At 61.1% G+C, this 115343-nt stretch carries 101 protein-coding genes, 1 rRNA gene and 5 pseudogenes (1 of these 107 running past the window's edge); 51 read left to right on the forward strand and 56 right to left on the reverse strand.

The window, feature by feature from the left end:
* A 5S ribosomal RNA gene (gene rrf, locus AACW30_RS31510) occupies positions 1-79 on the forward strand; the annotation flags it as partial.
* Positions 80-208: 129 nt separating this feature from the next.
* On the opposite strand, the gene AACW30_RS09495 is transcribed toward rrf, so the two are convergent.
* Positions 209-1099, reverse strand: a complete 891-nt coding sequence (locus tag AACW30_RS09495; protein WP_119739321.1) for a LysR family transcriptional regulator — start codon at positions 1097-1099, stop codon at positions 209-211.
* 103 nt (positions 1100-1202) lie between these two features.
* Between AACW30_RS09495 and AACW30_RS09500 the strand changes: the two genes are divergently transcribed.
* On the forward strand, positions 1203-2618 hold the full coding sequence (locus AACW30_RS09500) for an aldehyde dehydrogenase family protein (RefSeq protein WP_200624860.1): 1416 nt from the start codon (positions 1203-1205) through the stop codon (positions 2616-2618).
* Between the two features lie 134 nt (positions 2619-2752).
* On the forward strand, positions 2753-4645 hold the full coding sequence (gene mrdA / locus AACW30_RS09505; protein WP_106580023.1) for a penicillin-binding protein 2: 1893 nt from the start codon (positions 2753-2755) through the stop codon (positions 4643-4645).
* A 1-nt stretch (position 4646) separates the two neighbouring features.
* Here mrdA and AACW30_RS09510 read toward each other — a convergent pair whose 3' ends face one another.
* Entirely contained in the window at positions 4647-5048 is a 402-nt protein-coding gene (locus AACW30_RS09510; protein ID WP_200624861.1) for a GFA family protein, read from the reverse strand.
* 100 nt (positions 5049-5148) lie between these two features.
* On the opposite strand from AACW30_RS09510, the gene AACW30_RS09515 reads away from it, so the two are divergent.
* The gene (locus AACW30_RS09515) at positions 5149-5616 is read left to right on the forward strand and encodes an SRPBCC family protein (protein ID WP_119739328.1); all 468 of its coding nucleotides are present in this window, start codon (positions 5149-5151) and stop codon (positions 5614-5616) included.
* 39 nt (positions 5617-5655) lie between these two features.
* Here AACW30_RS09515 and AACW30_RS09520 read toward each other — a convergent pair whose 3' ends face one another.
* On the reverse strand, positions 5656-6243 hold the full coding sequence (locus AACW30_RS09520) for a hypothetical protein (protein WP_200624862.1): 588 nt from the start codon (positions 6241-6243) through the stop codon (positions 5656-5658).
* Between the two features lie 85 nt (positions 6244-6328).
* Positions 6329-8566: a TonB-dependent receptor gene (locus AACW30_RS09525; protein WP_200624863.1), complete on the reverse strand. Its 2238-nt coding sequence runs from the start codon at positions 8564-8566 to the stop codon at positions 6329-6331.
* 217 nt (positions 8567-8783) lie between these two features.
* Between AACW30_RS09525 and AACW30_RS09530 the strand changes: the two genes are divergently transcribed.
* The 4 genes from AACW30_RS09530 (at position 8784) to AACW30_RS09545 (ending at position 13182) form a co-directional block, all read left to right on the forward strand.
* Positions 8784-11141, forward strand: a complete 2358-nt coding sequence (locus AACW30_RS09530; protein WP_200624864.1) for a DNA polymerase II — start codon at positions 8784-8786, stop codon at positions 11139-11141.
* Between the two features lie 73 nt (positions 11142-11214).
* Positions 11215-11793 carry a GNAT family N-acetyltransferase gene (locus AACW30_RS09535; protein ID WP_106580029.1) on the forward strand — a complete coding sequence of 193 codons (579 nt, stop codon included), beginning with the start codon at positions 11215-11217 and terminating at the stop codon, positions 11791-11793.
* 13 nt (positions 11794-11806) lie between these two features.
* Positions 11807-12439, forward strand: a complete 633-nt coding sequence (locus AACW30_RS09540) for a glutathione S-transferase N-terminal domain-containing protein (protein ID WP_106580030.1) — start codon at positions 11807-11809, stop codon at positions 12437-12439.
* Positions 12440-12603: 164 nt separating this feature from the next.
* Entirely contained in the window at positions 12604-13182 is a 579-nt protein-coding gene (locus tag AACW30_RS09545; RefSeq protein ID WP_106580031.1) for a DUF4174 domain-containing protein, read from the forward strand.
* A 108-nt stretch (positions 13183-13290) separates the two neighbouring features.
* Here AACW30_RS09545 and AACW30_RS09550 read toward each other — a convergent pair whose 3' ends face one another.
* The 15 genes from AACW30_RS09550 to AACW30_RS09620 all read right to left on the reverse strand — a co-directional run bounded on the left by AACW30_RS09550 (position 13291) and on the right by AACW30_RS09620 (position 33143).
* Entirely contained in the window at positions 13291-14346 is a 1056-nt protein-coding gene (locus AACW30_RS09550; protein ID WP_200624865.1) for an acyltransferase family protein, read from the reverse strand.
* Positions 14347-14368: 22 nt separating this feature from the next.
* The gene (gene murJ, locus AACW30_RS09555) at positions 14369-15778 is read right to left on the reverse strand and encodes a murein biosynthesis integral membrane protein MurJ (RefSeq protein WP_200624866.1); all 1410 of its coding nucleotides are present in this window, start codon (positions 15776-15778) and stop codon (positions 14369-14371) included.
* Positions 15779-15780: 2 nt separating this feature from the next.
* Positions 15781-17214, reverse strand: coding sequence for an O-antigen ligase family protein (locus tag AACW30_RS09560; protein ID WP_124416930.1), 1434 nt, complete (start codon positions 17212-17214; stop codon positions 15781-15783).
* A complete protein-coding gene (locus tag AACW30_RS09565) occupies positions 17211-18314 on the reverse strand; it encodes a glycosyltransferase family 4 protein (RefSeq protein ID WP_200624867.1) in 1104 nt (367 codons plus the stop codon). Before AACW30_RS09565 ends, AACW30_RS09560 begins: the two co-directional genes overlap by 4 nt.
* On the reverse strand, positions 18305-19522 hold the full coding sequence (locus AACW30_RS09570) for a glycosyltransferase family 4 protein (protein ID WP_106580036.1): 1218 nt from the start codon (positions 19520-19522) through the stop codon (positions 18305-18307). The genes AACW30_RS09565 and AACW30_RS09570 overlap by 10 nt, the downstream gene beginning before the upstream one ends.
* 8 nt (positions 19523-19530) lie before the next feature.
* Positions 19531-20859 carry a cellulase family glycosylhydrolase gene (locus AACW30_RS09575; RefSeq protein ID WP_106580037.1) on the reverse strand — a complete coding sequence of 443 codons (1329 nt, stop codon included), beginning with the start codon at positions 20857-20859 and terminating at the stop codon, positions 19531-19533.
* Positions 20849-22039 carry a glycosyltransferase gene (locus tag AACW30_RS09580; RefSeq protein WP_200624868.1) on the reverse strand — a complete coding sequence of 397 codons (1191 nt, stop codon included), beginning with the start codon at positions 22037-22039 and terminating at the stop codon, positions 20849-20851. The genes AACW30_RS09575 and AACW30_RS09580 overlap by 11 nt, the downstream gene beginning before the upstream one ends.
* Complete coding sequence (locus AACW30_RS09585) at positions 22039-24030, reverse strand: GumC family protein (protein WP_200624869.1); 1992 nt, start codon at positions 24028-24030, stop codon at positions 22039-22041. Before AACW30_RS09585 ends, AACW30_RS09580 begins: the two co-directional genes overlap by 1 nt.
* Before the next feature lie 14 nt (positions 24031-24044).
* A complete protein-coding gene (locus AACW30_RS09590; RefSeq protein ID WP_200624870.1) occupies positions 24045-24821 on the reverse strand; it encodes a polysaccharide biosynthesis/export family protein in 777 nt (258 codons plus the stop codon).
* Between the two features lie 29 nt (positions 24822-24850).
* A complete protein-coding gene (locus AACW30_RS09595; protein WP_200624871.1) occupies positions 24851-25762 on the reverse strand; it encodes a glycosyltransferase family 2 protein in 912 nt (303 codons plus the stop codon).
* A 1-nt stretch (position 25763) separates the two neighbouring features.
* Positions 25764-27224 (reverse strand): mannose-1-phosphate guanylyltransferase/mannose-6-phosphate isomerase, encoded by a 1461-nt coding sequence (locus AACW30_RS09600; RefSeq protein ID WP_200624872.1) that lies wholly within the window; start codon positions 27222-27224, stop codon positions 25764-25766.
* Entirely contained in the window at positions 27224-28663 is a 1440-nt protein-coding gene (locus AACW30_RS09605) for an undecaprenyl-phosphate glucose phosphotransferase (protein WP_200624873.1), read from the reverse strand. The genes AACW30_RS09600 and AACW30_RS09605 overlap by 1 nt, the downstream gene beginning before the upstream one ends.
* 435 nt (positions 28664-29098) lie before the next feature.
* Positions 29099-31585 carry a TonB-dependent siderophore receptor gene (locus AACW30_RS09610; protein ID WP_200624874.1) on the reverse strand — a complete coding sequence of 829 codons (2487 nt, stop codon included), beginning with the start codon at positions 31583-31585 and terminating at the stop codon, positions 29099-29101.
* A gap of 105 nt (positions 31586-31690) precedes the next feature.
* Positions 31691-32641 carry a FecR domain-containing protein gene (locus AACW30_RS09615; RefSeq protein WP_200624875.1) on the reverse strand — a complete coding sequence of 317 codons (951 nt, stop codon included), beginning with the start codon at positions 32639-32641 and terminating at the stop codon, positions 31691-31693.
* A complete protein-coding gene (locus tag AACW30_RS09620; protein ID WP_124416936.1) occupies positions 32628-33143 on the reverse strand; it encodes a sigma-70 family RNA polymerase sigma factor in 516 nt (171 codons plus the stop codon). The genes AACW30_RS09615 and AACW30_RS09620 overlap by 14 nt, the downstream gene beginning before the upstream one ends.
* A gap of 171 nt (positions 33144-33314) precedes the next feature.
* Here AACW30_RS09620 and AACW30_RS09625 point away from each other — a divergent pair, with 171 nt between their 5' ends.
* Entirely contained in the window at positions 33315-33944 is a 630-nt protein-coding gene (locus AACW30_RS09625; protein WP_200624876.1) for a LysE family translocator, read from the forward strand.
* Between the two features lie 9 nt (positions 33945-33953).
* Here the strand turns inward: AACW30_RS09625 and inhA are convergent, their stop codons facing one another.
* Positions 33954-34634: an isonitrile hydratase gene (gene inhA, locus AACW30_RS09630; RefSeq protein ID WP_106580047.1), complete on the reverse strand. Its 681-nt coding sequence runs from the start codon at positions 34632-34634 to the stop codon at positions 33954-33956.
* Positions 34635-34724: 90 nt separating this feature from the next.
* Here inhA and AACW30_RS09635 point away from each other — a divergent pair, with 90 nt between their 5' ends.
* Together AACW30_RS09635 and AACW30_RS09640 are read left to right on the forward strand one after the other, a co-directional pair.
* Positions 34725-35693, forward strand: a complete 969-nt coding sequence (locus AACW30_RS09635; protein WP_200624877.1) for a GlxA family transcriptional regulator — start codon at positions 34725-34727, stop codon at positions 35691-35693.
* A 110-nt stretch (positions 35694-35803) separates the two neighbouring features.
* Positions 35804-38014, forward strand: coding sequence for an ATP-binding protein (locus AACW30_RS09640; RefSeq protein ID WP_200624878.1), 2211 nt, complete (start codon positions 35804-35806; stop codon positions 38012-38014).
* 3 nt (positions 38015-38017) lie between these two features.
* Here AACW30_RS09640 and AACW30_RS09645 read toward each other — a convergent pair whose 3' ends face one another.
* The 5 genes from AACW30_RS09645 to AACW30_RS09665 form a co-directional block, all read right to left on the reverse strand.
* Positions 38018-38923, reverse strand: coding sequence for an alpha/beta fold hydrolase (locus tag AACW30_RS09645; protein ID WP_200624879.1), 906 nt, complete (start codon positions 38921-38923; stop codon positions 38018-38020).
* Between the two features lie 307 nt (positions 38924-39230).
* Positions 39231-39791, reverse strand: a complete 561-nt coding sequence (locus AACW30_RS09650) for a GNAT family N-acetyltransferase (RefSeq protein ID WP_200624880.1) — start codon at positions 39789-39791, stop codon at positions 39231-39233.
* Positions 39788-40267 (reverse strand): cysteine hydrolase family protein, encoded by a 480-nt coding sequence (locus tag AACW30_RS09655; protein WP_106580055.1) that lies wholly within the window; start codon positions 40265-40267, stop codon positions 39788-39790. Before AACW30_RS09655 ends, AACW30_RS09650 begins: the two co-directional genes overlap by 4 nt.
* Before the next feature lie 242 nt (positions 40268-40509).
* Entirely contained in the window at positions 40510-42336 is a 1827-nt protein-coding gene (locus AACW30_RS09660) for a glycoside hydrolase family 15 protein (protein ID WP_169366280.1), read from the reverse strand.
* Positions 42329-43129: a glucose 1-dehydrogenase gene (locus tag AACW30_RS09665; protein WP_106580057.1), complete on the reverse strand. Its 801-nt coding sequence runs from the start codon at positions 43127-43129 to the stop codon at positions 42329-42331. Before AACW30_RS09665 ends, AACW30_RS09660 begins: the two co-directional genes overlap by 8 nt.
* 157 nt (positions 43130-43286) lie before the next feature.
* Here AACW30_RS09665 and AACW30_RS09670 point away from each other — a divergent pair, with 157 nt between their 5' ends.
* The 10 genes from AACW30_RS09670 (at position 43287) to AACW30_RS09715 (ending at position 54940) form a co-directional block, all read left to right on the forward strand.
* Positions 43287-44036 (forward strand): AraC family transcriptional regulator, encoded by a 750-nt coding sequence (locus AACW30_RS09670; RefSeq protein WP_124416945.1) that lies wholly within the window; start codon positions 43287-43289, stop codon positions 44034-44036.
* A 108-nt stretch (positions 44037-44144) separates the two neighbouring features.
* Positions 44145-45596, forward strand: coding sequence for an efflux transporter outer membrane subunit (locus tag AACW30_RS09675; RefSeq protein ID WP_200624881.1), 1452 nt, complete (start codon positions 44145-44147; stop codon positions 45594-45596).
* On the forward strand, positions 45593-46720 hold the full coding sequence (locus AACW30_RS09680; protein ID WP_200624882.1) for an HlyD family secretion protein: 1128 nt from the start codon (positions 45593-45595) through the stop codon (positions 46718-46720). Before AACW30_RS09675 ends, AACW30_RS09680 begins: the two co-directional genes overlap by 4 nt.
* Positions 46710-48230, forward strand: coding sequence for a DHA2 family efflux MFS transporter permease subunit (locus AACW30_RS09685; protein WP_200624883.1), 1521 nt, complete (start codon positions 46710-46712; stop codon positions 48228-48230). Before AACW30_RS09680 ends, AACW30_RS09685 begins: the two co-directional genes overlap by 11 nt.
* Before the next feature lie 92 nt (positions 48231-48322).
* Positions 48323-48823, forward strand: coding sequence for a sigma-70 family RNA polymerase sigma factor (locus tag AACW30_RS09690; RefSeq protein ID WP_119739385.1), 501 nt, complete (start codon positions 48323-48325; stop codon positions 48821-48823).
* A gap of 23 nt (positions 48824-48846) precedes the next feature.
* On the forward strand, positions 48847-49800 hold the full coding sequence (locus AACW30_RS09695; RefSeq protein ID WP_179607172.1) for a FecR family protein: 954 nt from the start codon (positions 48847-48849) through the stop codon (positions 49798-49800).
* 97 nt (positions 49801-49897) lie between these two features.
* Positions 49898-52303: a TonB-dependent siderophore receptor gene (locus AACW30_RS09700; RefSeq protein WP_200624884.1), complete on the forward strand. Its 2406-nt coding sequence runs from the start codon at positions 49898-49900 to the stop codon at positions 52301-52303.
* A 161-nt stretch (positions 52304-52464) separates the two neighbouring features.
* Positions 52465-53406: a hypothetical protein gene (locus tag AACW30_RS09705; protein WP_200624885.1), complete on the forward strand. Its 942-nt coding sequence runs from the start codon at positions 52465-52467 to the stop codon at positions 53404-53406.
* A gap of 624 nt (positions 53407-54030) precedes the next feature.
* A complete protein-coding gene (locus AACW30_RS09710; protein WP_124416951.1) occupies positions 54031-54393 on the forward strand; it encodes a hypothetical protein in 363 nt (120 codons plus the stop codon).
* Positions 54386-54940 (forward strand): type III secretion effector protein, encoded by a 555-nt coding sequence (locus AACW30_RS09715; RefSeq protein ID WP_325167576.1) that lies wholly within the window; start codon positions 54386-54388, stop codon positions 54938-54940. Before AACW30_RS09710 ends, AACW30_RS09715 begins: the two co-directional genes overlap by 8 nt.
* A gap of 26 nt (positions 54941-54966) precedes the next feature.
* Here the strand turns inward: AACW30_RS09715 and AACW30_RS09720 are convergent, their stop codons facing one another.
* Positions 54967-56118, reverse strand: a complete 1152-nt coding sequence (locus tag AACW30_RS09720; RefSeq protein WP_200624886.1) for an MFS transporter — start codon at positions 56116-56118, stop codon at positions 54967-54969.
* A 182-nt stretch (positions 56119-56300) separates the two neighbouring features.
* Between AACW30_RS09720 and AACW30_RS09725 the strand changes: the two genes are divergently transcribed.
* From AACW30_RS09725 to AACW30_RS09745, 5 genes are all read left to right on the forward strand, one after another.
* Entirely contained in the window at positions 56301-57287 is a 987-nt protein-coding gene (locus AACW30_RS09725; RefSeq protein ID WP_200624887.1) for a diaminopimelate epimerase, read from the forward strand.
* Between the two features lie 301 nt (positions 57288-57588).
* Complete coding sequence (locus AACW30_RS09730) at positions 57589-59607, forward strand: type VI secretion system Vgr family protein (protein WP_200624888.1); 2019 nt, start codon at positions 57589-57591, stop codon at positions 59605-59607.
* A complete protein-coding gene (locus AACW30_RS09735) occupies positions 59607-60443 on the forward strand; it encodes a DUF4123 domain-containing protein (RefSeq protein WP_119739406.1) in 837 nt (278 codons plus the stop codon). Before AACW30_RS09730 ends, AACW30_RS09735 begins: the two co-directional genes overlap by 1 nt.
* On the forward strand, positions 60436-61218 hold the full coding sequence (locus AACW30_RS09740) for a hypothetical protein (protein ID WP_119739408.1): 783 nt from the start codon (positions 60436-60438) through the stop codon (positions 61216-61218). The genes AACW30_RS09735 and AACW30_RS09740 overlap by 8 nt, the downstream gene beginning before the upstream one ends.
* A 14-nt stretch (positions 61219-61232) precedes the next feature.
* Positions 61233-63389, forward strand: coding sequence for a lipase family protein (locus AACW30_RS09745; RefSeq protein WP_200624889.1), 2157 nt, complete (start codon positions 61233-61235; stop codon positions 63387-63389).
* A 9-nt stretch (positions 63390-63398) separates the two neighbouring features.
* Here AACW30_RS09745 and codA read toward each other — a convergent pair whose 3' ends face one another.
* The 8 genes from codA to AACW30_RS09785 form a co-directional block, all read right to left on the reverse strand.
* Entirely contained in the window at positions 63399-64634 is a 1236-nt protein-coding gene (codA, locus tag AACW30_RS09750) for a cytosine deaminase (RefSeq protein ID WP_124416956.1), read from the reverse strand.
* Positions 64635-64661: 27 nt separating this feature from the next.
* On the reverse strand, positions 64662-65879 hold the full coding sequence (locus AACW30_RS09755; protein WP_200624890.1) for a PucR family transcriptional regulator: 1218 nt from the start codon (positions 65877-65879) through the stop codon (positions 64662-64664).
* The gene (gene codB / locus AACW30_RS09760) at positions 65876-67144 is read right to left on the reverse strand and encodes a cytosine permease (protein WP_106580076.1); all 1269 of its coding nucleotides are present in this window, start codon (positions 67142-67144) and stop codon (positions 65876-65878) included. The genes AACW30_RS09755 and codB overlap by 4 nt, the downstream gene beginning before the upstream one ends.
* Before the next feature lie 200 nt (positions 67145-67344).
* Positions 67345-67785 (reverse strand): GNAT family N-acetyltransferase, encoded by a 441-nt coding sequence (locus AACW30_RS09765; protein WP_200624891.1) that lies wholly within the window; start codon positions 67783-67785, stop codon positions 67345-67347.
* A 26-nt stretch (positions 67786-67811) separates the two neighbouring features.
* Positions 67812-68009 (reverse strand): helix-turn-helix transcriptional regulator, encoded by a 198-nt coding sequence (locus tag AACW30_RS09770; RefSeq protein WP_106580078.1) that lies wholly within the window; start codon positions 68007-68009, stop codon positions 67812-67814.
* Positions 68006-68380: a hypothetical protein gene (locus tag AACW30_RS09775; protein ID WP_106580079.1), complete on the reverse strand. Its 375-nt coding sequence runs from the start codon at positions 68378-68380 to the stop codon at positions 68006-68008. Before AACW30_RS09775 ends, AACW30_RS09770 begins: the two co-directional genes overlap by 4 nt.
* A gap of 127 nt (positions 68381-68507) precedes the next feature.
* A complete protein-coding gene (gene queD / locus AACW30_RS09780; RefSeq protein ID WP_017736453.1) occupies positions 68508-68864 on the reverse strand; it encodes a 6-carboxytetrahydropterin synthase QueD in 357 nt (118 codons plus the stop codon).
* Between the two features lie 76 nt (positions 68865-68940).
* The gene (locus AACW30_RS09785; protein WP_124416960.1) at positions 68941-70020 is read right to left on the reverse strand and encodes a patatin-like phospholipase family protein; all 1080 of its coding nucleotides are present in this window, start codon (positions 70018-70020) and stop codon (positions 68941-68943) included.
* 160 nt (positions 70021-70180) lie between these two features.
* On the opposite strand from AACW30_RS09785, the gene AACW30_RS09790 reads away from it, so the two are divergent.
* From AACW30_RS09790 to AACW30_RS09805, 4 genes are read left to right on the forward strand one after another with little or no spacing between them, the layout of a single operon-like run.
* Positions 70181-70483, forward strand: a complete 303-nt coding sequence (locus AACW30_RS09790) for a PepSY domain-containing protein (RefSeq protein ID WP_124416961.1) — start codon at positions 70181-70183, stop codon at positions 70481-70483.
* Positions 70483-70797 carry a PepSY domain-containing protein gene (locus tag AACW30_RS09795; protein ID WP_106580082.1) on the forward strand — a complete coding sequence of 105 codons (315 nt, stop codon included), beginning with the start codon at positions 70483-70485 and terminating at the stop codon, positions 70795-70797. Before AACW30_RS09790 ends, AACW30_RS09795 begins: the two co-directional genes overlap by 1 nt.
* Positions 70797-71465, forward strand: coding sequence for a response regulator transcription factor (locus AACW30_RS09800; protein ID WP_200624892.1), 669 nt, complete (start codon positions 70797-70799; stop codon positions 71463-71465). The genes AACW30_RS09795 and AACW30_RS09800 overlap by 1 nt, the downstream gene beginning before the upstream one ends.
* Positions 71462-72781 (forward strand): sensor histidine kinase, encoded by a 1320-nt coding sequence (locus tag AACW30_RS09805; RefSeq protein ID WP_200624893.1) that lies wholly within the window; start codon positions 71462-71464, stop codon positions 72779-72781. The genes AACW30_RS09800 and AACW30_RS09805 overlap by 4 nt, the downstream gene beginning before the upstream one ends.
* 147 nt (positions 72782-72928) lie before the next feature.
* Here the strand turns inward: AACW30_RS09805 and AACW30_RS31515 are convergent, their stop codons facing one another.
* Entirely contained in the window at positions 72929-73684 is a 756-nt protein-coding gene (locus AACW30_RS31515; protein ID WP_370004744.1) for a methyl-accepting chemotaxis protein, read from the reverse strand.
* A gap of 102 nt (positions 73685-73786) precedes the next feature.
* Positions 73787-75076, reverse strand: a pseudogene (locus AACW30_RS31520) (HAMP domain-containing protein); the annotation flags it as partial.
* Between the two features lie 245 nt (positions 75077-75321).
* Between AACW30_RS31520 and AACW30_RS09815 the strand changes: the two are divergent.
* From AACW30_RS09815 to AACW30_RS09835, 6 genes and pseudogenes are all read left to right on the forward strand, one after another.
* On the forward strand, positions 75322-76641 hold the full coding sequence (locus AACW30_RS09815; protein WP_164487975.1) for a Na+/H+ antiporter family protein: 1320 nt from the start codon (positions 75322-75324) through the stop codon (positions 76639-76641).
* 102 nt (positions 76642-76743) lie between these two features.
* Positions 76744-77565 (forward strand): annotated as a pseudogene (locus AACW30_RS31525) (cache domain-containing protein); the annotation flags it as partial.
* Positions 77566-77667: 102 nt separating this feature from the next.
* Positions 77668-78423, forward strand: a complete 756-nt coding sequence (locus AACW30_RS31530; protein ID WP_370004746.1) for a methyl-accepting chemotaxis protein — start codon at positions 77668-77670, stop codon at positions 78421-78423.
* A gap of 103 nt (positions 78424-78526) precedes the next feature.
* Positions 78527-79196, forward strand: a pseudogene (locus AACW30_RS09825) (RraA family protein).
* On the forward strand, positions 79193-79852 hold the full coding sequence (locus AACW30_RS09830) for an RraA family protein (RefSeq protein ID WP_200624895.1): 660 nt from the start codon (positions 79193-79195) through the stop codon (positions 79850-79852). The pseudogene AACW30_RS09825 and the gene AACW30_RS09830 overlap by 4 nt, the downstream one beginning before the upstream one ends.
* Positions 79849-80714: pseudogene (locus AACW30_RS09835) on the forward strand (aminotransferase class I/II-fold pyridoxal phosphate-dependent enzyme). The gene AACW30_RS09830 and the pseudogene AACW30_RS09835 overlap by 4 nt, the downstream one beginning before the upstream one ends.
* Here the strand turns inward: AACW30_RS09835 and trhP are convergent.
* Entirely contained in the window at positions 80711-82024 is a 1314-nt protein-coding gene (trhP, locus tag AACW30_RS09840) for a prephenate-dependent tRNA uridine(34) hydroxylase TrhP (RefSeq protein ID WP_200624896.1), read from the reverse strand. The pseudogene AACW30_RS09835 and the gene trhP overlap by 4 nt on opposite strands.
* A gap of 262 nt (positions 82025-82286) precedes the next feature.
* Between trhP and AACW30_RS09845 the strand changes: the two are divergent.
* Together AACW30_RS09845 and AACW30_RS09850 are read left to right on the forward strand one after the other, a co-directional pair.
* Positions 82287-82745, forward strand: a pseudogene (locus AACW30_RS09845) (thioredoxin family protein); the annotation flags it as partial.
* A 107-nt stretch (positions 82746-82852) separates the two neighbouring features.
* Complete coding sequence (locus AACW30_RS09850; RefSeq protein ID WP_106580092.1) at positions 82853-83920, forward strand: AI-2E family transporter; 1068 nt, start codon at positions 82853-82855, stop codon at positions 83918-83920.
* Between the two features lie 19 nt (positions 83921-83939).
* Here the strand turns inward: AACW30_RS09850 and AACW30_RS09855 are convergent, their stop codons facing one another.
* The 3 genes from AACW30_RS09855 to AACW30_RS09865 form a co-directional block, all read right to left on the reverse strand.
* Positions 83940-84122: a hypothetical protein gene (locus AACW30_RS09855; protein WP_106580093.1), complete on the reverse strand. Its 183-nt coding sequence runs from the start codon at positions 84120-84122 to the stop codon at positions 83940-83942.
* Positions 84123-84213: 91 nt separating this feature from the next.
* Entirely contained in the window at positions 84214-84408 is a 195-nt protein-coding gene (locus AACW30_RS09860; protein WP_106580094.1) for a hypothetical protein, read from the reverse strand.
* A 234-nt stretch (positions 84409-84642) separates the two neighbouring features.
* Positions 84643-84996: a hypothetical protein gene (locus tag AACW30_RS09865; RefSeq protein WP_053255424.1), complete on the reverse strand. Its 354-nt coding sequence runs from the start codon at positions 84994-84996 to the stop codon at positions 84643-84645.
* A gap of 156 nt (positions 84997-85152) precedes the next feature.
* Here AACW30_RS09865 and AACW30_RS09870 point away from each other — a divergent pair, with 156 nt between their 5' ends.
* On the forward strand, positions 85153-85971 hold the full coding sequence (locus AACW30_RS09870; RefSeq protein ID WP_200624898.1) for a shikimate 5-dehydrogenase: 819 nt from the start codon (positions 85153-85155) through the stop codon (positions 85969-85971).
* 120 nt (positions 85972-86091) lie between these two features.
* Here AACW30_RS09870 and AACW30_RS09875 read toward each other — a convergent pair whose 3' ends face one another.
* Complete coding sequence (locus AACW30_RS09875; RefSeq protein WP_200624899.1) at positions 86092-86742, reverse strand: YceH family protein; 651 nt, start codon at positions 86740-86742, stop codon at positions 86092-86094.
* A gap of 125 nt (positions 86743-86867) precedes the next feature.
* On the opposite strand from AACW30_RS09875, the gene AACW30_RS09880 reads away from it, so the two are divergent.
* The gene (locus AACW30_RS09880; RefSeq protein WP_053255427.1) at positions 86868-87377 is read left to right on the forward strand and encodes a DUF1993 domain-containing protein; all 510 of its coding nucleotides are present in this window, start codon (positions 86868-86870) and stop codon (positions 87375-87377) included.
* Between the two features lie 63 nt (positions 87378-87440).
* Here the strand turns inward: AACW30_RS09880 and sstT are convergent, their stop codons facing one another.
* On the reverse strand, positions 87441-88661 hold the full coding sequence (sstT, locus tag AACW30_RS09885; protein ID WP_200624900.1) for a serine/threonine transporter SstT: 1221 nt from the start codon (positions 88659-88661) through the stop codon (positions 87441-87443).
* Between the two features lie 239 nt (positions 88662-88900).
* On the opposite strand from sstT, the gene AACW30_RS09890 reads away from it, so the two are divergent.
* Positions 88901-90058: an MFS transporter gene (locus tag AACW30_RS09890; protein WP_124416970.1), complete on the forward strand. Its 1158-nt coding sequence runs from the start codon at positions 88901-88903 to the stop codon at positions 90056-90058.
* Between the two features lie 4 nt (positions 90059-90062).
* Here the strand turns inward: AACW30_RS09890 and nhaR are convergent, their stop codons facing one another.
* Entirely contained in the window at positions 90063-90965 is a 903-nt protein-coding gene (gene nhaR / locus AACW30_RS09895; RefSeq protein ID WP_106580099.1) for a transcriptional activator NhaR, read from the reverse strand.
* 134 nt (positions 90966-91099) lie between these two features.
* On the opposite strand from nhaR, the gene AACW30_RS09900 reads away from it, so the two are divergent.
* The 4 genes from AACW30_RS09900 (at position 91100) to mnmH (ending at position 94362) form a co-directional block, all read left to right on the forward strand.
* On the forward strand, positions 91100-91351 hold the full coding sequence (locus tag AACW30_RS09900; RefSeq protein ID WP_124416972.1) for a hypothetical protein: 252 nt from the start codon (positions 91100-91102) through the stop codon (positions 91349-91351).
* A 28-nt stretch (positions 91352-91379) separates the two neighbouring features.
* On the forward strand, positions 91380-92129 hold the full coding sequence (locus AACW30_RS09905; RefSeq protein WP_106580101.1) for a TerC family protein: 750 nt from the start codon (positions 91380-91382) through the stop codon (positions 92127-92129).
* Positions 92130-92224: 95 nt separating this feature from the next.
* A complete protein-coding gene (gene selD / locus AACW30_RS09910) occupies positions 92225-93259 on the forward strand; it encodes a selenide, water dikinase SelD (protein WP_169366304.1) in 1035 nt (344 codons plus the stop codon).
* Complete coding sequence (gene mnmH, locus AACW30_RS09915; RefSeq protein WP_200624901.1) at positions 93259-94362, forward strand: tRNA 2-selenouridine(34) synthase MnmH; 1104 nt, start codon at positions 93259-93261, stop codon at positions 94360-94362. The genes selD and mnmH overlap by 1 nt, the downstream gene beginning before the upstream one ends.
* Before the next feature lie 130 nt (positions 94363-94492).
* On the opposite strand, the gene AACW30_RS09920 is transcribed toward mnmH, so the two are convergent.
* Positions 94493-95548, reverse strand: coding sequence for a permease (locus AACW30_RS09920; protein WP_200624902.1), 1056 nt, complete (start codon positions 95546-95548; stop codon positions 94493-94495).
* Between the two features lie 58 nt (positions 95549-95606).
* A complete protein-coding gene (locus AACW30_RS09925; protein WP_200624903.1) occupies positions 95607-96308 on the reverse strand; it encodes a histidine phosphatase family protein in 702 nt (233 codons plus the stop codon).
* A gap of 251 nt (positions 96309-96559) precedes the next feature.
* On the opposite strand from AACW30_RS09925, the gene AACW30_RS09930 reads away from it, so the two are divergent.
* From AACW30_RS09930 to hemB, 3 genes are all read left to right on the forward strand, one after another.
* Positions 96560-97258: a glutathione S-transferase N-terminal domain-containing protein gene (locus AACW30_RS09930; protein WP_119739452.1), complete on the forward strand. Its 699-nt coding sequence runs from the start codon at positions 96560-96562 to the stop codon at positions 97256-97258.
* Between the two features lie 17 nt (positions 97259-97275).
* Complete coding sequence (locus AACW30_RS09935) at positions 97276-98118, forward strand: PhzF family phenazine biosynthesis protein (RefSeq protein ID WP_200624904.1); 843 nt, start codon at positions 97276-97278, stop codon at positions 98116-98118.
* Positions 98119-98234: 116 nt separating this feature from the next.
* Positions 98235-99209: a porphobilinogen synthase gene (gene hemB, locus AACW30_RS09940; protein ID WP_124416977.1), complete on the forward strand. Its 975-nt coding sequence runs from the start codon at positions 98235-98237 to the stop codon at positions 99207-99209.
* 127 nt (positions 99210-99336) lie between these two features.
* Here the strand turns inward: hemB and AACW30_RS09945 are convergent, their stop codons facing one another.
* The 3 genes from AACW30_RS09945 to AACW30_RS09955 all read right to left on the reverse strand — a co-directional run bounded on the left by AACW30_RS09945 (position 99337) and on the right by AACW30_RS09955 (position 105302).
* The gene (locus tag AACW30_RS09945; RefSeq protein WP_179678463.1) at positions 99337-99684 is read right to left on the reverse strand and encodes a hypothetical protein; all 348 of its coding nucleotides are present in this window, start codon (positions 99682-99684) and stop codon (positions 99337-99339) included.
* Between the two features lie 16 nt (positions 99685-99700).
* Complete coding sequence (locus AACW30_RS09950) at positions 99701-104491, reverse strand: RHS repeat-associated core domain-containing protein (RefSeq protein ID WP_200624949.1); 4791 nt, start codon at positions 104489-104491, stop codon at positions 99701-99703.
* A 196-nt stretch (positions 104492-104687) separates the two neighbouring features.
* A complete protein-coding gene (locus AACW30_RS09955) occupies positions 104688-105302 on the reverse strand; it encodes a LysE family translocator (protein ID WP_200624905.1) in 615 nt (204 codons plus the stop codon).
* Positions 105303-105448: 146 nt separating this feature from the next.
* Here AACW30_RS09955 and AACW30_RS09960 point away from each other — a divergent pair, with 146 nt between their 5' ends.
* Positions 105449-106534, forward strand: a complete 1086-nt coding sequence (locus AACW30_RS09960) for a DUF1615 domain-containing protein (protein ID WP_200624906.1) — start codon at positions 105449-105451, stop codon at positions 106532-106534.
* A 102-nt stretch (positions 106535-106636) separates the two neighbouring features.
* Here the strand turns inward: AACW30_RS09960 and AACW30_RS09965 are convergent, their stop codons facing one another.
* Positions 106637-107512, reverse strand: coding sequence for a DUF4349 domain-containing protein (locus AACW30_RS09965; RefSeq protein WP_200624907.1), 876 nt, complete (start codon positions 107510-107512; stop codon positions 106637-106639).
* Between the two features lie 156 nt (positions 107513-107668).
* Between AACW30_RS09965 and AACW30_RS09970 the strand changes: the two genes are divergently transcribed.
* On the forward strand, positions 107669-108085 hold the full coding sequence (locus AACW30_RS09970) for a PaaI family thioesterase (protein WP_200624908.1): 417 nt from the start codon (positions 107669-107671) through the stop codon (positions 108083-108085).
* Between the two features lie 192 nt (positions 108086-108277).
* On the opposite strand, the gene AACW30_RS09975 is transcribed toward AACW30_RS09970, so the two are convergent.
* Genes AACW30_RS09975 through AACW30_RS09985 form a run of 3 tightly spaced genes read right to left on the reverse strand, consistent with a single transcriptional unit; the run spans position 108278 to position 110860 of the window.
* Positions 108278-109459 carry an acetyl-CoA C-acetyltransferase gene (locus AACW30_RS09975; protein ID WP_200624909.1) on the reverse strand — a complete coding sequence of 394 codons (1182 nt, stop codon included), beginning with the start codon at positions 109457-109459 and terminating at the stop codon, positions 108278-108280.
* Positions 109460-109470: 11 nt separating this feature from the next.
* Positions 109471-110130 carry a CoA transferase subunit B gene (locus AACW30_RS09980; RefSeq protein WP_017135011.1) on the reverse strand — a complete coding sequence of 220 codons (660 nt, stop codon included), beginning with the start codon at positions 110128-110130 and terminating at the stop codon, positions 109471-109473.
* Between the two features lie 31 nt (positions 110131-110161).
* Positions 110162-110860, reverse strand: a complete 699-nt coding sequence (locus AACW30_RS09985; RefSeq protein ID WP_010211319.1) for a CoA transferase subunit A — start codon at positions 110858-110860, stop codon at positions 110162-110164.
* Positions 110861-111048: 188 nt separating this feature from the next.
* Between AACW30_RS09985 and AACW30_RS09990 the strand changes: the two genes are divergently transcribed.
* Positions 111049-111951 carry a LysR family transcriptional regulator gene (locus tag AACW30_RS09990; protein WP_179607220.1) on the forward strand — a complete coding sequence of 301 codons (903 nt, stop codon included), beginning with the start codon at positions 111049-111051 and terminating at the stop codon, positions 111949-111951.
* Between the two features lie 123 nt (positions 111952-112074).
* Here AACW30_RS09990 and AACW30_RS09995 read toward each other — a convergent pair whose 3' ends face one another.
* From AACW30_RS09995 to AACW30_RS10010, 4 genes are all read right to left on the reverse strand, one after another.
* Positions 112075-112404, reverse strand: a complete 330-nt coding sequence (locus AACW30_RS09995; protein ID WP_200624910.1) for a hypothetical protein — start codon at positions 112402-112404, stop codon at positions 112075-112077.
* Between the two features lie 616 nt (positions 112405-113020).
* The gene (locus AACW30_RS10000; protein WP_200624911.1) at positions 113021-113869 is read right to left on the reverse strand and encodes an NAD-dependent protein deacetylase; all 849 of its coding nucleotides are present in this window, start codon (positions 113867-113869) and stop codon (positions 113021-113023) included.
* 8 nt (positions 113870-113877) lie between these two features.
* Entirely contained in the window at positions 113878-114318 is a 441-nt protein-coding gene (locus AACW30_RS10005) for a CBS domain-containing protein (RefSeq protein WP_106579933.1), read from the reverse strand.
* A 132-nt stretch (positions 114319-114450) separates the two neighbouring features.
* Positions 114451-115343, reverse strand: partial view of a DNA topoisomerase III gene (locus AACW30_RS10010; protein ID WP_200624912.1) — the 3' portion only. Its footprint extends 1057 nt past the window's final position; the window shows 893 of its 1950 coding nt (coding positions 1058-1950); the start codon falls outside the window, past its right edge; it ends in the stop codon at positions 114451-114453.

Consider the following 115343-nt stretch of genomic DNA (forward strand, 5'->3'; position numbering starts at 1 on the left):
TCCCGAACTCAGCAGTGAAACGATGCATCGCCGATGGTAGTGTGGGGTTTCCCCATGTGAGAGTAGGTCATCGTCAAGATTAAATTCCAGAGCCCCTGTTTGCTAACGCAAACAGGGGCTTTGTTTTGGGCGGTCGAAAAGAACAAGTGCAAGCGTGCTGCCAATGGGCGTGGATCATACGCGTGCTAGCTGATACAGAACTTGTGTATCAGAACCCTCGCTCCTTGATCAGCTCAATCAGCGCCCTCAACCCGGCCGGTACATGCCGCCTACCAGGGTAGTAGAGACGCAACGAGTCAAACGTTGGTGTCCACTCTTCAAGCACGCGTATCAGCGCCCCCGCAGCCAGGTCTGCAGCAGCATTCCACTCTGTCAAATAGGTCAATCCCATCCCCGCTCTGGCTGCTTGAAGCATTAATGTCGGATTGTCCAGCGTCAACGCACCGTTTACATCTACGGCAATGGACTCGCCGTGACGCTCAAACTCCCAGCGATAGATCGAGCCGCTCGGCATGCGGCTGCGAATGCATTCATGGGCGCTCAAGTCCAGCGGGCTTAAAGGGGTAGGGTGGCTGGCAAAATAGGCTGGGCTGCCCAGTACGGCAAATCGCTGAGGTGGGCTGATATCGACGGCGATCATGTCTTGTGGAACGCTGTCGCCAAGACGGATACCTGCATCGAACCCTTGAGCCACAATGTCGACCAGTCGACCTTCAGTGACGATATCCAGCTTCATCTGCGGATAGCGCCGCATGTACTCCAGCAATAACGGCATCACCTGCTTGGCGGCGCCTGCTGAGGTATTAAGCCGCAAGGTGCCACTCGGTGCCGACTGGCTATTTCCCGCTTGTTCAAGCGCCACGCGAATAGTCGAAAGGGCTGGCGTAATGGTGCTGACAAACTCCGCACCGATTTCCGACAGTGACACGCTGCGTGTCGTACGGTTGAACAAGCGAACGCCCATCCGTGCCTCAAGTGCAGCGATTGAATGGCTCAGCGCCGATGTCGAAACATTCAGTTCCGTCGCCGCTGCGCGAAAGCTGCGATGCCGGGCGACTGCCAGCACCGCCTCCAATTCGTTTAAACCTGAGGTGTTCATTGTCCTAAGTTGCTCATCAAGTCATGCCGATTTATACGGATTATCAGGTCAATGATAGTGGCTTACCGTGAGGCAGACCAATTCGGTGACTTCGGAGATTCCCATGCATCAGATCCACCAGATCTATATTAATGGCCAATTTGTAACGCCTCACGGTGAAGAGCTTTTTGACCTGTTCAACCCCGCCAATGCCCAACGCATTGGTCAGGTTCGCCTGGCAGACGAACGCGACGCTATGAATGCCGTCAGCGCGGCAAAGCAGGCGTTCACCGAGTTTTCGCGCACCACAAAAGCCGTGCGTGTCGACTATCTCAAGCGCATGCACGCCGCCATTGTTTGCGTAGAAGCAGAGCTGACCGAGGCAATCATCGAAGAATATGGCGCCCCGGTATCCCGTGCATCGTGGATGGCCAAGCATGCCGCCAGCGTCTTGCTTGACGCCGCGACCGTGCTGGAGGACTACGATTTCACCCAGCATCTGGGTATCGCAGAGGTGACGATGCAGCCCATCGGTGTGGCCGCACTGATAACGCCCTGGAACAGCAACGCCGGCTTCATCTGCGGCAAACTCGCTGCTGCATTGGCCGCTGGCTGCACTGCCGTGATTAAACCGAGTGAAATGAGCGCCACCCAGACCTCAATCGTTACACGCGCCCTTCATGAGGTGGGCCTGCCGCCTGGAGTGTTCAACATTGTTACCGGCCGTGGTGAAACCGTCGGTGCTGTACTGAGTACACATCCGGATATAGCCAAAGTCTCATTCACCGGCTCTACCGCTGTAGGCAAACAGATCCTGCGCGCAGGCGCTGAAACGTTGAAGCGCATCACGTTGGAATTAGGCGGGAAGTCGCCGGTATTGATTCTCGAAGATGCGGACTTGAAAACGGCTATACCGATGGCGCTTCAGGCCGGGTTCATGAACAGCGGCCAGGCGTGCATTGCCGGCACCCGCATGCTTGTCCCCGCCCAACGCTTGGCTGAAGTAGAAGCGCTGGTAACCGAGCAGGTCGCCGGTATCCGGGCCGGCAACCCTAATGATCCTGCCACCCGCATCGGTCCTATGGTCAGCTTCAAGCAGTGGCAGCGGGTGCAGCGATACATTCAGATCGGCATCGAGGAGGGCGCTTACCTATTGGCGGGTGGCCCCGGCTTGCCTGATGGCATCGACGCCGGCTGGTTCATCAGGCCCACCGTCTTCAGTCGCGTTACCAACCAGATGACCATCGCTCGTGAGGAGATCTTCGGGCCTGTTCTGTCGATCATCCCCTACGATGACGAGGAGCAAGCGCTGACAATCGCCAACGATACGCCCTACGGCCTCCAGGCTTACATTCTGTCCTCAGACCTGCAAAGGGCGCATGCACTGGCCTCCCGTATCGACGCCGGTCGCGTGTTGATCAATACCCTGGCCCACGAGCCGCGTGCACCCTTTGGCGGCTTCAAACAATCAGGCATAGGTCGCGAGTACGGCACCTTCGGATTGGAGGCCTTTCTGGAGCCTAAATCCGTGCTCTCCTGACAAAACAGCATGCCGTTGGGGAAATCGATGCAAAGTGTTTCTGCATTTTTGGTATGGTGCAGCACATTTTCACAAGGATTGATTTTTCATCCGCAGGACGCGGCGTCGACCTTCTTCAACGAGATGCTGTAGAAATGCCTGAACCGATACCGATCAAGGATCACGAAAAAGAAAACCGTCTGGTCAACAAGCGCCTGCTTGCCTGTGCGTTATTGGTCATCGGCATCACCTGCGCCCTGGTGGGCCGCATGTATTTCCTGCAAGTGGTGCAGTACGACTACCACTCCACGATTTCCGAAAACAACCGGGTCCATGTACTGCCGATTACGCCCACGCGCGGGTTGATCTATGACCGCAACGGCGTGGTTTTGGCCGACAACCGTCCCAGCTACAACCTGACGATTACCCGTGAACGCACAACCGACCTCAAGGGTGAGCTGGATGCCATCGTCAACCTGCTGCACCTGCCCGCCGAAGACCGCGCGGTGTTCGACAAGGCGCTGAAGCAGGCTCGTCATCCTTTTGTGCCCGTGACGCTGTTTTACGAATTGACTGAAGAACAGATCGCCGTGCTGGCCGTTAACGAATTCCGTTTGCCTGGCGTGGACGTCGAGCCGCAATTTGTCCGTCATTACCCGCTGGGCGCGCATTTTGCCCACTCGATTGGTTACGTTGGCCGAATCAATGAAAAAGAATCCAAGGCTCTTGATTCGGTGGAGTACCGAGGTACGCAGTCCATCGGCAAGACCGGTATCGAGCGGTTCTACGAGTCCGAATTGCACGGCCATGTCGGCTATGAAGAGGTCGAGACCAATGCGCAGGGCCGCGTACTGCGCGTGCTCAAGCACACCGACCCGATCCCCGGCAAAAACATCGTTCTGAGCCTCGATGTCAAACTTCAGGAAGCGGCAGAAGAAGCCTTGGGCGATCGCCGTGGTTCGGTTGTCGCCCTCGATCCGCAAACGGGCGAAGTACTGGCGATGGTCAGCAAGCCGAGCTTTGACCCTAATCTGTTCGTGACCGGTATCAGCTTCAAGGAATACGCGGCGTTGCACGACTCCATTGATCGGCCGCTGTTCAACCGTGTGCTGCGCGGGCTTTATGCGCCCGGTTCGACCATCAAACCGGAAGTGGCCATCGCCGGTCTCGACAGTGGCGTGGTTACCGCACAAACCCGCGTGTTCGACCCCGGTTACTACCAGTTGCCCGACTTTGACCACAAATACCGCAACTGGAACCACAGCGGCGACGGCTGGGTGGACATGGACGCGGCGATCATGCGCTCTAACGACACCTACTTTTACGACCTTGCCCACAAGCTGGGCATCGACCGTCTGCACGATTATTTGGCCGAATTCGGGCTGGGACAGAAAGTCTCTCTCGACATGTTCGAAGAGTCAGCCGGCCTGATGCCTTCCCAGGCCTGGAAACGTGCGACACGACGCCAGCCGTGGTTCCCGGGTGAAACGGTGATTCTCGGCATCGGCCAGGGCTATATGCAAGTCACGCCATTGCAGCTGGCCCAGGCCACTGCCTTGATTGCCAACAAAGGCGTATGGAACCGGCCGCATCTGGCCAAGACCATCAATGGCGTGCCGCCGGTGGATGAGAACCCGATGCCCAACGTGGTCCTCAAGGACCCGCGTGATTGGGAACAGGTCAACCATGGCATGCAACTGGTGATGCACGACCCGCGCGGTATCGCCCGGGCTGCGGCAGTCGGCGCCCAGTATCGCATCGCCGGCAAGAGTGGTACCGCGCAAGTGGTCGCGATTAAACAGGGCGAGCGTTACAACCGCAACAAGACCCTGGAACGCCATCGCGATAACGCTTTGTTTGTCGGCTTCGCGCCGGCCGAACACCCGAAAATCGTGATCTCGGTAATGATCGAAAACGGTGAAGCCGGCGGTCGTGTGGCGGGCCCTGTGGTGCGTCAAATCATGGATGCCTGGCTGCTCGACCAGGAAGGCCACCTCAAGCCGCAATACGCGACGCCGGCCAAAGCCCCGGGTGACCCGCACGTCTGACTCAGACCTTCCACTCGTCCCAGTGCTCTACACCTTGATAGACGAGCCAAGGCACATCATGGGCCGTCCAGATGTGCGAGGTGGGCCGCACGCCCGGATCATCATCCAGCGTCGCCACTCGCACAATCACGTGGGGCTGATGCTTACGCTCCGCCATCAGATGTGAGCCACATCGCGAGCAGAAATGCCTGAATTTGCCCGGCGACGATTCAAGCGATGACAGCAGCGCTTCGCCCTGCGTCCAACGGAAATGTTCGCGCATCACCCCGGCCGTGGCCACGAACGCTGCTGCATGCACCTTGCGGCAGCTGTCGCAGTGGCAGTGGCTGATGGGCATGTCCAGGCTGTCCACTTGGTAGCACACGGCTTTGCAGAAGCAACTTCCATTCAACGGGTCAGTCATAACGTATTACCTGATCAAGGATGGGGTCATCGTCATCGCGCGCGCACGCCAAGGTTGCGCATTGGTCGATGTCGCCTACTGTCAATGGAGGAGGTGACTTATGCACGTATTAGATCGCATCGAACGAAAAGTCCTGCTCAACGCTCCACGTAAACAGGTGTGGGAAGCCCTCACAGATGCCGAGCAATTCGGCAATTGGTTCGGTATTGCCCTGAAGGGCAAAACCTTTGCTGCCGGGGAAACCCTCGAAGCCCCGATTACCTACCCAGGCTATGAGCATGTGGTATGGAAGGCCAAAATCGAAAGGGTCTTGCCACAAACCCTGTTTTCCTTCTGGTGGCATCCTTATGCGGTCGAGGAGGGTGTCGACTACGACAGTGAAACGCCCACCTTGGTGGAGTTCACCATCGAAGACCGTGCGCCAGGCATTTTACTGCGGGTGGTTGAGTCCGGGTTTGATGCGGTGCCCGAGGCCCGACGCCAGAAGGCCTTCAAGATGAATTCACGTGGCTGGGATGAGCAAATGAACAACATCGAAACCTATCTGGCTCAGGCGCGTCGCGCCTGACTTAACCGGGCATCTTGATGATGCCCGTGTTCATCGCTGTCAGCCTTCGTGAGTTGTGGTGATTTCCAGGGTGTCGGTGAAGGTCACCAGCACACTTTGCCCGACCTTGAGGTCCTTGAGGCCGGCGCGGATCTCCGGTTTTTCAACGTTTAGCACTTTCGTGGCACCGGTGGGGTTTTCCAGGGTCACTTGGTTTTTGTTCAGGTCGATATGGGTAATCTTCAGCTGTACCTGGATCTGACGGAAAGCCGCACCGCCAGGGTGCGGGTTACTGGCCGTGGCACGCACCACGCCGGTACTTTCGCTTGAGTCCGGGGCACTTTTATCTACGTCGGTGTCGAGTACCGCAGCCACCGAATGGGTGGTCAGCACTTTTACTTGATCGCCAACCTTGAGATTGGCCAAGTCTTTGGCGTCATCACTGAGTTGCACATGCACCGGGTTACCCTCGGCACCTTCCAACACCACCTGATGGGTGGCGGCATCGACCGACAGCACCTTGGTGGTCACTTCATCGGCTTCAAGGGATTTGGACAGCGGGATGTCGGCGGCGTAAGCGGCAAGGTTGCCGGCGCACACCAGGGTGACCAGAGCAAGGGCCCGGCGCACGGAGCGAGGTACATTCATTGAAGGGACTTCCATGTGTGAGAAGCCCTTGAGTCTAGTGACGAGTCAGCGATGCGCAAATTCGCTGACCCGCCACGTTGTAACTTTAGAAATCCACCGTCGCCGACAGCTTCGCCACCCGCGGATCGCCCTGGGTCAAATAGCCACCCAGCGCAGATTCCCAGTACTTGGTATTGGCCACGTTCTCCACGGTCGCGCCCAACGTCACTTCGCGCTGAGCCACTTTGAAGTTGTAGCGCGCACCCACATCGAAGCGATTCCAGGCCGGCAGGCTCAGGTTGTTTGCTGCATCGGCGTACTGGCCGCCGGTGCGCAGCATCCGGCCGTTGACGCTTACGCCTTGCAGGCCCGGCACATCCCACTCCACCCCGGCGTTGAGCTGGAACGACGGCACACCAATGGCGCGGTTGCCGTCGTTGGCGCCGTTTGCCGTGCCGTTGACCTCGGTGTGAATAATCGTTGCGCCGCCCAGCAGGCGCAGGCCGCTGACCGGTTCACCGAAGACGTTCAGCTCAACGCCCTTGTTGACTTGCTCGCCCTGGAAGACATAGGTGGCGGTGCCGTCCGCATTCAGCTGGGAGTAACCTTGAGTCGGCTGTTCAATGCGGTACACGCCCAGTGTCGCTCCGTAGGTGCCCATATCAACCTTGACGCCCGCTTCGGTCTGTTTCGAGCGGGCCGGTGCGAAGGTCTGGTTGGCGTTGGTCACGCTGGTGGCGCTGCCAAACGTGCTCGGAGCGGTCGGCCCCGAAGCCAGGCCTTCAATGTGGTTGGCATACAGCGACACATGGTCCCAAGGCTTGAACACCAAGCCATACACCGGTGTGGTGATGCCCTTGGCGTAATTGGCAGTGCGCGTGCCGGTGCCGTACGCATAGCCTTGAACCACCAGTTCCTGGCGGCGCAGACCTGCCGTGAACAGCAGGCGGTCATCCATAAAGCCGAAGGTGTCCGACACCGCTGCGCTGCGGGCGAAGGTCTTGGCGGTGATGCCTGGGTCGTTCAGGTCGCTGCCGGAAGTGAACCCGCCTTTGGCCGGTGCAGACACGTCGGCCGGATTGTAGATATTGGTTGGCTGGCTGCCGGCGGCAAAGTCGAAGGCGTTGCGGGTCTGGGTCCAGATGCCGGTCAGGCCCAGGTTCAACTTGTGGCTGACAGCGCCGGTCTGGAACCTGCCGTTCAGGCCGGCCATCAGGCTGGTGTTGTCTTCCTGGTGCGCGATGTTCGAGCCGCTGACCGTGGCATTCCCCAGCGCGTCGTTCAGGGTGACCGACGAGTAACGCCCCAGTTCGTTGGTGTGCTTGGCACCGCCGGCAATGTAGGCGGTCCAGTTGTCGTTGAGGTCGTACTCGCCCCGCAACATGCCGAACGTGTCTTCGAGGCTGGTGGTGCCCCAGTTCGGCGCGTAGTTGGTGTCGGCAGACGGGGCGTTGGGGATGTGGGTCAGGCCACTGCCGAGCAACACCGTATTGCGCCCGCCGTTCACTTGCTGCTTCTGATAAACAAAGTCACCCGACAGGCGCAACGCATCACCGCGGTAGTCCAGGCCGACCGAGAACAGCTTCGAGCGCTGGTTTTCGTCGTCAACGGCCGTATCGCCTTCACGCTGGGACAGGTTTACCCGCGCACCAAAGCGGTTGTCCTCGCCAAAGCGCTGGCCGATGTCGAGGTGTTCACCCACTCGGCCATCACTGCTGATGTCGGTGCTGAAACGGCGCAACGGCACATCGTCGGCGCGCTTGGGCTGCAGGTTCACGCCACCGCCAATGCCGGAGCCGCCGGGCGTTACACCGTTGATGAACGCGTTGGGCCCCTTGAACACTTCAACCCGTTCCAGGGCGTCGGTGGACATGATCTGGCGCGGCAGGATGCCGTACAAACCGTTGAAGGAAATGTCGTCGCCATTGAGCGGCAGGCCGCGAATCACAAAAGCCTGGGCCTGGTTCGCATAGCCCGATGCCTGACGCACCGACGAGTCGTTGAGCAGCACATCGCCGACGGTTTGCGCCTGCTGGTCGCGAATCAATTTCTCGGTGTAGGAGGACATGCTGAATGGCACGTCCATGATGTCCTGGTTGCCCAGCACACCCAGTTGCCCGCCGCGTGCAACCTGGCCACCGGCGTAAACCGGCGGTAACGCGTTTGGCGCGGGCGCGTCGGCGTTGATGTTGGTGGCACCCAGTTCCAGTGTGTTGCCGTCCTGATGGTTATTCGCATCCTGCGGGGTGACTGGGGTTGCAGCATGAGCAGCAAGGCTCGCGGAGCAGCAAAGGGCGAGCAGGGTAGGGCGAAACGGCACACGAAGTCGGGTACGGGAGGGCATGGTCGATCCTGACGGCGAACCGTCAATGTGAGGAAAAGGGCAACAACGTTGCGCGTCCTCGCTGCGCGGATACGACTCCGGTGCGAATGATAGTGATTGTTATTAATGTTCTGCAACAAATTTATGAGATTGCGGTCTGCGTGCGCGTTAACGTGCCGCGTTTACGCGGATGCCGAGTAGAATCACGCCCTGAAAGCGATTCCTGAGGTGTGGCACGGTGGATTTACAGCAGGGTTTTGTCCTGACCCGGCATTGGCGCGACACGGCGGCGGGTACGGAGGTCAGTTTCTGGCTGGCCACCGACCAAGGCCCTCGGTGCGTGCGGCTACCCGTGCAAACCTCGGTGATGTTTATCCCCGAGGCCTATCGCAAACAGCTCGACTGGTTGCTCAAGGGCGAGCGCGATATCGAACTGCGCCCGCTGCAGCTGTGTGATTTCCATCACCGCCCGGTGTTGGGCCTCTACACGCGCCAACACCGCCAGCTGATGGACCTGGAAAAACGCCTGCGCGCCGCCGGTGTCGATGTCTACGAAGGCGACGTTCGCCCGCCCGAGCGCTACATGATGGAGCGCTTCATCACCGCTCCCGTGTGGTTCGGCGGCGCACCAGACGCCAACGACGTGCTGATCGACGCGCAGATGAAACCCGACCCCGACTACCGCCCGCCGCTGAAACTGGTGTCCCTGGACATCGAGACCACTGCCCAGGGCGATCTTTATTCCATCGCCCTCCAAGGCTGCGGCGAGCGCCAGGTGTACATGCTCGGCCCGCCGAATAAAACCGACGCGGTGGACTTCAAGCTCGACTATTGCGACACCCGCGCGCAACTGCTCGAGCGCCTCAACCAATGGCTCGCCACCCACGACCCCGATGCGATCATCGGCTGGAACGTGGTGCAGTTCGACCTGCGCGTGCTCCACGAACATGCCCAGCGCCTCAATGTGCCGCTGCTGCTTGGCCGTGGCGGTGAAGCCATGGCCTGGCGCGAACACGGCAGCCGCAATCACTACTTCGCGGCGGCAGCGGGGCGGTTGATTATCGACGGCATTGAAGCCCTGCGTTCGGCCACCTGGAGCTTTGAATCCTTCAGCCTGGAAAACGTCGCGCAAACCCTGCTCGGCGAAGGCAAGGACATCTCCACGCCGTACCAGCGCATGGACGAAATCAACCGCATGTTTGCCGAAGACAAGCCTGCGCTTGCGCGCTACAACCTCAAGGACTGCGAGCTGGTCACGCGCATTTTCGAGAAGACCGAGTTGCTCAAGTTCCTGCTGGAGCGGGCCAGCGTCACCGGACTGCCGGCCGACCGCAACGGCGGTTCGGTCGCCGCGTTTACCCACCTGTACATGCCGCTGATGCACCGCCAGGGCTTCGTCGCGCCGAACCTGGGCGACAAGCCGCCACAGGCCAGCCCCGGCGGTTTTGTCATGGACTCGCGTCCCGGCCTGTATGAATCGGTGTTGGTGCTCGACTACAAAAGCCTTTACCCGTCGATCATCCGCAGCTTTCTCATTGACCCGGTGGGCCTGATCGAAGGCCTCAAGCACCCCGAAGCGAGCGAGTCGGTGGAAGGCTTTCGCGGCGCGCGGTTCTCGCGAACCCGGCACTGCCTGCCCGCCATCGTCACGCGTGTCTCCGAAGGCCGTGAAGCGGCCAAACGCGAGCACAACGCGCCGCTGTCCCAGGCGCTGAAAATCATCATGAACGCCTTCTACGGTGTGCTCGGCTCCAGCGGTTGCCGCTTCTTCGACACGCGCCTGGCGTCCTCGATCACGATGCGCGGGCACCAGATCATGCGCCAGACCCGCGAATTGGTTGAGGCCAAGGGCTATGAAGTGATCTACGGCGACACCGACTCCACCTTCGTCTGGCTCGGCAGCGCGCATTCTGCGGACGACGCCAGCCGCATCGGTCGGCAATTGGTGCAGCACGTCAACGACTGGTGGCGTGCGCATTTGCACAGCGAATACGGCCTGCAAAGCGTCTTGGAACTGCAATACGAAACCCACTTCAGCCGCTTCCTCATGCCGACCATCCGCGGCGCGGAGGAGGGCAGTAAAAAGCGTTACGCCGGCCTGGTCGTGCACGCCGATGGCCGCGAAGACATGGTCTACAAAGGCCTCGAAACCGTGCGCAGCGACTGGTCACCGCTGGCCCGGCAATTTCAGCAGGAGCTTTACCAGCGCATCTTCCACCGCCAGCCCCATCAGGACTACGTGCGTGAGTACGTGCGCCGTACCCTGAGCGGCGAACTCGACGACCTGCTGATCTACCGCAAACGGCTGCGCCGCCAGTTGGACGACTACGAGCGCAACGTCCCCCCGCATGTGCGCGCCGCCCGCCTGGCAGATGAATACAACGACCGCCTGGGACGCCCGCGCCAGTACCAGCGCGGCGGTTGGATCAGCTACGTGATCAGCGTCAACGGCCCGGAACCGCTCGAAGTGCGGCAGGCGCCAATCGACTACGACCACTACGTCACGCGGCAATTGCAGCCGGTGGCCGACGCGATTCTGCCGTTCGTGAACGATGATTTTGGCACCCTGGTCGGCGGGCAGATGGGCCTGTTCTAAAACGCTTGCCTGGATGGGATCAGAGCCTGCACTCTTGGCCTCTGACGACCACCCGCAGACGGCGCAGCTTTTCATGACCCAGATCACCTTGACCGGCACTCACGTCGAACTCCAACCCTTGCAGCGAGAGCACGCGAGTGCCTTGCTCGACGCCGCCGCCGACGGCGAGCTGTGGAACCTGAAAGTCACTAACGTGCCCGGCCCGGACACCGTCGAGACGTACATCGACACCGCCTTGGCCGGGCGCAATGCGGGCAGTGTGATTCCTTTCACCATTGTGCGCAAAAGCACGGGTGAAGTGGTCGGCAGCACACGATTCTGGAAGGTCGACCGGGCCAATCGCAAACTGGAAATCGGCCACACCTGGTTGGCGCAATCGACGCAAAAATCTGCGATCAACACCGAAGCCAAACTGTTGCTGCTGACCTACGCCTTCGAAGTCCTCGACTGCGTGCGTGTGCAATTCACCACCGACGAACTCAACGAAAAATCCCGTGCTGCAATCCTGCGCCTCGGCGCCGTACAAGAAGGCATCGTGCGCCACGAACGCATCATGCCCGACGGGCGCAAGCGCAACTCGGTGCGCTTTAGCATCATCGATTCGGAATGGCCGCAGGTGAAGGCCAACTTGCAGGCCAAATTGCTGCGCTAAGGAGGAAACGCCCATGTACACGCTTTACGGCATTGATGAATCCGGCTCCTGCATGATCGAAATTGCCCTGCAACGTTGCGCGGTGCCGTGGCGTCGCATCGACGCCAGTTCCTGGGCAGATGGCGAGGGCAGTGAAGCCCTCGCGCGCATCAACCCGCTCAAACAAATCCCCACGCTGGTCACGCCTGATGGCCAGGTGCTGACCGAAAGCGCCGCCATCCTGATCCACCTGGGCCTGGAATTTCCCGCCTCGGACCTGCTTGCCGGCAACCGCGCACAGATCCTGCGCGGCCTGGTGTACATCGCTGCCAATTGCTACTCGGCCATCGGCATCATTGACTACCCGCAACGCTGGCTGGGCAACGCGGATGAAGCGGCGCAGACGCAATTGACCACCGGCACGCGGCGCTATCTGCACCATGCGTGGGTGGTGTTCGCCCAGCAGTTCGCCGACCAGCTGTTCGCCCCCAATCAGGTGCCGAATGCACTGGGCATCATGGCCGCAGCCGTGTCGCGTTGGGACGCGGCGCGCGAGGTGTTGAGCAACCTGGCGCCCAGCTTTGCGCAGGCTTTGGCGCAGGTGGATGCCGACCCTGTCGTGGCGCCCGTGTTTGCGAGGCATTGGCCGGAATGGGGCGTCTCTTGATGTTTCCGCAATCAGAAGAAACAATCACCGTAGCGCGCGCCCAACCCCTTGCGTAGCAGGCTTCCTGACCTACGCTTCTTAACGAGGTGTAGGAATCATCCTTGAAATTGACTGTCGCAGACATGAAACTCAAGAACCCTGCATGGAATTCAAAGGAGGTGCGCATGCTCATCCGGTCGCTGACCCTGGCTACCTTGATGGCTTTTACGGGGCCGCTGTTGGCCGCGGATGATATCAACCCGCTCAAGCAGGACTTGGGCAAGTCGCGTCCGCTGGTGGTGGTGGAACTTGACTCCGGTAACGAAGCATTGGCGAACCTGAAAAAACAGTTGGATGAGCCTGCCAACAAGCAGTCCTTTGAAGAGCGCAGCATGGTGTTCTACACCGTGAAGTTCGGCAGCATCGGTGCCGAAGGCGAGAAATTTGCCAAGGACGCCAAGGACAACAAAAAGCTCACGCCGCCTGAAACCAACGCGCTGATCCGTGCCCTCAAGCTAGGCGCCGGCAGTGGCACCAAAGTGATTTTGGTCGGCAAGGACGGCGAGAAGAAACTCGAAAAAACCGTGCCACCGGATACCCTCGACCTGAAGGAATTCTTCAGCGCCATCGACCAGATGCCCATGGCTGAAAAAGAACTCGCCGCGCCTGCCGAGCCAGAACCCGCCGCGCCCGCCAAAGGCGCAAAAGCGGCCAAGCCCGCAAAAGCCGGCAGCAAGGCCGCCGCGCCACAGCTTGATGATTGAACCTACATAACCCCTGTGGGAGCGGGCTTGCCCGCGATGACGGAATGTCAGTCAAAACACCTTTGAATGACCCACCGCTATCGCGAGCAAACCCCCTCCCACAGGGGTTTAATGGTTTTCTGAAGGTTTGACGGCTTTGCGCACCGGAAACGGAAAGTAGAAAAACCGCAGGAACGCCACCCGCTTGATCACTTCCCCGATCATCAACGGCACCACCACCGCCACCACCAGGCCCACACACGCCGCCAGAAACGAATGCAGGCCCAGGCGTTCGAGCAGGTCGACAGTCTTGTGCTGGATTTCGCCATGGAAGATCAACAGGATCAGGGTCGACTGGCCGATGTAGGTCATCGCCCGGGTCAGCGGTGCCGACACCATCATTACCCGCGCCAGTGCCCAGCATGCGTACACGCCGATCACCGCCAGCACGCTGGTCCACAGCCAGCTGTCGTAGCGACGTTGCGCCAGGTCCATGGTATCCCACGTAGCAATGAACACCGCGGCAAATAACAGGATCGAGACCAGGCATGTCAGCCACGATCCCGAATGTGTACGCAACCAATCGCGTGCCAGGTAGCCGGCGATGAAGTAGGTGCTGCTGATCAAGGTGATATCCAGGCTGAACGGCAGCCCCGGCAGCACCCAGTTGTGACCGCCGAGCGTCACCGGCATTTGCCAGAACACTGGCAACAGCCAAATTCCGAGAAGCAGCTGCGCCGTGATCAGCACGCAGGTCACCCACAACGACAGCTTCAGGCGCTGGATCAACCGCAGCATCACCCAACTGAACAGAATCGCCACCCAGAAGTGCGGCAGAAACCACATCGCCTGCCACGGAATGGTGTCCACCGAGGCATACAGCACGCCGCCAATATCCGGCAGCAGCGGTTGGCCGCGCAGCAGGGCGCGCACGATGACATACACCAGCATGGTGAAGAAAAACGGCTTGAGCAGCCCGTCAGCCTTGCGCACTGCCATCTCCACGAACGGTTGCTCGGGTTTGAAGAACACGCCGGACAGGAAAAAGAACAACGGCAGGATGAACGAAGCGAGGATCGGATACAGCAGGTCCGACGAGGTGGCGACGAACCAACTGTGGCCAAACACGATCACCAGGATGCCGATGCCCTTGGCGATATCCATCTGAATCCAACGATGCTTCATCTGACTATTCCCGATCGGTCATTCACGCCTTGCGCCACGGCTTCAGCCACAGCCCCATGCCCAGCAACATCACCATGCCCGCCAGGGTACTGAGCCCCAACTGCAGCCATACGCCTTGAATTGGAAACAACACCCACGCCGCCACGCCCATCGCCACCGCACTGAGCAGCCAATGCCGCGCCCACGCCAGGGCGTCGAGCAAACCCTGGCGCTGCATCAGCAGCAAGGCCGTGCAGATCACTCCGGCCAGCGCGGCCAGCGGTATACCCGCCAGGCCAAACACAAAGGGCAGGGCGCCCAGCAGCAGCACATTGACCAGGCTGCCGAGCAATTCACAACGCAGCGGCTGGCGCGTGTCGCCGGCCGCGTAGGCATAGCGTGCGAGCAGGGCGTTCCAGGCACCGAACACCAGCGGCACGGCAAACCACGCCAGCAGCAACGGCAGTGGCGAATCCGCCGATTGCTTGGGCAGCAGCAACGCCACCAGGCTGGGGGCCGCGGCCACCAGGCCGACGCCTGCCGGCAGTGTCAGCACGCTGGCGGTCTCCAGGCCGCGCTTGAGCAGCGCCAGGCGCTCATCGCCCTGGCGCCGGCTCATCATGCCCAGTAGCACCTGGTTGAGGCTCATCAGCGCAATCAACGGCAGGTTCATCAGCTTGCGGGCGAGGTTGACCCAGGTCACCGCCCCTTCGCCGAGCAGCGACGCCACCAGGCGCTCGATCAGCGCCAAGCCCTGGCTGGCGCCATTGCTCAACAGCAGTGGGCCGATGCGCTGGCCCAGTTCGCGCAGCGGCGTAAAGCTCAGTCGCCAGCGCCACGGTCGCCAGCCCTGTCGCCAGATCGAGGGCAGCAACGCCAACGGCATCAACAGGCTGCCGGCCAGGCAGGCGAGCGCCAGAGAATGGGGTTGGGTGGCCGTGCCCGCCACGGCGAGGTAGGTCACCGGTGGCAGGTTGAACAGCAGCGAACCCAGCCCCGCCAGCACAAAACGTTCGCTGGCCTGCAACGGAATACTGAACAGCGCATGCAACATCAAACCCGGCACGCACCAGGCAACGATCTGCAGGTTGCTGGCCGCCAGTGCCGTGGCGCTGGCCGCCAGCCCCGGGCCGAGCAACTGCACCAGCCACGGCGCCAGCAGCGTTAGCAGCAGGCTGGTGACCAACGCAATCAGCATCAGGGCCGGAAACAGCACCGCCAGCCAATCCAGGCGCTCGTCGTCCTTGCGTTGCAGGTACAGCGGCAGCGCGGCGGCGCTCAATACGCCACCGGCCAACGACATGCGCAACGCCTCCGGCAAAAACAGCGCGATCAGGAACGCATCACTGCGCTCGCCCGCGCCCCAGGCGGCCACCAGCAGCCACTCGCGGGCGAACCCCAGGCACAGGCCCAGCAGGGTCGCAAGCGTCAGCCAGACGGCGGAGCCGAGCATGATTAAAGCCGCGCGCCGTCAAGGGCCGGCTTGCGATAAGCCACTGTCTTGACCTGCGGCAGACGCGCCGGGAACAGCCGGCGTGCCTCCAGTACATTGAGGCCAACCATCAGCCAGAACAGCGCCACCATCACCACGGCAAAGCTGAAGTAGTGGTCAAACAACCCGCTGACCAGCGCCGACAGAATCCCGGCAGTGCTGCCCAGCCACAGCGCGTTATCTTTGGTCAGGCGGATCGGGCCTTTCTGCGGGCGTGCTTCACGCCACCAACGCACAGTGACGGCGACAAACAACAGCATGCCGACAATGCCGGTCTTGTAGATGAAGTTCAGCCACAGGTTGGAGATGCCCAGCAAATGCGTGCCTGGCACTGGCGGGTCGACCTTGAAGCCGATGCCGAAAGGGTACGAAGCCACCGCCTGCGGGAACATGCGGTATTCGTCGAAACGTATTTCGGTACTGGCGTTGTCCGACGAAAAAATCGTCGCCAGGCGGTCCTGCAACGGCGGATAGGCCATCACCAGCGCGACCGTCAGCGCCGCACCGATCATCAACAGCCTGCCGGTGTAGGGCACACGCCGCGTCGCCATCCAGATCAGCACCAGCGCCAGGCTGACCATCGCGCCACGGCTACTGGCCAACAGCAATGCGGCGGCGCCCAGGCACGCTACGCCCAGGCCCAGTCCACGCTTCCAGCCTTGTTCGGTCATGCCGTAGCAGAACGCCAACGGCAGCAGCAACGCCATGATCCCGCCGATGGCATTCGGGTGCATCCACGGCGAGCCCATGCGCGATGACATCGCCTCCAGGCCGAATTTCAACATGTCGAAGTTGCCGTAGTTGAACAGCGCCAGGATCGGCGCAATTCCCGCCCCCGACCGGGTGCGCACAAACACCGCAATCGACAACACCAGCATCGCCAGCGTGCCCAGCAGCAAGGCGATCACCAGTGATTCGCGGTGTTTGTAGTCGGTCAGCAACTTGGCGCAGAGGTACACCGCCGACAGGCTCAGCAACCAGCGCAGCCAGTTGGCCACGCCGCTGGTGTCGGCGTGGATCGTGACCTGGCCGACGATAAACGGGAACACACTGAACAGCATCAGCCACAGCAGCATCTGGTCGGTGGGGCGACGTGACAGGCTCGGCGTGTCGGGCACGCGCGACAGAAAGCTGTGCCACAGCACCGCGCCCCAGGTCAGCGCCAGGATCGCCTCGCTCACCGTGCTGCGAATGCCCAGGTTGACGGTCGAGTACGGCATGAAGGTCGCGACGCCGGCGAACAGCAGCAAACCCCAGAACGGGAAGCGCAGGATGGTCACCGCCGCGGCCAGGCCGATCACGGCGAGAAACGCCTTGGCCGGTGAGAGCATCAGGGCCAGCGCGCCGAACAACAGGCCGAACAGGATCGCGACGAGGCTTGCCAGGGAGAGTCTCATTTCAATTCCTCGATCAGTTCAGCCAGGCGCCGGCGATAGGCCTGATGGTTGAAGCGTTGCGCCCATTGCCGGCGTTGTTCAGACGATTCTTCAGCCGCGCGATCCGCCAGCGCCAGCATCAATTGCACCAGCGCCGGGCCGTCGGTGGGCGAGAAGCGAGGTGCAGACGGCGGGGTGATTTCATCCAGCGAGGTGCCGCTGGCCACGGCCACTGGGGTGCCGACGCTCAGGGCTTCGATGACGGGTAGACCAAAACCTTCCGCATACGACGGCTGCCACAGGCGCGAGGCCTGGCGGTACAGCGCGTGCAGCTCGGCATCCGAGACGCCGCTCAGGGCGCGAATGCCCGGCAGGTTGCGCTGGGTTTCGGGCAAATGCTCAAGGCTGCCCACCAGCACCAACGCCGGCACGGCGGGTGACAGGCTGCGGGCCTGCTGCCAGGCGTCGACCAGAAACGGCACGTTCTTGCGCAACTCACGCGTGCCCACCAGCAGCCAGTAATGCTCGGGCAGGTTACGCGCCGTCAGGTCCGCCGCCAGCTCGACAAAACTGTCGACTTGATTGGGCAGCACCCGAATCTTGCCCGCCGCCTTGGGAAACAGCCGCGCGGTTTCATCGGCGCTGTACTGTGACGGCGTCCACACGCGGTCGGCGCTGTGCACCGCGTACGCAATCGAAAGCCGATCGCTGGTCTTGTAGATCAGCGCTTTGAGGCGGTTGGCGTGATAGTTGTTCAACGTGATCTGGAACAGGTCATGCAGCAGCACGACGGTGCGCAAACCTTTGGGCTTGGGCGGCAACGGCAGGCCCATGTTGAACGTGCTGATGTACAGGTCGATCTGCTGCTCGCGCAAGGCTGCCGGCAAAAAGCCGGCCTCAAAGCGCAGACGATTGTGTGGCTGGTGCATCGCGGTTTTCGCGCAGCCCCAGGCCGGGCAGTGCGCCTGCAAGCGGGTTTCATCGCCCAGCGGTGCCACGGTAAACCGCGCCAGTTCCACACCCGGCAGCGTGCGCAGGGCATTTTCCAGGGCGTACACCTGGCGGCTGATCCCCGATTGCGGCGAGGTGCCGACGGTGCGGTAATCCAGGCCTATACGCATGCGGGCTCCTTTTGATTGAGCGGCGCGAGCGTCGCGTATACCTGTTCCAGCTGGCTGGCGGCCACGCTCCAGTCATGCGCGCGGCGTACATAGGCGCGGCCCGCTTCGCCCATGGGCGCGGCGGCGTCGGGAAACTGCAGCAGGCGTACCACGGCGTCCGCCAGGCTGTCGGCGGTTTGCCCACCGAGGTAATCCAGGCCTTCAATCAGGTCCAGGCCCGACACGCCTTGTTCGGTACTCGCCAAGGGCAACCCGGCAGCCAGGGCTTCGAGCACCTTGAGCTTGGAACCGCCGCCGTGGCGCAACGGCGCCAGAAACACCGAACAACTTGATTGCAGGTTCAACAGGTTCGGTACAAACCCTTGCCACTCGATACGCGGGTCCTTCCAACGCTCACGCCAACTGCCGGGCATGCCAAACCCGCACACGCTCATGCGCGCATCCGGGCAGCGCGCCCAGACCTTGGGCAGGATTTCATCCAGGGCCCACTCGATGGCGTCCACGTTGGGCGCGTATTCATAGTTGCCCAGAAACAGCACGCGGCGCGTCGAGGGGTCGGGCCGGGCGGCGGCGAAGTGATCGCAGTCCACACCGTTGACCACCACCGGCACCGGTTTGCCGGCGATCCTGGCCAGCACCTGCGCGTCGCTGTCGGTCACCGCCACCACCTGCGCGGCCTGGCGCATCACGCGGTGTTCCCACCGGCTGTAGCGCCATTGGTCGTAGCGAATAAATGGCAGCGCCCAGCGCGGCAGGCGGTCGTAGGTGGCCGCACCCAGCGCCGATTCAACGTTATGTTCGGTCAGCACGAACGGCTGCGATTGGCGCGCCAGGGCATCTTCATAAGGTTGGAACGTGTAGGTGTGCTCGATCTGCACCACATCCCAATGCTCTTTGAGCAACTGATTGAATGTGTCCTGCAGCGCGCCCGACAGGCCGTTGACGCTGGCCAGCAGCGGGTACGGTGCAAACAGGCCGGCCACCAGGGTTTTCACGCTGCGCAGTGGGCGGCGCGGCAGCACGATCACCTGCTCGAGGAAGGCCTCCAGCACTTGGCGATCGGTCAGCGACACCGGGTTTTTATCATGCAGCAGCAAGGTGATTCGGTGGCCACGCGCGGCCAGGCTGCGCAGCAGATGGAACTGGCGCGTCTTGCCGCCGCTGGTGGCGGGCCAGGGCGAGTAAGGCAGGATCCATAAAATGCGCATGGCGGGCTTCAATCCCATAACAGAATTTGCAGGTTCGACTTGACCGGGACGGTCAGCCCATTGGTGCCGCTTACCGGGGTTTGCGTCCCGCGCAGCGGGTCGTACAGGGTGGCGCTGGTGAGGCCAGGCAAGTGTGCGTTGCCGCCTTCGGCCGACCAGAAGAACCACAGTTTGTGGCCGTCGGCGCGGGTCCAGCCAATGCTGAACAAGCCGTCGGGCAATTGGTCGGCGGCGGGCGGATCGCCGGGCGTGAGCTGCGGCCCGCTCACATCGAGGAAGTTTTTCAAGGCGGTATAGACCGGCTTGGGGTTGGCGTCGATGTCGAGCAGGCCGTAGAACTGGTCACGCACACTGGCACGCTGGTCGAGGTCGCTCAAGGTGAACAGAAAGATCCGGTCGTAATCCATCGCGCTCATCAGTGCTACCCGGCGTACCACATAATCAGCCTGGCCCTGCAAGGTGATCAGGTCCTGGGCGTCTTTTGGCCCGGGGTAGGTTGACCAGCCCCACTCGGTGCTCCACAGCGTTTGCACGCCGCTATTGCGCAGCGCCTGGTTGAGCGCGGTGGTTTTGGCGATAAAGTCCAGGTTGGACGGATCGTTGCCCTCGGGCAATTGCGTATAGGGATGGTAGGAAATCACCGTGTTCAGGCTGGCCACCCCCAGGGCGCCGAGGGCGTCAAGCATGGTCTGGCCGTTGGGCATTTCGCTGAAAAACGCCATGCCGGCAGCCACCACCGGTTTGTTCGCGTCCACCGCGCGCAAAGCGGATGCGGTGGCTGTCAGCAAGGCGGCGTAGCCCGCGGGGTCGGCCACCGGGCGCCAGAAACCGAGCAAATTAGGCTCGTTCCACACCTGCCACGCGTTGACGCTGGGGTAGCGTTGCGACAACAGCGCCATGCGGTTGGCGAACACGTTCGGGTCTTTGGGCGGGTACTGGTCCTGATAGGGCGCACCGGCTGGCGCGGTGGTCGCGAAGGGCGCCGAACCGACGAGGTAGAACACCGACTTGAGCTGATTGGCCTGCAGGTTGCCGACCAGTTGATCCAGGGTTGCGACCTGATACTGGCCCTCGACCGGCTCCAACTGGTCCCAGTGCAAATCCAGGCGTACCCACTCCAGGCCCAGTGCCTTGAGGCGGTCGATCTGCTGTTGATACAGCGTGGGGCTGAACCACAGGAACTGCGCGTTCACGCCCAGAAAATCCTTCCACACCACCACCTTGTTGCCCTTGAGCACATGGTTTTCGGCGTCGGCCTGGCGGCCCCACAGGAAGGCCGTTAGACCCAGTGCGGCAATGACCGCAAGGGTCGCAAGGTAGGTCCGTTTACGCGGCATAAGGGGCTCCCGCAATCGCCTGCTCAAAAAGGTGCTTGAACTTCTGCGCGGTCAACGGCCACAGGCGTTCGCGGCCAATTTCACCGGCACGTTCGGCCCAGTCGCGGGCCAGCGACGGCGTGCGCGCCAGGCGCAGCAATTGTTGGCTCAACGCCGCCACATCGCCCTGGGGATAGATCGCGCCGTTGCCGCTGGCGACTTCTTCGGCAAACGCACGCGCATCCGAGGTGATCGCCCCGCGGCCGCACGCAGCGGCCCAGGACAGCGCGCCGCTGGTGCCGCGCTGGCGCCCCAGCAGGCCGAGTTTTTTTGATTCGCGATACGGCAGCACCATCACGTGGTGCGCCTGGATCGTCTGTGCAATCTCGCTGGCCGGCAAGTTCAGCCGCCAGTCGATGGCGCCCGCCAGGCCGAGTTCGGCGATCTGGCTGTTGAGCTGCTCAAGGTAGTTGCCGCCCGCGCCAAACGCCATTTCGGCGGCAGTGCCACCGGCCAGGGTCAGGCGCACACGGTCACGCAATTCGGGGGCTTGCTTGAAGACGTCCGCCAGCGCTTGCAGCAGGTCTTCAATGCCTTTGCCACGGTAGATAAAACCGAAGTACAGCAGGTGCAGGGTGTCCAGCGCCGGTAACGGCGCGGGAGCGATAGCCAGGTTGGCGTGGTTGATCACCGCCACTTTGCCGGCCGGCAGTTGCATGCGCTGGCTCAGGCAATCGGCGCCCAGGCGCGTGAGGGTAATCAGCCGCGTCAGGCCTTGGGCGACATGGCGTTCTTCGCGCAAGGTCAGCGGGTCGGCCAGCACCACCGCCGCTTGCGGCAATGGGCTGGGCAAACGTTCCAGCAGGTTCAGCGGAAAAGGCAGTTGCTCGCGTCGCCAGACGATACGTTCAGGGTCATGCACCGTCGCCGTCAGCGGCAATTCGGGGTAAGCCTTGCGCAGCTCGCGCAGGGCCAGGAACTCCCCCAGCCGGCCGCCGCCCAGTTCGGCGTGCACCAGGTCCACACTGCGCCAGTCGAAGGCGGCGATGGCCTGCCGGATGGCTTCGCTGTTGCCTTCCACGCCGCTCAACGGTGTCGCCACCGTCACGCCCAGCTGCTCCAGGGCCGTCTTGAAGTGGTTCGCGTAGTCGGCGATCCCGTTTTTCTCCGGCGGCAAAGGGGCGAGCAGGGCGATGCGCATCAGAACGCCCCCCGGTATTTGGCGATGGTTTTAAGCACCCTGGCCGGCACTTCGAATTTGCGCCGGTTGATGATGATGCCGTCCACCTTGCCAAACGCGGTGTTGAGGATCGACAGCGCGTGCTCCACCACCGGCACTGTGCTTTTCTGCGCTTCCACCACCAGGGCAATCAGGTCGGCGCGGCGCAGGTTGATAAAGGCATCGCGGTTGTCCAGCAGCGCAGACGCATCCAGCAGCACCACTTCGCCCGGAGCGGCCGGTTCGACGCCGCCAACCCGCACCGAAATGCCGTTCTCCTGCAGCAAGTGGCGCAGTTGCTCCACCACAAAGGTCACCCCTTCGCCGTGGCGCGCCGAGGTCAACCCCAATGTCAGGCCTTGCTCGGCCACGCGGTCCAATTGCAGCAAGCCGTACAGGCGGTAAATGCTCGCATTGAACGCGTTGGTGCTCTGCGCGGTGCTGGTGTCCAGTTCCGGCAAGGTCGTCCACAGGGGCAGGCCGAACTTGCGTTCCACCAGCCCGCCATCGTGAATGCGCTGGTCCAGCAGGTAGCACAGGTAGATCACCAGCAAACCGACGACGATGGCAAACGGGATCGCCAACAGCAGCATCAGCAGGGTTTTCGGGAAGATGCGGCCGGGGTTGAGGGTGGCTTCTTCAATCACCGCAATGTTGCTGATTTGGCTGTTGTCCAGCTCACGGTCGATGCGCGATTTTTCCAGGTTGTCCACATACAGCGCGTAATTGCGCTCGGTGGCGCTCAGCTCGCGCGAAAGACGCGCCAGCTCCGGTTCAATCTCCAGGGCCTGCTTGCGCTGGGCTTCGAGGTTCACCAGCTGTTTCTGCTGTTGCACAAGCTGAGTGCGCAGGGCCAGGTTGTTGCTCGACTCGTCCAGCAGCACGCGCTGCAAGTGAATTTCCAGGGTGTTCGGTGCGCGGTTTTCCGAGGCCTGCACCGTGTTGCTTTCATTCGCAACCTGGGCCTGCATCGCCCGAATCGACGCGTCCAGAGCTTTGACGGGCGGCGCGTTGTCGGTGTAGGTGCGCATCATGTCGGCCTTTTCCAGCAGCTTCTGGTTAAGCAGGCGACGCAAATCCTGCTGCTGCGGGTTCAGTGCGATCTGGCGCACCGTGGTGACTTCCTTGGGCTGACCCTTGAGCTGGTCGCGGGTGCTCTGGATGGCGCTGTCGGAAGACGCAATCAGGCGCGCGGTGTTGAAGGTCTCGCCGCGCAACACGTTGATGCGCTCAGACAAGTCTTCCAGGCGATCGGTGATGCTTGCCGCGCCGATTTCGTTCAAGTGCTTGAGGATTTGCTCCTTGTAGCTCTTGATCTCGGTGGCGCTGGTGTTCACCTGACCTTCATAGAAGGCGTAGAGGCTCTTGCGCCCCAGGGCCTGGGTACGTTCGGTGATGTACGTGTCGACCCAATCCTTGACCACTTGCTGGGCGATTTGCGGGTCGCCCCAGGTAAAGCTGATGTCCATCACCGTGGAGCCCACGGCGTGGCTGACCTCGAAGTTTTTCTCCAGGCTCGCTGCCAGGCGTTCCACCGGCGTGGTTTTTTCGAGGATGCCGACAGTTTCCAGCACCACGCGAATACCGTCGAACACCGCGCCCACGCCTTCCTTGACGTAATACTTGCTGCGCTTCCAGAAGCCTTCCGGCGGCGGCGCGTTGGCGATGACTTCCAGGTAGTGCTCGGCCACCGTGCGTACGATCGGGCGACCGGTCAGCAAGCGCTCTTCATCGACAATCGGGTCACGCTGGGTGCTGGGCATGACCAGCGCCTGACGGTTGCTGATCTCGATGGGCAAGGTCGAATCGCGCCCCGGCTTGACCAACAGGCGCGCGGTGGATTCGTACTTGGCCGGCAGCAAAAAGGCCCCCAGCAAGATGATCACCAGCGCCGCGATGGCTGCCAGTTTGAACTCATGCCGGAAGATGAAAAACAGGCGCAGAAGATCACGAAAAGAACGGATCTCGATCATGGGATGTCGCTCCTTCAGTTATTGCCGCCGCTGGTTTTGGTGTAGTTGTAGCCAACCCCAATGGACTTGGTGAACGGGATCAGTTGGTTCAAGTAGGTATCCACCCCTTGGATGCGCTCGCCGACGTTGGATTTGGGCACGAACACCACATCCCCGCGTTGCAGGTGCACCGGTTTACGCCCGTTCGGGCCGGGCTTGAGGTATTGGCTGAAGTCCAGGAAGTAGGCGTGGTAGGCGCCCTGGGCATCTTCGCGCAGCAGCGCGACCATGCTGGCATTGCCCGAAGGGTTGACCCCGCCGGCGCCGACAATCGCTTGCTCCAGGGTGTTGGCCGTGCCGAGTTGCACCGCGGTCGGGTTATTCACCGCGCCGCCGACGATCACCGAATTGCCCGGCGCCTGGTTGATGTTCACCGTCACCCGCGGCTCGCGGTACACCGGTGCGAGCTTGTTGCTCAGCTCCGCAGCCAGTTCCGATGGCTGACGCCCGGCGACCTGAATCGGCCCCAGGAACGGGTAGTTGATCTTGCCGTCGGTCTGCACCGTGTACAGCGTCAGCTCATAGATGGTGCTGACGTTGAACGCCGACAGCGTCGGCATCTCGCCGGCATCGCGCACGATCCGCAACTGATCGCCGATGCGGATGCGTTCCACGGCCGGCGGCAGCTGCGCCAGCTGGTCGAGGGCGCGCTTGCCGTCCTCAACGGTCTGGTCATCCGGCGGGACAATGCGTGCCGGCGTATTGCAGGCGGCCAAGGCCATCATGGCCAGGAGGAGCACGGTTTTTTTCATAAGGGCGGACTTCCTGTTAGTCATGCTGCTCACCTCCAATAACCGGGGAACATGCTGATGCGCCGCTTGAGGGCGAGGGGGAGCCGGCGTTCCTGTTGGCCCAGCCGATAGCCGAGCAACTTGAACGCGCTGCGCACCAGTACTTCGGGTACGCGGTGCAATGCACGGGCTGCGCGCAATGCCGCGAGCTCAGCCAGTACATAGCGTTTACCTTCACCGCCGGCATCGCCAAACGCCTGGCGAATCCACGGCTCGCGACCGTAGAACACGTCAATGTCGAAGTAGCGGTGAAACTCATCCATGAGTCGGTAATCGTGGGAGTGGTACACCCGCGCCGTGGCGGCGTAGCGCACCGTGTAGCCTTCAAGCAGCATGCGCGCAGCGACGTAGGCGTCTTCGCTGCCGATCACATCGGCGGGAAAACCGCCGACCGCCTGCAGGACGCTGCGCCGATAAACGCAAAACGAGTCGGAGCTGAAGCAGGTCTTGATCCCCAGCTGCGGCGCATCGGCCAGGCGCTTGCTACGGCTGTGTTGCGGGTAGTTGAAGTGCCGCGACTGCGCGCCCAGCACGCCGGCGCCGGGGTGCGGCAATTGGCGGCCGTAGGCCACGCCGTTGAGCGGGTCTTGCTGCAGCTCATCGAGCAAGTTGGCGAAGGTCTCCGGGTCTGCGGGAATCGCGTCCTGGGTCATCACGATCAGCGCCTCGCCGCTCACCTGTTCACTGGCCCAGCGCCGTGTGCCGCCGTGGTTGAAGTCGCGGGCGTCGATCACCTCGACCCGGGCGCCGAACTCGCGAAAGCGCGCCACGGTGTCATCGCTGGAGGCGCTGTCGACCACCAGCATTTCGTCCGGTTGCAGCGTCTGCATTTTCAGTGCAGGCAGCAGCCGCGCCAGGTGACTGGACGCGTTGCGGGTCGGGATGATCAACGAGGTGCGCATGTCACTTTTTCACTTCTGCCGGGGCACGCCCGTAGATGTCGTCAAAGCGCACAATGTCGTCTTCGCCCAGGTACTCGCCGCTCTGCACCTCGATCATCACCAGGTCGATGATGCCGGGGTTGGTCAGGCGGTGTTTGTGCCCGGCCGGAATGTACGTGGACTCGTTGGCGTTGATCAGGAATTCGCGCTCGCCATTGGTGATCTGCGCCGCGCCGCTGACCACCACCCAGTGTTCGCTACGGTGGTGGTGCATCTGCAACGACAGTGACGCCTGGGGTTTGACCACGATGCGCTTGATCTTGAAGCGGCTGCTTTCCTCCAGCACCGTGTAGGTGCCCCACGGCCGGGTGACGGTGCGGTGCAGGCTGTACGCCGGATGATTCTGGCGCTTGAGTTCGGCGACGATGTAACGCACATCCTGGCTGCGGTTGGCATCAGCGATCAGCAGCGCATCCGGGGTGTCGACGATGATCAGGTCGTGTACGCCAACGGCGCCGAGCACGCGCTTGGGCGAGTCGATGTAGCAGTTGTGCACGTCATGCAAAATCGCTTCGCCATTGACCTGGTTGCCGTGGGCGTCGCTGGGCGTGAGCTGGCGCAGCGCTTCCCAGGAACCGATGTCGCTCCAGCCGATGTCGCAGGGCACCACGGCGACCTTTTGGGACTTTTCCATTAGGGCCACGTCGATGGAAATGTCCGGGGCGCTGCCGAAGGCGTCCGAGTCCAGTTCGCGCTGGCGCGAGGTTTTGTTTTGCAGGCTCTGGCTGTGGCCCAGTGCGGCTTTGGCCGCCGTCAGCACGTCGGGGGCATGGGCGGCGAGTTCCTCCACCAGGGTGCTGGCCTTGAAGCAGAACATGCCGGCGTTCCACAGGTGTTTGCCGCCGTCGAGGTAGGCTTGGGCGGTGGCCAGGTCGGGTTTTTCGACAAAGCGTTTGACCCGGTTGCCGGTGCCCAGCGCGTCGCCTGTTTCGATGTAGCCAAAGCCGGTTTCCGGATGATCGGGCTGGATGCCGAAGGTCACCAGATAACCGGCCTCGGCCAGGTCGCGGGCCTGGGTGACGGCCTCGGCAAACGCGACTTCATTGAGGATCAAATGGTCGGCGGGCATCACCAACAGTTGCGCCTCATCACCGAAATGTTCCTGCACATGCAGCGCCGCCACCGCGATGGCCGCCGCTGTATTGCGCCCGAACGGCTCCAGCAGAAGGTCCAGAGGCAAATGGGCCTTGTTGACCACGCGGTAGTCATCCAGGGTGCGAAACAGCAGGTCGCGGTTGGTCACCGTCAGCACGCTTTCCACGCCGGGCAGTTTGGCGGCGCGCTGAAAGGTTTTTTGCAGCAGGCTCTGACCGTCACGCATGCGCATGAAAGGTTTGGGCATGTTCTGGCGCGACACCGGCCACAGCCGCGTGCCCGAACCACCGGAAATAATGCAGGGGATTAATCCGTTGAGGGTATTCATCAATAGACTTCCTTGGTGGAGAGGACGGCTGGGACCGTCATGAAGACGATGTACAAGTCAAACCACACCGACCACTTGGAGATGTACTCCAGGTCGTACTCGACACGTTTCTGGATCTTGTACAGGGTGTCGGTTTCACCCCGGTAGCCGTTGATCTGCGCCCACCCGGTGATGCCCGGCTTGACCCGATGCCGCGAACTGTACTCGCTCACCGCCACCTCGAACGGAATGCCGGCAGCCTTGGTCGCGGTGGCGTGTGGGCGCGGGCCCACCATCGACATGTTGCCCAGCAGCACGTTGAACAACTGCGGCAGTTCGTCGATGCTGGTCTTGCGAATGATGCGGCCCACGCGCGTGATGCGCGGGTCCTTGCGGGTGGTCTGTTGTTCGGCGGTGAAGTCGCTCTGGTCGGTGAACATCGAGCGGAACTTGAACACGCGAATCTCGTTGTCGTTGTAGCCATAACGGTTCTGGCGAAACAGCACCGGCCCTTTGGAGTCGAGCTTGATCGCAATCGCCGTCGCCAGCATCACCGGTGACAGCGCCACCAGGGCCATGCTCGCCAGCAGCAAATCTTCACAGCGCTTGATCACCGGCGACCAACCGCGCAATGGCAACTGCGAGGTGTTGAACATCAGGATGCCGCCCACGTCCGTGATGCGGCTATGGCCGTAGCGCAGCGCGGCCATGTCCGGCACCAGCATGACGTTCACCGACATCTGGCGCAGGCGATTGACCAGCCCGTGGATACGCTGCTCGGCAGCCCAGGGCAGGCAGATCATCACTTGGTTGACCTGCTCGGCGCGGATCAGTTTTTCCAGGTCGCGGGTGTTGCCCAGCAAGGGCAGGCTGCTCAATTCCTTGGGGATGCGCTCGGTGCGGTCGTCGATAAAACCGATCAGGCCGGAACGGATATCGCCATTGCGTTGCAGGTGATCGGCGACGTGCACGGCGGTGTCGGTGAAGCCCAGGATCACTGTGCGCTGCAGGTATTTACCCTTGCGCATCAGGTTGCGGTAAAGGCGCAGCATCACCAGGCGTTCAATGCAGAACAGCCCCAGGCTGGCGAAGTACCACGCCACCAGGTTGCGTGGCGTCAATTGCGGGAAGAACTGCAGGAACTGGTACATGAACAGCAAGATGCAGAACGCCGCCGACCAGGCGACTATCTTGGCTCTCAGGCGCAGGCGATTGCTGAACAGCTCTTCGGAATAGATACCCAAAGCCTGGAACAGAATGATGGTCATGATCGCAAAAAACAGCAGCAGACCGAGGAAGTGGGAACGCAGCTCGGGAGCCAGTGGGTCGAGGAACAATACCAACACCAATGGCGGCAAGATTGCAGTCAGGCCATGGATCAACTTGACGAAAACAACAAAGAATTCAACAAAACCAGCGCGGGTCAGAAACAGGCTAACGACTGACGACTTTTCTCGCATAAAAACATCCCTCATTGCACTCCAGACTTACTGTTCGCCTGTTGGTCCGTCCGCAGCAGGCTGCGCGAAGGAGGCAAGTCGAACGACGGCTACTCTGGGTATAACGCAACTATTTCTTCATCCAAGTGAAGCCATCCAAATGGAGGAAACTTGCGGGGTAGTGGCTTAAGGAGTGTTCCTTTTTAGTTGCTTAGTCAACTTGTTGACTGTGGTGCGGAGGTTGCGTGCTAGACGCTTTAAGCTGGAATTTTCGTGGCATTTTATTGACTTTCCTTGTTCGAGCACGCGGTGAAGGGGTGTGATTTTGAGTGTAGGAACAAATGTGAGAATTTTCCTGCCAGATGGGCAAACCTTTTTCGAATAGAGGTAGGAAAAGGGGACAAGGAGGCGGTGGCAGGGCGCACTAAATACCCTGCCACCGGGGACATCGCGGGATTAGAAGTTGCCTTTCACACTCACGGTAAAATTGCGCGGTTCGCCATAAAAGTTGCCCCAGGCGGCGGTGCCCACGGTTTGATAATAGTGTTTGTCGAAAACATTGTTGCCGTTTAGCGCCACGGTCCAGGTGTCGTCCAAGCGATACGCCAGTCGCGCATTCCACACCGCGTAACCGGCCTGTTCGAGCTTGATGCCCTGCACGCGGTAGTTGCTGCTCTGGGCGTTGACGCCGGTGCCCACGCTCCATTTCGACAGCGCGCCATCCAGTTGGTAGTCACCCCACATGCGCAGCATATGCCGCGGCACGTAGCTGTTGGACACGCCACCTTCCACGGCGCTGTCGATGTTCTTAAGGGTTTTGGTCTGGGTATAGGTGTAGCCGCCAAACACCTGCAAGCGCTCGAGCAATTCACCGCTGACTTCGGCTTCGACACCCTGGGCGCGGGTCTTGCCGGTGTCGCTGTAGCAATAGCCGTCGGAGGACGTCGGGCAGACGCTGAGGTAATCGGTTTCAGCCGTGTTTTTCTGCACCGCGCGAAACAGCGCAAGGGAGCTGTTGAGGCGCCCCTCGAACCATTCGCCCTTGATCCCCAGCTCGTAGTTGTCACCGATCTGCGGCTTGAGTGCGGCGCCGTCGACCGTGGCGTAGGAGCTTTGTGGCTGGAAGATATCGGCGTAGCTGGCGTACACCGAGAGGTTTTCGTCGAGGTCATAAATCAGTGCGGCAAACGGTGTGACTTCGCCGGTTTCCCGGGTGCGCGCATCCTGTACGGCCCATTCGCCCCAGGCCAGGTTGTTGGACTGGCGGCGGTTCTCATACCAGCTCACACGGCTGCCGACGATAAACAGCAACGGTTCGGCCAGGCGCAGGCGCAACGTGGCGTAGGTGCCGTATTGGGTGGCGGTTTCCTTGACCGTGCCGCCGCGGTACATGTTGGGCCAGAAGGTATCGTTGGCGGGTTCCGGCAGGTGGTGATCAGGCTGGTAGATGTTCACGCGCGTCGGCAGGTTCTGGATTGCATACACATCATCCTGGGTGCCCCGGCTGCCGTTGGCGCCGATGATCAGTTCGTGTTCGAGGCCGAAGGCTTCGAACTTGCCGTCCAGGTAGGCGTCGACGCCGAAGTCCCGGTGGTCGTAATCCATCAAGGCCGCGTAGGAGTTGGCCGTCGGTGCCGGGTTGCCATAGGCGATGGTGCCTTCGCTGGCGGCGTATTTGATGTCTTGCAGGTTGCGGCTGTGCACGGCCGCCACGTTGAGTTTCCAGTCATCGCTGAAGTGGTGGGTGAGGTCGGCGAAGAACGTGGCGCGCTGGCTTTGCCAGTCGTTCCAGGATTGGCCCAGGCAGGTGGAGCGGCTGAGCTTGGCGCTTTTGCCGTCGCTGTAGCGCGGCAAGCCGCCCCAGCAGGGCGAGGCATCAACGTCTTCATAGCTGGCGCCGACGCCCAGGGTGGTGTCTGCGTCGAGGTCGAAATCCAGTGCCGCGTAGGCCGCCTGGTCCTGGCGCTTGGCGATATCCATATACGACCCGCGCGTTTGCTGGCTGACGGCCGCGCGGCCGCGCACGGTGCCGCTGTCATTCAGCGCGCCGCCGGTGTCGAGGTCGGCGCGGTAGTTGTCCCAGGTGCCGGCAGACAGCGACAGGCTGGTGGTGGGTTTGGCTTGGGGCCGCTTGCGTACAAAGTTCACTGCGCCGCTGGCGGTGCCGGCGCCCTTGAGCATGCCGGCTGCACCCTTGAGCACTTCCACCCGATCGTAAATCGCCATGTTGGCGGTAAAACTGTCGGCCTGTACGTAGTCCTTGCCCATGTCCAGAGGCACGCCGTCGTACTGGTACTGGCCGAGCATCTTGAAACCCCGGGAGTAGAAATACTTGCCGCCCATGGGTGACTCATAGGTGGTGATGCCCGGTGTGCGCTCCATGACGTCATCGATGGTGGTGACGTTCTGATCGTCCATCAATTGTCGGGTCATCACGCTGACCGATTGCGGTGTTTCCCGCAGGCTGTGTTCACCTTTGCCGATCGTCACCGCGCCGGTGGTGTAGGCGCCGGTGCCGTCGGTGGTGGCCCCTGCACGGGCGCCGGTGACGGTGGTGGCGCTCAAATTGAGCGCGCCGGATTCGGCCATTTGCGGCAGCAACAGCCAGGTGCTTGCACCCTGACGCTGGGCTTGCAGGCGTTGCCCGCGCAGCAGCTGGTTCAACGCTTGCTCGCGGTCAAGGTTGCCGGTCAGGCCCTGGCTGGACTTGCCGGCGACACTGGTGGCGTCGTACGACAGGCTGATGCCGGCCTGGCGGGCGAACTGGTCCAACGCGTTGGCCAGGGCGCCTGGCGCGATGTGCCAATCGCGCACCTGATTATCGACGGCAGCTGTGTCGGCCAGCACGGCCGAGGGCAGGCCGCCCCCGCTGAGGCAGGCGCCGAGCGCGGCGGCCTGCACCACGCGCTTGAGGGAAGAACGTTGGGAAGGAAACGCTTGCATGACCGCGAAATGCTCCTGAAGGAAGTGGACAGAACCGGCCTGTTGATCGGCCTTTCCTTACAGGTCGAGCGGCAATGAGCATTCACCTCATTTATTTTTCAGCACTTACACGCGAGGGGTAACGGTGACCCAGTAGCGGCTGCGGTAATGAATGCTCACCGGCAACGATTGCGCCACCAGGCTCAACACCTGATCGGTGTCGTCCAGTTGGTACGTGCCCGACACGCGCAGGCTGGCCACCGCTTCGCTGCAACGCACCAGCCCGTTGCGGTAGCGGTTCAGTTCGGTGAGGAAGTCGTCCAGACGCATGTTGTGGGCGCTGATCACACCTTCGCTCCAGGCCCAGGGATCCAGGCCGTTGGCAATCGATGGGCGAATGCCGTGGCGGTCGAACAGTATGTGTTCACCTGCCTTGACGATGTGTCGGGCGTTGGATGAATGCTTGTCGGCATACACCGCCACGGCGCCTTGCTGCACATCGAGCAAAGTGCCTTGAGAGGCTTCGCGCAGCAGAAACCGCGTGTCGAGGGCGCGCAAAAAACCATCGCGAGTCTGCACCCACAACGGTCGGCTGTCGGCACTGCTATTGACCCGGATCTCGCCCTGAAGCAACTGCACCTGGCGCAGCTCGGTAGTGAAGGCGGTGTCAATCGCGCTGGCGCTGTTGAGCTGCACCTGGCTGCCGTCGCTCAACGTTACCCAGCGCCGTTCGCCAGTGGCCGTGCGGTAGTCGGCCAGCAAGGCGGGCAGGGGCGTGTAGTCGCGACCGAGCCAGGTCAGCCCGGCGGCGCCGGCCAGCAGCCCCAACACCTTCAAACCTTCACGCCGGCTGATGCGCCGGCGCGCGCCATCCAGGGCATGGTGGCCGATGCGAGCGGGAACCTGGGCAAACTCATCATGCATGCGCGCTACGCGTTGCCACACCCGCTGATGCTCGGCGCTGGTCTGCAACCACTGCTCGAACGCGGCGGTGCTGGCGTCATCGGCGACGTTGAAACGCAGCTTTATCATCCACTGGATAGCCTGGTCGAGCAGGCGCGGGTCAACGTTCGGCATACCGCAACCGGTAGCAGGCGTGCAGCGCCTTGGACAGGTCTCGCTCGACGGTGGCTTTGGACACGCCCAGGCGCAAGGCGATTTGCGCACACGTCAGGCCATCCAGTTGCGCGAGCAAAAAGGCTTCGCGTACGCGTGGTTTGAGCTGGTCGAGCAAGCGATCGATGCGCTCCAGGCTGTCGAGGATCAGCAGCCGGGTCTCCTCCGACGGCACTTGCAGTTGCGGGAAGTGCGCGAGGCTTTCAAGGTAGGCGCGTTCCAGTTCGCGGCGCCGATACTGGTCGATCATCAGACTGCGCGCGATGCTGCTCAGGTAAGCGCGCGGCTGTTGCAAGGTTTGCTGTTTGCGCGCGATGAGCAGGCGCATGAAAGTTTCCTGTGCCAGGTCGGCAGCGTGTTCACGGCAGCCGGTGCGCCGGCTTAACCAGCCGCGCAGCCACGAGTGATGAGCCTGGTAGAGCTGGCCGAGGGTGGCAGGGTCCAGAGGTGGGTCGCTCGACATGGGCATCCTGCGCAGCGGTCTTAATTGATAATGTTTCGCATTCTAGACGCTGGTTGTGGTCACGAGCAATCGCCCGGTGCCGTCATGCGCAAAGAATGTATCCAGCACAATTCTTTGTGCGCACACGGTCGGCCGATTAGCCTGCAGGCTTTTACGGCGCAGGGCTTGAGCATGATCGATCTTTCAACCTTGTTGGTTTTTTCAGGGGCGGTGGTGTTGCTGCTGCTATCGCCAGGGCCGAACATGGCCTTTGTTATCAGCCATGGCGTGAGTTATGGCTGGCGCGGTGGCGTGGCCTCCAGCCTGGGGATCTGCGTCGCGGACCTGCTGTTGACCGCGTTGACCGCCACCGGTGTCACGGCACTGGTCGCCAGTTGGCCGCCGTCGTTTGATGTGATTCGTTATGCCGGCGTCATTTACCTGCTGTGGCTGGTGTTCAAGACCTTGCAGAAAAGCCCGCGCCTGGAGGCTGCCCAGGTGAAGCGCGTGCGGCTGGGCCGTGTGTTTGCGCAGGCGATGCTCAACAGCCTGCTCAACCCTAAGGCACTGTTGTTTTTCATGGTGTTTTTGCCTCAGTTCGTCAATCCGCAGGCCGGTTCCATCACGCTGCAATTGCTGATGCTGGGCGGCGTTCTGACCCTGATTGCCGGTGTATTTCACGCGTTGCTGGGAATGTTTGGCGGCGCGCTCAGCCGTTTTTTTGCCGGCCGCGCACAAAGCGCCAAGCTCCAGAAATGGGGCCTGGCGACGGTGCTCATGCTGCTGGCCGCGCGGCTGGCGCTGATGTCTCGGCCAGCGTGACGGGGCAGCTCAACCCAACCGGGCTGCTGCCCGGGCCACGATCTCGCCGCGCACGCGACGCGATTCGGCCGTACGCTTTCTGGCTTCTTCCAGTACGTGCGCGGGCGCGGTCTGCGGGCTGCCCGAATCGAACGGCGGGGCGGGCGCGTATTCGATCTGCAACTGCACCAGTTGCGCCGCGGCCTCGCTGTAGAGCTCGGCGGCCAGGGTCAGGGCAAAGTCGATTCCTGCCGTAATCCCGCCGCCGGTCAGCAGGTTGCCATCACGCACCACGCGCGCTTGCACCGCAATGGCGCCGAGTGGGGCGAGCAGGTCGTGATAGGCCCAGTGCGTGGTGGCCCTGCGGCCGCGCAGTAAACCCGCCGCGCCTAGAACCAGCGAACCGGTGCACACCGAGGTCACGTAGCGTGCGGTCTGTGCCTGTGCCTTGAGAAACTCCAGGGTGTGCGGGTCTTCCATCAAGGCGCCCACGCCGGCACCGCCGGGCACGCAAATCACGTCCAGGCGCGGGCAGTCGGCGTACGTCATGGTTGGCGTAAACACCATGCCGGTGCTGGAGGTGACCGGTGCCAGGTCTTTCCACACCAGATGCAGTTGCACATCCGGCAGTGAACCCAGCACGTCGTAGGGGCCGGTGAGGTCCAATTGCTGGATACCGGGGAACAACACAAAGCCAATCTGCAAGGTCATCGATGAAGCTCCGATAAAGGGGTAGACGGCCTCACTCTAGAGGCCTAGGCTTTGGCGCATACGCCATTGAGCCCACACATTGCGCCAAACATGACCCGGACCATTCACGTACTCGCCTTCAATAACGCCCAAGTGCTCGACGTGACCGGGCCGTTACAGGTGTTCGCCACCACCAATGACCTGGCGCGCCAGCGCGGCCAGCCGTTGCCTTACGCGGTGTCGGTGGTTGCCGCCCAGGCGGAACCGGTGATGACCTCCGCAGGGTTGGCCTTGGTGGCCGAGCCGCTGCCTGCGGCCGACGCGCCGTGCGACACGCTGGTGATCGCTGGCGGCTGGGGCGTGTATGGCGCCGCCGAAGATGCCGCGCTGGTCGATTGGGTCACGCAAAAAGCCCGGCACACTCGACGCATGACCTCGGTGTGCACCGGCGCGTTTCTGCTCGCCGCCAGCGGTTTGCTCGATGGTTGCCGCGTGGCCACCCACTGGACACGCTGCGAGGAACTGGCGCGCAAATTTCCGTCGCTGACGGTTGAGGCCAATCCAATTTTCATCCAGCAAGGCTCGGTATGGACGTCCGCTGGCGTAACGGCGGGCATCGACCTGTGCCTGGCGCTGGTGGAAGAAGACCTGGGCCGCGCCGTGGCCCTGGAAGCGGCGCGGCACTTGGTAGTGTTTCTTAAACGTCCTGGTGGGCAAGCGCAGTACAGCGTGGCGTTGTCCCTGCAAAAGGGCGACGGGCGCTTTGCCGATTTGCATGCCTGGATGGCCGAAAACCTCACCCTCGATCTGAATATTCCTACCTTGGCCGCCCAGGCCGGCATGAGCGAACGCAGCTTCGTGCGGCACTACCGCGCCGAAACCGGCCAGACCCCGGCGCGCGCAGTCGAGCTGATCCGCGTTGAAACCGCGCGTCGGCAGTTGGCCGACAGCACGGCGTCGATCAAACGTATCGCCGTGCAGTGCGGTTTTGGCTGCGAGGAAACCCTGCGGCGCAGTTTCCTGCGGGCGCTGGAGGTCACGCCCCAGGCTTACCGCGAGCGCTTCTGCGCACCGACTTGAACGAAAACGTACACATTTGTATCAAGGTGCTATGTTGACGCGATTACCTTCCGCAGTGGGCGCCTGCCTCTGCGCCGTTACTCCCTCCGCCCCCCGGCGTGACGTGTCTCATGAAACCAGTGTCTGCGATCAGCGCCAGTCCCTCGCCGGATGATTGCGCGAGCGAGCCGATTCATATTCCCGGGACAATCCAGCCCCACGGCGTGCTGTTGACCTTGAGCGAGCCGACGCTGGTGGTGCTGCAAGCCAGCGCCAACCTGAATGCCGAGCTGGGCCTGGGGCCGGGCCCGTTGTCCGGGCAGGCCTTGGGCAGCCTGATCGGCGATGACGCGCTGGCCCGGGTTCATCATGCGCTCGCCGACCTGGACGTCGATGAGGACGAGCTGCATCAGGTCACGCTCAATGGCAGCCTGTTTGACGCGTTGCTGCACCGCCACCAGGGCTTGTTGTTTCTGGAGCTGGAGCGCTCTGTAATGCCCGGGCATTGCGCCGCGCTGCACGTGGCTCGCACCCTGCGGCGCCTGCAGTCGGCAAAGACCCTCGAGGGGCTGTACCAAACCTGCGTCACCGAGATTCGTGCCTTGACCGGCTACGACCGCGTCACCCTGTACCGCTTCGAGCAGGAAGGCCACGGCAAAGTCATCGGCGAATCCCTCAGCGACGGCATGCAACCTTATCTGGGGCTGTGCTTTCCGGCTTCGGATATCCCGCCGCAAGCCCGCGAACTCTACCGCCTGAACTGGATCCGGGTGATCCCCGACGCGACGTACACGCCGGTGCCGATCCTGCCGGCCCTGCGTCCCGACACGGGTCAAGCGCTGGACCTGAGTTTTGCGGTGTTACGCAGCGTCTCGCCGGTGCACTGCCATTATCTGAAAAACATGGGCGTGCGCTCGTCGATGAGCATCTCTTTGATCAAGGATGATCAGCTCTGGGGGCTGATCACCTGCGGCCATCGCGAACCCCTGCGCGTGCCCCATGAGTTGCGCACCGCGTGTACCAGCATCGGTCAGTTATTGTCGATGCAGATCAACGCATTGCAAGACCAGGACGCGCGCCGCCAACAACAGGAAAAAGCCAGCATGATCGACGCGCTGGTCACCGCCATGGCGGCGGACACGGGCGACGTCATGGAGAGCCTGTTGCCCTATGCGCAAACCCTGTTGAACCTGACTGCCGCCGATGGCTTGGCGATTCTGGTGGAGAAGCGCCTGCATCGCTTTGGCGTTTGCCCCAATGAAACCCAGATACGCGCGTTGTACCCCTGGATCGAGCAGCAGGGCAAAGGCGTGGTGGCCACTCACCAGGTGTCTGCGCAGTTTGCGCCAGCGGCTGCCTATCAAACCTATGCCAGCGGCCTGTTGGCCTTTCGCCTGCCCAAGCCGGTGGACAACGCGGTGATATGGTTTCGTCCCGAGGTCCAGACGTCGGTGCACTGGAGCGGCGAACCGGTCAAACACCGCGACGCGCAAACGGCCGGGTTGAGCCCGAGGCTGTCATTCGAGCGCTGGAAACAGCAGGTCGACGGCAAGGCGCTGCAGTGGTCCGCCTCGGAGCTGCAAGCCGTAGAGGCCTTGCGCCGTCACGCTCTTGAGCATGACCTGGGCCGGCAGGTGCAGCGCGAGCATGCCGCCGTGCGTGCGCGGGACGAACTGGTCGCAGTGGTCTCCCACGACTTGCGCAGCCCGCTGACCATCCTGCTGATGCAATGCGGCATGATGCGCAAAATGGTGCCGGTCGACGACACTCGCGCAACCCTGCGGCTGAACACGGCCATTCAAACCATGCAAACCGCGACGGCGCGCATGAACACCTTGCTGGAAGACTTGATCGACATTTCACGCATAGAAGCCGGGCGTTACCGGGTAACCCTGCAACCGCTGGAGGTGAGTGCGAGCCTGGAACAGCTGGGGTTGATGTGGCATCCGCTGGCGGCGGCCAAAGGCGTCAACCTGACGTGGCATGCTCAGCCTGGGTTGTCGATCCAGGCCGACTCGGAGCGTTTGTTCCAGGTGTTTTCCAACCTGCTTGGCAATGCCTTGAAGTTCACCGACGTCGGCGGGACGATCGAGGTGATTGCCCAGGCGGCCGGCGATGAAGTGCTGTTTCGCGTGTGCGACAACGGCGCAGGGATCGGCGCGGCGCAATTGCCCTTCATCTTTGAGCGCTACTGGACGTCGCGCGAGGGTAACCCCACAGGCAGCGGGCTGGGCCTGTACATTTCCCACGGCATCATCGAAGCCCACGGCGGCACGATCTGGGCAGAAAGCGTGGAGGGGCAGGGCAGCGTGTTCAGTTTCAGGATCAAAGCTGCCCGGTAACGTTCAGGCCCGATCCAGCAATTCGCAGATCGCCCTGAGCGTGGACTGTGGCGCTTCCTGAGGAATGTTGTGACCCACACCGGGCAAGACTTCGCGTCGGTAAAAACTGCTGAAATGTTCCTCGTCGTCATCCACCGCCGGGGCCGGGCCTACGCCGTCATCAGCGCCGCACAGCGAAATTGTCGGCACCGGAATCGGCGGCTGCGCGGCCAGTGCCTGCTCGATCGCCTCCAGCGCCGGGTCGCCCGGCGCGTACATGAACCGGTGGCGATAGGAGTGAATCACCACGTCGACAAAGTCCGGGTTATCAAATGACGGCGCCGTGCGGCCATACAGCCCCGGTCCCTCAGCCCAGGTCGGCGACCATAGCCGCCACAACAACTGGCAGAACTCACGGCGATTGGCGCTCAGACCGTCGACGCCACGCTGGGTGTGAAAGTAAAACTGATACCACAACCGATGCTCCCTTTCCGGCGCGCGCGGTTCAAGCGACCTGGCAATGTCCTGGATGTTGTAGCCATCCCCGGTCACCAACCCGCGCACCCGTTGCGGCCATAGAGCGGCGACGATACACGCGGCGCGTCCGCCCCAGTCGTAACCGGCGAGCGTGGCCTGCGCGATGCCAAGGGCATCCATGAAATCCAGCAGGTCCTTGGCCAACGCCGCCTGTTGGCCGGAGCGCATCACTTGCGCGTTGATAAACCGTGTTGGGCCATAGCCACGCAGGTAGGGCACCAACACCCGGCAACCGCGATCGGCCAGGGCCGGCGCGATCTCATCGTAGCCACGCGGGTCGTAGGGGAAACCATGCAGCAGGATCACCGGTTCGCCGTCTTCGGGGCCGTGGGCTTCGTAGGCGATTTCCAGCATCTGCGTACGGACGTATAGCAGCGGGGCGAGCGTAGTCATGAGGGGCGCTTATCGACTGGCCAAAGTAGCTGCAACTCTAGCCCAAACCCGTGACGGCACGGGGTGTAAATCAAGTCAGTCGTTTGACTTGTCTAGCCCGACCTGACGCAACCCGATGCAATTGCCCCACGGATCGCGCACCTGAGCCATCCACTGCCCGCCCTCAATCGCCAAAGGCCCGCGATACAGTCTTGCGCCCGATGCCTCCAGTCGGCGCATGAGGCGCAGACGATGGGGTTCAAACGAGCCACGCCTTCTGCGCGAGGTTTCACGGATGATTGCCATGTGGTTTGGGCTGTTTCGCAATTCAGCGATTTTTCAGTGAATGCTCGGGCCAAGCCTGCGTCAATAACCCCAACACCATCAGATCATGCCGTTGGCCATTCCAGAATCCGGCTTCTCGCAACGTCCCTTCGGCGATGAAGCCCAGGCGTTCCAACAATGCCAGTGACGCGGTGTTTTGCGGATGCACCAAGGCTTCAACCCGATGCAAGTGCATGTGCGCGATGCCCCAATCGAGCATCGCCCGCAACGCTTCGCTCATCAAGCCCTGGCCACGGGCGGCAGGCGCCAGTTCACAGGACAGGGCGCAGCTGTGCCAGGCGCGATTCCATTTGAACAGGCCGCAGCTGCCGATCAGTTCGCCGTCCCGTTCAATCCCCCAGCGTGTGCCGGGATTGGGCTGGGTGCGCCATTGGGCGAAGGTGGCGATCAGCGCGTGGGCCTGGGCGAGGTCGGTCATCGGGTCGGCGCCAAACCAGCGCATGTTGGCAGCGTCGCGGTGGATGGCGAACAGGGCGGGGGCGTCCGTCGCGCGCAATTCGCGCAGGCGCAGGCGCTGGGTGGCAAGCGTCGGGAATGGGTTCATGAGGCGGTCGTCGCCATCACCTGAGCCCGATCAATCACGCATCCAAAATGGTGCCGCCACAAATCCACGCCCAGTGTTCCCGACCGGTCCAGCGACGAGCCCACGGTCAAATCGCTGATCAGCGTCGGCTGCAAGCCGGCGTCAAATAACGCGAACCCGGCCGCCAGCACGCACGTATCGGTTTGAATGCCACACACCAGCACCCGATCCGGCGCCAGGCTTTTCAGGTAGTCCAGGGTTTCGGGTGTCGGCGCATAGCCGTGTTTGATGAAGACGCGCTCGGCTGCGATCAGGCTGTCGTCATCCGGCGCGGGTTGCCAGCCCAGTTGGCGGGTGAAGGGGGTGATGCTCTCGTCATGGCGCTCCACGGTGGCCACCGATGGCAGGCGCCCGAGCAGGGCGTTGATGCCATCGACCAGCCATGCGGGTGGGTTGAAAGAGGGTTGCACGTCGATGATCAACAATACCTGGCGCATGAGGTTCCTGATGGCAGCTCGGGGGCTGCCCATTGTGCACGCTGCGGGGTTCAGCGGGGCGCCTCAGATCAAAATCAACAGCAGGAAGCTGAACCCGATCACCTGTGGGAGCGGGCTTGCTCGCGAATGCGATGTGTCAGCCTCTGCATGCCGTCACTGACACTCCCGCTTCCCGACAAACCCGCTCGCACAGGTAGCCCTCAGTGTCAGGTAGATAGGCCGCGGCTGTGCGTCGGGCCTGCTCAAGGTTGCCAGGTGGTCTTTTCGCCGCTGAGCTTGCGGTCCAGAAAGGTCGCCGCGCTGATCAGCGCCAAATGGCTCAACGCCTGCGGCGTATTGCCCAAGTGATGTGCCTGGCTGTCGAACTCTTCGGCGTACAAGCCCAACGGGTTGGCGTAGCGCAGCAGTTGTTCGAATTCCAGGTGGGCCTTCTCCACTTGCCCGGCGCGCGCCAGGCATTCGACGTACCAGAACGAACACGCGGCGAATGCGCCTTCGGTGCCTTGCAGCCCGTCGATCTGGCTGTCGTCGTTGCGGTAGCGGTAGACCATGCCGTCACGCACCAGGCTTTTCTGGATTGCTTCGAGCGTCGACAGCCAGCGTGGGTCGGTCGCCGCGACAAAGCGCACCAGCGGCATCAGCAGCATCGAACCATCCAGCGCAGTACTGCCGATGTGCTGCACGAAGTGCCCGCGCTCTTCATTCCAGAAGTTGCTCCAGATATCCGCGTAGATCGCCTGGCGTGTCTGGTCCCAGCGCGCAAACGGGGCGGGCAGCGAGCGCTTGGAGGCCAACCGGATTGCGCGGTCCAGCGCCACCCAGCACATCAGGCGCGAATGCAGGAAGTGATGCTCCTCACCGCGCATTTCCCAGATGCCCACGTCTTGCTGGTTCCAGATTTCGCACACCTGATCTGCCACTTCCACGGTGTGTTTCCAGCCTTCATGGGAAATTGCTTCGCCGTATTTGTTGACCAGATACACCGCGTCCATCAGTTCGCCGTAGATATCCAGCTGGACCTGGTCAAACGCTTCATTGCCGATGCGCACCGGTTTGGCGCCGCCGTGGCCGCTGAGGTGATCAAGCGTGGCTTCCGGCAGTTCCTGGCGCCCATCGATACCGTAAAGAATATTGATTTTGGTCGCCTGACCGCAGCAGTCGCTGACGCGGCCTTTAAGCCAGCGCATGTAAGCGTTGGCCTCTTCGATGAACCCCAGACGCATGAAGGCGTAGACGGTAAACGAGGCGTCGCGGATCCACGTGTAGCGGTAGTCCCAGTTGCGTTCGCCGCCGGGGGTTTCCGGCAGGCCAAATGTCGCGGCGGCGATGATTGCACCGTGCTTGCGCGAGGTCAGCAGCTTCAAGGCGAGTGCCGAGCGGTTGACCATTTCGCGCCAGCGCCCGCGGTAATTCGACTGCGCGATCCAGCCGCGCCAGAATTTCAAGGTGTGCGCCAGCGCCAGGTCGGTGCAGCCGTTGTTGACGCGGGGGTCGTCCTGGCCGCCGAGCACGAACTCAGCGCCTTCTTCCTGGCCCAGGGTGAAGCTGGCCACGGCGGCATCGTCTTCGATCTGCATCGCGTGGCTGCCCGCCAGCCGCAGGCCAGGCAGGCCGTCGGCGGTGAACGACACGATACCGTCGGCGAGGCTGGCGTGGGTCGGCGTGCGCGCATAGTCGTGGCGCACGGCGCAGCGCAGCTGGATTTTCGCGCTGCCGCTGACCACGCGCACGCGGCGAATCAGCAGCGGCAGGTCGTCGATTTCTTCACTGATGACCAACAGGTCGGTGATTTCCACCACAGCTTCATCGCTCAGCCAGCGGGTTTGCAGCACGTTGGTATCGGGCAGGTAGATTTGCTCACGCCGTGCGTTTGTCAGTTCGGGAGAGAGTTGAAAAACACCCGCCTCAGGCGTGTCGAGCAGCGAACAGAAGATCGAGGGGCTGTCGAATTCCGGCCAGCAGAAAAAGTCGATGCTACCGCGGTCATTCACCAAGGCCGCGCTGCGCATATCGCCAATAATGCCGTGGGCATCGATGGCGCTTTGGGGTTCGTTCTTGAAATCAACCATTGCCACGAAACTCCGGATAAAGGCTCATGCCACCGTCAATGAACAGGGTGCTGCCGACCACGTAGTCGGACGCGTCGCTGGCCAGCCACACCACCGCGTTGGCCACGTCTTCGACGTCGCCGACGCGGCCATAGGGAATCAACTTCAACAGCTCTTTTTCCGCCGCGCCTTCGGTGGCGGCGCGGTTGATTGCCGTACGAATGGCGCCCGGTGCAATGCCATTGATGCGGATGCGTTGTTCGCTGACTTCCTGGGCGAGCGTGCGCATCAGCATCTCCACACCGCCCTTGGAGGCGGCGTAATTCACATGCCCGGCCCAGGGAATGATCTGGTGCACCGAACTCATGTGGATGATTTTGCCGGCGGCACGCGACACGCCCTCGCGCACGCCCTGTCGATTGAAAATCCGCACGGCGGCGCGGGCACACAGGAACTGGCCGGTAAGGTTGACGCCGATCACGGTGTTCCAGTCCTCGAGGGTCATGTCGACCAGGTTGGCGTCTTTTTGCAGGCCGGAATTGGCCACCAGAATGTCCAGGTGGCCGAAGGCATCGAGGGTCTGGGCGAATAAACGTTCTACGTCGGCTTCTTTGGACACATCGCCACCGATGGCAATCGCCTGGCCGCCGTTGGCGTTGATCTGCGCGGCAAGGGCTTCGGCCGGCGCCGCCTGCGAGTTGTAATTGAGCACCACGGCCGCACCGGCCTCGGCCAATGCCTTGGCGGCGCCTGCACCAATGCCGGAACTGGCGCCGGTGACCAGGGCCACTTGTTGCTGCAACGAGATCTGCATAGCCCACCCACCGTTTTAAGAGAGTCTTTGCAGCTGACTGGCAGCGCGGGGCGGAAGTTCACCGGTTGTCTCAAATGCGACGATGGCTGTCTGTTTCGCTCGTTTTTGCCAGTGCGCTTTTCGCTAGACTCAAGGCCCGTTGATGCGAGCACCGCCTATGACTGCCCAATCGCCGCCCAGGCCGTGGCTTGAAGCCTATGCCGACAATTACCGTAACGATGAGGTGGTGCTCCCGCATTGCCATGCCCAGGCGCAACTGATTCATGGCGTGGCGGGGGTGATGGTGGTCAGTACCGCGCAGGGCAGTTGGCTGGTGCCGTCCGGGCATGCGCTGTGGGTGCCGGCCGGTACGTCCCATGAAATCCGCATGGCCGGTGACGTGCACATGCGCACGCTATTCCTGGCGCCGGATGCGGAGCCCGGATTGGGCCGGGTGTGCCAGGTGATTGAAGTGTCTGCGCTGCTGCGCGAATTGATCGTCGCGGCGGCCTTGATCGCAGGGCAGAACACCCCGCGCATGCTCGCGTTGATCGAGCTGATTCGCATGGAGTTGCTCAGCGCGCCCGTGGTGGCCATGCATGTGCCGGTGCCGGCGGAGGCGCGCCTGGCCAAGCTGTGCACGCATTTTATCCGCCACCCAGCCGATGACAGCAGCCTGGAGTCGTGGGCCGACCTGCTGAACATGAGCGCGCGTACCCTGAGTCGGATTTTCCAGCGTGAACTGGGCATGAGCTTTGGCGAGTGGCGCCAGCGTGCGCGGCTCGCCCTGAGCCTCAAACTGTTGGCACAGGGCGTGCCCATTCTGGAGGTGGCGCTGGAGCACGGTTACCAGAGCCCGAGCGCGTTCAGCGCGATGTTTCGCCGTGCCATGGGTTACCCGCCGAGCCATTTTCGGCCAGGGCCTTGAGCCACACTGCGCAGTTGTCCGTTCAGCGACGATAGATGGCCTGGGCGCGCGCGAATCCCCAAGGTGAGACCTTTACGCTGCAAGGCCCTTTCCTGAACGAGCCTTGTGATGCCCAGCTCTGTTTTTGACCGCTTCCACCGCTTGGCCATTGTGGGTGTGATCAGCGCGCTGGCCGGGTGCAGCAACGCGCCTACGACGCGAGTGACGGCGCAGCCTGCAGCGATCTTATCCCTGGAAACCGCCGAACCGCTGCCGGCGCGTTGGTGGCAGTTGTACCGTGACCCGCAACTGGATGCCTTGGTGGAACGGGCACTGCGCGAGAACAAACACCTTGAGGCCGCTGGCGCGCATGTCGATGCGATGCTGGCGCTGTTGCAGCAGGTCGAAGGTCAGCGCCGCCCGTCCACTGAGTTGTCTTATGGCCTGGCGTATGGCCGCAGCCGCGATGACCAGACCTTGGCCCAGGCGACGGGCCAGTCGGCGGGCGGGCAGTGGAGCCACACCCCTGAGTTTGCCTTGAGCTATACGCTGGACCTGTGGGGCGCCGTGCGCTACCGCATTGCTGCGGCCCATGCCGATGCGCAAACCGCACGCGCCGTGGAGGATGAATTGCGGGTGACCGTGGCGGCGCAGACCGCACGGGCCTATGCGCAGGCCTGCGTCTACGCGCATCAGGCCCAGGTGCAGCGTGATGCGGTGCGCCTGTTGGCGCGCAGCCTCGACGTCACTCAGCGTTTGCAAAAGGCCGGCGCCGCCAATGAACTGGAGGTGGCACGCCTGCAAGGCCTGCTGGAGGAAACCCGCGCGCCGTTGGCGCTGTTCGCTGCGCGCCGCCAGGGCGCGCTGTATGAACTGGCGGTGCTCAGTGGTCAGCCGCCGGAACAAGTGAGCGCTCACAGCTGTCAGCAAGGCCCGCGATTGCAGGCGCCATTGCCGGTCGGCGAAGGCTGGGCGCTGGTGCAACGCCGTCCCGATATCCGCCGCGCCCAGGCACAGGTGCGTGCGGCCACTGCGGCCATCGGCTTGGCCCGCGCGCAGGTGTATCCACAGATTACCTTCGGCGCGATGCTCGGCTCGTCGGCCGCCAGCCTGGGCAAACTGGGGGACGCCAACGCCGTGGTGTATGGCATCGGCCCCTTGCTGTCCTGGCAGTTTCCCAACCGGCAGATCGCCCTTGCGCAGGTCACCCAGCGGCGGGCCGAAGCGCATCAGGCGCTGGCGCAATTCGACGCCACCGTGCTCGACGCGCTCAAGCAGGTGGAGCAAGCGTTGGTGCTTTACCAAGGCGAACAGCAGCGCCGCCAAGCCCTGGTCGCCGCCCTGGCGCATAGCCGCCGAGCGTTCGACCTGGCCAACCGCAGCTTCCTGGCCGGTGGTCTGGATGCGCTGGCGCTGCTGGACAGCGAGCGCAACCGCGTCAGCCTCGAAACACGCCTGGCTCAGGCCGACCTGCACCTGATCAACCGCCAGATCGACCTGTTCCAGGCGCTGGGCGGCGGTTGGCAGCGCCCTGATCCATCACCTTCCTTACCCGTAGCCACCCTTGGAGCCCGCCGATGAATCAGGCCGTTGAAGTCATTGCACCCACGTTGATGCAACGTCACCGCCGCACGTTGGTGGTGACGGCGTCGGTGGCTGCGTTACTGGGCATCGCCCTGTTTGGCAGCTATTGGTGGAAAACGGGGCAGTTCCTGGAAGAGACCGACGATGCCTATGTGCGTGCCGATTGGGTCGCCGTCAGCCCCCGGGTTGCCGGCTATATAAGCCAGGTGCTGGTGGACGACAACCAGTGGGTCAAGGCCGGAGACGTGTTGGTGCGTATCGATGAGCGCGATTTTATCGAGCGTCTCAACAGTGCCCAGGCGCAGCTGCAGCAAGCTGAAGCGGCGGTCACCGCGCAACAGGCCAACCTGCAGACCCTCGACGCGCAATCCGGCGAGCAACAACAACGTATTGTTCAGGCCCAGGCCGCGCTGGCCAGCGGTGAGGCTGAAGCACAACGCGCGCGCCTTGATTACCAGCGCTATCGCGACCTGGTGGCGCAGCAGGTCGCCAGTGCGCAACACCTGGAAACGGTGAGTGCCAGCCAGGCCCGGGCGCAGGCGACGGTGGCCCAGGCACGTGCGCAGGTGCTGCGTCAGCAGGCGCAGTTGCAGGTGCTGAAGGCGCGCCGCCAACAGGCCCAGGCCCAACTGCAAGAACGTCAGGCCCATGTCGGCGAAGTTCGGGCCGCCGTGGGCTTGGCGCGTAACGCGCTGGAGGACACGGCGATTCGTGCGCCGTTTGACGGCGTGGTGGGCCAGCGCAAAGCGCGCCGCCAGCAATACGCACTGCCTGGTTTGCCGCTGCTGGCCGTGGTGCCGGTCGCGCAGGCGTATGTGAGCGCCAACTTCAAGGAAACCCAGTTGCAGCGCATGGCGCCTGGGCAGTCGGTGGACATTGCGGTGGACAGCTTCGCCGGCCGGCACTGGCGGGGCGAGGTGGAAAGCATCGCCCCAGGCTCCGGCGCAGTGTTTGCGTTATTGCCGCCCGACAATGCCACGGGCAACTTCACCAAGATCGTCCAGCGTTTTCCTGTACGGATCCGCCTGCTGGCGCAGGAAGGTGACGGCCCACGCATCCTGCCGGGCATGTCGGTGATTGCCACGGTCGACACGCGTGGGGCGCCTGCTCATGGCGGTTGATGCGCGGTCACCCCAGGTGTCGTTGCGCGCGTGGGTGGCGGTGATCGGCGGGCTCTTCGGCTGCTTCATGGCCGGGATGAACGTGCACGTCACCAGCGCCGCGCTGCCGGAAATCGAAGGCGCTTTGGGCGCCACGTTCGAGGAGGGTTCCTGGATCTCCACCGCGTACCTGGTGGCGGAAATCATCATGATCCCGCTCACCGCGTGGCTGGTGCAGGTGTTTTCATTGCGCCGCGTGATGCTTTTAGGCTCGGGCGTGTTTTTGCTGGCCTCGGTGGCGTGCTCGCTGGCGTCGAACCTGCAAGCCATGATCATCATTCGGGTGATACAGGGCGCGGCCGGCGCGGTGCTGATCCCATTGTCTTTCCAACTGATCATTACCGAGCTGCCGCCCAGCAAAGTGCCACTGGGCATGGCCCTGTTCAGCCTGGCCAATAGCGTGGCCCAGGCTGCGGGCCCGTCGATGGGCGGTTGGCTGACGGACGTGTACTCGTGGCGCTGGATCTTCTACCTGCAATTGTTCCCCGGCATTGCGTTGCTCGCCGCGGTGGCCTGGTCGATTGATCGCCAGCCCATGCACCTCAAGCTGTTGCGCCAGGGCGACTGGTGGGGCATCGCCTGCATGGTGATGGGCCTGGGTGCGCTGCAAATCGTGCTGGAGGAGGGCGGGCGCAAGGACTGGTTCGGTTCGCCGTTTATTGTGTGGATGAGTGTATTGGCCGTGGTCGGGCTGCTCGGGTTTATCGCGCGCCAACTGTGGGGCGCCCATGCCTTTATCAACCTGCGCCTGTTGGGGCATTACAACTTTGGCGTGGCCAGTGTGGCGATGTGTGTGTTCGGCGCGAGCACATTCGGCCTGGTGTTTCTGGTGCCCAATTACCTGTCGCAATTGCAGGGCTACAACGCACGGGAGATTGGGCTGAGCCTGATCCTCTACGGGCTGGTGCAACTGGTGATGGCGCCGTTTTTGCCGCGATTGATGAGGGGGTTGAGCGCCAAGCTGCTGGTAGCGTCGGGCTTCGCGATCATGGCGCTGGGGTGCTGGATGGGCGCGCACTTGTCCGCCGACAGCGCGAGCAATGTGATCGTGCCGTCGATTGTGGTGCGCGGGGTCGGTCAGCCGCTGATCATGGTGGCTTTGTCGGTGCTGGCCGTGCAGGGGCTGGCGAAGGCAGAGGCGGGGTCGGCCTCGGCGGTGTTTTCGATGCTGCGCAACCTGGGCGGCGCCGTCGGCACGGCGTTGTTGGCGCAATTGGTGGTGGTGCGCGAGCGTGTGCATTCAGCGCGGATCAATGAGTCGGTGACGCTGTTCGATTCGGCCCTGCAACAACGCCTGCCGGAGGCGGGCGTGTTGCAGGCGCAGTTGCCGGACCATCAAGCGACGTTGCAACTGCTCGACCAGAGCATCCATCACCAGGCGTTTCTGATGGCCTACAGCGATGCGTTTTATCTGGCCTGTGTGGCATTGACGTTGTGTGCGCTTGCCGCGCTGATGCTGCGGCGCGGGTGACGTGCCGAGAACGGCGCGGGACGACGGGAAGCAATTGCCCCACTTAATAGGAAGCATTACTATTCACGCCCCGCCTCCCCAGTGCTCACTCGATGACTCCTCAGCCGCCCCGCAGAACAGGCTTTTTCGAGCACTACGAAGAGTTGATCGGAACCTGGACACGCCGTCTGAGAAACCGTCAGCAGGCCGAGGACCTGGCCCACGACACCTTCGTGCGGGTGCTTGAGTCGCGTGCCAGTGAGGTTGAGCAACCGCGCGCCTATTTGCATCAAACCGCGCGCAACATCGCCGTTGACGCCTATCGCCGCGAAGACCGGCGTGAGGCGCTGGCGCTGGAAGCATTTGACCAGCGCTCGCCCCACGGCGGCGACCCGGAGCATTTCATGCACGCCATCCAGTTGGCGGACTCCATCGAGCGGGCCCTGGCCGAGTTGCCGCTCAACTGCCGCAAGGTATTTATCTGGCAGAAAATCGAGGGCCTGACCCAGCAGGAAATCGCCGTGCGCCTGGGCCTGTCTAAAAACATGGTGGAAAAGTATATGATCCGCACCTTGCGGCATCTGCGTGACCGCCTGGATGCGATGGCCCCATGACCCGCTTTGAAACAGGACCTTCCATGATGGATAGCCGCGCTCGCGACGAAGCCGCGCAATGGTTTGTACGCCTGCAAGAGGCCGACTTGAGCAGCGCAGAACGCCAGCGCTTCGACGCCTGGCGCAATGAGCGTCCCGAGCACCAATACGAATTCGATGTGCTGCAAGGAATGTGGAGCGCCGCAGACCTGCTGCCCAAGGCGCGTTTGCAGGCGTTGTGTGAGCCGCCGGTCGAGCGCCTTCGACGCCGTGCCGTTGTGCGTTACGCCGTCGCCGCCAGTGTGGTGGCGATTGCCCTGGGCCTTGGGCTGTTCAGCGGGCTGGATCAGCCCAAGCCTTACAGTGCGCAATTCAGTACGCGCGTGGGTGAGCATCGCCAAGTGGCCTTGCCGGACGGCTCGGTCATGGACCTGAACAGCCGCAGCGTGGTCGCGGTGCACTACGAAAAGGGCCGGCGCGGAGTCGAGATCAAGCAAGGCGAAGCGATGTTCAGCGTCGAGCATGACACCAGCCGCCCGTTCATCGTGGTCGCTGGGGCAGGGCAGGTGACGGTCACCGGCACACGGTTCGATGTGCGCCGTGACGACGACCAGACCCGCGTGGTGGTCGAGGCCGGCACCGTCAAGGTACAGGGGCGCTCGACGGATCAGAGGGTCACGCTCACGGCAGGCCGCGGCACGCATGTCGATTCCCAGGGACAGGTCGCAGCGGCTTATGCGGTGAATGCCGATGAACTGACCGCCTGGCGCAGCGGGAAACTGGTGTTCAACAACGCCACCCTCGGCGAAGTGGCCCGTGAAGTATCGCGCTATCGTGAGCAGCCCTTGCGGGTCAGCACGGCGGCGGTGAGCAACCTGCGCTTGACCAGTGTGTTCAACGCCCGCGACACCGACGCCTTGCTCAAAGCCTTGCCGCACATACTGCCGGTCGCTCTGCGCAGCTTGCCCGATGGCAGCCAGGAAATTATTTCTCGCTGAAATTCAGGTTTTTTCCGAGTTCTTCGTCTTCTCCTGCAACTGCAACTGGTTTGCATTAACAGCCGCACACTCTTGCGATCACAGGACTAGGTTCGACGTGAAAAAACTTACCGTCTACAACAATAAAATTTCCCGCTGGGCGCCCCTGGCGCTGGCGCTCGCCGTCAGTGCCGCGCTGCCTGCGGCCTATGCTGGCGACGGCATCCACATCCGCGCTCAGCCTTTGGGCGCAGCGTTGAGCCAGTTGGGCCAGCAGACTTCCCTGCAAGTGTTTTTCAACCCGGTCATGGTCGCCGGCAAGCAAGCGCCTGCGGTGGACGGTAACCTCTCGCCCGAACAAGCCCTGCGCCAGCTGCTGCAAGGCAGTGGCCTGGATTACCAGATCGACGCCGGTTCTGTGACCCTGCGCCCGCAAAGCACCGGCACCGGTGAAGCCGGTTCGCCGCTGGAGCTGGGCGTCACCGACATCAAGGTGGTCGGCGACTGGTTGGGTGATGCGAACGCTGCCGTCGTGCAGAACCACCCTGGCGCGCGCACGGTGGTGCGCCGTGAAGCCATGGTGGAGCAGGGCGCAATGAACGTCGGTGACGTGCTGCGCCGTATCCCTGGCGTGCAGGTGCAGGAATCCAACGGCACCGGTGGCAGTGATATTTCCCTGAACGTCGGCGTTCGTGGCCTCACATCGCGCCTGTCGCCACGCTCCACCGTGCTGATCGACGGCGTGCCGGCGGCGTTCGCCCCGTATGGCCAGCCTCAACTGTCGATGGCGCCGATTTCAGCCGGCAACCTGGACAGCATCGACGTGGTGCGCGGCGCCGGTTCCGTGCGGTATGGGCCACAGAACGTCGGCGGTGTGATCAACTTCGTGACCCGCGCCATTCCCGAGACATTCTCCGGTGAAGTCGGCACCACCTTGCAGACGGCTGAACACGGTGGCTGGAAACACGTCGACAACGCCTTTGTGGGTGGCACCGCCGACAACGGTATTGGCGTTGCGTTGCTCTATACCGGCGTCAACGGCAATGGTTACCGCGACAGCAACAACTCCAATGACATCGACGACGTAATTCTCAAGACTCACTGGGCGCCGACCGATCAAGACGATTTCTCGCTTAATTTCCACTACTACGACGCCAGCGCCGACATGCCCGGTGGCTTGACCCAGAAGCAGTTTGACGCCAATCCGTACCAGTCGGTGCGCGACTACGACAACTTCAGCGGTCGCCGCAAGGACGTGTCGTTCAAGTACATCCGGCAGATCGATGACCGTACCCAGGCCGAAGTGCTGACCTACTACACCGACAGTTTCCGGGGCAGCAACATCGCCAACCGTGACCTGAAGACCATCGGTTCCTACCCGCGCACCTACTACACCTTTGGCATCGAGCCACGTGTGTCGCATGTGTTCGACGTGGGCCCCAGCACTCAGGAAGTCAGTCTCGGTTACCGCTACCTGAAAGAAGGCATGCATGAGCAAGCCAGCAGCCTGAACCTGGTCGACAATGTACCGACGCCGGGTGGCCAAAACGATGGACATGTTTACCAGGACCGCACCGGCGGCACCGTCGCCAATGCGTTCTATCTTGATAACAAAATCGATATCGGCAAATGGACCGTCACCCCGGGTATCCGCTTCGAAAACATCGAAACCCGCTGGCATGATCGCCCGGTGGTCGCCCTGAACGGCGTGCGCACCGTGGAGAAAAATCGCAAGATCGAGAGCAACGAGCCCTTGCCGGCGTTGAGCGTGATGTACCACATCTCTGATGCCTGGAAGCTGTTCGCCAACTACGAAACTTCGTTCGGCAGCCTGCAGTATGCGCAGATCGGGCAGGGTGGCCGGGTCAACCAGACGGCCGATGGCCTGAACCCGGAAAAGGCCAAGACCTACGAGGTCGGCACGCGCTACAACGACAGCGTGTGGGGCGGCGAAGTGACATTGTTCTACATCGACTTTTCGGACGAGTTGCAATACGTCAGCAACGACGTGGGCTGGACCAACCTGGGCGCCACCAAGCACCAGGGCGTCGAAGCCTCGGCCCACTACGACCTGTCGAACCTCGACCCGCGCCTGGACGGCCTGACCGCCAGCGCCGGTTTCACGTACACCAAGGCCACTTCAGAAGGCGATGTACCGTTCAAGGGCCGCGACTTGCCGCTGTATTCGCGTGAAGTGGCAACGGCGGGCCTGCGTTACGACATCAATCACTGGACCCATAACCTGGACGTCTATGCCCAGTCCGGGCAACGCGCGCCGGGCACTGGCACCACTTACATCACCCAGGGCACTGCCGATGGCCAGTACGGCGATATTCCTGGTTATGTCTCGGTCAACGTGCGCAGCGGCTATGACTTTGGTGCGCAACTGTCGAACCTGAAACTGGGCGTGGGCGTGAAAAACGTCTTCGACCAACAACATTACACGCGCTCGAGCGACAACAACGCGGGTTTGTACCTTGGCGAGCCACGTACCTTCTTCGTACAGGCAAGCGTCGGGTTCTGACCTGCCGCTGACACGAAAAATCGCAGCCCTGGGGCTGCGATTTTTTTTGCGCCTTTCCTACAGGTTTTTAAGCGACCTGCTGCCGGATCAGGAACCTATTCCGACAGATGCGCCACACAGGGGAAACCTGAACGACTTCGACGTCACGCTGGCGTGGCAGGTTGGTAATCGATCCCCTTGCACTGGAGGCACTTATGTCGGTATCGGCTCTCGATACGTCTGTTTCTGTTTCATCAACCGCTGACACGGCGCTGGCTGATTCAAAGCCCGAAGCCAAGGCCAGCCGTGCGTTTTCTGTCGCGCCGTCCTACGACAGCCACAGCGCCGGGAACGTGAGTTATAACCTGTCGGTCAACGTCTCCGGGCCGGTGTTTGGCGCTCATCAGCAAACAGCCCAGGGTCACAGTGATCATCATCATTGGGCGCCGGCGATGAATCACTCGGCCTCGCAACAGGGTTTCATGCAGCAGTTTCAACACGCAATGGGCCATTGGTTTGGTAGTCAGCGACCCCACGCGCATGCTCATCACAACGGTGTACCGCCAACGCCGGTGCCGGTTGGGTCGGGTAAACCAGACCTCGTCTACTCCCACAAAAGTAATGACCAACTGGCGCAGTTGCTGTTGAACAACTTCGCTGCGTTCACCGGATCAAGTCACTCCAAGACCCTGAGTGCTCGCACCCTTAGAGGCATGGCGGCAAAACAGCTGGGCAGTGATCCCTACGTGAATGAAAACATTCGCACCGCCCGAGAGGTATTGCGGCGTACCGGCATGATGGACGCCCTGGGCAGTCGAACCGACCTGCACGCCCTGGCTAAACTCATTCGTGACGACAACCCCTTCAAATACAAGGATGACAAACAAATAGCCCAGGAAATGCTCAACCATTTCAATCAATTGAAAGATTACGTTGGGCACGAAATCAACGTCAGAGACCTTCAGGCGCTGGGCAAAACACCCATGACGGGCATTCCGTCGATCGACCATTTAATCCAGCTGAGTAAAGCGTTTACCGGCCGCGGCGATTCGCTGAAGAAAATGGACGCAGACGCGGATGGCCGGATCAACGTGTTTGAAATCCTGGTCGCACTGACCCGCTGATTGAGTACGCGCGATGCAATCGGCGCGGCGAACGCTTCGTGGCGCTTGCTGCGCTGGATGGGGCCAACGGCTTAGCGCACTCGGTAGTCTTTTCAGAACGTGAATCAGGGCCTGGATATGACTTCAACTTCGTTTCAACCCTGCCCAAGGGGAGGCCTCGACACCTTCGCCCATGGCGTCGACGTTGAGCGCTCAACAGCGGTGACAGGGCAAGAGCTGCCGAATGACCTTCTGCCTGCGGCCCCGCCGAATGGGTACGCGGCAGAAGTGCAGCGCATGAAAGCGCTCGCGGGGCAGTGCAAGTTCCGGGCACCGGTCGCCGATGATTTCGCCCGCGGCATGCTTGCGCCTGGGGAGGCGAGCCGCAACGAAAGCAAAGGGTCGGGCGCCTGGGCTGTGTTGATCCATGGCCTGAAAACTGTCTGGCGTGGGGGAAAGTCGGATTGACCCAGGGCCTCATGGTTTTTACATGCTGTTATTGGTATTCAGCCACTGCCCGGAACTATCGTGCCCAACTCGCCACACATCGGTTGCTTGCTCCTACGCAATCAACCCACTGATCCGGAGCACCTCGGTGTTGAATTTCAGGCAAGCACAGATCAGCAAAATGTCGGGAGATGACGTATGACAATTGAGGGTGCATTACCGCGCATGTTGCCAACGGCCATGGGCGGCCCGCAGGTTCGCTGGCCTTCGCCGCCGCCTGTGGCACAGCCATTTTGCGAGGATCAATCTGTTGCGCAAGACCTGCCGCCGCCGCGGCGGCATGGCTTGCGCGCTACCGTGCCGTCGTTGCGGCACCAGGCGCTGCAGAACGCGCCAGCGGCTCGCGCAGACACCACGCTTCCGGGCCCGAGCTTCACCGATAGGCAACTGGCGCTCGAGTTGCGAAAGAACTTTGACGTGTTTGAAAACTACAGCGAGGGGGGCTGTGTGACGCCGTCCTCGCTGCGCCAATTTGCAGCCGAAAAGCGTGAGGGTGAATAACGTGCGCGACCGCATGATCCTGGTGGTCAGGGAAATTCTCAAGCGCCCGCTGCTGAGCGACGCAATCATCGATTGCGACGGCTATATCACCCGCGACAGCCTGGAAGCCGCTTGCGCATTGCGCGGCAACAGTTCACCCAACGCCTTCAGCCAGGACCCTTTCCATGGCCAGGGCAATGCCAGCGTCGTGCAGGCGTTGCAAGGTCACTTCAAACAGCTGAGGGATACGCTCAAGGACCGCACCGTGTTCTTTGAAACCTTTGAGTACGTGGATATTTCGCTGCTCAAAGTGGTGATGAATGACCCCGATGACAGCGACTCACTGGGCAGGCCGATTCTTGAACCCACCACCGGATTGCCCAGGAAGAAATACAGTGAGCACTGTGTGTACACGGCAAAAAACATCATCGAGCGCCCAGGATTATTGCGCTCGCTGGAGCGCGCCAATACCCAGCGCTTGTTTGGCCGCTCCAGGCACGAGGGCTGGCTGTGCAACAAAAGCCTGGAGCGCTGGCTGGAACAGCACCAGATGCACAAGGCCCGGTAGCGTCCAGGCCGTGTGCGGCAGGCAATTTACACCTTGAGGATTTTGCCGCTGATGGCCACCCCGGCCAGCAGCATCGCGACCAGCACGAAGGCGATGCTCAAGCTGCTGCCGTGGGCGATAAAGCCGATCATGGCCGGGCCGGCAAGAATTCCGGCATAGCCCAGGGTCGTAATGGCCGGTACCGCAATGTGCTCCGGCATGACTTTTTGCTTGCCGACGGCGGTGTACAGCACCGGCACGATGTTCGAGCAACCAGCGCCCACCAATGCATACCCCAGCAGCGCGGTTTCCCAGGCCGGGAACAGCGTGGCGAGCAGCATGCCGGCGGTGGCCAGCGAGCCGCCGATAACAATCACACGGGTGGCGCCCAGCCGTCGCACAATGGCATCGCCGGTCAGGCGTCCTGCAGTCATGGTCAAGGCAAATGCCGCATAGCCGAGGCCGGCGTAAGCCTCATCCAGGCCACGCTCGGCGCTGAGGAATACGGCACTCCAATCCAGCACCGCGCCCTCAGCCAAAAATACGATGAAACACAGGCAGCCAATAAACAGCACCACACCGTGAGGCACTGCAAACGCCGGGCCCGAGCTTTCACTGCCGTAGGGCAACAGATGTGGCCCGGCCTTGAGCAGCGCGACCGCCACGATCACGATCACCACCAGGGTCGCCTGCAACGGCGACAGGCCCAGGCCGAGCAACCCGGAGACTCCCGCCGCACCGACAATGCCGCCGAGGCTGAACAGGCCGTGAAAGCCCGACATCATGGTTTTACCGCTGGCACGCTCAACGATGACGGCTTGCAGGTTGACCGTCGAATCCACGGTGCCCAGGCCTGCGCCGAACAGAAACAGCCCGGCCATCAGCAGTGGGATCGAGCTGACCGTCGCGAGTATCGGCAGGGCCAGGCAGATCATGATCGTGCCGCCCGTCAGCACGCGTCGGCAGCCGAAACGTGAGGCCAGCGCACCGGCCACCGGCATGGCGATGATCGAACCCACTCCCAGGCACAACAGCAGCAGACCCAGCGTGCCCTCGTTGAGTTGCGCGCGAGCCTTGGCATACGGCACCAGCGGCGCCCAGGCGGCGATGCCGAAGCCGGCGATGAAAAAAGCGATACGGGTCGACATTTGTTCCAGTCGCCCGGGAACCGCGGGCGCTGGAGTGGGAATGGCAGTCATGAAAAATCCTTGGTTTTGCGTTCAGCGAACGATGTCCGGCGCGACATCCTTGCATATCAGGCGCTCTCGAGCGAGCCGGGTTCCCTTCGGATGACCCGATCGACAGTTCTGTAATACGCTGCCGTCCCGTGTGCAGGCAATTGGACGGACAAGCCGATGAAGATTTTCAAGCGGGTGGCAATATGACCCAGTTCTATGACGCGCGGGGCAATATCTACGCGGTGGCCAGCCCGGCTTATCTGCGCAGCCGCGGTGTCGATGTGCCCGAGCGCGCTGACTTGGCGGCGCACACTCGCAAGGACTGGGCAGCATCGGCAATCTCCTCCGAGTGCGGCTGGGGCGCGTTGCCTCGACCCGCCAATGCGAAGGCGCACCGTTGCGATGGTTTGCTGGTCGGGCCATTTCAATCCGCGCCGCCGTTCGACCTGCTGATCGTCAATACGGATGGCTCCCTCGCCGAACGCAGCGGCAACGGTCTGACTATCTTTGCGCAGGCGTTGACCGATCAGGGCTTGATGGTTCAGACGTGTGAATTGCGCGTGCACCATGACCAGCCGGCCACGGCGTCGCCTGTTGCCACCCGCGTGGAGCCGGCGTTGTACGAACAGGTGACCGGTTTCTGGCTGGCATTGGGGCTACCGATGTTCGGTCCCGGCGCAGTGGCTGCTGCGGGTGTTAATGCGGTTGCGGTCAGGGAACGTGAGTTCAGTCATGTGGCCGCGTTGGCGGCAATCAACCCGCACTGGGCTTGCAGTGAGTTTGTACGCGTGGGCAACCCTCATTGCGTGACGCTCGTCGAGCACGCCAGCGCGTTACCCGACAATTGGTCGATGCAACAGCCTGAACTGTTCGGGTTGTTGCAGGCGATTGCCTTCGCACCGCCGCTCGGGCGTGGTCAACCTTGTAGTGCCGGAATCAATCTGCAATGGGCTGCCCGATCTTCGGACAATCACCTGATCGCGCGGGTGTTTGAGCGGGGAGAGGGTCCCACCGCGTCCTCGGGGACCAGCGCCAGTGCAGTGGCGTGCGCGGCATGGCGAGCAGGTTGGGTCACGGACGGCGTGGTAACCGTGGTCATGCCAGGTGGCACGGCGCCCGTACGGTTGCAAAGCCAGGATGAAACACTGCTGAACGTCAGCCTGTTCGGGACTGCCAGGGCTCAAGCCTGATCGTGACAGAGCAGCTGATGGCGTGGGTTAGTGTCAGCTGTTTCTTTATTGGTTAGTTAGGCTTGTGAAGTTAACGTAGGAAATTTCTTGTTGTTCGTAGTTGCTCTATTAATGCCCTGTAATGTTTCGTAAAAGACACTTCCGACCCCAATGTACGAAACTTCTTTTTTGTTTTTGAAGAGCCGAATGTCGCCTGGAATCGCTAAGCTTCACTGCGTTAAGGCGCTTTTTCCCAGCTGTTCGATCAACATCCGACGGGAGAAAGCCTTTCAATCAACTATTTGATGATGGGTAACTACGGATGGTGAGTGCGTTAATGTCAACACGTTTCAAATTGATACTTTCAGAAGTTGCCAGCGACTTTCAAGTGCTCGCTTTTGAAGGCAATGAAGTCATTGATCAGCCTTATTTCATTCAACTGCAGGTAGTCAGTGAAAACGCATCGCTGGACCTTGAGGCACTGCTCCATCAGCCTGCCTATCTTGACTTCGGCGCGGCGGACGCAGGGCTGCATGGGCAAATCCACGCCATCGGCCGTGATGATCCGGGCGCACGGCTGACCCGTTATCACCTCACCCTGGCCCCCCGGCTGGCGTGCTTGGCCCACAGGCGCGACCAGCGGATTTTCCAGCAGCGCAGTGTGCCGCAGATCATCGCTGCGGTGCTTGAGCATCACGGTATCCTTGCCGACGCCTATTGCTTCGAACTCGGCCCGGTGGTCTATCCGCCACGCACGTTCTGCGTGCAGTACGCTGAAACCGACCTGCACTTCATCCAGCGCCTGTGTGAAGAGGAGGGCATTCACTACCATTTCCGCCACAGCACGAACAATCACGTGCTGGTGTTTGGTGACGACCAGACGGTGTTTCGGCGCTTGCCTGCGCAGCGCTACTGTCCGGTGCATGACTATGTCGACGAATCGGGGGTGATCCAGGGTTTCGAGGTGCGCCTGGAAATCCGCACTCGGCATACGGCTCGCCGCGATCATGATTTCGAGCACCCGTTGTTGCGCTTGCACGACACGGCAGGCACTGCCTGGGCGCAACCTTTGGAGGATTATCGCTACCCTGGTGGCTTCTTTGACCCTGCACGGGGCAAACAATTGGCGCGCCGAAGCCTGGAGCGCCATCAGAGCGACCGTCATCACGCGCTGGGCAGCAGTGATCAAGCTGCGTTGAGCAGCGGCCATTTCCTCGAACTGCGCGATCACCCCGATCCGGCCTGCAACGACCTTTGGTTGATCACATCAGTGCGTCATGAGGGTTATCAACCGCAGGTACTTGAGGAAGCGGTGGTTGAGACGGACGCATTCCAGGGCTACCGCAACCGGTTCATCGCCACACCCTGGCGCGCGCCTTATCGGCCTCGTCTGAAGCACCCGAAGCCGACCATCAATGGCAGTCAAACCGCCACGGTGACAGGGCCTGCGGGCGAGGAGGTGTATTGCGATGCTTATGGCCGGGTGAAGGTACGGTTTCATTGGGATCGCCTGGAAAACGCCGATGACAAAAGCAGCTGCTGGGTACGGGTAGCGTCCGGTTGGGCGGGGGATGGCTTTGGCGCAATGATGATTCCGCGCGTGGGCATGGAGGTGCTGGTGACCTTCCTGGAGGGCGACCCCGACCGGCCATTGATCAACGGCTGCCTGCCCAATGCGTTGCACATGCCGACCTATCCTTTGCCGCAGCACGGTACCCGCAGTGTCTTGCGCAGCCGCAGTTCGCCGGGCGGCGGGGGAGCCAACGAACTGCACCTTGAAGATCGCCGTGGCGAGGAACTCATCTACTTGCGCGCTCAGCGTGATCTGGAGCAGAAAGTGGGGCACGACAGTCGCTTGGAGGTCGTCGGAGAGCGCCACGAAATCATCCGGGGACTGAGCACGGCTCACCTGCAAAGCGGCGAGCGTCGTCATATCGGGGGTGATCGCAATGTCGAGCTCAAAGCGCATGATCACCTGGACGTGCAGGGCGACAGTCAGACACGGGTAGGGCGTTTGCTGGTCATAGAAGCCGGGCAACAAATCCATCTCAAGGCAGGTGCCAGCCTGGTCATCGATGCGGGCGCGCAACTGAGCCTCAGGGCTGGGGGTGAGTATGTGCTGGTTCAGGCCGGCGGTATTTTTACCAGTAAACCCATTACCGTCGGCGGCTTGCCACCCCCGAATTCATCAACGAGCCCCTTTTCAGCAGCAATCGGTCCGAAAATGGCGGCTGCACAAGGCCTCGTCATGGCGTTGGCCCGGCAATTGGGGGCTGATTTTTGTCCTGTGTGCGAGCAATGCCGCGAAGGCCAGTGCGCTATCAAGCGGAGGGCTGCTTGATGCAGAGCACGCCTGGCCGCTGGATGGCCCAACAGCAACAAGCGGGCCGCCGACTATGTCTGATCCTTGACGGCAACCATGACGCACGCCAGCCGCTGCTGGCAGCCCGTAATCTGTCGCAATATTGCAGTCTTTACGGTGAGAGCGCTGTGGCCGAACTGGCAGCGGTTGGTCCGGTGATCCTGCTATTGGAGCAGGCAAGTGAGCCTGCGCTGTTCGACCTGCTGCAGCACCCGCAATCTGACTGGGGTTGGTTGGCAAGCCTGCCCGACGACGACCTGGCAGGTGCGGCCCGACATTGGCGCGAGCGCATGCTGGTAGGGCTCGAGGGCAGCCAGGCGTTGTATCGCTTTCATGACAATCGAACCCTGGCTCGCGTGTTGGCTCATCTGCCGAGCGAGCACTGGCCGGTGTTCCTCGGCCCGCTGATCAGCGTGTGCTACTGGCACGAGGGCCATTGGCACCACGGCGATAATCCGGCCCCGGGTGAGTATCCGGTGCCAGTTCCGGCACCCTGGCTCAACACCCCCAACCCCCATACGGCGGCCATCCTGCACGCCAATGTCCTGCGTTACCTGCTGACCGAGCACAGCGAAGACCTCGCCGCACTGGTTGAATTCCAGGACCCTCGAATCTGGTTATCTCAGGTATTGGAACAGGCTCGTGCGTGGCAATGGCGTGCGCCGCAACAGCTTGAGTTCCTGGTGGTGCGCAGGCTGGAAGAGGCAACGCGTACCAGCGTCATTCAGTGGCAGCCAATGCAAGGAGAAACGCCTGGGGACCACTTCGAACGAGTATCGGCGCAGTGGCGCAGGCTGGGAGGCAAGCATGGATAAGCGGCTGCGTGGTGCATTGGTCGCGCTGGGTGCGGGATGGCTTTCGGGATGTGCGGTGGGGCCGGTCAATCACTTCACGTTGGAGGTGGATTTGCCTGCGGAGTTTCGGTTTACAGGGGCGGCTAACTACGGTCCTGCAAGGGACCAGTTGTGTACCTTGCCGCGACGTCGAGGCAAGAGGCCAGAGCGGAAGATCTTTATTGCTGATTACAAACCGGTGGCCGAACGAGTGAGCTATGACCTGCCGCTGACTGAAACCATCGAGGGATGCCCATCGGTGTTGAAGAGCGTGGAGTTCGACATTTATGCGAAATGGGGCGAGCGCGACGCAGATGTCGGTGGAGATTCAGCCGCTATCTATTTCGCAGATCCTGTCGAATCTGAGCGCGTAGCAGGGATGCCCGGCTCAGGTGTGCAGGAGCTGGCCGGTCAATGCAGGTGGTTTTTTCGCACGGTGGGGCCCTTGCATGCAATCAGAAAAATTCTGGAGTGCAGAGCGTTGGACGCAGGAGGGCAGCGGCAGAAAGTTCGAGCGGGCGGTGTCGTGCAGCGAGAGCTGTTACCTGGAAAAAAAGTCAGGCTGGAACTGGCGCTTTCAGATCAGGAAGAACCGGCTTTTGACCGGCGGTGGATAGCTGTACCGGGAGGTTGGAAACGCTGCAGGGGTAAAAGCTTTGAGGATCAGCAGGGAGCTTGCGAGCCCGATAACAAGGACTTCAAACCTATAAAGATGCCGGATGGACGCACTTGTGATGTCTATCCCACCTGTAATTGACAAGGAGTCGAGTCATGAATCAAGAAGCGCGCAAGCAAGCTTTTTTCAGCAGCAACATGCCTGCATGTGCATTGAAAGGGCATTGGGCAAGCTTTTGTCTGGTTGATGAAACGGGCAGTGGGAAGGCCTACGGCGGGCTTGGTTACACTGTCTATGACAGTACGGGCCACTCGTACAATGGCAGGCTGACTGGGGAGGGGTTTGCCAAGCTACAAGGATTTTACTGCGGTCCTGTCGTGCTTATTCTGGAGGGGCTATACGCTGGAAATGAGCAGCCGTATTTTGAATTGAGTACGCGCAAGACTTACAAATTGCCCATCACCGAACTCCAGGCCCGGGCCGAACAAACCCGCTTTTGCACTGCTGACGGCCAGCGTATCGAGGGAAATCCTGCACAGCGCAAAGCGGACCGGTTTTATCAGGTAGAAGTGCGCGACCTGGTCCGGCATGTTGCTCACTTACCGCCGTTGGCGCCCCGCACTTACCCACCTCAACGCCATGCGTTAAAAATGATGGCTGAGTTGGGCTTCGGTCCGCCTCAGCCGACTTTGTCAGGTGTGGTGTTGTTCCCCAACCTGCATACCGTGCTGGAGGTACGACCTTTGCGAGCCCTGCGCCCGATGCTATCCACAGAGGATCGTTTCTGCGCCTTGAACCTCTACCAATTGGCGCTGATGGCTACCTTGAGTTACTGCGATTTTGGCCAGCAGCCTCCAACGAATCCGGTGGATCAAGTCAGCTTTGCTCTGGATCCCGGCATAGGGAATCTGTTCGTCGAAAAGCTTTCGGCCTATCAAGAAGCCTGGAATGTTGATCGCGAGCAGGTGCAGCGCTTTTACCCGCTCTATGAGGAAGTCCCATACTCCCAGCGTTTTGAGATCGTGCCCTTCGACCCTGACGTGTACCCACAGAACCGCTCTGAGCTTGGCGCAAAACAGGAGCATCCTGCTCTGGTGCATTTTTTCAACGATGAGCAGTTCGGAACGGACACTCAGGCGTTCATCACTCATCACGCTGAAATCATCCTGATCGCTGTGCGAGGCACCGCCAGCGGCGCCGATGCACTGCGAGACGCCGACGCCCACCAAGTGCCGTTTTCTGACGGCGTGGGCAAAGCCCATAAGGGCTTCTATCAGGCGTACCTAGCGATGCGCGATTTTATTCTGCGATACCTCGAGCAGTTTCACAGCGGCCAGCGCATTGTAATCTGCGGCCACAGCCTCGGCGGCGCCATCGCCTTGCTCCTGGCAGAAGGATTGCGACGAATCCCCGACACTCAGTACAACATTCTCCTCTACACCTATGGCGCGCCTCGCGCCGCCGACGCCGAGTTTACCGAAGGCGCCTCAGCGCTGGTCCACCATCGCATCGTCAACCACAACGACCCGGTGCCCAGCGTTCCGGCCACGTGGATGAACACCACCGCAAAACTCTGGGTTCCGGGTGTAGTGGCGTTGTTCAGCGCACCCGGTCCGGGTGGGCTTCTGTTTGCCGCCGGCCTGGTGCGTGTGGGTGGCAGTCCCTACCAGCATCACGGCGAACAGCAGCACTTCATGCCGATCAAACTGGCCGATGGCACGCATTCCTCGGTGTTATGGACGCCCGGTTGTGAGTCTATTCTGCAGGCCGGTTGTAACCGTGCCTTGCAACTTCAAGGTGACATGCCCAACCGCGCCAACGTGCTGAAACAACTGTTTCAGGCCAGCCAGCACTTCATGACGGCCAGTTACATCCCGGCGGCCTGGGCCACGTTGCGTCGCTGGCAACAAACCGTTGATAGCCAAGGGCCTCTGGTCACGCAGAGAGAATTTGAGCTGCTGGACCGTGCCCTTGAGAGCATGACTGCGCAGTTGCGCGACAAGAACCGCGAGCTGGACCGTCGCCGCCCCTCAAACCAGCGTGGCTATGGGCACGAACATAGCCAGGCGTTGAACACAGAAATTGACCGGTTGCGCACCAGTCGCCAACGCTTGGAGTCCCTGCGCTGGCGGCGCCTGGACGCCCGCGACGTGTATGGCAGTCACGCCGATCGCGCGCACCTGCAACCCAGCTTGAAGCGTTGGTTCAGCCACCCTGAAAACCGTGAGTTGGCGCAAGTTGCCAGTATTCCTGCGCCGATTCATGACGGTTCAGGCAAGGTGCATCCGCTCGACCTCGACGCCATTGTGTAGTCAGGCCGGTTACAAAAACTCCACCTGCGCCGGTTGCCGTTTCATCAGCACTTTGCCATTGCGGATTGAGTACAGCGGCAGGCCCTGGCTGCGAATAACTTCGTAGTCGCTGTTTGCCGACAAGATCAGCAAGTTGGCCGGGCGCCCCGGCTCCAGGCCATAACGCTCGCCCAGGGCCATGGCCTTGGCGCTGTTGTCGGTGACCAGGTCCAGAGCACTTTGCAGATTGCGATAGCCGAGCATATGGCAAATGTGCAAACCGGCTTCCAGGACCCGCAGGATGTTACCGTTGCCCAGGGGGTACCAAGGGTCGACGATCGAATCCTGGCCAAAGCATACGTTCATGCCGGCGTCGAGCAGTTCGTTGACGCGGGTCACGCCGCGGCGTTTCGGGAAGCTGTCGAAGCGGCCTTGCAGGTGAATGCTTTCGGTGGGGCAGGAGACGAAGCTGATTCCTGAGTGCCCCAGCAGGCGAAACAGTTTGGCGCAATACGCATTGTCGTAGGAGCCCATGGCCGTGGTGTGGCTGGCGGTGACGCGTGCGCCCATGTCGCGGCTGCGGGCTTCTTCGGCCAGCACTTCGAGAAAGCGCGAGTGAGGGTCATCGGTTTCGTCGCAGTGCACGTCCACCAGGCAACCCGTGCGTTCGGCCAGGTCCATGAGGAACTTCACCGAGCTGACGCCTTGGTCACGGGTGTACTCAAAGTGGGGAATGCCGCCGACGACGTCGGCGCCCAGGCGAATGGCCTCGGCCATCAACTCGCGGCCATTGCGGTAGGACTCGATGCCTTCCTGGGGGAAGGCGACGATTTGCAAGTCGATCAGGTGCGAGCTGTCTTCGCGTACCTCAAGCATGGCTTTGAGTGCCGTGAGCTCGGGGTCAGTGACGTCGACGTGGGTGCGGACATGCTGAATGCCGTGGGCTGCCAGGGTTTGGATGGTTTTTTTGGCGCGAGTCTTGGTGTCTTCCTGGGTGATCGTGGCTTTACGCTCGCCCCAGCATTCGATGCCTTCGAACAACGTGCCGCTCATGTTCCAGCGCGGTTCGCCAGCCGTAAGGGTGGCGTCGAGGTGAATGTGGGGTTCAACAAAAGGCGGTATGACCAGGTTGCCAGCGGCGTCCAAATCACCGGCCCTTAAAGCAGGTACCTCGGTTTGCGAAGTGATGCTGGCGATCCGGCCGTGTTCCAGGTGCAGATCATGCAGGCCTTCACGGTTGCGCAGGCGGGCGTTGATGATATGCATGGGCAAGTTCCTCTTGGCTAAAGACAATCAGGCAGTCAGCCGCCAGATCATCAGGGCTATTCCGATGTCCAGGCGGTCATATGAGTTGCCCAGCGTCAGCCCGCTCAGGGCTTCGATACGCTGGACGCGGTGCGTCACCGTGTTGCGGTGCAGGGCCAGGCGCTGCGCGGCGGCCACAAGGTTACCATTCTCGTGAAACCAGGCTTCCAGGGTCGGCATCAGGCAGGGGCCATGGTGGCTGTCGTGGCGCAACAACGGGCCCAGGCGCTCATTGAGAAACTGGTCGAGCAGGGCGCGATCACGCACGCCACTGAGCAGCTTCAATACGCCGAGTTCGTCATACACGCAAAGCCCGGCGCGGTCGCTGAAACGTCGCGCCGCCGCCAATGCCTGGCGTGCCTCATCCTGCGCCTGAGCCAGGCTCGCGGGTGGGTGGGCAGCGGCACTCAGGCCGATAAACAGTTTCAAAGGGGCCAGCCGCAGGTTCAAGGGATTAAGCCAGGCAACCCATTGTTGGCGATTGGCCAACGCTTGCACGGCATCGGTGGCCGGCAGCAACAATGTCCAGTGCCCAGCCCTGCCCACAATCGGCAATGCTGCATGATGCCGCGCCGAAAACTGGCGCAATCGACGCGCGATACTGTCGTGCTGCCGGGCCAATTGCGCCTCCGTCTGCGCAATATCACCCTGGGCAAATAATGCCTCGCCACCCTCCAGTTGCAACTGGACAACCTGCCAATGCCCGGCCAGCGACATGCCCAGCTGCGCTGCCCGATTCAGTAACACCTCAAGGGACTGATAATCACCGGCGAGCAAGCGTTCCAGCACGTCGTGTCGCGAACGGCCCAGTTGCTCGGACTGGATCAGCGCCGAACCAATCGCCTGTGTCACCAGCACCATTTTCAGCGAGTAAGGCTGCTCGATCAGCGGCATGCCGGCCGCTTCGGCGGCGCTCAACAGGCGCTGGGGGATTGTCTGGATATAGGCCGGCCCGGTGAGGATCACCAGACCGGCAACCTGACGCTGGCACGCTTCTTCCAGCAAACGCAGGAGGTTGGGTTCATCGCGTGGGTGATTGATGCCGGTGACGAACACCAACTCGCCGCCCAGTACCCACTCGGCAATCCCGCTGTTTTCCGCGACATACGGCCAGCGCACGGCGTTATCCAGGCCGCTGTCACCTGCGCGCAGGCGCATCGATTCAAGGCCGGGCAGGGCCAGTACATCGGCGACGGTGAGGCTCATGCCGGGGCATCAGCCAGCGGCGCACGCACACGCAGCACGGCGGTCAGCACGACGTAGGTCAGCGACGCGGCAACAATCCCCACCAGTGGCGCCACCCAGGGCGAGTGGAACGCCAGCACCGTGCCCACCGCGTACGCCACCAGCCCAGGCCAATTGAATGCCGGCAGGCGCGTCTCGGCCAGGCGCGGGTACTGGCCGCGATACCGGTAGAAGAAGTCTGCCATTATCACGCCGCCAATCGGTGGGATCACTGTGCCCAGCAAAATCAGGTAGGGCACCAGCATGTCGTACATGCCGAGCAGCGCGAGCAGGGTGCCGATAACCGCACCGGCCAGGGTCACGGTCTTGCGGCGGCGGGTCCGCAGCAAGTTGCAGCCGGCGACGGCAAAGTTGTAAATGGTGTTGTCCTGGGTGCTCCAGATATTGAGCAACAACATGGCCATGGCCGCCATCGCGAAGCCTTGCAGCAACAACACTTCCACCACGTCTGGCTGCTGGTAGACGATGGCGCCATAGGCCCCGATCAGTACCATCAAACCATTGCCGATAAAAAATCCGATCAGGCTGGCCAGCACCGCGACCTTGGCCGAACGGGAAAACCGCGTCCAGTTGGTGGCCTGGGTCGCACCGCTGACAAAAGTGCCAAACACCAGTGTGATCGCGGTGGACAAATCCAGCTCGCCCGTCGGCACGACTGCCAGCAGGCCGTCCAGCCCGCCGACTTTTACCGTGGCGACCCACATCGACAGAAACAGCAGGATACCCATGGCCGGCACCGCGATGTAGGACAGCACCTCCAGCCCGCGATATCCCACATACGCCGTGGCGCAGAACACCATGCCGAACAGCACCATCAGGCCCAACACGCTGCCCTGGCTCAGCTCGAAATACTTGCCCAGCACCACGGCGGCGGTGGCCGTGCCCCAGGCGTACCAGCCGATCTGGGTAAAGCCGAGGATCAAGTCGCTGAGCTTGCTGCCGACCTCGCCAAAGCAGAAGCGGCCCATCAACACTGAATTCAAGCCACTCTTGAACGCGATGTAACCCAGGCCCGCGGCGTAAATGCCCAGCAACAGGTTACCCAGGGCCACAACGCCGAGCATGTCGGTAAAACTGAACGCTACGCCCAGCTTGCCGCCGGCAAACATGGTCGCGGTGAAAAACGTGAACCCCAGCAGCACCATGGCGGTGGATGCCAGGCCCTTGCGCGCATGCATCGGCACTTCGCTGAGGGGGTAATCGTTGCCCGGTTCTTGCTGAGTCATGGCCCTGCTCCCTGAATGAGTGACGCAGGCCTGTTGCACCGCGCGTGCCAGATCGGCAGAAGTGACAGGCGCACGCAAGATGCTGTGCACCGTGCACAGTATTTATAGCCGCATTGGGGAGAGTCGCAGGGAACAGTGGTCTTTGTGCCCAGTCGGGCACGAAAGCGGTGCAGCGGTGATACAAATTGGATCAGCTGCTGCTAAAGGCGCTTGGTCATGTACACACGGCGCAGACCCTGTTCCACGGCGCGATGGGTTTGCACGTAGCCACGGCGTGTGTACAACGCGATGTTCTCGGTCATGGTTTCATGGGTGTACAGGTAAATCGCTGCGTAGCCGGCGTCGATGGCGCGTCGTTCGGCAAAATCCATCAGCAGTCGTCCGAATCCCAAGCCCTGGGCGTCAGGTGCTACAGCGAGGTTGCCCAGCAGCAAAGCACCTTCGCCCTTGAGCAGGATAATGAACCCCTGAACCTTCCCGGCGTTGTCCAGCACGTAAACGCCGCCAGCCTCGACCAACAGATGATAGTCCTCAAGCATCGGCCCTGGCTTGCGGCCGATCCGCTCGATGTAGGGCGAGTAGGCGGCTTCGACAATGGCCTCGATGGCAGCAACGTCATCAGGGGTGGCGGGGCGCATCATTGCAGTGTGCTCCTGTAACAAATGACTCAGTCTGCTGGTGCTTCGAAGATCGCCTCGATACTGCGCTCGAACACCTTGGCGATCTTGAACGCCAACGGCAAGCTCGGATCATAGCGGCCGGTTTCGATGGCATTGACGGTCTGGCGCGAAACCTCCAGGCGCTGTGCAAGGTCGGCCTGGGACCAACCCCGTTCGGCGCGCAACTGGCGCAGCTGATTATTCACTGGTAGCGCCTTGTGCCGACGATCGTGGCCACGCACCAGACGCCGCCCATGATCGGCCACACCATGAAGGCCGACAGGCGTGGAAAACCGGCGGTTTCCAGAAAGCCGTAGCTGAACGTCGTGAGTGCGGTGCAGACAAACGCCACAGCGAGAGCATCCAGTTGGATCTTGCGGCCCATTTCATCCATGGCGTTCACGCGGCGGACGATCGAAACCGCCATCGCGATCATGGGAATCACCGGCAGCAACGCCAGGGCGATTTTGGCGACCCCGTCAGGCATGGATCGAACGAGCGAGCTGGAAACCACGACGCACAAAATGTACACCACCATGACGACTGCGAATTCCATCAGAAAGCGTTTGGGCGACATGACTCTCTCCATAAGTAAAGTGTGCTTTACGTTAGGTATGATCAATTACCATGTCAAGGCTGCTTTACATCGAGGCTCTCCGGGCATAAAAAAACCACCCGCAGGTGGTTCTTCAATGTGCCATCGCTTACTCGCCGCGATAGATGCAGCCGCTGGTGCAGGTCTCATGGATGCGAATCGCACTGAGTTCCGGCAGCAGCGGTTTGAGCTCAGTCCAGATCCATTTGGCCAGCACCTCGCTGGTCGGGTTTTCTAGGCCTGGGATGTCATTGAGGTAGTTGTGGTCGAGGCGCTCGTAGAGCGGCTTGAAAATCGCCTTGATCTCCGAGAAGTCGCGAATCCAGCCGGTATGCGGATCGAGGTCGCCGCTCAGGTGGATCGCCACCTTGAACGAATGCCCATGCAGGCGCCCGCATTTATGGCCGTCCGGCACGTGGGGCAGGCGGTGGGCGGACTCGAAGGTAAATTCTTTGAAGATTTCCACGGTATTTTCAGCTCGGTCAGGTATCTGGCAGGCGGCGAGTTTAACAGCTTGATCCTTCGCCGCGCATACCGCTTGGTCATAGCGCCAGCAAGTGCTCGCCCAATGTGCCGTTATCTGCCAGTTCCAGGAACTCATCGCCTAACCGTCGGCTCTCGCTCATTGCGGTTTGCCAGTACTTGTTGCGGCTCGGGTCATCGCCCATGAAGCGCTTGAAGTCGCTGCGGTCCGGCAGCTTGCCGTGGGGCAGGCGGGCCAAGTAGTCCTTGGATGGGGCCAGCAACAATACGTCCTGCAAGCCCTGTTGATTACTGCGCCGCCACGGCAGGCCCTTGTCGAACCAGCCGGGGATGACCCGGTCGGTGAAGTGCGGGTACAGCACGATGTCATCGCCGTGGTAGGGCAGGTCGAGGTGATAGTCGAGCAGGCCGCCGTCGCGGTAAGTGCCGGCGCCCGCGCCGGGCAGGTCGCGTACGCCTTGCATCACCATGGGGATCGAGCCGGACGCCAGCAGTGCCTGGCGCAAGTTGCGCAGGTCCAGGTCGAGGAAGCGCGAAGGGAAGTCCTTCAGCGGATGCACCGGCGGCGCCTGGCGCGGGTCGTGGATGATCAGCCGTTCGAAGTGCCGCGCCAGCCGCGCACGGCCGCGCAGGTTGTCGGCAATGACCGACGACAGGCCCAGACCGAGCCGACCGCGATGGTCATCGGCGAGCAGGCCGTGGCTTTTGACCACCATGATGTTCAGGCGATAGTCGGGGTTGTCCAGCACCCGTGCATCACGGCCTGCGAGCAGGTCATCGAGCATGCGCTGGCAGCTGCGGCTGACCTCGGCCATGGTCACGCCCTTGGCAAAGCGTTGTTCGTTGTACAGGCGGCCAAGGTCGAGCAGGCCTTGCACCGGGTCGGGCAGGCAGGCGCTGGCAAACCGCCAGGAGCCGATGGAGGCGCCGATCAGCGCACGCTCGCGTGGGGCGCGCGGCAACCAGTCGCCGAACAAGGCCAGGTCCAGGCCCTGGATGCCCAATGCCTTGGGGCCGCCGGCCGCGCCGGGCAGGATACCGACATCCGCAGGTTTGAGGCCCTGTTCGCGAATGCGCGCAAAGGCGCGTTTACCGGCCTTGAGCGTCAACGCGGGAAATTTGATGTGGATGGCTGTCATACCAGTCTCTGTTCAAGCGAGCGGGGCAGTATAGGAAAACTCGCGGGTGATGGGTAAAAGAGGGCGATTGAAAAATGCCATGGTGGCAATTCAGTTTCAGTTAAGTTGCAACGGGTACGTTGGCCTGCGTAGGAAAAACATCCTGAAACGGAGATTTGCCATGAAGCGCCTCACAGCGCTGGTCGCCGCCGGTATCATCGCCTGCACCTCGGCACAGGCCTGGGCAGTGGACCCTGACAAACCACTGACATTGCCTGGCACTGTTACAATCGTCGCCTTTGATCAGCTGGAAGCCACGGCCCTGGCACTTCACCCAGGTTCGACCCTGCTGGACACCGACCTCGACGAGGCCTACGGCAAGTACTTGTACCAAGTCGAACTGGAAGATGCCGACGGCATCGAGTGGGAAGTCGAATTGGACGCGCTCAGCGGGCACGTGCTCAAGAATCATCAGGAAACGTAATGAAGGTATATCGACGCGCCAGTGGTTTGATGGTGCTGGTGCTCCTGGCTTTTTGTTCCAGCCTGGCGGCCCGCGACCTCAACCAGGATGAAGCTTTGGCACTGCGCCAGCAGGGCGTGATCCTGCCGCTCGAGCAACTGTTGCAGCAGGCCATGGCGCGCTACCCCGGCTCTCGGTTGTTGGAAGCCGAGCTTGAAAAAAAACACGGCCAATATGCTTATGAGGTGGAGCTGGTGACCACCGAAGGCGTGGTGCGCGAGATCAAGCTGGATGCGACCACCGGCGTGCTGCTCAAAGATAAGGAAGACGACTGATGCGCCTGCTTCTGGTGGAAGACAACGTTCCCTTGGCCGATGAACTGCTGGCCGGCCTGCAGCGCCAGGGCTATGCCGTCGACTGGCTGGCCGATGGGCGTGATGCCGCCTATCAGGGCCGCAGCGAACCCTATGACCTGATCATTCTCGACCTCGGTTTGCCCGGCCTGCCGGGGTTGGAGGTGTTGGCGCAATGGCGCGCAGCCGCCCTGGCCACGCCTGTGCTGGTTCTCACCGCGCGCGACTCCTGGGCCGAGCGCATCGAAGGGCTCAAGGCCGGTGCCGACGATTACCTGAGCAAACCCTTTCACCCCGAAGAACTGCACTTGCGTGTCCAGGCGTTGTTGCGCCGCTCCCATGGCCACGCCAACCAGCCCACCTTGCAAGCTGCCGGGTTGCACCTGGATGAAGGCCGCCAGTGTGTACTGCGCGACGGCGAAGAGATCCAGCTGACCGCCGCCGAATTCCGGCTGCTGCGCTACTTCATGCTGCACCCGGAACAGATCCTGTCGAAAAGCCACCTGGCCGAACATCTTTATGACGGCGAGACCGAGCGTGACTCCAACGTGCTGGAAGTTCACGTCAACCACCTGCGTCGCAAGCTGGGCCGCAGCGTGATTGAGACTCGGCGCGGCCAGGGTTACCGCTTTGGCGCCAGCCCTGCATGAGGTCGATTCAGCGGCGCCTGAGCCTGGGGCTGATCAGCGTGATGGTGATCGTCGGCGTGGTATTGGCGCAAACCAGCCTGTGGTTGTTCGAGGCCGGTTTGCAGCGCTATCTGGAAGCGGGCTTGCGCAACGACAGCGAAAACCTGCTGGTGGCGCTGGTGCGCGGCCCGAACGGGGTGCAACTGGATGAACAACGTTTGTCGCCGGCCTATCAGCGGCCGTTTTCCGGGCATTATTTCCGTATTGATTTTGCCGACATTCATTGGCGTTCCCGTTCGTTGTGGGACCAGGAATTGCCCCGGCTGCCGGAAGCCGGGCTCAAGGGCAACCTGCAACTGGGCCCGGAAGGCCAGCAACTGCTGGTGTTGCGCTCGGACTACAAGCGTTTTGGCCAGTCGATTTCCATCAGCGTGGCCCAGGACTACACGCCGGTGCGGGAAAGTTTCCGTCTGATGCGTCAGATCGGCCTGGTGATGGGCCTTGCGGCATTGCTGCTGGTGCTGATCCTGCAACGGGTCACGGTGCGCCGCGCCTTGCGCCCGCTGGAAACCGCCCGCGAACAGATCGCTCAACTGCAACAAGGCCAGCGCTCACAACTCGACACTCAAGTGCCGCTGGAACTGGAACCCCTGGTGGCGCAGATCAACCACCTGCTGGCTCACACCGAAGACAGCCTCAAGCGCTCGCGCAACGCGTTGGGCAACTTGGGGCATGCGCTGAAAACGCCGTTGGCCGTGCTCTTGAGCGTGGCCTCCAGTGAGCAGCTCAAGGCCCATCCCGAACTGGGCAAGCTTTTGCGCGACCAGCTGGAGCAAGTGCAGCAACGCCTGAATCGCGAACTCAACCGCGCGCGCCTTGCCGGCGAAACCCTGCCAGGTGCCTTGTTTGATTGCGAAAAAGAGCTGCCCGGCCTGCTGGCCACGCTGAACATGATCCACGGTGAACACCTGGATTTGAGTTACCACCTCACGCCCGGCCTGCAATTGCCCTGGGACCGTGAAGACTTGCTGGAGCTGTTGGGCAACCTGCTGGACAACGCCTGCAAATGGGCGGATGCGGAAATACGCTTGAGCATCAGCGAAACGCCGCACAGCTATTTGCTGGCCGTTGAAGATGACGGGCCGGGCATTCCGCAGAGTCAGCGCGACCAAGTGTTCAGCCGGGGTACGCGTCTGGATGAACAGATCGACGGCCATGGTTTGGGGCTGGGAATTGTGCGCGATATCGTCGAGGTGTGGGGCGGGGTGTTGCAGTTGCTGGAGAGTGAGTTGGGTGGCTTGAGGGTGCTAATCGAATTGCCCAAGCGCCAGGCCTGATACACCACAAAATATAAAAATGTGGGAGCGGGCTTGCTCGCGAAGACGGAGTGTCAGCCGACAAATTCGGCAACTGACACACTGCATTCGCGAGCAAGCCCGCTCTCAGATTGGACCTGCTCAAGGGTCAGAATCTGTGCAACTCACTCACACGCGAAACTGATCCATCAACCCCTGCTGCTGATTCGCCAGGCTGTTCAGCGCTTGGCTCACCCGCGCCGATTCATTCGCCTGCTCCGACAGCGACTCGGTCACATCGCGGATCGTCGCCACGTTGCTGTTGATCTCTTCGGCCACTGCGCTTTGTTCTTCGGCGGCGCTGGCGATTTGCAGGTTCATGTCGCTGATCACCGTGACCGCCTCGCCAATCTGGCGCAGGGCGGTGACCGCCTGGCCGACCTGCTCGACACTGCCCTGGGCCTGGCGATAGCTGTTGCCCATGGAGCCGACCACATCGGTGGTGCCGTTTTGCAGCAGTTCGATCACTACGCGGGTTTCTTCCACCGATTCCTGGGTGCGCCGTGCCAGGTTGCGTACTTCGTCGGCGACCACGGCAAATCCACGGCCGGCCTCACCCGCGCGGGCGGCTTCGATGGCGGCGTTGAGTGCCAGCAGGTTGGTTTGCTCGGCAATGCCTCGAATCACTTCCAGCACCGAACCGATTTTCTCGCTATTGGCCGCCAGGCCTTCGACCTGAGCCATGGCGGTGCTCATGTCCGCCGCCAAGTGCCCGATGTTGGTGGTGGTGCGGTCGATCACGGTCAAGCCCTCGCGGGTGGCCTGGTCGGCGTCGCGCGCGGCTTGTGCGGCTTGGGCGGCGCTGCGGGCCACGTCCTGGGCGGTGGCGCTCATTTCGTGGGAGGCGGTGGCCACCTGATCCACCTGGCGGTACTGCTGTTCCATGCCGGCGCTGGTCTCAGTGGCAATTGCGGCGGATTGGTCGGCCGTGCCGCGGGCGTCCTGCACTGAGCGTTTGACCTGGGCAATGATCGGTTGCAGTTTGTCGAGGAAGCGGTTGAACCAACCGGCCAGTTGGCCCAGTTCGTCCTGCTTGTCGTAGGCCAGGCGACGGGTCAGGTCGCCTTCGCCGCTGGCGATGTCTTCCAGCATGCGAGCCACGCCAAGGATGGGCCGGGTCACGCTGCGAGCCATCAGCCACACCAGTACCAGGCCGACCACGGCCGCGAGCAGGCCCAGGCTCAGTTCCAGCAGGGTGCCGCGCGTGTTATCGGCATCCAGTTGCGCCTTGAGCGCCTCGGCGGGGCCCACCAGGACTTTTTCCGGCACATCCAGCAACACACCCCACGGCTTGCCGCCGGGAATCGGTGCGAACGGCGCCAGTACCTTGAGTTGATGGTCGGTGCGCACGCTGCGGATCTGCGAGCTGGCCGCCAGTGCGTTGATCAATTGCGCGCCGCTGGCCGTGTCGACTTTATCCAGGCGCTGGCTGAGTTTGCTCGCATCCGGGCTGTAGCCGGCGAGCAAACCGGTGGGGCTGAGGATGCTGACTTGCGTCTGGCCGTCATACAGCTTCTGGCTGGCCTGTTGGCTCACGGCCTGCAAGCTGTTGAGGTTGATGTCCACCGACAGCGAGGCGATGACTTTGCCGTTGACCATCAGCGGAAACACGATGCTGGTCATCAGCACGTTTTGCCCGTCGATCACATAAAAGTACGGCTCGATCACGCAGGGTTTCAAGGTTATGCGCGGGCAGGTGAACCAGGCGTTGGCTTTCTCGCCGCTGGGCCCAATGCGGGTGTCGGACATGTCGCTTTCGGGCAGTGACATGGAGGTCAATTTGCCGGGCGTCGGTTGCGACCAGTACAGGGCAAAACGGCCTTTGTCGTTGCTGCCCAGTTCCGCCTGATTGGCGAACAGCTCATCCTTGCCGTCCAGCGCATTGGCTTCAAACACCAGCGACAACCCGAGCAGGTCCGGGTTGGCCTGGAGTGCGGCCTTGACCTGGCGGGTCAGGTCTTCGCGGGTGTCGAAGGCGTCGAGGAAGCGTTTTTCCGCCTGTTCGCGCAAAAACAGTACCTGACGGGCAAAACCATGGCCGTACTGGTAGGCGTCCATGAACTGCTGGCGAATGCCCAGCGCCTGCACTTCACCCTGGGCCTCGATGCGTGCCTGGGCGGACTCGTCGAGCATCTGCATGCTCGAGGCTTTGACCTGCTGCGAGCTGTGCTCCATGCGATACAGCGACAGACCCACCAGCAGGGTCACGATCCCCAGCAGGCACAGGCCGGCGAGCAGGGTGATTTTCCATTGAATGGAGAGCTGTCTGAGGAACATCGAGGAGCATCCTTAACCTGAAAACACAGAGAGTCAGGCTATCGGCCGCGTTTTGCCGTTCTTTATTATTTAAACGTTCAATTGAACGCTGAAAACGACGCCGTTTTTTGACATGCGCGCCCGCCTGCTGCAAAGTGCGCGCCCTCTAATAAGACCTCCTAAAGCCTGCACGCCGGCAGCCAACCCCATGGCCGCCCGGGCGCGGGCATGCCTGTTTTTTATGTTTCTGTCTTGAGGTAACCATGATTAACGCAGTCATCGCCGCGGTCGGCACCATGCTGGTGCTCAGCTTGTCCCGCGTGCATGTGGTCATCGCCATCATTGTCGGCGCCCTAGTGGGTGGCTTAACCGGTGGCCTGGGCATCGAGGCCACGCTCAAAGCCTTCAACGGCGGCTTGGGCGGCGGGGCGACCGTGGCGTTGTCCTACGCCTTACTCGGCGCTTTCGCGGTGGCGATTGCCAAGTCCGGTCTGGCCCATGCCCTGGCAGATAAGGCGCTGATGCTGGTCGATCGCCAGGAAGCCACGGGCGGCAGCCACGTCAAATGGTTGCTGATCGGTCTGCTGTGGGTCGTGGCAATTGCCTCGCAGAACATCCTGCCGATCCACATCGCGTTTATTCCGCTGCTGGTGCCGCCGCTTTTGTATGTGCTGACCAAGCTGCAATTGGACCGTCGCCTGATCGCCTGTGTGATGACCTTCGGCCTGATCACGCCGTACATGTTCCTGCCGGTGGGCTTCGGCAACATCTTCCTCAACCAGATCCTGCTGGCCAACGTGGCCAAGAGCGGCGTCGACATCAGCCAGGTCAACGTCACCCACGCCATGGGCTTGCCGGCGCTGGGCATGGTGGTTGGCCTGCTGGTGGCAGTGTTTGTCAGTTATCGCAAAAAGCGCGTGTACGACCTGGAAAAAATCGAGCGCGTCGAGCAAGTGGCCGTGCAGTACAACCCGCTGACCCTGCTGGTGGCCGGGCTGGCGATTGCCTCGGCGTTCATCATTCAACTGTGGCTGGACTCGATGATCATTGGCGCCCTGGCCGGGTTCCTGATCTTTTCGGTGTCGGGCATCGTGCGCTGGCGCGAAACCGACGACCTGTTCACCGAAGGCATGAAGATGATGGCGATGATCGGCTTCATCATGATCGCTTCCTCGGGGTTTGCCGAAGTGCTCAAGGCCACGGGTGACGTGCGTTCGTTGGTAGAAACCTCGGCGGCATTCATCGGCCATAGCCGTGGCGTGGGCGCGCTGCTGATGTTGCTGGTGGGGCTGCTGGTGACCATGGGCATTGGCTCGTCGTTTTCCACGGTGCCGATCCTCGCCGCGATTTTTGTGCCGCTGTGTGTGCAACTGGGTTTCAGCCCGTTGGCGATTGTGTGCATCGTCGGCACCGCAGGCGCCCTGGGCGACGCCGGCTCACCGGCGTCGGACTCGACCCTCGGCCCGACCTCCGGCCTGAACATCGACGGCCAGCACCACCATATCTGGGACACCGTGGTGCCGACGTTCCTGCACTACAACATCCCGTTGCTGGCATTCGGCTGGCTCGCTGCGATGACCCTTTAATGATTTGAAACACCTCCCGCGCCACAGGTAACGAGTGGCCTACAGATCCGTTGCAGTTGGCCGATAGCCTCTCCAAGTCGCCACTAATAAGAGAGAAAAGCCATGCGTCTGAGTCTGAAGGCCAAAGTCCTGTCCCTCGCCGTAGTGCCGGTATTGCTGTTTGCCGTGGTCATCAGCCTGACCACCGTGTGGATCCTCCAGGGCCAGGCACGCAACGAGGTGGATGAAACCCGCCAGCGCCTGCTCAACGACGCCAAGGCCACCCTGCAAAGTTACGTCGAGGTGGCCATGACCACCATCAAACCGCTCTACGACGCTGCCGCCCCTGGCGACACCGCCGCGCGGGCCGAGGTGGTCAAGTTGCTGTCCAACACCCACTACGGCAAGGACGGCTACTTCTTCGGCTACGACTCCGAGACCATCCGCCTGTTCAAGGGCAACAGCCCCGACGGCGTGGGCAAGAGCTTCAAGGACAACCGCGACCCCAACGGCGTCTACGTCAACCGCGACCTGGTCAAGGTCGGCAAGGACGGCACCCACTACCTGCAATACAGCTCGACCCAACCGGGGCAGACCGAGTTGGTGCCCAAGCTTGGCTACACCGAATACCTGCCCAAGTGGGACATGGTGATTGGCACCTCGGTCAACCTCGACGGCATCGAAGCCCAGGTGGCGGTGGTTGAGGCCAAGGTGGAGAAACGCATGGAAGGCGTGCTGCTGAGCATCCTCGGTGTGGCCGTGGTGGTGTTGCTGGTGATTGCCGCCGTGGGCATGGTGACCGCCAATACCATCCTGCGGCCGTTGAACTTGATGAAAGCCAACCTCGACGATATCGCGGCGGGCGAGGGCGACTTGACCCGCCGCCTGGCCATCACCAGCCAGGATGAACTGGGCGATCTGGCGGGTGCGTTCAACCGCTTTGTCGACAAGATCCACGGCCTGGTGCGGCAGATCACCGAGATGACCTCGCAACTCACCGGGTTGGTCGGGCAGGTGTCCGAGCAAGCCCAGCGCTCGGAAACCGCGATGGAGCGCCAACGTCACGAAACGGACCAAGTGGCCACCGCCATTAATCAGATGTCCTCCGCCGCCCATGAAGTCGCGCGCAGCGCCCAGGGCGCCGCCGTCGCCGCGCAACAGACCGACGCCGAGGGCCAGGCCGCCAAGCGCGTGGTGGACGGCAGCATCGCGCAGATTCATGCGCTGGTGAATGACATCCGCAGCAGTGGCGTGTCCCTCGACAGCCTGCAACAGGACGTGTCGTCGATTGTCAGCGTGCTGGGGGTGATCCGTTCGATCGCCGAACAGACCAACCTGCTGGCGCTCAACGCCGCCATCGAAGCCGCGCGAGCAGGCGAGGCCGGCCGTGGTTTTGCGGTAGTGGCCGATGAAGTGCGAGCGTTGGCCAGCCGCACTCAAACCAGCACCCAGGAAATCCAGGGCATGATCGACCGCCTGCAAAAAGGCACCGAAGCCGCCGTGGACGCGATGCGCCGTTCCAGCGATGCCGGCGACGGCACCTCGGCCCAGGCCAACCAGGCCGGCGCCTCACTGGACACCATGGCGCAACTGATCGGCACCATCAACTCGATGAACGCGCAGATCGCCAGCGCCGCCGAAGAGCAAACTGCCGTGGCCGAAGAGATCAACCGCAGCGTGCATCAGATCGCCGTGGCGGTGGACAGTGTGGCCGATGAAACCCAACTGGGCGCCCAGACCTCTCGCAGCCTGGCGGATTTGGGCCAGCGCCTGGGGCAGTTGGTGGGTCAGTTCAGGATCTGATCTTTCATAGGTTTAACCTATGTTTAACTAACGTACATACGAATATAGCGCTCACCGCCCCTCGGTAAGACTTGAGCCCCAACCACAACAGGGGCTCACCTCAATGCCGCACCCCGACCCGCTTCAGCGCTTGGCTGAACTCGACACCAACACGGTTTCCGACGCACTGGATGTCCTGCAACTGCCCGGCGCCGTGGTGGGCATCCGGCCGTTGTGGGATTGCCCCACGGTGGTCGGCCGCGCCAGCACGGTCAAGCTGGCGCCCAAGACCGACGCCGCTCCCGGCGTGCACCTGGATTTCCCCGGTGATCGACGCCATTACCGGCGATGACCGCGTGCTGGTCATCGCCGGAGGCATCGACGGCGTTTCGTGCTGGGGCGACATCATTGCCAATGCCGCCGTGGCCAAGAATATTCGCGGTGCGGTGATCGACGGGTTCAGCCGGGATATCGACGGCAGCGCCTCGATTCGATTCCCGATGTACGGCCGTGGCGTGACCATGGTCAGTGCGCGAAACCGCGTGGTGCAGGTGGGCGCTGGCGTGACGATCAGCGTCGGTGGCGTCGATGTGTCGGAAAACGACTTCGTCATTGCCGACCGCTGCGGCAGCGTTTTCATCCCCGCCGCAGTGATTGAACAGGTACTGGACTTGGGCGAGCGCATCGCCGCCCGTGAAGCCGGCATGGTCGACGCAGTACGCAGCGGCCGTTCGGTGGCCGATGTGATGCACGACAGCCAATTCGACGCCATCCGTGTGGAGCCCGCCCAATGAATGACCAACAGCTGGTCGCGCTTTTTGAAGGGCTCGACACGCCCGGCGTCTCGGATGCCATGGATAAACTCGGCATTTGCGGCCAATGCCTGGGCATCGCACCGCTGGATAACTACCGTGGCATTGTCGTCGGCCCAGCCTTTACCGTGCAGTACGTGCCAGCCGCCACACCGCCGGGTTCGGTAGGTGACTTCATCGAAGACGTGCGGCCAGGAGACGTGGTGGTGCTGGCCAACGCCGGTCGCACCGACTGCACCGTGTGGGGCGACATCATGACCCAATACGCCGGCAGTCGCGGGGTTGCCGCCACGGTGATCGATGGCGTGTGCCGGGACGTCAGCAAAGCGTTGGGCGATGGTTATCCGATGTTCACCAGAGGCCGCTACATGCGTACCGGTAAGGACCGCGTGCAAGTGGCGTCGGTAAACCAGCCGGTGGCCATCGGCGGTGCCCGTGTGTGTGCCCGGGACATCGTGGTGGCCGATGCGAATGGCGTGCTCGTGGTGCCCCGCGACCGTGCCGAAGCCGTGGCGCGCACCGCGCGGCAGATTGAACACGCGGAGTCGCAGATTCGGGCGCAGCTCGAGGCCGGCAAGACCCTCAAGCAAGCGCGCGAAGCCCTGGGTTATCACCAGTTGCAGAGGAAAGACTCGTGACCCTCGAACGTCTGAACACGCGCCTGGCTCACGCCCAGCCGTCTGCAACCTACCGCATCATCGACCGCGTCGCCGCCCGCCGCGCCGAAGGGGCGAAGATTATTTCGCTGTGCGCCGGCGAGCCGGATTTCGACACCCCGGAACACATCCGCCAGGCCGGTATCGACGCGATCCGCAATGGCCACACGCGCTACACCCAAGTGGCCGGTGTGCGTGCCTTGCGTGAAGCGGTCGCGCAAAAATTCCGCCGTGAAAATGGCCTGGCTGTCACCTGGCAGGACACGATCGTCAGCAGTGGCGGCAAGCACGTGATCTACAACGCACTCGCCGCCACGTTGAACGACGGGGATGAAGTGATCGTGCCCGCGCCTTACTGGGTCAGCTACCCGGAAATGGTCGAGCTATGCGGCGGCACTGCCAGGATTGTGCCGTGCAGCGGCGAGGACGGGTTCAAGTTGACGCCAGCGGCGCTGGACGCGGCGATCAACCCCGCGACGCGCTGGCTGCCTTGAGCGGGCCGCAGGCGTTTATCCAGCAGTCGCGGGCCGTGTTTGAGCGTCGGCGGGACCTGGTTGTGTCCTTTCTAAACAACACGCCGGGCCTGGAATGCGCGCGCCCGTGCGGCGCGTTTTACGCGTTTGCCTCCTGCGCCGGTTTGCTGGGGCGCACCACGCCTGCCGGCAAGCGGCTGCAAACCGACGAAGACGTGGCGCATGCCTTGCTCGATGAAGCCAACGTGGCCGTCGTGCACGGCAGCGCATTCGGCCTGGCGCCGTACCTGCGCATCGCTTACGCCCTGGACGATGACGCGTTGCAGCAGGCGTGCGAGGCCATCCGCCGGTTCTGCGCGGCGACGCGTTAGAGGTCGCGCATCAGCAGGCCGAAGCGCAGGTCCATTGCGGCCGGGAGCGGCACATACACGGTGTGCCCGTCGCCCGGCGCGACCTCAATGGCGTCACCCTTGGCGTTGTGCAGCACGGCCAGGTCGAAGTGAAAATTCCCGGCGGGCGTCATCAATTCCAGATGATTGCCCACGGCAAAGCGGTTCTTCACCTTGACCTCGGCCAGCTCCCCACGGCGCTCGCCGGTCAACTCCCCGACAAACTGCTGACGTTGCGACACCGAGCTGCCGTGCTGGTAATTCTGGTACTCGTCATGCACGTGGCGGCGCAGGAAACCTTCGGTGTAGCCGCGCTGGGCGAGTGATTCCAAATCGCTCATCAGCCTGCGGTCGAAAGCGCGCCCGGTCACCGCATCGTCGATGGCCTGGCGATACACCTGGGTGGTGCGTGCGCAGTAGAAGTGCGATTTGGTGCGGCCTTCAATCTTCAGCGAATGCACGCCCATGTAGGTCAGGCGCTCGACGTGCTGCACCGCGCGCAGGTCTTTGGCGTTCATGATGTACGTGCCGTGTTCATCCTCGAACGCGGGCATTTGCTCATCCGGGCGATTGGCTTCCTGCAGCAGGAACACTTGATCGGTCGGCGCGCCGATGCCCAGGGTTGGCTGACACGTTTGGACGATGTCGCCCATGGCGTTTTCCACCGCCGGCGTGGCCTGATACTTCCAGCGACACGCGTTGGTGCAGGTGCCTTGGTTGGCATCGCGCTTGTTCAGGTAGCCCGACAGCAGGCAGCGTCCGGAATAGGCCATGCACAGGGCGCCGTGCACGAACACTTCCAGTTCCATGGTCGGCACGTGTTGGCGGATTTCCTCGATCTCTTCCAGTGACAGCTCGCGCGACAGAATCACCCGGCCGATGCCTTGTTGCTGCCAGAACTCGACGCTGGCCCAGTTCACCGTGTTGGCCTGCACCGACAGGTGGATGGGCATCTGCGGAAAATGGCGGCGCACCAGCATGATCAGCCCCGGATCGGACATGATCAGCGCATCCGGGCCCATGTCGATCACTGGCGCCAGGTCCTTTAGGAAGGTTTTCAGCTTGGCGTTGTGCGGCGCGATGTTCACCACCACGTAGAAACGTTTGCCCTGCGCGTGGGCTTCCTGGATACCGAGCGCCAGGTTGGCGTGGTCAAATTCATTGTTGCGTACACGCAGGCTGTAACGCGGCTGGCCGGCGTAGACTGCATCGGCGCCGTAGGCGAAGGCGTAGCGCATGTTTTTCAGGGTGCCGGCGGGGGCGAGCAGTTCGGGGGCGATGACAGATGGCATGGGTTTGCGTCGCAAAAGGTCGCGAGGGTAGTGGAGCTTGATCTCGGATTTATTGATCCAGATCGCCCTTTGTTGATTTTGTATCGTGGTGTATCGGCAGGCGGGTTTCGACATAGGCGCGATACGTCGGCGGTTTCCAATGGGGCATCCCCCTCGCCACAAGGTAATTGCCATGCGACTTATCTCGGTGCTGTTCGCCGGCCTGCTGTTAGCCTTTGCCCTGGTGTCCAACCAGGTGGCCAGCCGAGAGACCCAAACCACCCAGGGTGCGATGCCCTCACTGGCGGGCGCGGTCGAGTGGCTCAACTCGCCACCGCTGAGCACCGACGCGCTCAAAGGCAAAGTGGTGCTGGTTGATTTCTGGACCTACGATTGCGTCAATTGCCGCCGCGCACTTCCCTATGTGCAAGCCTGGGCCAGGCGGTACGAACAAGACGGGCTGGTGGTTATCGGCGTGCACACCCCGGAATACGTCTACGAGCACATCATCGGCAATGTCAGGGACCAGGTGCGCAAACTCGGTATCACTTACCCGGTGGCCGTCGACAACAACTACGCGATCTGGCGCAGTTTCGATAACCAGTACTGGCCCGCCCATTACCTGATCGACGCCAAGGGGCAGGTGCGTTACAGCCACTTCGGCGAAGGCCGCTATGACGCTCAGGAGCAGATGATTCAGACGCTGTTGAGCGAGGCAAAGGCGCAGGCTTCCGGGCAATAAGTGATGCGGTCTATGCTTGTGCGATAAACGATGGCACTCCCAGCATTCGCAGCGGACTAAGCATCAGGGCCTGCACAGGGCCTTGGCTTTTCTGACATGGACCGGACATGAATCAAACCAACCTGCAATTCAAAACCCTGTTGTTGCTGCTGGCCCTGGTGACCATCGCCTTTATCTGGATATTGCTGCCGTTTTACGGCGCGGTGTTCTGGGCGGTGATCCTCGGCATTATCTTTGCCCCGATGCAGCGGCGCCTGCAACAGCGGTTCGGCTGGAACCGCAACCTCACGTCCCTGGCGACGCTGACGGTGTGCCTGATCATTGCGATTTTGCCGGTGATCATTACCAGTGTGCTGCTGGTGCAAGAGGGCGCGACCCTGTACAAAAATATTGAAAGCGGCAAGTTGGACGTGGCGGGGTATATCGAGCAATTCAAGAATGTCCTGCCGCCATACTTCCAGCACCTGCTGGACCGCTTTGGCATGGGCAACCTGGAAGGCCTGCGGGAAAAGATCGTCAAGAGTGCAATGCAGGGCAGCCAATTCTTTGCGACCCAGGCGTTCAGCTTTGGCCAGGGCACGTTTGATTTCCTGGTGAGCTTTTTCATCATGCTGTATCTGCTGTTTTTTCTGCTGCGCGACGGTCCGGAACTGGTGCGCAAAGTGCGCACGGCGGTGCCGTTGGCCGAGCCGCAAAAGCGCCGTTTGCAGCTCAAGTTCAATCGCGTGGTGCGGGCCACGGTCAAAGGCAACGTGCTGGTGGCCGTCACTCAAGGCGCGCTGGGCGGTTTGATTTTCTGGTTTCTGGATATCCCCAGCGCGTTGCTCTGGGCGGTGTTGATGGCGTTTCTGTCGCTGCTGCCTGCCGTGGGCGCGGGGATTGTGTGGGGCCCGGTGGCCATCTATTTCCTGTTGAGCGGTTCGATCTGGCAGGGCGTGGTGCTGGCGGTGTTCGGCGTATTCGTGATCGGCTTGGTGGACAACGTACTGCGCCCGATCCTGGTGGGCAAGGACACCAAGATGCCGGATTACCTGATCCTGATCTCGACCCTGGGCGGGCTGTCGGTGTTTGGCCTGAACGGGTTTGTGATCGGGCCGCTGGTGGCGGCGTTGTTTATGTCGAGCTGGGCGCTGTTTGTCGAAAGCAAACCGCGGGTCAAGCTGCCGCTGCCTTAGCGGTTACAGAAGGCGAGCTTCAGGCGTGCAGTCTGAAGCTCGACGCTTGTTGAAGCTGCTTTTCGGCGGCCGATAACGACGTAAGTGGGCCGCTGATGGGCTCGCCATCGCGTACCAAATACCAGCAAGCCAGCAGCCCCAGCTTGCGAAGAGGGGCGGGAACGGCGCTGCCGATAACGGACATGATCTGAACAGTGGGCATAGAGGCCTCCAATTGCTATGGAGGCCACCTTACGGCGCTGCGGGCCGAAGGAAAAATCAACCGGCTCGATAGTCGTCATCAACACAAGACGTCAATCCACCACTTGATCAAGCATGATCACCACTTCCTGCTCACTGAGCAGCCCCTTGTGCACCAGGTTTTGCGCCAATAACGCCAGGAACTTCGCGCTGCGATGGCCTTCAAGGTGCTTGAGCTCTGTGAGTGCACTGTAGACCTTACTGGACGTGCACAGGCCGGCGGTGCGGTGCGGGTTTTGCGTGGGCATGGTCAGTCGTCCTTAATTGTTATTGGCTGGACAGAATCAATAGTGAGAGGGTTTCGTGACACAAACATGACAGCGCAAGCCTCGTTCGAGCAAGTAGACATTAGCCATAATCATGTGCGATTACGCCTCGAGCATTGTCCTCACAGCGACCTTTGCAGGGTAAATCCGGACCTTTGAGGCAAAAAAAAGGCCCCGCGGGTAAGCGGGGCCTGATCCTGTGATGTCAATTGCGTGTTACCAGCCGCGGCCGTAATAGCCATGGGGAGGGCCGTAGTAACCACGTGGTGGGCCGTAGTAAACCGGCGCCGGGCGATAATAAACCTGCTGTTGCACATACACCGGTGGTGGCGGCGCGTAGTAGACCGGAGGAGGCGCGGCATATACCGGTTGCGGCTGAACGTAGACCGGTTGCTGCACGTAAACCGGCTGGGATTGGCTGGCAACCACCGAGCCGACAACGGCTGCGCCGACTAAAGCACCCAACACGGCCGGGCCACCCCAACCACCACCGTGGGCGGAGGCTTGGCCTGCCATAGCGAGTGCGCCGATAAGCAAGGCGATTTTGGGGATTTTACGAATCATGGTCATTCCTCGGTTAGCCCCTGCGCTTGTGGTCTGCAATCAATAGACTCAAGGATTGTCGCGGGGATACTTTTAAGACAACGTATTTCTGAAAAACAGCACAGCCGATAGGTAAAGGTTGTGTAAGGTCTGTACCCAATTGCTTACTCAAAGGAGTTTTCCATGCAGATGCACCCCAACAAGGACACCCAGCTGTGTATGTCATTGTCGGCGCGCCCCGGGAATTTTGGCTTGCGTTTCCATAACCATCTGTATGAACAGTTGGGTCTGAACTTCTACTATAAAGCCTTCAGCAGCCAGGATTTACCCAGCGCGATCGGCGGTATACGCGCACTGGGCGTTCGCGGTTGCGGCGTTTCCATGCCATTCAAGGAAGCCAGCATTGCCTTGGTCGATGAGCTGGACGACTCGGTCAAGGCCATTGCCTCCCTCAACACCATCGTCAACACCAACGGCCATCTCAAGGCCTACAACACCGACTACATCGCCGTCGAGCAACTGCTGAAAAAGCACGCGGTACCGAAGCAATCCACCTTTGCCCTGCGCGGCAGCGGCGGAATGGCCAAGGCCGTGGCCAGTGCCTTGCGCGACGGTGGTTACGCCCATGGCGTGATTGTGGCGCGTAACGAAGCGGCCGGTCGGGCCTTGGCGCACAGCCTGGGCTACGAATGGCAGGCAGAGCTGGGGGACTTGCGCCCGCAGATGTTGGTCAACGTGACACCGATCGGCATGACCGGTGGGGCAGAGGCGGATCAACTGGCGTTTGAAGCAGAAGCTGTGGATGCCGCCGATACCGTCTTCGATGTCGTGGCGATTCCCGCCGAAACGCCGCTGATCGTGCGCGGGCGGGCCAAAGGCAAGCGAGTGATTACCGGGCTCGAAGTGATCGCGATCCAGGCGTTGGAGCAATTTGTGCTGTACACCGGCGTTCGGCCAACGGATGAACAGTTTCAGGCCGCAGTGGCCTTCGCCCGAAATTAACGCCTGCGCAGATCCAAATGTGGGAGCGGGCTTGCTCGCGAATACGGTGTGTCAGTCGACGAATGTGCCTACTGAACCACCGACTTCGCGAGCAAGCCCGCTCCCACATTGTTGATCGAGTTATGCCTGTTCCAGGTGTGCCAGGCGTTCTTCAAGCGCTGCGATTCGGGACTCAAGCTCTTCGATACGATCCAGAGAAACCGCCCCCGTCGACCGCTCCACCGGATTCCCCCGTGCCGCCAGAATCACCTCGATATCCGCCTGGTCCCCCAGCGCATGGGTATAACGGTCTTCGCGCTGCCCGGCCTGACGCGGCACCAGCACCGCCAGCCCGCGCGCGATCAAACGCTCCAGCTGGTGTACGACTTGCTCGGCGTCTTCAAAATCATGCATGCGCCCGCTGCGAGTCAGCAGTTCATTGACCGTCTGTGGCCCGCGCAGAAACAGCAGCCCGATCAGGATCACCTGGGCCGGCACCAGCTCCAGCGCCTTGTCCACGCGATGTTCCCAGCGGTCGGCGCGGCTCCCCATCACCAGGCGGGTAAAACCCTGGCCTTCCAGCGCGCGCAGGCTTTGGCCGACCTGGCCCTGGCTGAGGTTCGTCACCGGTTCGCGGCTGGTCTTCTGGTTGCACGCCAGCACCAGGGCGTTAAGGGTCAGCGGGTAGGTTTCCGGATTGGTCGCCTGTTTCTCGATCAGGCAGCCCAGGATGCGGATTTCCGTGCTGTTCAGGCGCGGCTCAGGGGTCTCGGTGTCGTGCTCGGCGGTCATCGCGCTTTCCCTATGCAGTGAATCCACTAGCCTAATCCTGAAAAAATAAAAGACAAGCGGCACGCGCGGCTGGCATGTCTATAATCGCCGCTGGTTCCAAACCCTGCCATTACCGTGAGACTCTCATGACTATTTCCCTGTACGCCGCCTCCATCCCGGTCTTCAAGCAAATGCTCAACGCCCTGAGCGATGTGCTGAACAAAGCCGAAGCCCACGCCACCGCCAAGAACATCGAGCCAAACGCCTTGCTGCAGGCGCGTCTGTTTCCGGACATGTTCCAGCTGGTGCGCCAGGTCCAGATCGCTGTCGACTTCGCCAAAGGCGTTTCCGCGCGCCTGGCCGAGATCGAAGTGCCGAAGTACGAAGACAGCGAAGTGACCTTCGCCGACCTGCAAGCACTGATCGCCAAGGTGCTGGCATTTGTCGACACCATCAAGCCTGAGCAAATCGACGGCAAGGAAGGCATCGAGATCATCACCCGCCCAGGCACGCCGAAAGAAAAGCGCTTCAGCGGCCAGTCCTACCTGCTGACCTACGGCCTGCCGCAGTTCTTCTTCCACGTCACTACCGCTTACGCTCTGCTGCGTCACAACGGTGTGGAAGTGGGCAAGCGTGATTACATGGGCGCTTTCTAAGCCCATAAAAAAAGCCCGGGGTTGTTCTTGATCGAACGCCCCGGGCTTTTTCATGCCTGACGGTTAAGCCAATTGCTCATCCTTGCCCAGGCACGCCGCAGCAGTAAACAGCACATCGGTGGACGAGTTGAGCGCGGTTTCCGCCGAATCCTGCAGCACGCCGATGATGAAACCGACGGCCACCACCTGCATGGCGACTTCGCTGGGAATACCAAACAGGCTGCACGCCAGTGGAATCAACAGCAGCGAGCCACCGGCCACACCCGACGCCCCACACGCACAGATCGCCGCGACTACGCTGAGCAGCACGGCGGTCGGCAGGTCGACGGCAATGCCGAGGGTATGAACCGCTGCGAGTGTCAGCACGGTGATGGTGATGGCCGCACCGGCCATATTGATGGTGGCGCCCAGCGGAATTGACACCGAGTAGGTGTCTTCATGCAGGCCCAGGCGTTTGCTCAGCGCCAGGTTCACCGGAATATTCGCCGCCGAACTGCGGGTGAAGAAAGCGGTGATGCCGCTCTCACGCAGGCACATCAGCACCAGCGGGTACGGGTTGCGGCGCAGTTTCCAGAACACGATGGCCGGGTTGACCACCAGCGCCACGAACAGCATGCAGCCGACCAGCACCATCAGCAGGTGAACGTAGCCGAGCAGGGCGCCGAAGCCGGAAGTGGCCAGGGTTGAGGCCACCAGGCCAAAGATGCCAAGCGGTGCGAAGCGAATCACCATGCGCACGATCAGTGTCACGCCGTTGGACAAATCCTCCAGCACGGTGCGGGTGGTTTCACCCGCGTGACGAATCGCGATGCCCATGCCGATGGCCCAGGCCAAAATGCCGATGAAGTTGGCGTTCATCAGTGCGCTGACCGGGTTATCCACCACACTGAGCAACAGGCTTTGCAGCACCTCGCCGATGCCGCCGGGCGCACTGACGCTGGCATCGTGGGTGGCGAGCACCAGCATCGAGGGGAACAACGTGCTGGCAATCACTGCGACCACGGCGGCAGCGAACGTGCCCAGCAGGTACAGAAACAGGATCGGCTTGATATGGGTTTCCTGGCCGTGTTTATGACTGGCAATCGATGCCATCACCAACACGAAGACCAGAATCGGCGCCACGGCCTTGAGCGCGGCGACAAACACCTTGCCGATAAAACCGGTGGCCTTGGCCGCCTCTGGCGCGAACAACGCGAGAAGGATGCCGGCGACCAGGCCGAGGATGATTTGCGTGACCAGGCTGACGCGAGCCAGTCGTTGCAGGAGGGAAGGGGCAGCAGTCATAAACACATGTCTCTATTTTTTTGAAGGCACAGCGGCGCACGCATAACGGGCTGTAGGGCGCGGGGCGCGGAGTCTAGCACGCTGTACAAAGTGTTCCGTGCGATGCGGCATTCGGTCACCCGCGCCTGCGGGCCTTGGCCAAATCCCGACATACTCTGTTAACATTCTCGCCTCTCACCTTTCCTATCCGTCAGCGAGCCCCTCGGGCTGTCGTTGATGTCGTCGTTTCTGGGGTTTTCATGCTGTTTCCCATCCTGCTGCTGTCGGCCGCCGGCTTCACCGTGCTGACCACAGAATTCATTATCGTCGGCCTGTTGCCGTCCATTGCCCGGGACTTGGATGTCACCGTGTCCCAGGCCGGGCTGCTGGTGACCTTGTTTGCCTTTACCGTGGCGGCGTTTGGCCCGTTTCTCACGGCGTACTTCGCGCGCTTTGGGCGCAAGCGTTTGTTCATCAGCATTCTGATCATGTTTGGCGTGGCCAATACGGTGGCCGCGCTGGCGCCGAATATTTGGGTGATGGCAGTGGCACGGTTGATCCCCGCGTTGGGGCTGCCGGTGTTCTGGGCCTTGGCCAGTGAAACCGCAGTGGATATCGTTGGCCCTGAATACGCCGGGCGCGCCATCGAAAAGATTGGCTTTGGCATCGTCTGCGCCACCGTGTTCGGCATTCCAGTGGGCACATTGATTTCGGACATGTTCGGCTGGCGCACCGCGTTCGCGATCCTCGCCGTGGTGGCGTTGGCCAAGGCGTTGCTGCTGTTTATCTACCTGCCGGTGACTAAGCCGAAGAACGATCAAGTCACCCTGCGCTCGCAGTTCAAGATCCTGCGCAACCCGGTGATGCAAGGCCATATTCTGCTGTCGATCCTGGTGTTCAGCGGCATGTTCACCGCTTACACCTACCTGGCCGACATCCTCGAGCGCCTGGCCGGGTTCGACGGCACCCTGGTGGGCTGGTGCCTGATGGGCTTTGGCGCGGTCGGCCTACTCGGCAACTCCCTGGGCGGGCGCGCAGTGGATCGCCACCCCTTGATCGCCTCCATGGTGTTCTGCGGGTTCATGATCGCAGGCATGGTGGCCTTGGTTCCGGCAATTCACTCAACGATTGGCCTGGCGGCGGCGATGGCCGTGTGGGGCGTGACCCAGGCGGCGATGTTCCTGGTCAGCCATGTGCGGTTGATGAAGGCCGCGCCCCATGCCCCGGCGTTTGCCGCGTCGTTGAATATTGCTGGCGCCAACCTTGGGATCGGCTTGGGCGCAATGGTCGGCGGGCATGTGATCGACACCCTCGGCCTTGGCAGCCTGGGTTTTGCGGCGTCCGGTTTTATCCTGGTGTCGATCTTGCTGGCGCTGTGGCTGATGACCGCCAGGCAACCGGTCGCATCCCACGCCTGAACCCTCAGGGCAGGGCGGTAAACAGCTCGCGCCTTGCCCCTTCGGTAATCGCCACAATGCCGGGGTGCTTGATTTTGCGTTCCACCGAGATCGCGTAAAACGACTCGGTGACCGCATCGGTCTGGCCCATCAGTGCCACGCCATACTGGCGCACCACCTCATCGGCAATCACGCTGGGGGCAATAAAAATGCCGCTGCCGGATTGCCCGAATGCCTGCATCAAGGCGCTGTCGTCGAACTCGCCGATGATCTTCGGTTGGATCTTCTGCTCGGCAAACCAGCGCTGCAAGCGGCTGCGCACCACCGTCTCGGCTCCCGGAATCAACAGCGGTGCGCCCTGCAAGCATTGTGGGAAATCGCCGCCATACCTGTCAGCCAATGCCTGGGTGGCGAAAAAACTGATACCGCATTCACCCAGCTTCTGGCTGTAGCCCTTGATGTCCAGGTGTGTGGGCATGGGGCTGTCGGAAATCACCAAGTCCAGGCGCTGGATCGCCAGGTCGGCCAGCAGGCGGTCGAGTTTATCTTCGCGGCAGGTGATGCGGATCGGTTCGCTCAGCTCCATGGTCGGCGCGATCAGCCGGTACACGATGGATTTAGGCACCACGTCCGCGACGCCGACCCGGAACAGGATCTGCTGTTCGTTTGGCTCTGCGCGCAGCAACGCCTCCAGCTCATTACCGGTCTGGAACATCTGCTCGGCGTAGGGCAGGGCGCGGCGCCCGGCCTCAGTCAGTTCCAACTGGCGCCCGACGCGTTGAAACAGCGCGATACCAAAGGTTTGCTCAAGCAGACTGATCTGACCGCTGATGGTCTGCGGCGTGAGGTTCAATTGCTCACAGGCGCGCACGATGCTGCCGGTCTTGGCCACTACCCAGAAGTAATGCAGTTGTCGGTAATTGAGCATCACGGTCTACACTTCGTAAAAAACGAAGTATACGTCAGAAAAATACGAATTTTCCTGAACTGTTCGCCTGCATAGAATGCCTCGCTATCGAGGGGCCACTATTTGGACCCGCTGGTTCTAACGAGGAATACATCATGAAACTCAATTCCCTGGGCGCCGCGTCTTTGCTTGCGCTTTCATTGATAGTGGTCAGCGGCTGTGATCAGGTGGAAAAAAGCGCCCAGCAAGTGCTCGGCAAGGCCACTGATTCCGCCAAGCAAGCCATCGATGACACCCATAAGGCCGCCGAGCAGGCATTGAGTGAAGCGACACAAGGCTTGATCAGCCCGCAAAAAAAGGATGATCAGGAAGAAAAAGAACCCGAATCGAACAGCAAAGAAGCCTAACTTCCCAGCACAACGTCAGGACTGACCTATGGATTACCTTTTACAACTGGCCGCCAGCCCCACCGCCTGGATCGCACTGGCCACCTTGATCGTGATGGAAATCGTGCTGGGCATCGACAACCTGATCTTTATCTCGATTCTCACCAACAAATTACCCGAGAAGCATCGGGCCAAGGCACGCCGCATTGGTATCAGCATGGCGTTGGTATTGCGCCTGGGCCTGTTGAGCACTATCGCGTTTATCGTGCAGTTGACGGCGCCGGTGTTCGAAATCTTCGGCCAGGCGTTTTCGTGGAAGGACATGATCCTGATCGCCGGCGGCCTGTTCCTGGTGTGGAAGGCGACCACCGAAATCCATCACAGCATGGACCCCGAGCCAGAGGCGAAAGAAACCGTCAGCAATGCCGTGACCATTGGCTTCGCCGCGGCCATCGGCCAGATCCTGCTGCTCGACCTGGTGTTCTCCATCGACAGCATCATCACCGCCGTGGGCATGACCGAGCACTTGCCGATCATGATCATTGCTGTGGTGGTTTCGGTGATCGTGATGCTGGTGGCGGCTGAACCGCTGGCCAAGTTCATCAACGACAACCCGACCGTGGTCATGCTGGCCCTGGGCTTTTTGATCATGATCGGCATGACGCTGATCGCCGAAGGCTTCGGCGCCCATGTGCCAAAAGGCTACGTGTATGCGGCCATGGCGTTCTCGGCAGCGATTGAGTGCTTGAACATCGCACGACGTAATCGCCACCAGCGTTTGCTCGCCGCGAGGCAGTAACGCCAGAAACACAAAAAGCCGGCTGAGCTCACAAGCGCCCAGCCGGCTTTTTGCTGTCTGATAGAATCTGCGCACTTGTTACCTTGAGGTCCACCATGAACGAGCCGATTCGCCTCACCCAGTACAGCCACGGCGCGGGTTGCGGCTGCAAGATTTCACCGCAAGTGCTGGAAGTGATTCTTGCCGGCAGCGGCGCACAGAACCTCGACCCCAACCTGTGGGTCGGCAACGCCTCACGCGACGACGCGGCGGTGTACGCCATCGATGACGAGCGCGGCGTGGTCTCCACCACCGATTTTTTCATGCCGATTGTCGATGATCCCTTCGACTTCGGCCGTATTGCCGCCACCAACGCAATCAGCGACATCTACGCCATGGGCGGCGACCCGTTGATGGCCATCGCCATTCTGGGCTGGCCAGTGAATGTACTGGCGCCGGAAGTTGCCCGCGAAGTCATCCGTGGCGGCCGTTCGGTGTGCGACGCCGCCGGCATTCCGTTGGCCGGTGGGCACTCCATTGATGCGCCAGAGCCGATCTTTGGTCTGGCCGTCACCGGCATCGTGCAAAAACGCCACATGAAGCGTAACGACACCGCCACTGCCGGCTGCAAACTGTACCTGACCAAGCCTCTGGGCATCGGTATCCTCACCACTGCCGAGAAGAAGGGCAAACTGCGCGAAGCGGATATCGGCCTGGCCCGAGACTGGATGTGCACGCTCAACAAACCTGGTAGTCGTTTCGGCAAGTTGGCCGGCGTAACCGCCATGACCGATGTCACTGGTTTCGGTCTGTTGGGTCACCTGGTGGAAATGGCTGACGGCAGTGGTCTCACGGCGCGCATCGAATACCAAAAGGTCCCACGCCTGGCCGGGATCGAGGACTACCTCGATCAGGGCTGCATGCCCGGTGGCACCTTGCGCAACTTCGACAGTTATTCGAGCAAGCTCGGGCGCCTGCAAGAACTGCACAAGCGCGTGCTTTGTGACCCGCAAACCAGCGGCGGCCTGCTGATCGCCGTTACCCCCGAAGGCGACGCCGAATTCCACACCGTGGCCGCCGAACTGGGCCTGAGCCTTGAGCCCATCGGCGAACTGGTTGAGCGACAGACCCACGCGGTAGAGGTGTTTTGATGGCAACTGACATCACCGACTACCGCGACATCTTCCTCAATGACCGGCCGATGATGGATACCCGCGCGCCGATCGAGTTCACCAAAGGCGCATTCCCCGGTGTGGTCAACCTGCCGCTGATGACCGACGACGAGCGCCAGCGGGTCGGTACCTGTTACAAACAGCAAGGCCAGCAAGCCGCTATCGTGCTGGGGCATGAACTGGTGTCCGGCGCGATCAAGGCCGAACGTATTGAACAGTGGGCGCAGTTTGCCGAGGCCAACCCTGAGGGCTACTTGTACTGCTTCCGCGGTGGGCTGCGTTCGCAGATCGTGCAGCAATGGTTGAAGACCGAAGCCGGTATCGAGTACCCGCGAGTCGGCGGTGGCTACAAAGCCATGCGTACTTTCCTGCTGGAAACGCTGGAGCAGGCCACTGCGCATTGTGATTTTGTGCTGCTTGGCGGCATGACCGGCACCGGCAAGACCGAAGTGCTCGGCCAATTGCGCAACGCATTGGACCTGGAAGGCCACGCCAACCATCGCGGCTCCAGCTTTGGCAAGCGCGCCACCGCGCAGCCGTCCAACATCGACTTCGAAAACCGTTTGGCTGTGGACCTGCTAAAAAAACGCGCGGGTGGTATCGAGCAATTCGTGGTCGAGGACGAAAGCCGCATGATCGGCAGTTGTGCGCTGCCGTTACCCTTGCACCAGAGCATGCAGACGTTTTCGATGGTGTGGTTGGAAGACAGCGTTGAAGGCCGCGTAGAACGAATCCTGCGTGATTATGTGGTCGACCTCTGCGCCGAGTTCATTCAGGTGTTTGGCGAAAACGGTCAGGCACTGTTCGCCGAGCGCTTGACGCAGAGCCTGGCCAATATCCATAAACGCCTGGGTGGCGAGCGCTTCCAGCGGCTGCAGGCGATCTTGCAAGATGCCCTGGCGGAGCAGGCCCGCAGTGGTGCCGTGGACCTGCACCGGGTGTGGATCGAAGGTTTGCTGCGTGAGTATTACGACCCGATGTATGCCTTTCAGCGAGAACGCAAAGGTGCGCGGATCGAGTTTGCGGGCGAGCAGGGCGCCGTGGTGGAGTACTTGCGCGAGCGCAGTGGCAAGGCAGAATAATCAGCGGTGGTTAAGGGCCTCTTTTGCGAGCAAGCCCGCCCCGGCATTTCGACCACGTTCCTATTGGATAAACGCGGTCAAATGTGGGAGCGGGCTTGCTCGCGAAAGCGCCTTGAACCTCACCCGAAATCTACAGGATGACCGCCCCGATCAACCCGCACGCCACGCCCACCACCATGGTCAGCACGGCCACCGTCACCAGCACCCGCGCATCGAAATCCTTGCGCAGCATCAACAGTGACGGCAGGCTCACGCTCGGTAGGGTCATCAGTAAGGCCACGGCCGGGCCGGTGCCCATGCCCAGGGTCATCATGGTTTGTACGATAGGGATTTCGGCGGCTGTAGGAATCACGAACAGCGTGCCGACGATTGCCAGTGGCACCAGCCACATCAGGCTGTTGGCCATGGCCCCATCGACATGGGGAAACAGCCAGACCCGCGCGGCGCCCAGTACCAGCACGGCAATGATGTAGATCGGGATCGTGCTCCAGAACAGCTGCCACAAGGTGCACAACCAGCGGCTCAGGAACGGTTGCGATTCGCTCAGGCTGGCGTCGGCGACCGCGTTCAATGCGGCTTCGGGCACCTGATCGGGCCGGGCAATGCGCTGTGCCACCAATGACACCCCGACCACCAGCACAATCCCCGCCACCAGCCGCAATGCGGTAAAGCCCCAGCCCAATACAAAGCCCATGAACACCAGTGTTGCCGGATTCAACACCGGGTTAGCGATCCAGAACGCCAACGCCGCACCCACCGACACGTTTTGACGGCGCATGCCCGCCGCCACAGGTGCCGCGCAGCAACTGCACATCATCCCCGGCAGGGCGAACAGCCCACCGCGCAGGGTCGAACCCAGCCCGGCACGGCCAAACAGGCGCAGCAGCCAGTCGCGGGGAATCAACACTTGCAGCAGCGAACCCAGAATTACCGCCAGCACGGCAGCTTTCCAGATCGCCAGGAAATACACCTGGGCGTAGGCCAGCGCGGCGGTCAGGGGCGCGGTTTGCTGGTCATTGAGAATCGAGGCACCGATGCTGTGGTTATCCGCCGCGACGAATGCCTTCAGATAGTAGGGCGACCATTTCACGTAGTAGAGGCCGATGCAGGCCACCAGCAGGAACAGCGCTGGTTTCCACCAGAACGACCAGCCCCGGTTGGGCTGGGTGGAGAGGAGGTTGGGCATGGTGCTGATCCGCAGATGATTCAATAGCGACGCATCATACGCTTGTGCCGCGCCGGCTTCAGATTTCTGCGCTGACCTGAGTTGCATCCGGGCATGTCTGCTGGCCGTTATCCAGGCCTTGCTTGTAGTTGCGGCTCAGCAGCGACGCCTTGCCGTTGTGCCAGGTCAGCGTCAGCACATACAGCGTGTCGAAGTCACTGCCCGACCAATCGTCGGTGATGGTGTGTTTTTCACCCGAAGCCTCACTGGCGACTTTGTTGATCAATTCCGGCAGGTAGCCGTGGGACCAGGCGGTGTAGATGATCGCGTTGTGATACTTGTCTTCCACCAGTTCGTCGGCGAGGGCGCTGGTGTCGTTGGCCGAGAATTTGATGTTCACCGGCAGGCCCAGCTTGATCGCGCTGGGGCTGATGGTCATCAGTGGTCGAATGTAGCTGTAGGAATTATCGTGCTCGCCTTCCTCGACATTCCGCGTCGGGTTGGGCGCAAACACGAAATTGGCTTTGCCGAATTTCTCCGGCAGCACGGTGGCCAGGTTCATTGCGCGGTTCAGACCCTGGCAATTGAGCTGGCCGAGGCCGCCGACGGGTTTTTCGCCGTGGCGCAGAAATACCAGGGTTTGCACGCCATCCACCGGGCCAGCGCTGCTGATGCGCGACTCCAGGCTCAGGCCGATGGCGCCGCCTGCCAAAAGCAGCGGCAACATGATGTATGAATAACGTTTGAGGCGTTGCGCAAGGCACAGAGGCTTGATTGTCATTAGGTTCGAGTCTTCAGTGCATCGGATTAAGGCGGACAAGCCGGGACCCAGCGACGCATCCGGCGTCCTGCGGTTTTTCCGTGTCGATGTAACAGGGTGTCTCCTTTCACCGTAATGGCGCACTTAAGAGTGCATATCGGCATTTTGGTTCGCCTGCGCGCACGATAGCGTGGTTATGTTGCGCAATGATGACCCATGCAGGACGGCGGTGGGGTGGCTATCATGGGGACTTTCCGCCTGGGGATTTCCCGATGAATGCACTCGCCGCTTTCCCGATCAACAGCAAATGGCCCGCCCAGCATCCGGAGCGTTTGCAGCTCTATTCGCTGCCCACGCCCAACGGCGTCAAAGTGTCGATCATGCTTGAAGAACTGGGCCTGCCCTACGAAGCGCACAAGGTCAGTTTCGAGACCCAGGACCAGTTGTCCCCGGAATTTCTGTCGCTGAACCCCAATAACAAGATTCCCGCGATCATCGACCCCAACGGCCCGAGCGGTCAGCCGCTGGCGTTGTTCGAATCCGGTGCGATCCTGATTTACCTGGCGGAAAAAACCAGCCAGCTGCTTTCCGAAGACCCGGCCACCCGCTATGAAACCCTTCAATGGCTGATGTTCCAGATGGCCGGTATCGGCCCGATGTTCGGCCAGGTCGGGTTCTTCAACAAATTTGCCGGCAAGGCGTACGAAGATAAACGACCGCGTGATCGCTATGTCGCCGAGTCCCGGCGATTACTGGAAGTGCTGGAAAAACGCTTGCTGGGCCGCACCTGGATCATGGGTGACGAGTACAGCATCGCCGACATCGCCACCTTTCCGTGGATTCGCAACCTGATCGGCTTTTATGAGTCCGGCGATCTGGTTGGCATCGCCGACTTTCCCAATGTGCTGCGCGCGCTGGACGGCTTTGTCGCACGTCCGGCGGTAATTCGTGGCTTGAACATACCTGCGTGACCCTAGAGCGTTGAAGCATGCCGACTTTTGATTTCAAGCAACTGGATGTATTCAGCAGCGTTTCGCTCAAGGGCAACCCACTGGCAGTGGTGCTGGGCGCTGACAGCCTCACTGACCAGCAGATGGCCGATTTTGCTAACTGGACCAACCTGAGCGAGACCACGTTTTTGCTGACGCCGCGTGATCCTCGGGCTGACTATCGGGTAAGAATTTTTACCACGCTCACAGAGCTGCCGTTCGCCGGGCACCCGACGCTGGGCAGTTGCCATGCCTGGTTGCAGGCGGGCGGCGTGCCGAAGGGCGATGAGATTATCCAGGAGTGCGAAATCGGCCTGGTGCGTGTCCGTCGTGAAGGCGGCGAGTTGGCGTTCATTGCGCCGCCGTTGTTGCGCACCGGCCCGCTGGATGCACCGCTGCTTGAGCGCGTGCGCCTGGGTTTGGGCCTGGCGCCCGAAGCCATCGTGAGCAGTCGATGGGTCGACAATGGCGCGGGCTGGCTGGCGGTGATGTTGGCCGATCGTGACCAAGTGCTTGCTTTGCGCCCGGACTACTCGCAACTGCACGGTCTGGCGATTGGCGTCATTGCAGCTTGTGACCCGGCGCGCGACGCCGTGGACACGCACTTCGAAGTCCGCGGCTTTATCGCCGGCGACGGCGCTCAGGAAGACCCCGCCACTGGCAGCCTGAATGCCGGTATCGCCCAATGGCTGTTGAGCGAGGGGCTGGCGCCCGACTATTACGTGGTCAGCCAAGGCACGGCCATGGGGCGCGCCGGGCGTATACGCGTGGAGCGCCATGGCGATGAAATCTGGGTCGGTGGTGCGGTTGCGGTGTGCATCGAAGGGCGAGTACAGCTCTAGATCAATGAATTGTTACGAGCTGCGCAATACACTGTTGGCCCCTTGGCGTTTGTGCTGCCGGGGCCAAGGGGCATAAGCTTTCGCCCCAACTATTTCTGCCGCTATTCAGGACAGCCATGACCAGCCAGTTCCCCCAAGCCCGTCCACGCCGCCTGCGCCGCTCTCCGGAGCTGCGTGGCTTGTTCCAGGAAACCGAATTCACCCTCAACGATTTGGTACTGCCGATTTTCGTCGAAGAAGAAATCGACGACTTTGTGCCGATCACCAGCATGCCGGGTGTGCAGCGTATTCCTGAAAAGAAATTGGCCGCTGAGATCGAGCGCTATGCCCGCGCCGGGATCAAGTCAGTAATGACGTTCGGCGTGTCCCACCACCTGGACGCCAACGGCAGCGACACCTGGAAAGAACGCGGCCTGGTCTCGCGCATGTCCTCGATCATCAAGGACGCCGTGCCGGAAATGATCGTGATGTCCGACACCTGCTTCTGCGAATACACCGACCACGGCCATTGCGGCGTGATGCACGGCGCCCACGTCGACAACGACGCGACCCTGGTCAACCTCGGCAAGCAAGCCGTGGCCGCCGCCCGCGCCGGTGCTGATGTGATCGCACCGTCCGCCGCCATGGACGGTCAAGTCCAAGCGATCCGCCGCGCCCTGGACGATGCCGGCTTCACGCATATTCCGATCATGGCCTACTCCACCAAATTCGCTTCGGCCCTCTACGGCCCGTTCCGCGAAGCCGGCGGCAGCGCGCTCAAAGGCGACCGCAAAAGCTACCAGATGAACCCCATGAACCGCCGCGAAGCCGTGCGCGAATCGCTGCTCGATGAGCAGGAAGGCGCAGACGCGCTGATGGTCAAGCCAGCCGGTGCCTACCTCGACATCATCCGCGACATCCGTGAAGCCTCGCGTTTGCCGGTGGCGGCGTATCAGGTGAGTGGTGAGTACGCGATGATCAAGTTTGGTGCCCAGGCAGGGGCGATTGATGAGGCGCGGGTGGTGCGCGAAACGTTGGGGTCGATCAAGCGTGCGGGTGCGGATTTGATTTTTACTTACTTTGCGATGGATTTGGCGTTGGCGGGGATTTAATTCCGATCGGTGACCCTGTGGCGAGCGGGCTTGTTCGTCACGGGGCTGGGATCGCTGTAAAGCACTGCGCTGGCAAACAATGAACGTTGCGAGATGACGTTGAGGTTATAAAAAACAATCGAGGCTTTCAATGTGTGCTTCTGTAGTCCGTAAGACGGTTCAAGAGTATCTGCATGAACGCTCTTTGATCGTATACAGGTGTGCTGAAGTAAGTTGCCATCGTTTTAAATACAGAATCGAAGCTGTCGTTGATAGATAAATAGTGGTCGATCGAATCGATAAACCACTCCTGTTCAATATTTGTATATGACAAAAACTCAGGTTTGGTCAACTCATCAAAAAGCTCTGAAAGCTCCTTTTCATTATTTATATCTTTTGATGCAATCAGCTTTTCTCTTTCTAGATCGTCAGTATTTTCAATATCATAGGTGAATAATAAACCGCGAATTATTGACATGCTGGGTTCTTTTTTCATACTTTTCATGGTTTTCTCACTCCGTATATGCTGTTTTAGGGTTGCCTTGGCTGTTGAGTATTACTCGGGCGTTGCGCTTTTGGCCGTACTGCATGCCATCGGCGGAATATCCATCGCCAATTACCCTCTCCATGTTCATGGGTCTCAATGATGCGGCATGACCGTTTCTTCTGAAAATGAGCTGTGCTCTAAATATAGCGTTCAATTGATCCTTATGACTGAGGTATCTAGTCGCGGCAGGTGGGTATTTAGGCTGACCGCTATTCGGACCTGATGTATAGACTTCGATAATTCCTGTTGTCGGGTTCCTTGCTGTTTGGAGTCTTTCCAGTTGAGATTCGAGTGTTGTCTGGGCGCCGTGTTTTTCCAAGAAATGCGCGCCTGGTGTCAATTTTTCTAGCTCATCCAATCGCCTGTACGCGTTTGCCTCTGTAAGTTCATCAATCCTCGCCTGTCGCTCTGCACGCGACATTTGTGGTGTAGCTGGCTCTGCGTGGTTAACGCCTACCGGCGGCTCTTTGTCGATGATACTTGGCGCGCAGCCATTACCGCCGGGGCATGTGTTCAATCCCAGCGGATCGACCCACCCCGTAGGATTGGGCGCGTACCGGTACGCGTTGATCCCACCGGCCAGCTTCACCGGGTCGGGTGTCAGGTAACGACCAATATCTGGATTGTAGTAGCGATGGCGGTTGTAGTGCAGGCCGCTTTCTTCGTCGAAGTATTGGCCTTGGAAGCGCAGCGGGTTGTCGACTTTGTTTATGTCGAGGCGGCTGATCTGGCCATAGGCACGGGAGTGCGCGGACCAGACGATTTCGCCGTCGGGGGCGGTGAGTTCTTGCGGGGTGCCGAGGTGGTCGAGTTGGTAGTGGAACGGCTGGGTATTTTTTGGACCAAAGCCCTCCAGCAGGACCAGCGGGCGGAAACTGTCCGGCTCGTAGATATAACTGCGATGCCGATCCGCGTGATGTTCCGCAACCAGCTTGTCGCCTTGCCAGAAAAACTCAGTGGTTATCCCATCGACGGTTTTACTGATCCGCCGACCAAACGGGTCATAGCGATAACTAGCGATTTGCCCGTTGGGCTGGGTGATGCCGATCAACCGATGCTGGCAGTCGTAGCGATACTCGGTGACGAGTTGATGGCCCTTGCCGCGTCTTTGGCGGATCAGGTTACCGAAGGCGTCATAGTCATAATGATGATCGCCCTGAATCACCAACCGATTCCCCGCCACGATGTCCGGACCGGGTCGGTCTTGCATCAGCAGGTTGCCGGCCGGGTCGTGGCCAAAGCGCTCTTGCACGTCTTGCGAGTGATCCGCTCGAGTCAGGCGGGCGAGGGGGTCGTAGTGGTAGTGATGCTCGCCTTTACGGGTGTCGAGCAGGCGGGTGAGGTTGCCGGATTTGTCGTAGTCGTAGTGACGGCGGTAGAGCTTGTGTTCCTCTTGCGTCACCGCGTGGGCGTGCAGGCGGTTTTGGTCGTCGTAGTCGTAATGGCTGAGCAGTTGGCCTTGTTGGCGTTGGCGTTCTTTTCCGGTTTTGAACAGGTGAGAGGTGAGGGTTTTGCCATTCAGTTCGACGGTGGCGAGGTGGCCGCCTTTGTCGTGGTTGAAGGTGAGGCGGTTGTTGTCCGGCAGGCGCAGGTTTTTCAGTTGGCCACAGGCGTCGTAGCCGTAGCGTAAGGTGCCCCAGCCTTGGTGGTCGGTGGTGAGGCGGTTTTGGGCATCGTATTCGTAGGCTAACGCCCAATGGCCGTCGTCGACGCTGAGGAGGTTGCCCTGGCGGTCGTAGGCGTAATCGACCACTCCACCGTCTGGAAGAGTTTTTCGTACGAGGCGGCCGGAAAAGTCTCGCTCGTAGCGGGTGACTAGCTGACTGCCGTCATCGCCGTGTTCGGTTTTCTCCAGTAAGTTGCCGTTGAGGTCGTAGACGTAGGCCGTACGCTGGCCGTCAAAACCGGTTTCCTGCTGGATCAGGCCGTTGGGATGGTAATCCAGCCGGTAGGTTTCGCCGACTTCGTTTTCGATCTCGGTCAGCAGTAACCGCACGTTGTCGTAGCGGTAGTTGACCTGGGTACCATCAGCATTTATGCGACGGCTGATCAGGTGCAGGCCGTCGGCGTATTCGTAGCGGGTGACGTGGCCCAGTTCATTACGTTCAGAGGTGATTTTTCCGTACGGGTTGTAGCTGAATTCCCGCGTGGCACCGCCTGGAAGTACGACACGAACCAACCGACCCACACCGTCCCATTGATACTGCGTCAGCGCGCCATGCTCATCCTCACGCGCAACTTGTCGTCCAACATCGTCATAGCGATAACGCTTAACCCCACCATTCGGCAGTTGTTCCTCAACGAGCTGTCCACGCTCATTCCAGACCAGCCGATGAGACCCGTTATCCGGATACCAAACCCCAATCAGCTGCCCGTATTTGTCGTAGGTGTAGTCCGTAATGTGGCCGTCAGGATCTGTCTGACGCATAACGTCGCCTTGTTCGTTACGCTCATATTTCCAAACCGCTTCACCCCGCCTTACGACCCGTACGAACCCGTTGTCATGCTCGTAGGAAGTCGGCTCATCCTCCCCCGGAAACAACGCCACCAAACGTCCGGCGTCGTCATACTGATACGCCGTCACCGCCCCCAGCGGATCTTGCTCGACCGTCAGCCGACCCTTGTCGTCGTAGGAGTTGAAATGCTCCGCACCGTCCGGATCAATCCGCTGTACCAGCCGCGCCCGCTGATCGTGGACATACACTTCCTGGCTACCATCAGCGTTGTGAACCGTGACCCTGCCGCCGTCTTCCCACGCATACCGCGTGTCCATCTGCGAAAAACTGGCCCAGTGCCGAACACAGCGCGCCGCCTTGCCAGCCCGTTCCCACGCCCAAAAGAAACTCGCCCCACCGGCCAACTGCCGCTCAAGAATGACGTGCTGTTCGTCGTACCGATAAACCTCGCTTTCACCTACAGCATTGGTCGCCGAAACCAATCGGCCAGCGTCGTCATAGGCGTAGGAAACGACGTTCTGCTCCGTTACCCAGACGTAGGGCTCACGGCTTTTGGCGCGATGAACCTGATAGTCAACCGCCACAATGCGACCGAGTTCATAGCGCAAAAACAGCGACCGACCCGCGCCGTTATCCAGCCGCTCAATCCGCCCCAAACGATCACGAATAACCCGCAGCCGGTTGTCATACGCATCACTGATCGCCGTCAGTACACCATCGCGAAAGTGGTAAAACCGTGATGCCTGGGCCAGCACCAACTCATCGGGCAGGGCACCCAAATAGATCGCCGCTTCGGCCAGGCTATTGGTAATCGCCGGTCGCGCCACAGTCGGCAGGGGCAGGGCAGTCGATCGATTCTCATGATCCGTCCAAACCACCGAATCACCCGAAACCACCAACCGCTGTGCCAGCGCATGACTCCAGCCAAACCCCAACCCGCAATCCACTTCCACCGCACTGGTGCGGTACAGCCGCGTCCACTCAAACGGCAATATCCCGTCCAGCGCGCCATCAGTGAGGGTGAGCAATTCTTCGCCGGTGACCATCGACACCGGGCAGCCATGGGTGGCTGTTTTATCCGCAGGCGCCGCCGCATCTCCCTGCGGATTTTTCGCAGCAACAGGCACATCATCGACATACTCTTGCCGCACGAGCACCGTCTTCTGCGTCTTGCTGCGAACCATCGACACCGCGTTCGTAATCAGGTTGTCTCCAGCTTTTAACGGCGCAACTGGCACCGTCTGAATCTGGATTGCCGGGCTACCGAGCAATATCGGCTTGGCCGCCTCAACATGCTCACCCAACTGAGATTTTCCGAACTGCTTGGCCATGTGCTCCAGCCACCGGCGCGCACGATGAGACTTGATGCTGCCCAGCACCTTGCTGCCAAGGCGTATCACCAGGCCCATCCCGGCAGTGGCAAGGCACAGCAACACGTTGATCAGCACTTCAAGGCTGATCGAGCCCAGCAACTCATTCATGAGTGGCGGCGGCATCATCCGCATCCAACTGACCATTGCCGCCAGGTAGATGAACAGCAGAGGCTCATCACTGAGTACCAGCAAACCTTTCGCAAGCATTTCGGCGCTGACATTCAGCAGCTTTCCGAACTCGGCCTGGGTCAGGTAGTGCAGCAGCTGTTCGGCATATGTCAGTGGGTGGGTAAGCCACTCAAACAGCAGTTTGAGCGTGTCCCAGAGTGAGCCAAGTGCATCGCCAAACCCTTTGGCGTAGGCCTGGTGCAGTAAGAGGTAGCGTTTGAGGAAGTTTGCTTCGGAGTATTTATTCCACAGTGGCCCGAACGTGGCGCGCCACTCCGTGCGCAGCCAGTGCTCCAGCGAGGTGATGACCGACTGATAGGAGGCATATAAGGCCTTGAAGTGTTCTTTAGAAACGTTGGGGTAAAAATTGACTCGGTACTTCTGGTTCCGATCGCACTCGGTGATTTTCAGAATGCCACTGGGGCCGATAAATTTTTTGATGGGGTCGCCCAGGGGGCCACCGTTGGGGTCGATGGTTTGCAACACCACTGGCGTGTTGCCGATGGGTACAAATTGAGAACTCTGGAACATGTGCACCAGGGTCAGGGTGCCGTCCTGCTTGCAGGCCGCAACGGCCGAGCTGGGCAGGATGGAGCGGTTGATCGGCGCGACGAGTGCCACCTCATCCCCGACCTTGAATACCTGATCGACATCCAGTGCCGAAAAGCTGATGTAGCTTTCGGCCCAGAGCTCGTAGGTATTGAGGCAGCGTTTGAAATCGCTGAGAACGGATTCGACGTCTCGCGTCTCTGAATCCATCACGGCCAGTACCAGAAGGCCAATGTGTTGGTTGGTGGCGATGATCAAAATACAGCCCCCATAACTGGGGCTTTAACGAAAAAAACCATCTGCAATCCCTCGCACTGTGTGATCAGGCGAAGGACTTTGCCGAGGTTTTCAGGTGGTATCTGTAGAGGTTATCCGGGTGTTGCGTGGGACGTTTCGGTAGTCCTTGTCAGCGCTGCGCAAATGCCAGGTTCAAACCCAACCCTGCAAAGACTGCCGCAAAACTGCGGCGCAACCAGTTCTGCACGCGCGGCGATTCGATCACGGCGCGGCGAAAGCCATTGGCCAACAAGCCATAGATGACGAAAACCGCAAACGTCATCGCCATGAATACTGCGCTCAGTACCAGCATTTGCACGGCGGGCGAGATGCTGCCTGGGGTAACAAACTGGGGCAGAAAGGCCAGGAAGAAAATCGTCAGCTTGGGGTTGAGGATGTTCAACAGGAAACCACGGATCATCAGGCCGCGCGCTGTGGTTGCAGTCGGTGAGTCATTCATCGCGAAGGCCGAGCGATCACGCCAGGTGGCATAGGCCAGGTAGAGCAAGTAAGCAACGCCCGCGTACCTGAGCACTTCAAACGCCAACGCGCTGGTGTGCAGCAGGGCAGAGAGGCCGAGCACCGATGCCAGCAAGTGGGGCAGGATGCCTGCGGTACAACCCAGCGCAGCAAATACGCTGGCGCGCTTGCCGGCGGTGAGGCCGGTGGAGACGGTAAAGATCACACCGGTGCCGGGGATCAGCACGACGATCAGGCAGGTGACGAGGAAGTTCACACTGAGCATGGCATTCAAACTCCTTGTAGGAATGGTCGATGACAGATCCTGTCACGTTAGTTTGGGATTGGCGAGTGCGGCAGGTCGGCGAACCCCGGTTAGACTTACCTGTCGATATCCGCAATGTCCGGCCCGTCGTTACCCAAGGAAGCCCCATGTATTCAAGCCGCCTGATCCTGTGCCTCACCACGTTGCTGGTGCTGGCCGGTTGCTCCACTTCACGCAGTCCGCAACAGCCGGAGCGTAGCGAGGCCGAGGTGAAAGCGCAGATCGTGCGCCTGCTGCCGGCGACGGTGCCGGACCGCGGTGGCTGGGCACAAGACATCTACACCGCCTTCGACACTCAGAAAATCTACCCCAGCACCGAAAATATCTGTGCTGTGCTGGCAGTCACCGAGCAAGAGTCCACCTACCAGGTCGACCCGCCGGTGCCAAACATGGGCAAGATCGCCCAGGATGAAATCCTGCGCCGTGCCGGCAAGGTCCATGTGCCGGCCTTTGTGGTGCGCAGCGCACTGCAATTGCGCTCGCCTACCGGTAAGTCCTACGCCGAGCGTTTGAGTGCTGCACGCACGGAGAAGGACCTGAGCGCAATCTTTGACGATTTCATCAGCGTGGTGCCTCTGGGTAATACCTTATTTGGCGGTTTCAACCCGGTGCATACCGCAGGCCCGATGCAAGTCAGCATCGACTTTGCACAGAAACAGGCGCGGGGTTATCCCTACACGGTGGACGGCACGATTCGCCGTGAAGTCTTCACGCGGCGCGGCGGCATGTATTTCGGCATCGCCCACTTGCTGGGCTACCCGGTCAGTTATGACCAGCCGCTGTACCGCTTTGCTGACTTCAACGCCGGTTGGTACGCCAGCCGCAACGCTGCGTTCCAGGCTGCCGTCAGCCGCATTGCTGGCACCGAGCTGGCGTTGGATGGCGACTTGATTCGCTATGGCTCATTGTTGCCGGGCACCACTGAGTTGGCGGTGCGCTCCCTGGGGGCCAAGTTGGACATGCGCAATCCGACCATCCGGAGCCAGTTGGAGAAGGGTGAGCAATTGGACTTTGAGGAGACCACCCTCTACAAACGCGTGTACGCGCTGGCTGATAAAGCGGCCGGCAAGCCAATACCACGGGCGATACTGCCGGGCATCGTGTTGAAGAGCCCGAAGATCACTCGCAACCTGACCACCGCGTGGTTCGCCAAGCGCGTGGATGATCGGTATCAGCGCTGCATGAAGCGCTGATTATCGCTGGCGGGCGTGTCGTGGCGAGCGGCTTGCTGTGGCGAGCGGGCTTGCCCCGCGTTGGGCTGCGAAGCAGCCCCCTGTCAAGTAGAACGCAGTGTGTCAGTCATCACTCGGTGCCTGGTTCTGGGGCTGCTTGGCAGCCGAATGCGGGGCAAGCCCGCTCGCCACAGAAAGCTCGTTTGCAGCAGTACGCCTGCCAGCCACCACAAACCGGCGCCATAACCAGACCCACAACCACATCACCGGAAATGCCAGGATCACGAACGGCAGTACATAGCTGGCGCGTTCCAGTGCATCTGCCGTGCCGTCCACCAGGTTGTCGCCCAGGTTGCGGAAGATCCGGCTGAAGCGTGACTGCTGGTTCGCGCCATCGGAGGAACGGAAATTCAGGGTCACGCGGTTAGTATCAAGGCGGCGTTGTTGGCCGGCGGCGACCTGGGCGAGTGCCTGCAGTTCGTTTTCAACGCCCGCCTGCTCCTTGGTTAAAGCGATCAGGTCGCTGACGCTGATGTCCTTGCGCTTGGCCAGCTCATCGAGGCGCTGTTGCTGGGCTTGCAGGCGATCCTGGCGACGGCGCACATCGGCGACCGCGTCAGCAAGGTCTTCGGCGGTGGTGATGCGCTGGCCGAGTGTTCCACCTTCTGCGGCCAGCGCGACCATCGGCTCCACGCCGGTGGGTGCAATGCGCAGGATGATCTCGCCACCGTTGCCATCTTCGGTGATGCCCAGAATATTGCAGGCGCCAAAGCGTGCCGACTCACAGGCCTCGCGGGTGGCCTGCATGCGCGGTGCAAGCAGGGCGCCGGGCAGCGCCAGGGTCAGCTTGTGCTCATAAGCCAATTGCGCGCCGGCTCGGCCTTGTTCGCCGTTGATGACAGTGGCACGGGAGTGCTCCTTGGGCGAACAGCCGGCCAAGGCCAGTGCGGCCAGCAAGATCAAAAGAAGCGGTTGTGTTGTGCCGTCCAGGTGGCGCATTGCTGTTCCTTGGATATGCAGGGGAAATTGCCCGCGATTAAAGCGGGTCTGGCGGATTTACGCAAAGCATCGCGCAGGATTTGCGTGACTGATGATGATGGCCTCCGCAGAGGGCGGGGCGTACACCTCAGACCTTACGCCAAGGATGAATTTGCCATGACTGCCTACGCCGTGCCCGAAGGGTTTGTTTCGCTGCCGCGCAGTAGCCCGCTGCTCGACTTGCTGGGCCCAGCTTATTGCCGGGGCGAAGGCCTGGATCTGGAAATAGGCCTGCGCTCCGATAACCGCCACGCGAATGGGCGCGGCACGGTGCATGGCGGGGTGTTGGCGACCCTGGCGGATGTCGGCATGGGTTATGCGATGGCGTTTTCCAGTGAGCCGCCGTTGCCGTTGATTACCGCGAGCATGACGTTGGATTACCTGGGGCCGGTGCAGGTGGGCGACTGGATTGTGGTGCGGTTGGAACATCACAAACGCGGGCGGCAGATGGCGTTTGCCACGGTGAGCTTGCAGGTGGGGGAGAATGTCGTGGCGCGAGCGACTGCCGTGTTTGCGGTGCCACGCACGGACTAATAATAGAGATCATTGTGGGCGCTGGCTTGCCTGCGAAAGCGCAGGGTCAGCCAGCACATTTGCCAACGGTCGACCCGCTATCGCAGGCAAGCCAGGTCCCACAGTTGGACGGTGGTTTTTCATGGGGACGGCTTAAAAAAGAAAAGGCCCGGTTTTCGTGGAACCGAGCCTTTGCTTCTGTTGCTCTTTGGATCAGCTGCGTTCGAGGGCGAGGGCTACACCTTGACCGCCACCGATGCACAGCGTCGCCAGGCCTTTCTTGGCGTCGCGCTTGATCATTTCATGCAGCAATGTCACCAGCACGCGGCAACCCGAGGCACCGATCGGGTGGCCGATGGCGATGGCACCGCCATTGACATTGACCTTCTCAGCGTCCCACTCCAGCTCTTTGCCCACCGCCAAAGATTGCGCGGCAAAGGCTTCGTTGGCTTCGATCAGGTCCAGGTCGCCCAGGCTCCAGCCGGCCTTGTCCAGGCAGCGGCGAGTGGCCGACACCGGGCCGATGCCCATGATCGCCGGGTCGACGCCGGCGTTGGCGTAGCTGGCGATACGCGCCAGTACAGGCAGGCCGAGGGCTTTGGCCTTATCGGCGCTCATCAATAACACTGCAGCGGCGCCGTCGTTGAGGCTGGAAGCGTTGCCGGCGGTGACACTGCCGTCTTTCTTGAATGCGGGTTTGAGCTTGGCCAGGGATTCGGCGGTGGTGCCGGCGCGTGGTTGTTCATCGACCGCGAAGGCCACTGGGTCGCCTTTGCGCTGGGGGATCAGGACCGGGGTGATCTCATCAACAAACCGACCTGCTTCAATAGCCGCAGCGGCTTTTTGCTGGGAGGCAGCGGCGAAAGCATCCTGGGCTTCACGGCTGATGCCGTACTTGTCTACCAGGTTCTCGGCAGTGATGCCCATGTGGTAGTCGTTAAACGCATCCCACAGGCCGTCGGTGATCATGCTGTCGAGCATTTTGGCATGGCCCATGCGCAGTCCGGTGCGTGCAGCGGGCAATACGTACGGCGCCAGGCTCATGTTCTCCATGCCGCCGGCGATGATCACCTCGGCGTCGCCGCAACGGATGGCCTGGGCGCCCAAGTGCAGGGCTTTGAGGCCCGAGCCGCAGACTTTATTCAGGGTCAGGGCCGGCACGGCGTGGGGCAGACCGGCGAGTATCGAGGCCTGGCGCGCAGGGTTCTGGCCGCTGCCTGCGGTGAGTACCTGGCCGAGGATGACTTCATCCACTTGAGCCGGGTCCAGGCCGGTCTGCTCCAGCAGGCGACGGATCACGGCCGCGCCCAGTTCCGGTGCCGGGATACTGGCCAGCGAACCTTGAAAGCTGCCCACGGCGGTGCGGGTGGCAGCAACAATCACGACGTCTTGCATGGAATCTGTCCTCACTGGAAGTGCATTTCTGGAACGTGGTCCGGGACGATCAGTTTACCGGCGGTCTTGCTCACAATCTCTTCAACGCTGACGCCAGGTGCGCGTTCCTTGAGGACAAAAGCGCCATTTTCGATCTCGAGGTAAGCCAGGTCCGTCAATACACGCTTGATGCACTTGGCGCCGGTCAGCGGCAGGCTGCACTGGCTGAGCAACTTGGACTCACCGTCCTTGGACGCATGGGTCATGATCACGATGATGTTTTCTGCACCGGCCACCAGGTCCATGGCGCCGCCCATGCCCTTGACCAGTTTGCCGGGAATCATCCACGAGGCGATGTTGCCTTGTACGTCCACTTCAAACGCGCCGAGCACGGTGAGGTCGACGTGGCCCCCGCGAATCATCGCGAAGGACTCGGCGGAGGAGAAGATCGAGGCGCCAATGCGCGCAGTCACGGTCTGCTTGCCGGCGTTGATCATGTCGGCATCGATGGTTTCTTCGGTAGGAAACGGGCCCATGCCGAGCAGGCCGTTTTCCGACTGCAGCATCACTTCCATGCCTTCGGGAATGTAGTTGGCCACCAGGGTCGGAATGCCGATGCCGAGGTTGACGTAGAAACCGTCCTGCATTTCACGTGCGACGCGTTGAGCCATTTGTTCGCGGGTAAGGGCCATTGTTTGTCTCCTTATTATTTGGGCTGGCGGATTATTTGCGGACAGTGCGCTGTTCGATGCGCTTCTCGAAGGTGCCGCAGATGATCCGGTCGACGTAGATGCCTGGAGTGTGGATCTGCGCCGGGTCCAGCTCGCCCGGTTCGACAATTTCTTCAACTTCGACCACGGTGATCTTGCCGGCGGTGGCAGCCAGCGGGTTGAAGTTCTGGGCGGTGTGGCGATAGATGACGTTGCCGAAATGGTCGGCTTTCCAGCCTTTGACGATGGCGAAGTCGCCGGTGATGGACTCTTCCATCAGGTAGGGGCGGCCATTGAATTCGCGGGTTTCCTTGCCTTCGGCGACAGGGGTGCCGACGCCGGTGGCCGTGAAGAAGGCCGGGATGCCAGCACCGCCTGCGCGCATTTTTTCTGCCAGGGTGCCTTGGGGCGTCAGTACCACTTCGATTTCGCCGCTGAGCAGTTGCTTCTCGAACAGGGCGTTTTCACCGACGTAGGACGCGATCACTTTGCTGATCTGTTTTTCTTCCAGCAGCACGCCGAGGCCAAACCCATCGACGCCGCAGTTGTTGGAAACCACCGTCAAGTCGCGGGTGCCTTTGCGCTTGATCTCGGCAATGAGGTTTTCCGGAATGCCGCACAGGCCAAAACCACCGGAGAGCACGGTCATCCCGTCTTCCAGGCCTGCCAGTGCTTCTTCATAGGACGCCACGCGTTTATCGAAACCTGCCATATGCACCTCTTTTATTGTGTGTGGGCCAGCCAATGACACGAGTGTTGCGCCGTCGGATTGATTTGTTAAGTTGTTTTTTAAGGTTGATTGGTTTGAAAAACAGCATAATCGGTTTTAAGCCGCAAGCTTCAAGCATAGACATGCGGCAACCTCACTTGCAGCATCCGACTGGCAGCGTGGAGCTTCCTATGACCGTTAAACAGATGCGTGCCTTTCTCGCCGTGGCCCAGAGCCTGAGTTTCGCCGCTGCTTGCGAACGCCTGCACCTCTCTCAATCGGCGCTGAGTCTGACCATCAAAGGGCTGGAGGAGGGGTTAGGCGGGCGCTTGTTCAGCCGCAATACGCGCAATGTCGCGCTGACGCCTGAAGGTGAGTCGTTGTTGCCTCTGGCGCGTCGCTTGATCGCCGATTGGGACAACGCCGAGGACGAGCTGCGCCAGCGTTTCACCCTCCAGCGTGGCCGGGTCACTGTGGCGGCGATGCCGTCGTTTGCGGGCAACTTGCTGCCACCGATCCTGAAGATATTCCGCGCCCGTTACCCGCAAGTGAACGTGACGGTGCATGACCTGATCAACGAGCAGGTGCTGGAGATGGTGCGTGACCGTCAGGTGGAACTGGGCGTGGCGTTCGAGCCGTCCGAGGGTTCGTCTCTGGCGTTCACCCCGTTGTATCTGGACCGGTTTATTGCGGTAGTGCCGGGAGATTCACCGTTGGCCCAGCGAAGCGAAATCGACTGGCCAACCTTGCTGGAGCAGCCGTTCATTACCCTGCAGCGGCCTTCCACGGTACGGGTGATGCTTGAGGAGCACCTGGGCGCGTTGCAGATGAAATTGCCGGTGGCGCTGGAGAGCCATCAATTGGCGACGGTGGGCAAGATGGTTGCCAATGGCCTTGGCGTCAGCGCCGTACCCGCGTTGTGCGCGAAACAGATGGAAGAGGCGGGCGCCTATTGCATCACGTTGAGCGATCCAGTGATCGAGCGACCGATTGGTGTGTTGACCAAGCCAGGCCATGAATTGTCGGCAGCTGCGCAGGTCTTGTTCGATATTTTTCGCGATGAGGCCGCCAAAGGCCGATTCCCATCGTTTTGATCACGACGCAAAACAAATGTGGGCGCTGGCTCGTCGACGATGGCTATTTAAAACTCAACATCAGTGTTGAATATTAAACCGCCATCGCCGACGAGCCAGCGCCCACTAGTTGTCGAATATCACTTAGTAATAGCGGTCGATTACCTTAACGGTCGAGCTGTCTTTGAAAGATGCCCAGGCATTGTTAAGTGTGTCGAATACCTGCTCGATAAAGTTTTGATCGGCAGCCGCTTTCTTGCCAACATAACCCTGGCCGCGGCGATACATTTTCAGGCGCGCCGCCAGGTTGCGGTTGTTTTTATCGAACTCTTCCTCAAGGGTATGGGGCGCCACGCAGTCGATATGGACTTGACCCGATTTTTCGACCCACAGAATATGGTCGTCGAGTGTGTCTTTCTGCGCTGCGAACATCTCAGCCAATTCATCGATAGTTGGTTGGTTGTTCAGATTCATAATGTAAGCCCCTTGACCAGTTGGCGATCTATCAGTTGATTCCGTTAAAACTGCTTAGTTGTCTCCGGCTTGAAAGCCGGGCGTCAGTGACTGTCTGCCGAATACGGGCAGGGTCTTGAACCTGATGCATGTAGTCTTGCTGATGAACGGCTACGCAATGGTTTCATCGCGAAGACAAGCAGCGTTTTAGCTTCTTGTACCGATCCTTGCGGGCCGGTCAGTTTCATCAATCTGCCTTGTGGGCAGAGCACATCCGGAAAAACAGCTCGGCGGTCAGACGAGCTTGTTCAAAACACGTGTTACCAACGCTCCCGATCCGGGAGACGTCTCGATAATGCAAGGGTAAAAAGGTTACGTCAACGATTATGTAGTGATTTTTTTTGAGCACTACATAAATTGTTGTGGGGGCGGGGTAATGCGGAAAAACGTGACTTGGGCGTCATTTTTTGTGCGGTTGGTCGAAGGGGCGATGTCATCAATTCAGTATGGAAACCTGTGGGAGCGGGCTTGCTCGCGAAGGCAGTGGGTCAGCCGGAGCGCTTTTGACTGACGCACCGCCTTCGCGAGCAAGCCCGCTCCCACATACAACCCTGTTCATTGTTGGTTTGTGGCGGTGTTACTGGATCAATCGCTTGACCAGCAACGGCAACAACCGCTCACAGGACGCCTCGATCTTGACCTGCAACAGCTCATCCCCGCGTGTCTTGCCCAGGTTGATGGCAATCACCGGCTTGCCTTGCTCCACCGTCGCCTTGCACAGGCGAAATGCCGAATAGGCCATCAGCGATGAGCCCACCACCAGCAGCCCTTCAGCCTGCTGCACCGCCGCCATTGCTTTGGCCGCTGTGGCCTGGGCGACGTTCTCACCGAAAAACACTACGTCGGGCTTCAACCGTTGGCCATTGCAGTGCGGGCAGTGGGGAACTTGGAAGCGTTCTTCAAAGGCAGGGTCGAGCAGCGTATCGCCATCGGGCGCTTGCACGGCATCGACGCCGGCCAGGTAGGGGTTCTGATCTTCCATCACCCGCTGGATCACATCGCGCTCGCTGCGCTGTTGGCAATCCAGGCACAGCACTCGATGCAGACTTCCATGCAGCTCGATCACATCCTGGCTACCGGCCTGGTCATGCAAGGTATCGACGTTCTGCGTGATCAGTCCGCTAATGCGCTCGCGTTGTTGCAGCGTGGCCAGCGCCAGGTGAGCCTTGTTCGGCTGCGCCACGCGCACCCGTGGCCAACCCAGCATTGCCCGCGCCCAGTAGCGGCGCCGCGCTTGCGGCGTGGCCAGGAATTCCTGGTACATCATCGGCGCCTTGCCCCGACGCACACCTTCGCTGTCGCGATAATCAGGAATGCCCGACGACGTACTGATGCCCGCACCGGTCAGCACCACAAAGCGCTGCTCAGCCATCGCCCGGTGCAGGGTATCGAGGTGGTCTTCTTGATGTTCCAGCGTGTCGAGCATGGGGTCCCCTATTCGCCGCGGATGTACTGCTCCAGTTGTTTGATCAAGTCAGCCTGCTCGGCAATGGCTTCCTTGACCAGGTCACCGATGGACAACAAGCCGATCAGCTTGCCATCTTCGACCACGGGCAGGTGGCGCAGGTGACCGTCCGTCATGATGTTCATGCACTTTTCGACGCTCTGGTGAGTATCGACGGTAATCACTGGCGAACTCATGATTTCACTCACAGCAGTGGTCGCGGAAGAACGCCCCTTGAGGATCAACTTGCGCGCGTAATCGCGCTCACTGATCACTCCCACGACTTTGCCTTCGTCCACAACCGGCAAGGCCCCGACGTTTTTGGCAGCCATCTGGATCAATGCCTCCATCACCGTCTGGTGCGACTTGATGGTGTGAACCTCCTGATTCTTCTGGTCCTTGGCTTTGAGCACTTGTGCGACGGTTTTCATGGCGGCCACTCCGGTGTTGTTGTTAGGAAGTCAGCAGGTCCCTTACAGAATCCTAGACGGGCTACGGGGCTGCAAGGTCCAAAGCGGCGTTAAACCCGTCGAAAAACGTCATTCGCTGGATTTTTTCGTCTTTCAGCCGGCATTTGTCGGCTTTTTCCCCCGCTTGGCACCGGCCGTTGTCTTGCGTGGCGCCGTCTTGCGTTTCTTTTTCCATGGCGTGGCGCCTCGACCTGCCGGGCTGGCTGGGCCGGTGATGGTCATGCGCATACCATTGCAGCGCGCCACTTGCTTGCTCATCCACGCCGCCTGCTTGGCGACGAATTCTTCCAGGCTCATTTCACCGCTTTGCACCATGTCCAGCGCCTGTTCCCAGATCGCAGTGGTGCCTGGGTCGGCAATGGCTCGAGGTACGGCGTCGATCAGGCTGAATGCGGCCGCAGTGGCCGAGAGTGACTTACCGTTTTTGATCAGGTAACCACGGTCCAACAGCCCCTGGATAATTCCGGCGCGGGTGGCCTCGGTGCCGATGCCGGTGGTGTCCTTGAGTTTTTGCTTGAGCAGTGGGTCTTCCACCAACCTGGCGACGTTTTTCATCGCCTTGATCAGGTCGCCTTCGGTGAATGGTTTGGGCGGTTGGGTCCACAGGTCTTTGAGATTGACCTTGGCCACCGCGTAGTCCTGGCCCTGCGCCAACGCCGGCAAGGCTTGCGGCGCGGGTGCCTCGCGCCCCTTTGCCGGGGCCAGCGCTTCGGGCAGCGCGCGCTTCCAGCCCGGCTCGATGACCACCTTGCCGACCGCGCGCAGCGCTTGGCCTGCGCAGTCGAAATCCGCCTGGGTGCGATCGTATTCATGATTAGGCAGGAACTGGGCCAGGTAACGTGCGCGGATCAGGGTGTAGACCGCACGGTATTTACCGGTGAGCTGCCCCACATCCTTACCGGCCCCGGTGGGAATGATGCCATGGTGCGCGCTGACCTTGGCGTCGTTCCAGGCCCGTGAACGGCGCTGGGGATCGATATGCGGCA

It is taken from the genome of Pseudomonas sp. MF6747, assembly GCF_963890955.1.
Taxonomy (GTDB): Bacteria; Pseudomonadota; Gammaproteobacteria; order Pseudomonadales; family Pseudomonadaceae; genus Aquipseudomonas.

Coding starts and splice junctions, on each gene's coding strand:
- AACW30_RS09495 (WP_119739321.1), bottom strand. CDS start 1,099: ATGAACACCTCAGGTTTAAACGAATTGGAGGCGGTGCTGGCAGTCGCC.
- AACW30_RS09500 (WP_200624860.1), top strand. CDS start 1,203: ATGCATCAGATCCACCAGATCTATATTAATGGCCAATTTGTAACGCCT.
- mrdA (WP_106580023.1), top strand. CDS start 2,753: ATGCCTGAACCGATACCGATCAAGGATCACGAAAAAGAAAACCGTCTG.
- AACW30_RS09510 (WP_200624861.1), bottom strand. CDS start 5,048: ATGACTGACCCGTTGAATGGAAGTTGCTTCTGCAAAGCCGTGTGCTAC.
- AACW30_RS09515 (WP_119739328.1), top strand. CDS start 5,149: ATGCACGTATTAGATCGCATCGAACGAAAAGTCCTGCTCAACGCTCCA.
- AACW30_RS09520 (WP_200624862.1), bottom strand. CDS start 6,243: ATGAATGTACCTCGCTCCGTGCGCCGGGCCCTTGCTCTGGTCACCCTG.
- AACW30_RS09525 (WP_200624863.1), bottom strand. CDS start 8,566: ATGCCCTCCCGTACCCGACTTCGTGTGCCGTTTCGCCCTACCCTGCTC.
- AACW30_RS09535 (WP_106580029.1), top strand. CDS start 11,215: ATGACCCAGATCACCTTGACCGGCACTCACGTCGAACTCCAACCCTTG.
- AACW30_RS09540 (WP_106580030.1), top strand. CDS start 11,807: ATGTACACGCTTTACGGCATTGATGAATCCGGCTCCTGCATGATCGAA.
- AACW30_RS09545 (WP_106580031.1), top strand. CDS start 12,604: ATGCTCATCCGGTCGCTGACCCTGGCTACCTTGATGGCTTTTACGGGG.
- AACW30_RS09550 (WP_200624865.1), bottom strand. CDS start 14,346: ATGAAGCATCGTTGGATTCAGATGGATATCGCCAAGGGCATCGGCATC.
- murJ (WP_200624866.1), bottom strand. CDS start 15,778: ATGCTCGGCTCCGCCGTCTGGCTGACGCTTGCGACCCTGCTGGGCCTG.
- AACW30_RS09560 (WP_124416930.1), bottom strand. CDS start 17,214: ATGAGACTCTCCCTGGCAAGCCTCGTCGCGATCCTGTTCGGCCTGTTG.
- AACW30_RS09565 (WP_200624867.1), bottom strand. CDS start 18,314: ATGCGTATAGGCCTGGATTACCGCACCGTCGGCACCTCGCCGCAATCG.
- AACW30_RS09570 (WP_106580036.1), bottom strand. CDS start 19,522: ATGCGCATTTTATGGATCCTGCCTTACTCGCCCTGGCCCGCCACCAGC.
- AACW30_RS09575 (WP_106580037.1), bottom strand. CDS start 20,859: ATGCCGCGTAAACGGACCTACCTTGCGACCCTTGCGGTCATTGCCGCA.
- AACW30_RS09580 (WP_200624868.1), bottom strand. CDS start 22,039: ATGCGCATCGCCCTGCTCGCCCCTTTGCCGCCGGAGAAAAACGGGATC.
- AACW30_RS09585 (WP_200624869.1), bottom strand. CDS start 24,030: ATGATCGAGATCCGTTCTTTTCGTGATCTTCTGCGCCTGTTTTTCATC.
- AACW30_RS09590 (WP_200624870.1), bottom strand. CDS start 24,821: ATGAAAAAAACCGTGCTCCTCCTGGCCATGATGGCCTTGGCCGCCTGC.
- AACW30_RS09595 (WP_200624871.1), bottom strand. CDS start 25,762: ATGCGCACCTCGTTGATCATCCCGACCCGCAACGCGTCCAGTCACCTG.
- AACW30_RS09600 (WP_200624872.1), bottom strand. CDS start 27,224: ATGAATACCCTCAACGGATTAATCCCCTGCATTATTTCCGGTGGTTCG.
- AACW30_RS09605 (WP_200624873.1), bottom strand. CDS start 28,663: ATGCGAGAAAAGTCGTCAGTCGTTAGCCTGTTTCTGACCCGCGCTGGT.
- AACW30_RS09610 (WP_200624874.1), bottom strand. CDS start 31,585: ATGCAAGCGTTTCCTTCCCAACGTTCTTCCCTCAAGCGCGTGGTGCAG.
- AACW30_RS09615 (WP_200624875.1), bottom strand. CDS start 32,641: ATGCCGAACGTTGACCCGCGCCTGCTCGACCAGGCTATCCAGTGGATG.
- AACW30_RS09620 (WP_124416936.1), bottom strand. CDS start 33,143: ATGTCGAGCGACCCACCTCTGGACCCTGCCACCCTCGGCCAGCTCTAC.
- AACW30_RS09625 (WP_200624876.1), top strand. CDS start 33,315: ATGATCGATCTTTCAACCTTGTTGGTTTTTTCAGGGGCGGTGGTGTTG.
- inhA (WP_106580047.1), bottom strand. CDS start 34,634: ATGACCTTGCAGATTGGCTTTGTGTTGTTCCCCGGTATCCAGCAATTG.
- AACW30_RS09635 (WP_200624877.1), top strand. CDS start 34,725: ATGACCCGGACCATTCACGTACTCGCCTTCAATAACGCCCAAGTGCTC.
- AACW30_RS09640 (WP_200624878.1), top strand. CDS start 35,804: ATGAAACCAGTGTCTGCGATCAGCGCCAGTCCCTCGCCGGATGATTGC.
- AACW30_RS09645 (WP_200624879.1), bottom strand. CDS start 38,923: ATGACTACGCTCGCCCCGCTGCTATACGTCCGTACGCAGATGCTGGAA.
- AACW30_RS09650 (WP_200624880.1), bottom strand. CDS start 39,791: ATGAACCCATTCCCGACGCTTGCCACCCAGCGCCTGCGCCTGCGCGAA.
- AACW30_RS09655 (WP_106580055.1), bottom strand. CDS start 40,267: ATGCGCCAGGTATTGTTGATCATCGACGTGCAACCCTCTTTCAACCCA.
- AACW30_RS09660 (WP_169366280.1), bottom strand. CDS start 42,336: ATGGTTGATTTCAAGAACGAACCCCAAAGCGCCATCGATGCCCACGGC.
- AACW30_RS09665 (WP_106580057.1), bottom strand. CDS start 43,129: ATGCAGATCTCGTTGCAGCAACAAGTGGCCCTGGTCACCGGCGCCAGT.
- AACW30_RS09670 (WP_124416945.1), top strand. CDS start 43,287: ATGACTGCCCAATCGCCGCCCAGGCCGTGGCTTGAAGCCTATGCCGAC.
- AACW30_RS09675 (WP_200624881.1), top strand. CDS start 44,145: ATGCCCAGCTCTGTTTTTGACCGCTTCCACCGCTTGGCCATTGTGGGT.
- AACW30_RS09680 (WP_200624882.1), top strand. CDS start 45,593: ATGAATCAGGCCGTTGAAGTCATTGCACCCACGTTGATGCAACGTCAC.
- AACW30_RS09685 (WP_200624883.1), top strand. CDS start 46,710: ATGGCGGTTGATGCGCGGTCACCCCAGGTGTCGTTGCGCGCGTGGGTG.
- AACW30_RS09690 (WP_119739385.1), top strand. CDS start 48,323: ATGACTCCTCAGCCGCCCCGCAGAACAGGCTTTTTCGAGCACTACGAA.
- AACW30_RS09695 (WP_179607172.1), top strand. CDS start 48,847: ATGATGGATAGCCGCGCTCGCGACGAAGCCGCGCAATGGTTTGTACGC.
- AACW30_RS09710 (WP_124416951.1), top strand. CDS start 54,031: ATGACAATTGAGGGTGCATTACCGCGCATGTTGCCAACGGCCATGGGC.
- AACW30_RS09720 (WP_200624886.1), bottom strand. CDS start 56,118: ATGACTGCCATTCCCACTCCAGCGCCCGCGGTTCCCGGGCGACTGGAA.
- AACW30_RS09725 (WP_200624887.1), top strand. CDS start 56,301: ATGACCCAGTTCTATGACGCGCGGGGCAATATCTACGCGGTGGCCAGC.
- AACW30_RS09730 (WP_200624888.1), top strand. CDS start 57,589: ATGGTGAGTGCGTTAATGTCAACACGTTTCAAATTGATACTTTCAGAA.
- AACW30_RS09735 (WP_119739406.1), top strand. CDS start 59,607: ATGCAGAGCACGCCTGGCCGCTGGATGGCCCAACAGCAACAAGCGGGC.
- AACW30_RS09740 (WP_119739408.1), top strand. CDS start 60,436: ATGGATAAGCGGCTGCGTGGTGCATTGGTCGCGCTGGGTGCGGGATGG.
- AACW30_RS09745 (WP_200624889.1), top strand. CDS start 61,233: ATGAATCAAGAAGCGCGCAAGCAAGCTTTTTTCAGCAGCAACATGCCT.
- codA (WP_124416956.1), bottom strand. CDS start 64,634: ATGCATATCATCAACGCCCGCCTGCGCAACCGTGAAGGCCTGCATGAT.
- AACW30_RS09755 (WP_200624890.1), bottom strand. CDS start 65,879: ATGAGCCTCACCGTCGCCGATGTACTGGCCCTGCCCGGCCTTGAATCG.
- codB (WP_106580076.1), bottom strand. CDS start 67,144: ATGACTCAGCAAGAACCGGGCAACGATTACCCCCTCAGCGAAGTGCCG.
- AACW30_RS09765 (WP_200624891.1), bottom strand. CDS start 67,785: ATGATGCGCCCCGCCACCCCTGATGACGTTGCTGCCATCGAGGCCATT.
- AACW30_RS09775 (WP_106580079.1), bottom strand. CDS start 68,380: ATGTCGCCCAAACGCTTTCTGATGGAATTCGCAGTCGTCATGGTGGTG.
- AACW30_RS09785 (WP_124416960.1), bottom strand. CDS start 70,020: ATGACAGCCATCCACATCAAATTTCCCGCGTTGACGCTCAAGGCCGGT.
- AACW30_RS09790 (WP_124416961.1), top strand. CDS start 70,181: ATGAAGCGCCTCACAGCGCTGGTCGCCGCCGGTATCATCGCCTGCACC.
- AACW30_RS09795 (WP_106580082.1), top strand. CDS start 70,483: ATGAAGGTATATCGACGCGCCAGTGGTTTGATGGTGCTGGTGCTCCTG.
- AACW30_RS09800 (WP_200624892.1), top strand. CDS start 70,797: ATGCGCCTGCTTCTGGTGGAAGACAACGTTCCCTTGGCCGATGAACTG.
- AACW30_RS09805 (WP_200624893.1), top strand. CDS start 71,462: ATGAGGTCGATTCAGCGGCGCCTGAGCCTGGGGCTGATCAGCGTGATG.
- AACW30_RS31515 (WP_370004744.1), bottom strand. CDS start 73,684: ATGGAACAGCAGTACCGCCAGGTGGATCAGGTGGCCACCGCCTCCCAC.
- AACW30_RS31530 (WP_370004746.1), top strand. CDS start 77,668: ATGGAGCGCCAACGTCACGAAACGGACCAAGTGGCCACCGCCATTAAT.
- AACW30_RS09830 (WP_200624895.1), top strand. CDS start 79,193: ATGAATGACCAACAGCTGGTCGCGCTTTTTGAAGGGCTCGACACGCCC.
- trhP (WP_200624896.1), bottom strand. CDS start 82,024: ATGCCATCTGTCATCGCCCCCGAACTGCTCGCCCCCGCCGGCACCCTG.
- AACW30_RS09850 (WP_106580092.1), top strand. CDS start 82,853: ATGAATCAAACCAACCTGCAATTCAAAACCCTGTTGTTGCTGCTGGCC.
- AACW30_RS09855 (WP_106580093.1), bottom strand. CDS start 84,122: ATGCCCACTGTTCAGATCATGTCCGTTATCGGCAGCGCCGTTCCCGCC.
- AACW30_RS09860 (WP_106580094.1), bottom strand. CDS start 84,408: ATGCCCACGCAAAACCCGCACCGCACCGCCGGCCTGTGCACGTCCAGT.
- AACW30_RS09865 (WP_053255424.1), bottom strand. CDS start 84,996: ATGACCATGATTCGTAAAATCCCCAAAATCGCCTTGCTTATCGGCGCA.
- AACW30_RS09870 (WP_200624898.1), top strand. CDS start 85,153: ATGCAGATGCACCCCAACAAGGACACCCAGCTGTGTATGTCATTGTCG.
- AACW30_RS09875 (WP_200624899.1), bottom strand. CDS start 86,742: ATGACCGCCGAGCACGACACCGAGACCCCTGAGCCGCGCCTGAACAGC.
- AACW30_RS09880 (WP_053255427.1), top strand. CDS start 86,868: ATGACTATTTCCCTGTACGCCGCCTCCATCCCGGTCTTCAAGCAAATG.
- sstT (WP_200624900.1), bottom strand. CDS start 88,661: ATGACTGCTGCCCCTTCCCTCCTGCAACGACTGGCTCGCGTCAGCCTG.
- AACW30_RS09890 (WP_124416970.1), top strand. CDS start 88,901: ATGCTGTTTCCCATCCTGCTGCTGTCGGCCGCCGGCTTCACCGTGCTG.
- nhaR (WP_106580099.1), bottom strand. CDS start 90,965: ATGCTCAATTACCGACAACTGCATTACTTCTGGGTAGTGGCCAAGACC.
- AACW30_RS09900 (WP_124416972.1), top strand. CDS start 91,100: ATGAAACTCAATTCCCTGGGCGCCGCGTCTTTGCTTGCGCTTTCATTG.
- AACW30_RS09905 (WP_106580101.1), top strand. CDS start 91,380: ATGGATTACCTTTTACAACTGGCCGCCAGCCCCACCGCCTGGATCGCA.
- selD (WP_169366304.1), top strand. CDS start 92,225: ATGAACGAGCCGATTCGCCTCACCCAGTACAGCCACGGCGCGGGTTGC.
- mnmH (WP_200624901.1), top strand. CDS start 93,259: ATGGCAACTGACATCACCGACTACCGCGACATCTTCCTCAATGACCGG.
- AACW30_RS09920 (WP_200624902.1), bottom strand. CDS start 95,548: ATGCCCAACCTCCTCTCCACCCAGCCCAACCGGGGCTGGTCGTTCTGG.
- AACW30_RS09925 (WP_200624903.1), bottom strand. CDS start 96,308: ATGACAATCAAGCCTCTGTGCCTTGCGCAACGCCTCAAACGTTATTCA.
- AACW30_RS09930 (WP_119739452.1), top strand. CDS start 96,560: ATGAATGCACTCGCCGCTTTCCCGATCAACAGCAAATGGCCCGCCCAG.
- AACW30_RS09935 (WP_200624904.1), top strand. CDS start 97,276: ATGCCGACTTTTGATTTCAAGCAACTGGATGTATTCAGCAGCGTTTCG.
- hemB (WP_124416977.1), top strand. CDS start 98,235: ATGACCAGCCAGTTCCCCCAAGCCCGTCCACGCCGCCTGCGCCGCTCT.
- AACW30_RS09945 (WP_179678463.1), bottom strand. CDS start 99,684: ATGAAAAAAGAACCCAGCATGTCAATAATTCGCGGTTTATTATTCACC.
- AACW30_RS09950 (WP_200624949.1), bottom strand. CDS start 104,491: ATGGATTCAGAGACGCGAGACGTCGAATCCGTTCTCAGCGATTTCAAA.
- AACW30_RS09955 (WP_200624905.1), bottom strand. CDS start 105,302: ATGCTCAGTGTGAACTTCCTCGTCACCTGCCTGATCGTCGTGCTGATC.
- AACW30_RS09960 (WP_200624906.1), top strand. CDS start 105,449: ATGTATTCAAGCCGCCTGATCCTGTGCCTCACCACGTTGCTGGTGCTG.
- AACW30_RS09965 (WP_200624907.1), bottom strand. CDS start 107,512: ATGCGCCACCTGGACGGCACAACACAACCGCTTCTTTTGATCTTGCTG.
- AACW30_RS09970 (WP_200624908.1), top strand. CDS start 107,669: ATGACTGCCTACGCCGTGCCCGAAGGGTTTGTTTCGCTGCCGCGCAGT.
- AACW30_RS09975 (WP_200624909.1), bottom strand. CDS start 109,459: ATGCAAGACGTCGTGATTGTTGCTGCCACCCGCACCGCCGTGGGCAGC.
- AACW30_RS09980 (WP_017135011.1), bottom strand. CDS start 110,130: ATGGCCCTTACCCGCGAACAAATGGCTCAACGCGTCGCACGTGAAATG.
- AACW30_RS09985 (WP_010211319.1), bottom strand. CDS start 110,860: ATGGCAGGTTTCGATAAACGCGTGGCGTCCTATGAAGAAGCACTGGCA.
- AACW30_RS09990 (WP_179607220.1), top strand. CDS start 111,049: ATGACCGTTAAACAGATGCGTGCCTTTCTCGCCGTGGCCCAGAGCCTG.
- AACW30_RS09995 (WP_200624910.1), bottom strand. CDS start 112,404: ATGAATCTGAACAACCAACCAACTATCGATGAATTGGCTGAGATGTTC.
- AACW30_RS10000 (WP_200624911.1), bottom strand. CDS start 113,869: ATGCTCGACACGCTGGAACATCAAGAAGACCACCTCGATACCCTGCAC.
- AACW30_RS10005 (WP_106579933.1), bottom strand. CDS start 114,318: ATGAAAACCGTCGCACAAGTGCTCAAAGCCAAGGACCAGAAGAATCAG.